Here is a 115,343-nt window from a genome sequence, read left to right on the forward strand (position 1 = left end):
GTTTGGTTCCTAATTTACCGATTTGGCCCAAAGCATTTGGATGATCATCGTCAATCGTCCCTTTAGCTGGCATGGTTTGAATAAACGGAATGGAGTAACGTTCCACAAATTCTTTGGCTTGCGCTTGGGCGTCATGAGCACCCACCCCGATTAAAGCCACAGGATTTTTAGCTTTTTTAATCATAGCCAAAGCTTGATCAATATCTTTGACGTCAGCTTTAGGTGCTTCTAAATGAAATTGGCCCGCTGTTGGTTTAAAGGTATCAGGAATCTTGTGATCAGGAACATCGTCTGGAATGGTTAACACAGCCACGCCTTTATGCGTGTAAGCTGCCCGAATTGCTTCATCCATCACAGCAGGTAAAGTTGCGGGATTAGTGACCATGCGATTATAAACGGCTACATCTTCAAATAATTGAGGTGTATTCACTTCTTGGAAGAAACCTGTATTCAATAAATGAGATTGGATTTGCCCCAAAATAGCGACAACGGGTGCATGATCCATCTTGGCATCATATAAACCATTCAACAAATGAATGGCCCCGGGTCCACCAATGGATAAACAAGCACTAACTTGCCCGGTCAATTTAGCATGCGCAGCAGCAGCTAAAGCAGCCACTTCTTCATGCCGAACTTGCGTAAATTTAATTTCATCACGTTTACGATAAAGAGCTTCAATCGTCGTATCGACTGAATCTCCCGGCAAACCATATACATTATCAATGCCCCAAGCTTGCATCACTTGAACCATTTTATCGGCAGCATTAATTTTCATATTTTTCCTCATCTCCGGCTACTACATAAAATTACATTATTATACTGTACCACGATTTAATCACAAACGAAAGTGTAATGACTTTGACTTTTAAATTAAGCATAAGAACATTTTTTCACATATTTTTGTGAAACAATATACAAAAATCAGATTTCCTCACGCCACGCCATTCGCTATTTTATGCTATGATGATTGTCGACCGCTAACAAAGTGACTGTACTCAGACTAGTTGGCTGATCGCGTGCTTGTTGATAAGTCACGGCTTGCCAAACTTGCAACCTAGAGCCTCGCTGAATTGGTGTCGCTTGAACAAACAGTTCACCTTCAGTCACAGACCGCAAATGGTTCGTTTGCAGTTGTGTCCCAACAGCCACTTGATGTGCGGGTAAATTCAAATTGGCACCCATACTTGCGGCCGTTTCCGCCAACACACTATTGATGCCTCCATGTAATTGACCAAACGGTTGACAAACTTGGGGCGTGACCATTAATTTTAATTGGACACAATCAACTTGTTGTTGCACGGTTTGAATATTCAGATATTGTATTAAATTCATTGAACGACCTCACGAAAGGAAAATTTTTATGGCAAACTGGCAAACTATCAAAACTTATTCAGAAATTTTATTTGAACGACAAGATCATATCGCCAAAATCACGATCAATCGCCCAGAAGTTCGCAATGCTTTTACCCCAGATACGATTCAGGAAATGATGGAAGCTTTTACTTACTGTCGTGATGATCAAAGTATCGGCGTCATAATCCTCACGGGACAAGGTGATTTAGCTTTTTGTTCAGGTGGCGACCAAAAAGTCCGCGGTAATGGTGGTTACGTTGGCAAAGATAAAGTTGCCCGCTTGAATGTCCTGGACCTGCAACATCTCATTCGTATCATCCCCAAGCCAGTCATTGCAATGGTTCGCGGTTGGTCAGTTGGTGGTGGTAATATTTTACAGCTTGTCTGTGATTTAACAATTGCCGCTGACAATGCTCAATTCATGCAAACGGGTCCTAAAGTCGGCAGTTTTGATGCTGGCTACGGTTCCGCTTATCTCGCCCGCGTCATTGGTCACAAACGGGCCAAAGAAGTTTGGTTTTTGTGCAAACCTTATTCCGCCCAGGAAGCTTACGAAATGGGCTGGATTAACAAGGTTGTTCCTTTGGCCGATGTCGAACAAGAAACTTTGGCTTGGTGTCACGAAATCCTCAAGAAATCCCCAACCGCTATTCGTTTCATCAAGGCGGCCATGAATGCAGACACCGACGGTTTAGCTGGTTTACAGCAAATTGCGGGTGATTCCACCATGTTATTTTACGAAACAGATGAAGGCAAAGAAGGCCGCGACGCCTTTTTAGAAAAACGCGAACCGGACTTCGATAAATTCCCTAAATTCCCATAATTTTAATTGTTTCTTCATTATAAATGAACTCACTCCCAACTTTAATCTAAGTTAGGAGTTTTTTATCGAAAAGAGGGACTTATGCAAACTTGGCTCAATAAACGCGCTAGCTTAGCACCACAGCAAATCGGTTTGTACTATCAAGGACAATCTTACACTTTCCAACAAATCAAGCAATCCGTGCAACACCGCGCTCAACAATTAGTCACGCTCGGCGTCTCCACTCATGAACATGTGGGGATCTATGGTCAAAACACTTTTGAAAATTATCTCAATATCTTGGCGCTATTGCAATTAAACGCGACCATTGTTTTTTGTAATATTCGTCTAGCCTCCACGGAACTGACTCAGCAATTGACCGATGCAAAAGTCAAAATGTGTCTCGTGGATCAAAATACTTGTCCAACCAACTTGGCTGACATTCATAATTTACAAGTTATTACGCTAGCATCGTTGCAACAACTCCAACCTACTGCTTTTGATGACGTGGACATTCAATTTCGTGACGTCGCTAGCCTCATGTATACATCGGGGACGACCGGTCAACCCAAAGGCGTTCTGCAAACTTATGGTAACCATTGGGCTTCAGCGATGAACACTTTATTGAATTTTCAAGTCACCCAACAAGATTGCTGGCTTTGCGTCGTACCGTTATTTCACATTTCAGGCTTTTCAATTGTCCTGCGGTCATTAATTTACGGAATTCCATTGTATTTAGTGGAGCACTTTGACGCACAAATATGCCACCGACTCTTGGTTGACCAGCCGATCACCATTATGTCCGTTGTCCCCACGATGTTGCAGGAATTATTAGCCCACAATGTGTCACATCAACCTTACAATGACGCTTTTCGTTTAATGTTTTTGGGTGGTGCCCCGCTCAATTCAACTTTGTTAACGCAGTGCCAACAACAACACATTCTGGTCGTCCAATCTTACGGCATGACCGAAACTTGCTCTAATGTCGTGGCACTCAACAATGCCGACGCTCAGCGCAAACAAGGTTCCTGTGGACAAGCCTTGTTCACCAATCAAATTCGCATTGCCGACACTGGCGAAATTCAACTCAAATCACCCGCACTAACGCCGGGTTACTGGCATCAAGCCGAGCGCTGGCAAGCTAAATTGACGACTGATGATTGGTTTCAAACGGGAGATGTTGGTTATTTAGATGATGAAAATTTTCTATTCATCAAAGGTCGTTTGGACGATATGTTCGTGTCTGGTGGGGAAAATATTTTCCCGAATGAAATTGAAAATGTTTATCAACAAATCCCCCAAATCCAAGAAATCGGCGTTACTTCCAAACCTGATCTTAAATGGGGCGCGGTCCCGGTGGCTTATCTGGTCGGCAATGATGTACCGACAGCAGACGAACTGATTGCTTTTGGACGCAAAAATCTAGCGCACTACAAAGTTCCGGTAGCCTTTCATCAAGTCGACCAACTCCCCCATAATAGTAGTGGCAAACTCTTACGTCGAAAGTTAATCAATTTAGTCTTTTAATTGTGAGCAATTTTGCTTATGATAAAGAATAGTTATTAATCAGTAGGTGAAAAAATGAAGTCATATTATCGACAATTTAATTGGTATCGCTGGCTGCGAATCATCTTCTTAGCGTTAGCGGGACTTATTATTTTCTTGAATCCTGATAAAAGTTTGAACACTATTTTGTATCTGATTTCCGCGTATTTAATTGGAGTAGGTTTAATCGCTCTGCACGATGGCTGGTTGCTATCCAAAAGTCACAGTGACAATAACAGCCCGTACACCACCGCCGTCATTTGCTTCTTGTTGGCCTTGTTAATCTTCCCCATCGCACACTTATTGTTACCGTTGTTGCCCGTCTTGTTAGGGATTATCCTATTAATTAACGGCGTCAATCAATTTTTTTCTGCGCGGGCCAACCGCCATTATGTCAACGTGACGCCATGGTGGGATTATCTGTATTCGGGCTTATTAGTTTTAGTGGGGATTGCCCTAGTTTTCAATCCATTTGATATGTTACGCTTTTTCTTTCGAATTCTCGGCGTGGGCTTGATGGTGCTGGCGGTAATGGAATTTATTAATACCAAGCTTTATAAAAAATAAAAAACGTTGTGCCCAAAATTGGTGGCTAAACGTTTTTATTTTGTCTTAATTTAATTAACTTGATTGGCTAAAGTTTGACCTTGGCTAAATAAAATCAAATTGTGCGCTGCTTCGGCAACGGTCGCTGTCCGCGCTTCTTGAGTGGCAGTCCCTGCATGGGGGGTCAGCACCACATTATCTAACTTTAGTAAATCTTTTGGAACTTGCGGCTCATCAACAAACACATCTAAACCTGCGCCCGCAATTTGACCTTGGCTCAAGGCTACCGCCAAGTCACTTTGATTAACCAAAGCGCCCCGTGCCGTATTGATAAAATAAGCCGTCGACTTCATTTTGGTAAATACAGCCGCATTAAAGATACCTGCTGTTTCCGCCGTAGCTGGAGCGTGCAACGATAAAACATCGGCTTGTTGCACCAAAGTATCAAAATCAACATACTGAGCTTGGAAATTGGCTTCTTGATCCACAGATAATTGATGACGATTATGATAAATAATTTTCATCCCCAATGCCTGCGCATATTGGGCCAACTGTTGCCCAATTTTCCCCATACCATAAATACCTAGCGTTTTACCGGGCAAATTCATGCCTTGATTCACAACTTGATTGGTATCTACCCAAGTTCCTTGCTGCATTTTCCGATCATAAAAATCAACTTTGCGAACCACATTTAACAGCAACGCCAAGGCCATCTCGGCTGTGGGTTGGCGCACGGCATGCGGCGCATTTGTCACCACAATGCCCTTTTTCGTTGCATAAACCACGTCAATATGATCAAAACCTGCACCATTAGCCGTGATAATTTTTAAATTCACACCTGCATCAATTAATTCACGGTCAGCCGCCAGACCCATCAGCAACAAACCGTCATAATCTTTCAAATGCGCTAAGACCCACGCTCGTGTTGTCAATTGCGGATTATACGTGACGTCACAAATTTGCTTTAATGCAGCCAGACCAGTTTCGGGAACGGTTCCTGTCACCAAAATTTTCAGCTTTTTCATTAATATTGTTCCTCCAGCTTGTTTCTACTTTGATTTTACCGCAACATCGGGTCACTCGCATCTTGCATGGCTTGCACATTTTGCGGTTTAAAATAAATCCGCTGAGCATTGTTATACATCACATTGGTCAACTCCGTTGCCGTAAAAAGATCCGTCGCTTCTAACCAAGTTGCCAAATTATGATAAGAATTAAATGTCGCCGACCACGGTGCGTCCGTACCCCAAAAAATGCGTTGCGCTCCCAAAATTTGCTTGGCTAAACGCACATCTTTTTGACAGCGAGGAAATGGAAAATCCGTTTCGCCTTCAATATCTTGAATTGCCGAAATATCCGTCGCAATATTTTCGTACGGCGCCCATTGCGTTAACGCATTCTCTAAGCGCGCCAAATGATCCGCATTCGGAAACGACAAATGACACACCACAAAATCTAATTGGGGATAACGCTTGGCCAAAGTAGCCATCGCCTCCGGTTGATAACTCAATTGACTGGCGTCACCATAATCGACCGTCACCACAAATCCCGGATAATCTGCCAAATAATGAAAAATACGTCCGACATCGGGATCCAGATCTAACCTAAATGGTTGATGATAACCATGCAAACCGCCACCTTGACTAATTTCGAACTTAATGGCTCGAAAACCCAAATCTTCAACATGCCGCTGCACAATTGGCATTGCTTGTTCCATAAACGGATCCACAGAAAAAGCCGCCACAAAACGCTCAGGATACTTTTTGACACTTTGGTAAGCATAATAATTCTGATAACCATTCAAACTGCCCTGCAATAACACCGCCTTATCAATCCCATTATCATCCAAAACCTTCAGCGCTGCTTCCGCCAAAAAATTATCGTCACCCCAGCCATCGGGAATTAATTTCACCAGTGTACCATCATCCCAAATAGTTTGACCGTGACCTAACGGAGTCATCCGCCCCTTGCCGTTTAGCCCCGCAATCGCCCGCACCAAATGTAAATGCCCGTCAATTTTTTTCATAATAATCTCTTCCCTTTCAACGCACTAGCTTGCTTACATTGTAGGTGACCATTGAGGCTTGTCAACACAAAAAGACATGCTACTTTAAGCATGTCTTTTTACCGTAATTACCCGGGGACATTCTCAATTGTATATGTCAGATTTGCCGTATAGCGATCCGCCGTCAAGGAAGAATCACTATCGGGCATAATCAATTTAATCTGTGAGTTAAGTTACCTGCACCGTCATCAAAGTCAAACGTCTTCGACGCAGAATTGACTTGCGACTGCTGAAACAATGTTACTTTTTCACCATCAGGACTTAAATTAATTGCCGACGTCGTATTGCCTCTTAATTGAAAAGATAATTGAGCGTTTGCTAAACCTTTTTGAACTTGACTATGCCGAAATGGCGCCAAACTCAGCGTCACTTCGTAAGGAGGATAACCAACATTAGGATTTCTCGTATCCTGAATGGTCAGTTGATTGGCTCCCGTTTGATTCTTATAAGTGACATTTGGTTTAAACAGCAACGATTGCTTGCCAAAATTAATATCGGGCAACTTGGTAAATTGCAAATGTTGCAATTGATCCACTAAAACTAAATTAGCAGTGGTCGTAGATCCTTTCGTAACCTCAAGTTCATTGGTTAAATAATATTTTTTGCCATTAATCGTCGTCGATGCGGCCATCAAAGCCAAGCCTGTATTAGTCACCGTCGGAATTTTATCCTGCGTCTGACTTGCATCAATCCCCAGATAATACTTGCCAGGGAAAAGCTCACCAAAATTGAACTGCCCTTACGCATCAGTCGTCGCAGTTGTGAGGACTTTTTTCGAGCCGCTCGCATCAGTTGTCAACAACGTAACCGGTACATTGGCCATTTTAGACTCCGTCGCTTCCAATGTGCCATCTTGATTATCATCCTGCCAAACCGTTCCGCCCAGCGGTCCCGCTGTATACAAATCAACGGTATTCGTTGTCGAAAGATTGTTGTCATTGTCCACAGCCAGCGCATGTAAATACCGTTGGTCTTGCGGAATATTCGCCGTAGCTTGCGAATTGTCATCCGATGCACTCACAAAATGCAGATTTTTTTGAAGACTATCTGCCGTAATATTCCCCTCGGCACCTTTATTTGGATTAATTTGAGTATTAGGATCATCATCTACACACTAAATATAACCTTTTAGACCACTATGAATTTTTTGTTTCACTACATCAGACATCAACTGCTTCGAGCTTCCCGACTGTTTGGCTAGCACCCGATAGTAATAATAAGATGATTGATCAGGAGATATAGCCTGACCGCTACTACTATCAAAAACCTCAGTCGTCCCAGTATTTGATATCATCGGCGCATTCGGGTTGGCTGTGTCTTTCAAAGTACGATCCTCACCAGTCGTTGTCGTGTCTAAAGTACTGGTATAATAGATCATATTGGCAATCACCATCGCCTCTTCTGGAGTACATTGCCCGCTAGCGTGCCCCGTTTGAATCATCGCATAATTATTTATTGGTGGTTAAATAAGCATTATCATCACCAATGGCATCTGTCGGATTTGTCGTGATCCCAGCGTATTCGCTACTCTCATATGGTTTAGTTTTGTGCAAATAACCAATGCTAACCAGTTGACCATGATGTGGATCATTCGGATCCGATTTTCCCCATGAATAATAAGGCGGTCCTACATATTGCATCCACCGTTGGGCACCACTGTCGTTGTTATACATATAAAATTGACCTTCATCGTGCGAAGGCGAAACGTTAAAAACATTGGCATGCCCATTTTGAAATAAATCATTCGGATACTTGGTTAGTAAACCATTTTTTAATTCTGGCGTAAATTCAATTTGTTGAGAACCCATTTTGGTCGGATAACCAGCATTCACCGTTACCGATTTAATGCCCAATTTATTTGCAAAACTAGCATAATTCGGATGAAAAGTATTCCGAACGGTATCATGCCCAAAAATCACGGAACGACCCGTATTTCCAAACGTTTGTACTGCCGTTAAGGTTGCCGCACTAAGATCGTCGCCGCCCACATCGTGCGAGCCAAAGTAAAGGCAATCATAATCATATTGGCCAGCACTATCTTTCAAATAAGCACTGGGATTGGCATTAAAAGCGGTCATGGACACCGGCGTCGCATCAATTAAACCACCGGAAACCAACTGGCCATCAGGCGTATTTTGATTAAGCCAATCCTTTAAAAAATTACCGTCATCAGGATAAACATTTAACACTTTCACCTTTTTACCATAATTAGTCGGCGTATTTTTCCAATCTAAATTGAAAATATTAGCTTCGTCGGCTGTTCCTTGCGCTTTTTGAACAACATAACCATCGGACAGATTAGCCAGCGGATCCCAGTCTAATTTGGTCACCCAAGTATTTGTAGCAGGATCAAAACCCGCCGAAGTTGTTAGATGAAAGTCCCCCGAACTGACCGTTGTTCCCGTAACATGATGCTGCAGATTCGCCATATCAGTATCCGTCAATAGTTGATCGAATGAACTTTGTTTCAACAATGATGAAAATTTGGCGTCTGGTGACACGGATTGTGCACCAGTTCCCGCAGTCATATTCTGCAAATTGGTATGTAAAAAAAATAAAATCGTCAGGCTTAGAATTAAAATTCGAAGTACTTTTTTCGCAAAATAATGCCTCTCATGATAGAACAATTGTTTAGATTGATGTGTGAAAAAATTATAGCACACAAACATAAATCTGAATATAATATTCAAATCAATTTTTAAGTTATTTATTGACAATAATCACTATAAAACCAGTAGCACCAACTATTTTAGTTAATTTACGCAATATGCTTAATAAAAATAATTTTTAGTTAAATTATTTTGTTAAAAAATTAATTTACATAGCATTGATATCGTTCTCTTGCACATTTTTAACAAAAATATTTGATCCTCGCATCAATTTCTATAAAAAAATAAAGCATTTTCACTGCCTTAAATACTTCTGCAATGAAAAATGCTTTATTTATTTCTGTAAATAATTATTTAAAGATGTTAAAAAAGCCACCAATATTTTGTAAAATACCAGAACCCATATTTAAAGCACCTTGTACAATATCAACCCATGACATGTCAGCTTCACCTCCCCAAAAAACAAAACAATTATACCCAAAATGCACTTCACTTGACAAGAAATATACCCTGTGAATTCATTCTAGCTTTGTCCTTCTACATTATTATGCAGTTCATCTTGATATAACTTTTGATCATACATTTTGAAAAATGGATAATAAATAACGATTGATAACACCAAGTTCACTAAAGCAATCACCAAAGCCATGAAATTACCACTTGTGCCAATAAACGCCCCCACACCGACGGGCAAAATCCATGCAATCGCCGCATTCACATATCCGACCCAATGTAATTTAATCGCCAAATAGGCCACTGAAGCAAGCACCATTGGATTGATGATAAATGGAATAATCAAATATGGATTATACACAATTGGAGCACCAAAAATCACTGGTTCATTAATATTAAAAATCGCCGGCAAAATAGCGGTTTTGCCTAACGTTTTTAGTTGAGCAGACTTGGAACGTGTCAACATCAACAAGACTAACCCCAAAGTTCCACCAGCGCCACCAATAAAGACCCACATATTAATGAAGTCACCCGCAAAAATATTATGTTGCCCATTAATATTTTCGGTCAGTGTCACCAACAAAATTGGATTCACAAAACTGTTTTTGATAATCGCGGTGCCATGGACTCCGACCGCCCACAACAAATGAATCAACAATAAAATGACTAACATGCCCAGCCACGAACCGGTTAAATCTTTGACAAAACTAAATGGTGCAGACAACAGTTGATGCAAATCCGTATGGAAATAACCTAAGATAATATCAATACCGATCATTACCACCGCCACTAGAATTGACGGAATTAACGACGCAAACGACCGGCTGACACCTTCAGGTACGCCGGCAGGCATTTTAATCGTCACATTTTTATTCACGCATAACCGATATAATTGCACCGCAATGATCCCGGTGATAATTGCAATAAAAATTCCCACGCCGCCAAAGCGCGACAACCAACCGTTGACCATTGCGACACCACCAACCGAATAATTGTGGGCACCAACTACCTGATCACTGCCAACAGCGACGCCATTTTTCCAAGAAATCGTTGGAATCGTCAATAAGAAAGCGAATAAAGACAGCAACGCCCCAGTAAAGGCATTGAGCTGCTCTTCACCAGCTTTGCGATATTGTTCCACATAGTAATAACCGAGCGAAACCGAATAATACAGCGCAATGGAACCCAAAGCCATCGTGTTGCCTAGCATATAAAAGCCACTGAATTTTAACAATGTATGTTTCAAAAACGGTGCCGCAAACGGCAAAATTTGCGGTAAGTTATTCAGAATTAAAAAGATTGACGCTACAATCGTAAAAGGAACGGCCGCCAAACTAGCATCCATGATACCGTTGATGACTTTGGTATTCGCCAATTTATTTAATGGCGGTAGTAAATATTTGTTTAAAAAATTAAAGATGGCTTTCATTCATCGACTCCTCGTTTTGCAATTACCTGTTGATACCAATAGTAACTATCCTTAGGATAACGCGCCAAATCTTTCAAGTCTTGCTCCGTCCGATCGACATAAATCAAGCCATACCGTTTTCTCATACCTTCATGCACACTCACCAAATCCAGCGCCGACCAAGGCAAATAACCCTTGACGGGCACACCACTTGCCACCGCTTGTTGAATACTTTGCAGATGTTGTTTGAGATAATCAATCCGATAAGGATCATGTACCTGATGATCCGCCGTTAACTCATCATAAGCACCTAAACCATTTTCCGTAATATAAATTGGCAATTGATAGCGATCATTAATCACTTCCAGCGTCGTCTGCAAACCGAGCGGATCAATTGTCCAATTAAAATCATTTTTTTGTAAATAAGGATTCGTTAAGCCTTTATAAAAACCTTTTTCATAGACATCTTCTGATTGCTGATCACTAACGCCACTCAAACGATCTTGATCTTGCTTGGGATACTCTACTGTCACGCTCGTATAATAATTAATGCCCAAAAAATCTGGAAAATTAGTCGTTACCAATTCCTGATCTTCTGGCAAAATTTGCAGATCAATGCCCGTTTGGCGTAAATAATTTTGAAACAATGGATTTAATCGACCTTGCACCGAAAAATCCAAATAAGCCCAATTACGTACCGCATTAAAATATTCCGCCGCCCGAATATCTTGGGGCGCAGCACTGCCTGGATAAACATACGAAATATTGGGTACGGGACCAATTTGGGCTTGTGGCAACAATTGATGACACAATGCAAACGCCTTTTTCTCTGCAATCATCAAATGATAAAAGGCCTGATAACGCTCTTGATGGGTGTAAGTAAAGCCCAGAATTTTTTGATCCGCTAACAACATAATATTGGGTTCATTGATCGTCAGCCAATATTTAACTTGGTCACCAAAATTTTCAAACAAAACGCGCGCGTATCGTGCATAAGCATCCACTGTTTGGCGCTGCGTCCAACCACCTTGATCTTGCAAATTTTGTGGCAAATCAAAATGGTACATCGTCACCATCGGTTCAATCTTATAAGCGTGCATCGTAGCAAACACATCACGATAATGTGCGATGGCGCTAGGATTCGTCGCACCCACCCCTGCAGGAATAATCCGTGTCCACGGCAGCGAAATCCGCAAAGCTTTAATCCCTAGACCGGCTAATAATTTAATATCCTCTCGATAGCGATGATAATGGTCAGATGCCACCGTAAAATCGGCAATTTGGTCATCACGTACACGACAATCTTGCACTGAGGGCGACTTACCATCTTCCGTAGCCGCACCTTCCGTTTGATGGGCAGACAAGGAAGCACCCCAACAAAAATCTTTAGCTAACATATTTACTCCTTCAATTCGCAACTTTCATGATGACAGTATGAAAGCCTATTCATAATTTGTCAATAAATATTCCATAAACAAGATATTTTAACTCAAATAGTTTATCATGTTAATTAATTTTGCAATAAATTTATGTAATGATAATTTTTTCAAGTTCGATTAATTAAAAAGTTAGACTTTTCGTGAACAAATAAATTAAAAATATTATATCTATTGTACAAAAGATGAACCCGTGTTACTATGCACTTGGAAGAAGTAAGCCCTTTTGGTCAACCCTATTACAGCCTTAAGGGTTTTCTTCTTTCATGACAATTAAACAGATAAATGATGAGCAAATAATTAGCAATTAAAAACCAAATGAGTTAAGTTGAAATTGTACTAGTTTTCCCCCTCATAATTAAAGTTCGTGTTCCAAACGATAAGTCCTAAGACTTTCAATCAGAGTTTGGGGACTTTTTTACTGTTAGGAATACAAAAAAGTAATACCTCAAATCAGATATTACCTCACGATCTTTTCTTAACAAAAAATAATAATCGCAGTCCCGGCTAAAAACATTATGCCTAAGATCCCCAAAATAATCTGAGTCAATTTTGGTGAAGGTGAATATTTGTCAGTCGAGAATGTTAGCTTCGATATTCCATAGAACAATACAATAATAATTCCATACAAAATCAGACCAAAAACGGCGCCCGTAGCCAAAACAAAGCCATAAGTTTTACTTGTTGCTGACGCAATATTCAACTTACTGAATAAAGCAGTAAAAGTTTGCATGCCACCAAAAACCGCAAATGTAATAGCGGTAAAAATTCCTAAAATAGTAATAAAATCAGCATATAATTTGTTTTTCATATTATCTATATTGTTATTTAACTTATTAACACTATCTTCTAAATCTTCTTTTCGCTTATTTAGCTCTTTGGTTAAATCGTTATATTCTACTTCATTTACTATGGCCATTCTGATATCGTAATTCATATTTTTACATAAAGATTCAATACTAGCTTTGTAAATATTTCTAGTATCCTCATCTTTAATTTGTTTTTCAAAACTAGTTTTTAAACGACTATTTACCGTCCCAATATTATTTGATGCTCTTAAAAGTAAATTATCAATAACTTTATTTCTTTGATTATTGTCATTATGGACAGACAACTTAGAAATAATCTCTTCAGTCAACGAATTAGATATTTCAATATAGGATAATCTCTTTACATCTCGCCGATTTAGTTCTAAAAAATATTGAATTAATTTTTTTGAATTTTCATCACCAATATCTTGAGTTAATATGAGATCACAAATTTCTCTGTCTAAATTGGCCATTATTATATATTCCTATATTTAGTTAATTTTTGAATTATCTATAATACTCTGGAGCCAGCTATCATTTTTATAATAATCATACGTTAAATAATCATCATATGATTCATTGTAATCCTTTTCTTTCCACTGATCTTCCATATGCGAGTAGCCCACTAACTTATAAGCTGGATACTTGAGAAGCTCCTTAATGTAAGTATCAATAAACTTCTCATCATCTCTATGCTTAACGTGAAAATCACTTGCATCAAATTTCTTTGAAAAAAATTTAAAATCTTCTTCTTTATCATCCCAAGCCAATGTACCATGATCTTGTGGTTTCTCGATATCCATCCCACCATTATTCGAATATTCATGATAAACAGAACTAATAACGGGACCAAAAGGCCACCGTTGAAAACGCGCATCGTCAATCAATGGTTGATCTACACCATTTTCAACTAAATGGATAACATTTAAATAATACATAATCTTTTGTAACTGGAGATTAGATACAGGAGTGCTTAATTTTTTAGCTTTTGTAATTATATAATCTGCCACATCCATTGCTTTTGCCATGTCAATTCCTCCCTTGTCCAATAATCCAATATAACATAATAATCTTAAGATGTATTCCAGCTTACAAAATTCACAACCAAAATAGCTTACAACTTAGCTTACCTTATCAAGTTCAGTTTAATACAAGCGTCGAGTCCAGAACTAATATTGTGCTTGATTTCATTTGTTTCATCAGCGTCTATCTTTAATTACGTCAAACAGAACTTCGAATTTTTAAAAAAGCAATTTTTTATTAAATTAATCAAAGGTTGTAGCAATGATGGTATCTTGTCTAAGCAAGCAACAATTTAAAAAAAGTGAAGGAAACATATTTCCATTTATCAGGATTATCAACAACTACCCGACCTAAAGCTTGCGGATCAAATCAGGTCCTCCTTTTTATTACAAAAAGAAGTATATTATAAGAAGAAAAAATTGAATAATCTAAGATAAGGAGAAAGCATGAACTTTAACGACTTAGAAATCTATCAAATGATTTTTGAAACCAAGTCCATCAACCAAGCCGCCAACAAATTACAATACACGCAATCGAATTTAAGCGCCCGGCTCCAACAACTAGAGCAAGAATTAGACACGAATCTTTTCATCAGAACCAACAACGGTGTTTCACCAACTGCTAACGGTCAATTGCTGTATCAATTTGCTAAACAAACTTTAGATCAATTTCAACAATTAAAGTCTGCCATGATTACAACCAAACCACGTCTTTTAATCTCTGAACTACTATTGAATTACTTAATCATGACCCAAAAAGAGTTCGATGTGAATCATTACGAAATTACGATTAAAGAAACATGCGAATTCCAGCAAGCCTTAGCTCAAACCATTTACCAACACGTCGCTACATTTAATCCCATTAAATTCAAAGGTTATGACTTAATGTCTGAAGCTAGTATTGAAACTTGCTGGATAGCAGGCGCGAACACTCAGTTGGCAGCTTCGCTACCCATTGCCGTTAATCATGATACCCAATGTCCCCTGCGCAAGCTAACTTTAGATTTATTATCTGAGACAACCAATGTCATCGAAATTGATTCGTTGGAAAATATTTTACAACTAGTTAAACAAGAAAAAGTCAGTGCTATGTTACCAACTTATCTACTGACTGATTCAAAACTCGTGGCTTGTGATTCCAGACGTTGGCAAATTAAATATTATCACTATCAATACCATTATTAATTCTATTCCGACCCCTTCAAAGCTTGTACCATGTCAACTTTTTTCAAGCGTTGACTAACAAAAAAGGTCGTCGATAACGAGCATAGCCAAACAAATGCAGAGGAAATAACAATGGTCCAAACATTAATATACGGCGTATATTCCAAGTTAATCGTGGAGAATGTTTTAACATATTGACCCAAGAACCAGATTCCCGCCGGAATACCAAATAGCCAACCAACGAAAGTAGTTATCACATTTTCAATAAAAACTAGATTTCTCAATTCTGGTTTATGGATTCCCAAAACGCGCAAAGTGGCGTAATCTTGTAATCTTTCCACAAAACTAAGTGAACCTAAATTATACAAAACGATCACAATCAGTAACACACCAAAGACAATAATTAATAGGAAAATACTCATCAAGTTATTCACAAAATTATAAGCATTCTTTTTTTGTTCTTTAATGGAAATTGTGGAACTAACATCACGCTTGTGATAGTGATAATTGGGACCAACTAATAGCGTTGTTGGAGCAGACAAACCACCCGCTTGTTCCCAAGTGTGTTTGGTTAAATAGGCTCCTTGATTCGTTTCACTTAAAAGAATACCCCTAACCTTAAATTGATACTGTTGATTGCTGCCAAAAGTCCGAACTTTTAATCGATCACCTTTCTTAATATGAGCAGACTGAGCAAAACCATGTGTTACATAAAGGCCACCATCTTTGATACTTTGATTGTTCTGGGTTTTCATATGCACTTCATGCCCCTTACCAACCACAATCAAAAGGCGGTTAAAGCCATCATCCGGTGAAAAATGGGCTTGACTAATTTGAACCCATTGTTGTGCATGAGGATGAGCTTGCTGATATTGCTGATAATTATTGACATAAAGACGCTGATTATAGGTAAAATCTTGATTATACGCCTTGTTGACTAAATGCGTCATAGATTGTGGCATGCCAATCCCTGCAATCATCAACATCGTGCTTCCCGCAACACCAATAATCCCCATCAAAGTTCGTGTCCGATTAATAAAAATGTCTCTGAACGCCCAACGACCTGTATAAGAAAGATGGTTCCAGAGACCTGTCCACTTTTCTAAAATAATTTTGTGAACTTTGGTTGTTTTGGTTCCTTGCAAGAAAACAGCCGGCAAACCTTTCGTAGCACTTCTTGCCGCCAAAAAAGCGGCCAAAACACAAATCAAAGTCACCAATAACACCACGAACAAAGAACTCCAACCATAAGCTAGTGTCCATTGATGGATCGAAAACATTTGCTTTTGCGTACGTAAAACAAACCAAGAAATGAATGGTGCTATTAACAAACCAACTAGCGAACCCAAACTACCTACTAAGAGGCCAAAACTAGCATAATGAATCATAATTTTGGCATTAGAAAAACCTAGCGCTTTTAAAGTCGCAATTTCTTGACCTTGACTTTCAATCAGTCTTTTAATTGTTGTATACATCGCTAGGATCGCCAACAATATAAAAATGAATGAAAATAGATATGAAAGATTTTTGATTTCATCCACCCGATCCATTGCATTGGAAACATCGGGTAATGTTGAACGATTATCATACGACATTAAACGTTGCTGCAAAATTTTTTCCACTTGATGGCGCATTTGAGGATGATATCCCTTAATGGTCAGCACATTTTGAGGTCCGTGATAATTGACTTGTTGAGCCAATGTTTGCGGCGAAATATAAGCATAACCATAATTAGAATAATTTGGTGCAATAAATTCACGTGTACCTGTAAAATAAATCCGCTCAGAACTTTGTACAATCCCACGAATTTTCAGTGAAAAATGTCGTGAAAGATAAGAAATTTGCAGATCATTGCCAACTTTCAAATGATGTGCTTGTGCGTATTCTTGATTAATCCAAATACCATTTTGAGTCGACTGATATTTTTTTCCTGTTACTACATGTAACTTGGTAACCGGTTTTTTGTAGGAATCAATGATTAAATGATGTTTACCCTGTTTAGTTTGTATCCGTGTTCCACTTTGTGCGTTTGTGATTCCAGATAAATTTTTGACTCTGCGCACATCCGTATCACTAATGGAGCTACTTTGAACCCAATAATTGGCTAAATGAGTGTCACTAATATAATGATTTAAACTTGCTTCCAGACCTTTCCAAGAGCCTTGTAGTCCGACAAACACGATAATTGATAACAACGCCATCAAAAAAACAGAAAAAAATTGCGTCCAATTTTGTTTGACTTCGCGAATAAGCTTTTGATTTAAATATTTCATCTCCTTATGCTCCTTCGATAACTACCGGATTATCATTTTGCGAGATAGATTCCACCTGACCGTCTCTGAGTCGAATCACTTGATCACCATATTGCTCAAAATCAGGATTATGTGTCACCACAACGACCGCTGTGTCAGTAGTTTTAGCAACATCTTGTAGAATTTTCATAATTTTCAAACTGGTCCTGGAATCTAACGCTCCCGTAGGTTCATCACATAACAACAACTGTGGTTGTTTTGCTAACGCTCGAGCGATAGAAACGCGTTGCATTTCCCCACCAGACATTTGATTAGGAAAGTTATCTAACCTTTGCTCCAAACCAACTTGTTTTAAATATTTTAATGAGTTGGCATCGTTTTTCGTCAGTTGAGCTGCAATCGCAACATTTTCCAAAGCTGTCAGGCTAGGGATCAAATTATAAAATTGGAAGACAAAGCCAACTAAATTGCGTCGATAATTAGTCAATTCATGATCATTTAATGCTGCAACATTTTGTTCATTAAATTGAACTGTTCCACGTGTAGGTCGATCCATGCCCCCCAGAATATTTAGTAAGGTACTTTTTCCCGAACCAGATGGTCCTAAAATAATTGTCAGCTTCTGTGTTTCAATTTGAAAATTAATATCATGCAACGCTTTAATTGTCTGATCGCCAACCGAATAGTCTTTATCTATTTGTTTAAATTCAATCATCTTAAAATCCTCCTCAATATACATGATATGTCATGTATATTGAATATTAGATTAGTTTCATATTAATGTCAATGTTTTTCATTGAACCAAAATTTTGAATCGGTTAAAATAATGCATAATAAATTAAGTGAGGTCACCTTGATGGATGAACAAATTGAGCTTTTGCGTTTCCTACTAAAAAGCTGTGAACGTGAAGGCTTAGCTAACTTCAACAATCTTTTGAAAGAACTAAAGATTACTGCCAATCAGGCTGAAGTATTGACTGTCCTAGATACTTATGGTCCCATGTCCATTAAAGATTTGGGGCAGTTATTAATTTGTGAACGTCAATCACCAAGTCGTTTAGTTTCCTCCGTCATTAATAAGGGTTTAGCTCAAACTATTCCTTATCAAAAAGATAAGCGTGTTAATTTGGTTCAATTATCATCTGCCGGTCAACAATTAGTGCCAATCTTACGCCAAAAGAATGCGGAATTTAATGCCAGTATTCAACAAAGAATTCAAAATCCGGAGCAAATTACGGAATTAATCAAGATTCTCAGTTCTTATTTAAAAAATACGGAAAGTTATACCAAATTAACTCGCCGTTTTGAAAATTTAGAAAATTAATTCTTTTTTCCACTAAAAAAGCACTCTATCAATAGTATTTTGACTATTAATAAAGTGCTTTTAGCATTTTAGCCTACTGCTTAGTTATTCACCTCTTTCATCTTTTCTTTTTTTGCGTTCCCAACCCATTAAGCCAATCAAACTGCTTAAGAGACTAACGCCAATCAAGGAAGTTGCTCGATCTTGTTGTTGATTATCAGACATTTGTGGTAATTCCTGCTTCGAATTACTCAACGCTGGATCGGAAGCACTAGCTTTAGGGTCAAAGTTCAACGCTTGGGCCGACGTCGCCAAACCTGATCCCTTTAATCCAGAGTTACTACCATTGGTGGCAGCACCAGGAGTTACGCCAGCATTCGAATTGTCACTCGGCTTCGTTTTTGTATAGCTCACAATTGTAATCACATTCGGATTATTCATGTCCGCCACAACACTCGCAACCTCTTCGGTGTCAACTGGATAATAACCTTGCGCGCTTAAATCAGGTACACTTTGTGCGGCAAAACTTTGCGTTTGATTAATTTTGGCAAACGCACCCGCTAAATCAGTGGCATCAACTTGACCATCACCGTTAGTATCATAACCTAACAGCGCACCCGTTGTTTTATTAACAATCGCATGAACTTGATAAACAACTTGCTGTACTGTCGGTGCACTCAAAGTATTACCATACTGATCTTGATACTTGATAATTCTCGTGACTGTTTTTTGCAAATCAGCTTGTGAAACACCCGCTGGCCAAACAACACTTGGATTACTGCTGTCGATAGTTTGACCCGGCTTCATATCATCACTCGGTTGTACCGCTACAATCCCATTATCGCCACGTGCATAAGTGACAGTAACCGTATCATCACCAGTTGGATTAGTATTTGCATCGACATCTTGATCAGGAACAAAGCCTGCTACGACAGGAGCATCGGCATCATCCCATTGCAAATTATTTTTAGCAAAATAATCTTGAATGGCGGCCATTTTGGCAGCAAATGGACTACTGAAATTACCAATCCGAATATTGATATTTTGACCGGTTCCGTCAGTATTATAACCAATCAGTTCACCGGTATTTGGGTTAACCATTGCAATCAAATCATAGGTGACTGCCTGAACTTCATCTGGTTTAACCGGTGTGCCATCGTCATACTGATATTTGATCGTTCGCGTATAAGTCTGCTTCAACGCTTGCGGTTGTGCTTCTTCTGGCAACGTAATCGTTGTGCCGTCAGGTGTTGTAATGGTTGTGCCATCGCTACTGTGCACAGGCACCACTGAGGAATCAGGAGTTGGTGTTGGTGTGGTATTATCGCCTCCGCCACCATTATTATCCGGTGTATAAGTGACAGTCACCGTCCCTGCAGTCGTACTTGCTGGTACCGTAGCTTGGCTAGGCGTATAGCCTGCAATGGTTGGTGTTGTTACTGAATCAAATGGTGTATCTTTAATTGATGCTGCGATAGCCACGTTCTTATCTTGCGTATCAACATTGCCATCACCATCAGTATCATAACCCAAGAACTTTCCATCAGACTTATCTACAATTGCAGTCAAGTGATAAGTTTTTGTTTGGGTAACTGTTTCCGGCGCTGTTACTCCACCACCACTTACTACATATTTAATGGTTCTTTGAGTATCGCCAGTCAAATGATCTGCCCAAGCTTCTTCTGGCATCATGACATTACTACCAGTTTCTACCGGTGTTTCGCTATTTGCGCCATCATTATCTGTAACAGAAATTGTTCCTGTGATATCTGGTGGTGTAGTTGTATTATCTCCGCCGTCAGTGCTGTTTGGTGTATAAGTGACTGTTACAGTTCCTGCATTGGTACTATCTGGGACTGTAGTTTGGTCTGGAGTATAGCCATCAATTGGCTGTGTTGTTACAGCTTCAAATGGTGTATCTTTAATTGATGCTGCGATAGCCACGTTCTTATCTTGCGTATCAACATTGCCATCACCATCAGTATCATAACCCAAGAACTTTCCATCAGACTTATCTACAATTGCAGTCAAGTGATAAGTTTTTGTTTGGGTAACTGTTTCCGGCGCTGTTACTCCACCACCACTTACTACATATTTAATGGTTCTTTGAGTATCGCCAGTCAAATGATCTGCCCAAGCTTCTTCTGGCATCATGACATTACTACCAGTTTCTACCGGTGTTTCGCTATTTGCGCCATCATTATCTGTAACAGAAATTGTTCCTGTGATATCTGGTGGTGTAGTTGTATTATCTCCGCCGTCAGTGCTGTTTGGTGTATAAGTGACAGTAATTGTTAACGTATTATCACTGCCATTAATTGTTGGATCCATATCCTCAACTGTATTCTTATCAGGAGCATAACCATCTATTGTCGGTGATGTAACACTTGAAAATTGTTTATTATCCAAAGATGCTCTAATCGCCTCTTGCCGATTATCAGTGTCAACTGTCCCATCATGATTTGTATCATAACCTAAGAATTCACCTGTTTCAGTATTCACAATGGCTGTCAAATTATACTCAATTGTTTGGTTAGCAGGATCGGGAGTTTGCACACCATTAGGCGTAACATAATTAACAACTTCTTTCACTTCACCCTTTAAATTAGTCGACCAAGCTGGTGCTGGCACTTTAGGACTACCATCATTATCATCGTCAATCAAACTATTTTGTTGCTTGCCATCGCTAGCAGTAAAGGGCTTGGTGGCCTGTGGTTTATAAGTGACAGTTACAGGATTGGCATTAAAAGTTGCTCCTGTTTCAGCAACCGATACTTGATCTGGATTATAATTTGGCACTGTCGGTGATTTCACTGCTACAAATTTTTTCTTACTAATCGCTGCGTTAATAGCAGTGTCTTTATCTTGCGTATCAACAGCGCCATCGCCATCAGTATCATAACCTAAGAAATCACCATTGGTTTCATCCACAATTGCGGTCAAACTATATGGCACCGTTTGAACAACCTTTTGAGGAGCGCTTGTCTTACCATCACTGATTATATAAGTGATGGTTCGCGTTGCATTACCCGTCAAAGCATCTTTCGTTGCTTTTTCAGGTGTCTTAATGTCACTACCAGGTTCGATCGGATCATCTGCTGTATGGGCAGCCCCACCAGAAATCGGTATCGTGCCATCTTTAGTATAATTTACAGTCACTGTCGGCGACTCATGATCGACTTGATTACCTTCAACTGCCTTTTGATTTGGTGTATAACCTAATTGTTTTGGCGAATCGATTGAGGAATATGATTCTGACTTTTGCTTGAAATAAGCATCGATAGCTTCATTCTTGTCTTTAGTATCCACGGTTTTATTACCGTCGGTATCATAGCCCAAGAAAGTACCATTAACATCAACAATGGCGACCAAATGATACGAATGACTTTGAACATTTGGTTGCGTAGCATCAGTATCAGGCAAGTCGTCATTACTATCTGCAGGCACATACTCAATCGTTTGTTTAACATCACCATTTAATGCATTATATTTTGCTTCATCAGGTAAAGTAACTGACGAACCATTATTATCAACAGTTGTAGCATCTTCACTTAACTGACTGCCATCAACTCTGACCACATCGTCATGCGTATAATAAACGACTACATCTTTAGTACTTTGGCTTTCAGGAACAGTCTCTTGACTAGCAGTATAACCACTGATCTCGGGTGAATCTTGACTAGGAAATTGCGTATCCTTCAAAGCTGCCTGAATAGCTGTCGTCTTATCAGTTGTATCTGCCTTGTTATCATTGTTGGTATCATAACCTAAAAACGCACCGGTCTTTTGATCTACAACAGCCGTCAAATGATACTCAACACTTTGCGGTACTGATGAAATCTCTTTACCATCATTATCAACTGCAGTTGAACCATCAGAAAATTGATAACTAATTGTTCGGTTGACGGAACCATTTAATTGCTCACTAGCAGCTTCTGGCGGCAATGTTGCATCACTACCATCAATAGTATCACCTTCGTGATGATCCGCACCTGAAATCTCTATGATCTGATCAGGAGTATACGTCACTGTCACATCGGGTGTATTTAGCTCGGCTGCTGCTTCCAGAACTGTCGTAACATCAGCGGTATAACCTGTGACGACAGGGGAATCTTGGGTATAGAACGTATTATTATTTGCATTGAAATAAGCTTCAACCGCTGTTTTCTTATCTTTAGTATCAGCCCAACCATCACCATCAGTATCGTAACCAACAAAATCACCAGTCTTTTCATTGACAATGGCTGTCAAACTATATGGTACTGTTTGAATGACCGACTCAACTTTATTACCATTTTCATCATTAGGGAGAATAGAACCATCCGATGTTACATAATTAATCGTCCGCTGAACATTACCTGTAGAATTAATCTTCCAAGCCTCTTCAGGCATTGTTACTTCACTGTTCTCTGATACAGGGGTGTTTCCAGTAATTGGATCAGCATCAGGATTATCCGTAACTGAGATCATCTTATTTTTAGTATATTTGACAGTAACCGTTTGATCTTGGCTACCATAAGGAATATCAGTAGCTTCCACCGTCGAAATATCTGGATCACCATAATCTTGCGCACTTAAATTAGGTGAAATCACTTCAGAAGCTGTTAAATCTTGTGGATAATTAGCTTGAATAGCTTCATCTTTGTCTTTAGTTGTGGAACCATCAGGTTTGACATAACCGTCAAAAGTAATGCCCGTTACTTTCCCATCAGTTTCTTGCAAAGTAAATTGCGCTTGCACTTGATAATCAACAGTTTGAACAACCGGTTTAGCGACTACTTTGTTAACATCATTAGCATCCACATAATTAATGGTCCGGGTCGTTTCACTCTTTAAATTAGTGGCATAAGCCTTTTCTGGCCAAGTGACACCATTAGGGTCCCGTGGATCAATTGTATAACCTTCTTTAATTCCTGCATCAGCACCAATTTGTACCACGTCATTGCTCAAAACCGGTAACTTGGCATAATAAACCGTCACATCACTAGCACCTGGAACAGCGCTGGAACTGTTAACATATGGCTGATCAGGCGTCGAATAACCATAAACACTGGGCGACTCTTGTTGTTGGAAATTTTGAGCAACTTTTGTTACTGCAGCATCTTTAGCATCTTCGACGCTATCATAATCACTAATCAAAACATCTGGGATACCATCATTGTCAGTATCATAACCGATTAATTTATTACCATCTGTTTTATCAATAATTCCCGTCAAATTGTAATCAACACTTTGAACAACATCTGGACTGATCGCAATCCCTGGTTGAGCTTGATCTTGATAATGAATCGTCCGCGTGACCGTATCTACCAAATCATCTTCGTTCACTCCATCAGGCAAAGCATTATTATTATCACCGCCCGTTACAACTCCATAACCTGTCGCTGTTTGGTTGGATTTACTGTAATAAACAGTCACATCATGTGAATCGCCCATTTGGGCCACCGCAGCATCAACTGTTGCCTTATCTGGCGCATTGTAACCATCAATACTAGGTGATGTTACTTCTGCAAAATTCTTGATATTAGTATTGGTTGTATCACCTTGTGCCCCAATGTCTGTTAACGCTGCATCACGATCTGTTTGATCAACTTTCCCATCACCATCGGTATCATAACCTAAAAATGTACCGTCATCATTGACTACAGCAACTAAATAATAATCAACCGTTTGCAGTTTATCATCAGCAATTTTTTGATCTGTTGATCCATCGACATAATGAATCGTCCGTTTCACAGTAACACGCAACTGATCTGATGATGCTTTATCTGGAACTGTGACATCAGTATCAGGAATCGTGGCTCCCGCTACTAAATTATCATCATACGTGATAATGTAGTTCCCACTTTTAGCTACTGGTTTATAAACATAGGTAACCGTTTTACCGTTAGTATCATCATCCAAGTTACCACTTGCAGGGATACCCTGCGACTCATCTACTTTCACAAATTTATAACCAGAAATTTCGGGTGGTTCTTGTGCACTATATGTTGTTCCGTCGTCACTGATCGTCACCTTTTGTTCTACAGTTCCATCACCAATTGGATTGCCATTTAAATCAACATACTGTAAGTTCACAAAGGGTGCTGGCGTGAATTGGAATTGATTAATCTTGAACTCTTGTAAATTCGTATTCCAACCAGTCGAAGCTGCCATCATCAGTGAAACTGATTTATACATATCAGTATCTGGAATTGTTTTCGTCCAAGTCAAAGTCTGGCCACTATATTGCTTAAAAGTCACTTTTAATTCGCGCGTACTTGCCGTATAAGTCACTGTAAAATCGTGCAACTGATTATCCATGTCCGTATAATCTAAGCCTTGCACCGAATCTTTGTCCACTGTGGCCCACCAACGAGGATAAGTATTCCCATCAGTCCCCACCACATCCGGGCGAAAATTGGTAGTCACAAAACCACCATATGCATAATAACCTTGTGGTACTGGATCAGCATCCCAACCAAATTCATTATCACTATTAGTGGGATCTGGTTTTTGGGCATCATTCGGGAAGGTATCAAGTTTGAAACCTTGCGCATTTTGTAAACCACCGATTCCTAAGTTACCACCAAAAGCTCCAATGTCATTCGTATTACCGGTATGCAAGGCAAAACTAACACCATCAGCGCCACCATAATAACTCGGCTTATCACCCAATCGAACTTGACCATTCAACGAAAAGTCATGACTTAAATCAATTTTATTTTTTAAACTAAAACTACCAACGTGTGAACGATCATCTGGTGTAAACGTAAATAAACCCGTATTGGGATCGTAAGTGCCACTACCATTGTAATCAAAATAATCTAAAAAATTATCTTTGGTTACATTAGCCATGCCATTTTCATCAAGACCGGAATCACGCAGTAAATCTTGATACGACACTTGTTCCGTAGCGGGCGCATTACTACTATCCCGCAATAATGGATTCACATAATTATCTTGCGTCGATGTTGTTGGCGTTGGTGCTTGTGCAACACTAGTTGGCGTATTATTTTGTGAGACAGCGTTTGCATTAGTAGACGCATTGGTTGTTACCATTGCACCACCAGTGTCTGCAGAGGCGTTTTGATTAGCTACCGGCTCTGGGGATTCAGCAACAGGCGCTTGTCTGGTAGTGACTGAACTAGCAGGTGTCGTAGGCGATGTGTCATCATTATTAGGCGCGACTTGCTGGCTATCTTCAGTCGTTCCATCATTGACAGTTGCCGCTCGTGTTGTGATGTTATTTAAATTAGCACCGAAAAAGAAAATAGTCGATGTTGTAATCGCCGCGAAAACCCAATGTTTTTTGGCTTTATACATTTTGTAATGAACTTTTTGTTCTTGTGGATACTTTGCCATGCTGTTTCCCTCCACTATCTATGATTCGACCCATAAAATGGCACATTTTTTTGAATACAACATCATAGTATAGCGTTTGCATGGAAAATAAAATTAATCTGCTTGTGAAAAAATCGCACAGAAAGCATGGATTTCTAGTTAGTTGAAGTTTTTAATCAAACGATTGATCAAAATTTAGACTATTATATGAACTAATTCTTTATGTAATCTCACAGCTCTTATTACGCATCAGCCACAAAAAAATAACACTGAACTTTTCAGCTCAGTGCTACCTTTTTTTGATTTCGTTTACCAAATATTAACCCGTTGTTCTGGTTCGAGCCACATTCCATCGTGTTCACTAACATCAAAGGTTGTATAAAATTCATCCATATTTTGAGCTTGAATGTTTGCCCGCAAAGGTGCTGGTGCATGCACATCCATACTCAAAAACATTTCCATCAATTCTGGCGTGGATTTGGTCCGCCAAACACGTGCCCAATTAGCAAAGAAGGCTCGCAAATCCGCGTCAGCTTCCGATTTGGTGGCTTCTAAGGCACAACTAAGCCCGCCAGCATCGGCGACATTTTCACTCACAACTAACGTTCCATTGACTTTGCCTGTCGCAAATTCAACACCATCAAACTCATGAATCATCTTTTGCGTCAAGTCTTTGAATTTTGTATAATCTGCGTCGGTCCACCAATTATTCAAATTACCGTATTCGTCAAATTGAGCACCATTATTATCAAAACCATGTGAAATTTCATGGGCAATCACCGCCCCGATGCCACCGTAATTAGCACTGGCTGATTGCTCTAAACTATAAAACGGTGGCTGTAAAATCCCTGCTGGGAAGGTAATGTCATTGCGTGAAGGATCATAACAAGCATTCACCAAATGCCCTGGCATTGCCCATTCACCGCGATCAACAGGCTTTTTAAATTTCGAAAAATTATCTGCCACCAACACGGCCGTGATTGATTGAATATTGGCCCACAAGGATTCCGCTGGATCAATCGTCAATTTGTGGAAAACAGCGTTCACCTGATCAGGATAACCAATTTTGAGAACCATTTTGTCTAATTTAACAACCGCTTTTTGCTTTGTCGGTTCACTGAGCCAATCATTTTGCTTAATGCGCTGTTGATAAATCTGAATCATTTTCTTGACCATTTGCTCAACATCTTGTTTGGCTTGCTCACCAAAATACGTTTGACCATAGTATTGCCCAATCACTTCGTCAAAATATGATCCTGTTAAATGATAAGCTTGCTTTAACGGCGCCTGCAATTCTTGATTACCGCTTAAAGCTAAACTAAATTCACCGGCAATGGCACGCAAATCTTGACTCAAATAAGCCGCTGCACCCATGACATAGTTGACTAAAGTCCAACTCTTCAAGTTTACAAATGTTTCATCATTCACAATTTCAGTAAAATACTTGTAAAAACGTGGCTCACTGACATTAACGGTTGCTACATCAGCAGCCACCGCACCTTCAACTAAACTCTTGAAATCTACTGCCCCACCTAATTTAGTAAAATCAGCTAAATTTTGTGGATTGTAATCTTTGACATAATCAGCTTTTTCCTCAGCACTTTTGACGACTTTGGCTAATGATTGATCAAACAACAACGCTTGTTGTGCGATTAGTTTGGCATCTGCAGCCGTTTCACCGATTGCTTGCAACAATTTTGCAGCCGTTTGTTCATAAACTGCTAATAATTTTTGTCCACTTTGATTATTATCTGCATAGTAGGTCGTATCCGGCAAAATCAATCCGGGCGCATTGAATTCAATAATATTTTGACTCGTATCTTTCATATCAGCCGTAATATAAACACTAAATGGCAACGGATAGCCTGCCGCTAACCACGTGGCCAATTTTTGTGACCATGAAGTCAAGTCAGCAACTTGCTTAATCTCTGCATAACCCGCTTGAGCCGGTGCAAAACCTTGTTGATTACGTTGATCCACATTGGCCGCCACACGATAAAATTCCACTGCCTGTTGCATCAAAGTATTCGGAACTGCTTTTTTTTGAGCAGCAAAATCGGCTAAATCTTGCATCAACTGCTTTTCAATATCCAAATCTAAGTCAGAAAAACCGCCAACCCGTGACTTGTCAGCCGGAATTTGGGCTGTTTTTAACCATTCTCCGTTCACCGCTAGATATAAATTATCTTTAGGTGAAGCCGTTGCTCCTTGAGTCGTATCACCTGCACCGCCAACGATTCGTTGCTTGGTCTGCTTCATATGACTACCTCCTAAATATTTCTAAATAATCCAAATTTTATCACATTCTCGCAGTTAACTTGGCAGATTCGGTTAATCTTTAGAAGCAAATACATTAATGGCAGCAATGAAGCGTTGCCAAGCAGCCTGTCCAATCGCATTTTGTTTAAACACCCCGACATCTTCTAACACTTGTTGAAAAACTTGGCCTAATTCTGTCTGCAAAGTGGCATCCACATTGGCCACCGTCACTTGGTGCTTTTGTTGAATTTGCTGCACCCAAGGCTGATGAATGGGGTTAACTTTGACTTTTTGTCCCAACAAAAATTGCTTCACCGCCGTCAATTCAGGCACCAGCCGTGGTGGCAAAATGGCCAAGCCCATGACTTCAATTAAACCAATATTTTCTTTTTTAATATGATGCAGCTCCGGATGCGGATGAAAAATCCCATCTGGAAATTGCTTAGAGGTTTGATTATCTCGTAATGCCAAATCTAACTCATAAGTCGACCCCTGTTTTCGAGCAATCGGCGTCAGCGTATGATGCTGCTGACCATCAGACTGTGCCACAATCCCCACCTGAGGGTCGCTATAGCGTTGCCAACAAGCCAAAATTAATTCCGCAGCTTGAACCAAATGCTGCTTATTGGTACTTTGCAAACGCAAAGTTGACACCGGCCACTGCAAAATGCCCGCCTGCACATCTGGAAATCGACCCAAAGTTACTTTTTGAACAATTGGTGCGCGATCCATCGCAAAAACATGTTGGCCACCTTGATAATGATCATGAGCCAAAATCGAACCGCCCACAATCGGCAGATCAGCGTTGCTCCCAAAAAAGTAATGGGGAAATAGGTCCACTGCATCTAACAAATTATGAAAGGTCAACGCGTCAATATGCATCACTTGCTCCGCTTGCGACAGCAAAATACAATGTTGCTCAAAATAAGCATACGGTGAATATTGCAAGCCAAACGTTTGCCCACCTAATGTCAAACGAACAAGTCGATGATTACGTCGTGGTGCATGTTGTGCATCACCCGCGAAGCCTTCATTTTCAAAACTCAGCGCATCATGCGGATAATTTTGCGCCACCTTTTGCGCCTGAGCAATCGCTCGCGGATCTTTTTCGGGTTTGGACAAATTAATCGTGACTTCGAATCGACCATACGGACTAGCAGTTTGAAATTGAATATTTTTTTGAATGGCAGCCATCTTAATATAATCATTAGCTTGACTTAATTGATAAAAATAATCCGTTGCGGCCTGAGGACTAAATTGATATTGATTCCAAAACTGTTGATTCACCCGCGCTGGTGTCGGTGTATAAAGATCCGTTAATTGCGCCAATAGTCGCTCTTTAGCAGCCAGCCGATTTTCAATCATTCGATTAGTTACCGCATATCGCACTAACTGGCGCGCGGTAGCGATTAAAGTTGTGGGCCAATTAGCTGACTTTGGCGTGGATCCCACCTGTTGATAAATGACGTTAATCAGATAACGACGATCCAATGGTTGATAAGTTTGTTGTGATGCAATAATTAAATCTGCAAAATGTTCAATTAATGTTGGCATCGATTACCCCTCTTGAATCAATCTGGGACCAGCCGCACTCTGCGCAACATAAAAATCTGCTGAGCGACCCATTTTAGCTTGATAAATTTGCCCCACTTGCGCAATAAAATCTGCCACTTGCTTTTGTGGTACCAAAGCAATCGCACAACCACCAAAACCAGCGCCTGTCATTCGTGCGCCCAAAATTCCTTGTTGCCAAGCCGCATGAACCAAAGTATCCAAGGCTTCGCCACTCACTTCAAAATCCTGTTCCAAAGAGACATGCGATGCATTCAATAAGCGGCCAAAAGTGTTCAAATCACCTTGTTGCAACACCTGCTTAGCTCGCAAAACCCGTTGATTTTCTGAAACTGCATGCTGAACCCGGGTCAAGAGCGGTGGCTGCGTTAACAAGGAACTATATTCATCTAACTGTGCTGGCGTTAAATCACACAAATCCGCGATTTTTACGTGCTGCTGCAAAATTTTTAAAGCCGTTTCACAATCTTTGCGGCGTTGATTATACTGCGAACCCGCTAACGTCCGTGGTTGATTTGTATTCATAATAATGATTTGATGGTCGTGTAGTTGCAGCGGAACATATTCATAAGTCAATGTCTTGGTATTGAGTAACAAAGCTTGGTCTTTTTGCCCCAAAGCAATCGCGTACTGATCCATCATGCCCGAATTCACGCCCAGATAATCATTTTCGACAATCTGACCATCACGGGCCAATTGCTCTGGTTCAATTTGAAGCTGAAATTCTTGATTCAAAATCGTACCTATCAGCAGTTCTAACGAAGCCGATGATGACAAACCTGAACTGTTGGGCAAATCCCCTTGAATCAAAATATCCAAACCATGCGCTAAAGGATGTCCCTGTTGCACCAAAACTTGAATCATTGCTTGGACATAACGTAACCAATTTTCTTGCGCGGGCAGTTGCAAATTTTGTAAATCAATTTGACCAATGCCGCTGTCCGCAAAATTTTGTGAATACACACGCATCAACGAATCATCACGTTTGCCGACCGCCGCATAAGTACCCAAACTAATCGCGCAAGGCAAAACGTAACCACCGTTATAATCCAAATGTTCACCGATCAAATTGATGCGCCCCGGTGCAAAATAAAAAGTCTGCGGAGATACTTGAAACCGTTGTTCAAAATTTGTCTGCAAAGTAGCTATCGTCACAGCCATAGTTGCTCTCCTTTTATCATTTCAAAATTAAACCGCTCGCACCATCAATAACCGCGCTTGAAAATCAGGATCTTTAGGTGGCAAATTGTCTAAGACGATCCCCGCATTCATCAATTGATCGCCATAATAAGTTTGCGAACTGTCATTAATTTGATAGCGCTGATCTGCTTTTAAACCGGCCAACCGAACCCGCGAATTCAACACTTGCGGTTCTTTCAAAATTTGGTAAACGGCCACAATCGCTAACGTTTGGTCGTCATTGACGACTTCCCAACTCATTTGCTTCTGATTGCCTGCATACGGACTTTGTAAACGGTAAAACTTGCCAAATTGAAACAGTGTTCGATACTTTTTGTAAAAAGCCACTTGTTCTTTAATTGTTGCCAAATCTTCAACACTCATTTTGGTAATATCCAGCTCATAGCCAAAATCACCAAAATAAGCAACCCGCGCCCGTGTAGCTAAAGATGTTTGCCGACCAATTTGTTCATTCGGACTGGCTGACACATGCGCACCCATCATTGATAACGAATAACCAAATGAAGTGCCATATTGAATCCACAGCCGCTCCAAAGCATCCGTATCATCACTCGTCCAAGCTTGCGGCGCATAATACATCATGCCCAAATCAAAGCGTCCTCCGCCTGAAGCACAAGATTCAAATAAAACCTCTGGAAACGCCTTAGTTAGCCGCTCGTATAATTGATACACTCCTAAAGTATAGCGATGTGCCGCCTCTAATTGTTGTTGGGGCGCCAAAGTTGGACTATACAATTCCGTAATATAACGATTCATATCCCACTTGACATAATCTAATTTGGTTGCTGTCATCACTTGGCTCATGGCATCAAACAAGTAATCCACAACTTCCGACCGCGTGAAATCTAAGACATACTGATGGCGTCCCGGCGTCATTTGCCGTCCCGGGACATGAATGACCCAATCCGGATGTTCTTGATACAACTGACTTTCTAACGAAATCATTTCCGGCTCAAACCACAAGCCAAATTGCAACCCCTTTTGATGTACCGCATCTGCTAAGTGTTTGATTCCTTGCGGTAATTTTGTTTTGTCCGCAAACCAGTCCCCTAATGAAGTCGTATCATCATTACGACCCTGGAACCAGCCATCATCCAAGACAAATAATTCGATGCCTAATTTTTGGGCCTGATCGACAAACGCTAACAACTTCTTTTCATCAAAATCAAAGTAAGTAGCTTCCCAATTATTAATCAAAATCGGACGGACTTTTTTCGCGAAACGTTGCGGCACCAAATGATCCTGATAAAAGGTACTCAATTGCTGACTCATTTGGTTAAAACCAGCCTGCGTATAAGTCAAAATAACTTCAGGCGTTTGAAAATTAGCCTGTGGCTGCAATTGCCAGCTAAATTCTTCCGGATTAATTCCAACCAACACGCGCGTCGTGTCAAATTGATCCACTTCCAGACTATCCATAAAATTACCTGAATACACTAAATTAAAGCCATAGACTTCCCCCTGCTGATTGTCGGTCTGAGACCGCGCCAACATAAAGAACGGATTATGTTGATGACTGGAAGCTGTTCGCAAACTGCCAAAACTTTGCACCCCCGCATGTAACGGATTGCGCACTAAATGACGTTCTCGTGCCCAAGCTCCCGGAAATTGTAATAAATCATAATCACGATCTGGCAAATCCAGCTGCAAACTCAATGCACGCCGAATTTGTACCGTTTGGGAGCCCTGATTTTGAAACTGTACACTTTTGACCAACACATCTTGCTGTTCAAAAATCGTGTAATTCAACACTAAAGTTAACTGCGCTTTAGCGTCTTGCAAATAAATTTGTAATGTTTGTGTGCCATCACCAGCCTCCGCAAACGTTGACGGCAAACCCGCCAAACGTTGCTTGCCAGCCTGCAATTCATAACGCTGATACTTAAATTCCGTAATTCGATCGCCATCCGCAAATTCTACTTGATAAGCCGGTTGGCGAAAATCACCATGCCCCAAATCACTGTATTCTTGGCGCAAAACGTCAAACTGCCACTCCTGATCTTGCGCCATGACCCCCGTAGTGGCATCTTTAATTTCCACTTTCCCTAAATTTTGATAATTCACCGGATCTGTTAATCTGGCTCCATAATACAATTGCGTCAAATCCCCTGTCGGCAAAACTTGAAAGATATAGCTCGTATGTTGTGTTTGTAAATGAAAAATTTGTTGTTGCTCATCAATAATTACTGCCATCAAATTGCTCCTTTTTATTTATCTACCTGAACTAATGGTTCTTTAGCTTGCACGAATTGTTGATCAGCTGCTAGAATTTCAAATTTGGTTAATTCGTTAGAATTAATAATTGTCATCAAAACATCATCAGCCAAACCAGCTTGTTGAATGACTTGCACATCAAAATTCAATAACAGTTCGCCGCGCTCAACTCTTTGTCCACGTTCAACCAAGAGTTCAAACCCACGGCCGCGTAATTGCACTGTATCAATGCCCACGTGAATTAATGTTACCAAACCGTTATCTGCTAAAATGCCGACGGCGTGCTTGGTTGGCAACAATAACTGTACGATGCCACTAATCGGTGCGACAATTTGGTGATCATTTTGCGGAATAATTGCCACACCCTTACCCATTTTGCCACCCGCAAAAGTCGGATCGCCAACTTGCTCTAATAATTGCAATTGACCGGCAACCGGAGCGGTATAAGTCAATTGATCTACTGGCGTTGCTTGCGTCACCGTCGACTTGGTATCTGCATATTCTTGACCCCAGCTGGCTTCTAATTCTGTCACAATTTGCGCATGTTTGGCTTCTGTAATTTTCACTTTACGCAAATAAACGAACAATGAACATAGTAATAAAATAATTGGTACCGCTAACATATACATCTTAAATTGAACCGAATCACCATTGGTAATACTAGAGACTTTCGCATTACCTGACATATGCGTCGCAATAACAATAATTGACACCAAACCGTTGACAATAGCGGAAGCTAATTTATCAACCAACGGCCGCACGGACAGAACTAACGATTCATCACGATGATGTAATTTTAATTGTCCATATTCAATAGTGTCCGTCATCGTCAGCATAATAACCAAAAATAGTAACGGTTGTGGAGCTGCTGCCAATGCGGCAGAAAAAATAACAAACGGCGTCGAAAAGTCCGCAAAGAATAATAAGAAGATGCCGACCATCATCACCGAAATCCCGACTAAAAAGACTTTGCGTCTTTGAAAACGATGCGCTAGTGCTGGGAACAAGGAAACTGAAATCATTCCCACGATGAAATTAACGGTTCCGTACAAAGCGAATTTGGAAGAATTACCTAAGATAAAAGTGAAATAATATAGCAACAACGAATTAACTAAATCCCAACCCATTGCAAAGAAAAAGTGGGCCACAGCCGTCCACATCAGTTGATCATTTTGAAACAAAATCTTAAAAACATCTTTAGTACTCGTTTTTTGTTTGTTTTCACGTAATGGTGTGGATTGTTCCTTGGTACCCAAACCAATAATCAATGCACCTAAAATTGAAAGCAATGCTGTGACAATCCCAAAAGCCAGCCAACCACGCCGATCACCTTGACCACCGTTATAATGTACTGAGAAAAATAAGGCAATGGGAACAACCGCCAAAGTCACTAAGTTGCCACCAATCGTGGAACCCAAACGTCCCCAAGTACTAATCGTGTCGCGCTCACTAGAATCCAACGTCAGCGCCGGCACCATTGACCAAATTCCAATATCCTTAAATGAATAAAAGACATCCATCACAATGTAAATCACTGCAAAAGCCACAATGTACAGCATCGGATGACTGGTTGCCAGCCCACCAAGTGTCGTGTATAACATTGCGAGCGCCAGTCCTGATACAATGGCACCTGTAATCACCCACGGTTTGAACTTGCCCCAGCGCGTATGCGTATTATCAACCATATTGCCAATAAATGGATCAATAAATAACTCCGCAATCCGAATGACTACCATTGTGGTTGTAATCAAACCAATCATTTGATTATTAAATTTGTTATTACTTGTAATAAACAAATGGTTGGTAATAAACATTATGAAATAATTCAACATGGCCGCCGCAAAAAAATCATGGCCAAAAGTCCCCAACATATAAGAGACACGCGTCTTAAATTTTGCCATTTTCCCACTCCTGTATTTAATTGATTGATGCTATTAAAAAATAAATCGTTTACATTCATTATTGTAAACAGTTTCTTTTTGAGATTAAATATTCTTGTTTGTGTTAAAATCGACTAAATGTGCTCCATCAATTCATTATCAAAGGAAGGTCAATGATGCAAGAAATCGTTAATATTTTTAACCAGAGCCACTTTCAAAATTATGATTTGCAGTTAACGCATGCTGGCTTTTCCGTCAATCTCGCCGATCATACTTATGGACCCACAATTCGCAATGAATATCTCATTCATATTGTCTTAAAGGGCCACGGTACCTTTCAAACCACGACTCAACAATGGCAATTGGGTCCGAGTGACGGCTTTTTGACGCCGCCCAACATGCCGATTGCTTATCACGCTGCTCATCAGCAACCGTGGCAATACTTATTTTTTGGTTTCGATGGTAAATTGGCCGCCAAGTATTTACACCAAATTGGAATCGACAAAGACCGCTTAGTTTTTCACCTGCAACGACCGACTTATTTTAAAAAATTAATCCAAAAGTGTTTATCGTTTCAGCATAAAGGCTTGGCTGACGAATTCATGATGCAAAGTATTATTTATGAATTATTATCCGGTTTGGCCCGGTATCATCAGCCGTTAATCAAAGCACCAACGACAACCATTTTGCATGACAGCACCAAACAAGCCCTCGCGTATTTAGGGCAGCATTTCAAAGAACCGATTAATATTAACCAGCTCTGTCAAGCCATTGGTTTTGAACGCGTCTATTTATCCAAACTGTTCAAAACTGACACGGGTTTAACGCCGTACAATTATCTCAATCACTTGCGCGTTGAATATGCTGTGGATTTATTGAGCATGACCAAAATGTCCGTTGAAGAAATTGCGCACGAAATCGGCTTCAAAAATGTTGATGTCTTCATTCGTTCCTTCAAAAAAATTTTTCATATCACACCCAAGCAATTCCAAAAACGCGAAACCCGCAGTCAATCTGTCACCAACGCCCAGTCACAGACGGCGTCAGAACAATTTAATTTTCAACTGCGGGTCTAACCAAGCTACTATGCAAAGGGTATAATGGAGTAATCAAATTCATTCGACGAAGGATAAATTCATGTCAAACAAAATTTCTGTTTTAGGCGCGGGCTCATGGGGCAGCATTTTAGCCAGCATTTTGGTGCAAAATGGGCACGACGTCACCTTGTGGGCGCGTAATACTGATCAAGTTAACGAAATTAATCAGCAACACACCAACCAGCGCTATCTAGCTGATTTTCACTATCCGATTAATTTAACTGCCACAACGGATTTAACAACCGCTTTAACGAGCGCCAATATCATTTTATTCACGGTGCCAACGCCTGCCATTCGCAGTGTTGCCGCCCAAGTTCAACCCATTATTGCGCAACATAACCAAAAACCGCTCATCGTTCATGCCAGTAAAGGTTTGGAACAAAACACGCATTTGCGCATCTCCCAAATTTTGCAAGAGGTCCTTGGCAACCACCAAAGTGGAATTGTGGCCTTGTCTGGACCTAGTCATGCTGAAGAAGTTGCCAAAAAAGATATCACTTTAATCACGGCGGCAAGTACCGATTTGACTGCCGCTAAAACTGTCCAACAACTATTTATGAACGATTATTTTCGGGTTTATACTAACTCCGATTTGATTGGCGTAGAATTGGGAGCCGCTTTAAAAAACGTCATTGCCTTAGGCAGTGGCACCTTGGCCGGCTTAGGTTACGGCGATAATGCCAAAGCAGCCTTAATCACCCGCGGTCTCGCCGAAATTTCACGGTTGGGTGTCGTCATGGGCGCTAATCCACTGACTTTCACCGGTTTATCTGGTGTCGGCGATTTGATTGTCACCTGTACCAGCGTGCATTCGCGCAACTGGCGGGCTGGCAATCAGTTAGGTCAAGGTCAAAAATTAGCCGATGTCATTGCCAAGATGGGCATGGTCGTCGAAGGGGTCAAAACTTGTCAGTCAGCTTATGAATTAGCCCAACAACAACACATTGACATGCCGATTACGCAGGCGATTTATCAAGTTTTGTACCAAGATGCTGATGTTCAAACTGAAGTTAAACAGTTGATGCAACGCGAAGGCAAAGCAGAAATTTAAAATCTAACATAATTTGCTAATCACCCAATTAAGCAAAAATAAAAGACCGCTATAACCGACAAATCCCAGATACGCCGTGGTCAAACTAACATTGGATAAAATCGGGAAAAGTACACTAGTCACTGGTGGAATTAAAACTAACAAAGAATTAACCGTGGTCATCATGCCGCCCAAGCGCTCCGTGGAATAATGGTTAATAATACTGGCGGAAAAACGGGGCGAAACAATTCCTAACAACAGAGCCAATATTCCTGACAGCACCAAAATGCCGTACAGACTATTTTGTAAAAAACTCAATCCGATAAAAGCTACGAAGAGATTGCTGATATGATTTAATTGCTGGATTGAGCGATTCACCCAAATTTTGGTGCTCAAAAGATTACCTACAATCATGCCCACCGTAATTAGACCAGATAATAAAGCAATTTTGAGTGGTTGTGACAAAAAAGCCAAGGACTTATTTTGTGGGATAAATAGCGTAAATACCGGTGTTAAGCCGCCAAACAGACCATTCAACAAAGCTAACTGGCATAAATTGTTAAACACTGGTTTATCGTTCCATAAGCTCTGAAAATTTCTTTTAGTAGTTGCCAAGACACTTTCTTGTGGATGAATCTGCAATTGATTTTCCACGGGTTTTAATTGCGGTCTAATCAACCCAAAACCGAGTCCTACTACCGCAAATAGTAACGCATTAAGGTTTGCGACTGTTAACTTCTTGAAAAACGATAACAGCATTGCACCAATTAAAGTTGCCGCCACATTCATCAGCTGTGTAGCCATGCTAAGCAGTCCTTGTGCCGTCGTCATTTCGTCTGATTGAATTAAATTTTTCGTAAATGGCGCTATTAGTGACGACGAATAATTGCCTGCTAAATCGGACCCAAAGTTAAAACACGAAGCTAAAATCAGTAACAATAAAGTCTGTGGATAACGAAATAACGCGCCAATTCCTAGATACAGCAAAGCTCTCAAGAGCGTATTTTTGATCAGTAAATCCATCTTGCCTCGTTTTTGATCAGCCAAACTGCCTAGAAAAAAGCTAAACAAAATCGGCAAGGTTTCAGAAACAGACACAATCATCACTGCAATCTTACTGTGTGGCAAAGCTGCCGCAGTGCTCAACATCGCGGTGTAAAATAAGCGATCACCAATTTTAGACAGCAGATTAGCACAACTAATTTGCGTAAACAAAGGATTTCTTTTCAAAAAACTAAACATCCACTCACCTCCATGTTTATTCAGCCTATGCCAAACTAAGTCAGAAAAGTGTTAAGGTAAACTATAGTTAACCAAAAGAGGTGCAGTGTCGTGTACGGAGAAGTCATCAAACAAATTCGCTTAAATAAAAATTTAACCTTGAAGGCTGTCTACCTTGATGTTTGTTCAAAAACGAATGCGATTAAATTCGAACAAGGATTGCGTATTTTAGCCGCTGACAAATTCAATCACGTTTTAGAAAATCTCATGATTACTATGAACGAATTTCAGTGGATTCAAAATGGCTATCAACCTAATCCCGAACATTATTACGAATATATGATTAGTAATACGTGGAATTCGAATCAAATCACCGCTTTTCAACAGCAGCTCCACAATCTTGAAAAGACTCCCCAAAGTATTAAACGAGTTCAGCTAGCCAGTTATCGTTCGTTGCAAAATTATCAAAAAAAGTTAGCGCCCGCGCCAAAAGAACTGGTTATTATTATCAATTATTTCTCCAACTTATCCACATGGACCTTAAGCGATGTGCGCTTTTTTGCCAACAATTGTTCTGTTTTGCCCTATTCTCTTATGAAAAATCTCTTACACGAGGCTTTGAAAGTTCAAGATAGATACCAATATTATCGTGACAGTGACCAAATTTTTGCTATCGTATTATCCAATTGTCTTGATGTCATGATTACTAACGCAGATTATGCCGCCGCTTCAAAAACCTTGACTTTGTTAAAACAGCAAACTCAAAACATTACGATGGGGACATTCAAATTGTTCGAAAAATATTATGAAGCTAAGCTTGATTTTTTGCATTTTAACAAGCAAAAAGGACTTGCTGAGTTAAAGCAAGTCCAAAATGTTGCCGCATTCTTAGAAAATAAGCAGTTGATCGGTGAGATTCAAGCTTTGATTGCAAATCCCATAATAAATCCGAATCAAAACTCCAAATAATGTTGCTCCCTAACTATTTATAATGAATTACTATACGTCCACGTCATGGTGCCGCTGTAATTACCCAGCGGTTTATCATTAGAATTCAACCGAAAATGCTTATCCGACACATAGCTTGTCAAATCACTAATTCCTTGCGTGGTCAAACCGCTCGTCGTCAAATTGCTTGCAGTGCCATCGATTGATTGATACGTTCCAGAGGAATCCGTTCGGTATTCAATCAACGCGTTCCCCGAATCCGGCCGCAAGTAAGCGTAAGCGCTCGTACGCAAATCTTGATTATACTTGACTTGCAGATAATACTGCTTACTGCTAGACGCCGAATAATGACTGAACTTCAATCGACCACTCGTCGTATTGTAAAACGGACTATCAAACACGCGCGGATTGCGTCCAAAATCAATGACATCAGGCACGCGGACAAAATAATCAAGGTCTTTGCGTTGCAACGATGTTGAAGCGGAAGTATTCGAAAGCGTCTGACCATTCATGGTCACATTGATGCCCACCGTATTATACGGTATCTTAATCGTACTTTCGTGTTTAGCTCTCGGTTCGCCAGCCACCGGATCAGCCTTAGCTTTCGCGTTATAAGTCAAATCAATCAAATCCCCGGGACTAAAATTACCCGTTGCTTTCGTGACCGTAATCTTGCCCGTGTTAGGATCGACCGTTGCCGAGGCCGCGGAACGATCACCATTTACCGTCACACTTGGTGCACTATTGCTAAAATCTAACCCCGCATTACGACTACTAAAAGTTACTGGCGATGTTAAGTTGTACATATTAGCTTCGTTTAATTGATATTGCATATGATATTGGAGAGTATCCCCCGGCACATACGTCGCCGAACTGGCATAATCACTGGTGTCTTTCGTGTTCTTCACGCCTAATGTCAATTTAGCGTCAAAAGCTTTGGTAATGGGAATCGTTAAATCCGGGGCAGCCGCCGTGACCGTCTGATGATTGCCACCACCATCTTTATTATCCCCAGAAAAACTCGTCTTAACCACCGCATTTCCGATTGGCGCATCACTATCAATCGTGACAGGAAATTTGACCCAATCCCGATCTGACGCGTTATCTAGCACTATCGACGAATTATAAACAGTTGGTACAACCATTTTAACTTGTCTAGTCGTCGCATCATAACTACCAGTCAATACTGCGTGCGAACCTGTACTTGACAGCGTAATTTGCTTGAGATCTTCTGCCGTCATCGATAGACCTTGCGGTAAAGTCACGTAAAAGGTCTTGGGCGTCAAACTACCCTGACCATCACTCTTATTGGCCAATTGCACTGTCAAATTCAACTGATCAACCGGATGATTAAACCGCAAAGACTTGGGGTTACTATAACTTGAAGTGAGCTCCGGCTTGGCTTGACCTCGTGGCTCCACCTTGAGTTCAACATTGTGGTGTTGCGTTTCTTGAGGAGCAATCTGTTGGACAGGCCATAGCAATTGAAAATTCTTTGCGTAATCACTTGGATTCAAAACTGTACCTGCGGAACTGGCTTCTTGACCAACATAATTACTATAATTTGTTCCCTGCCAAGTGTCACCATCATAAGACGTTACAAGAAAACGATTTGGTCCATCTGCAACTCCAGTCCGAACAGTGGCTAGATACTTATTATAATCAGTCCCATTACGAGAACCACCTAGCAAAATTGTGAACCCTTGCCCATTGCCTAACGATTTTATTGAATTATTATAGACTAGCATATCCTTGACACTGCCAGTCATTGTCACATAAGACCAAGTTGATTGCGAAACATTTTTGACAAACAATTGATCGTCAACTCCTGAAGTTGCCGTTTTGGACGGTGTGATTAACTGTTCCATTAAAAATGCATTATTAGGAAAATTAGAGGTAGAACCCTTCAAATTTGTCGAATATATTAGCCATTTCAAAGCCTTGACTTGTCCCGTTTGATCTTTAACCAAATAAAATTTTCCTTTATTGGAAGGATTTTCCATAGAATTTACATCCCCCCCCTACTTCCCATAATGAAGTAAGCCCATTCATTCCAGCATTCAGGGGACTCACCTCGTAGGCCTCAGAAAGAGCAAAACTAGTTTGACTGTCATGCAACATCGAATACTTATAATAATAAAAGTCGTTGACTGCACTGGTGATAAAATCACAAGTCAGATTATTTCCCAATGGCAAACTTGCTAATAATTTACTATAAACATAAATACCCCTAGGTACCGTTTGTTCTTCTTGCGTATATTCCGGCGAATTAAAGCCATCATCAATCATATTAGGTGTAATTTCCGGTGGCGCGGTTTTCGTGGAAACTTTAGCTTGTACATTATGTATCGAAACTAAAAAGAATAAACTAACTAAAATTAGTAGGAGTGAACCCCCCCCCTAGGATTTTCTTATGGTTCCTATTAGTTCTAGCTAATAAAAAATGCAACATTTTAATATACTGCTCCTATTTTTGTTGGTATTAACGCTTGTGAAATTAATTTCAGTTTAGTTGATTGGCGAGCCGTTTGCAAATGGCATCACGAAAAGATAATTGAATTGTGGTAATTATTTTCAGCATAAACGACGATTTTATGAAATTTTTCTTGATGAATGATTCTGATAATTACTTTTTAAACTAATTACTCAATTTTTATTTTTAAAAATTGTACTATAAATTTATTTTGAATTTTTTTTCACAGCAACCAAAAACCACTCCCAAATTTACTGGAGTGGTTTGAAAATATCTTCGAAATTATGTTAAATTAGAAACTGGTGAAGTAAAAGCTAAGATGGTGGCTATTCCCGAAGGAAAGTGGTGCTTATGGTGTAAAAACCGTAACTCCATATTCCAAAGAAAGGAGTAGCCGATATCCTCATGGATATTTTGTTTCTAGTGTTAAAGGCCGTGATAGTTATCAAAGCCGTACTAGAATTTGTTATTGCGCTGATCAAATTATTCAGCAAATAACACAAAAACAGCCGTCCTAGCCTAGCAGGGCTGATGGCTGTTTTTAAATAACTTAAATTTTAAGAATAGTCACTGTCTTAGCAACCTCACCAAAGGAGTTAGTGTTGTCGCACTAGCTCCTTTTTCATTACCAATATAACACATCAATTCGTAATTGCAAATAAGCTGCAAGTTAAAGTGCCGATCCTTTAATTTGCAGCTTATTTAATTCTTAAACTGATTAATCACGAACAACTAATACACTGACTGCTGAATGTTCCACAATTTCTTCAGCTTCACGCCCCACAGTTTTGCCCAATAATTTCTTAGCTTCCGAACCAACAATGATTAAATCTGGTTGAAAGTCACGCACAACATCATCCAAAATGACTTTATCAGGATTACCCTCCGCTAAAATGGGATGCACATTTTCAACCCCAAAGTCTTTGGCTTTCTGAACATAAGTCAACAAATCATGTGAGACTTCCAAGCGCTTATCATTCATTTTATCAGGGGACATACTGTCAAAAACGTTGACATCTTTGGTTTCCAATACCGTCACCACGCCCAATTGTGCGTTGGTATTCAATGCCATCGTACAAGCACAATTAAACGCATGATCAGATGAAGTAAAATCATCAATATCAATCGCCACTAAAATATTTTGAAAGCTCTTTTCTTGAACTCGATAATCCTTTAATGCCTGATCCATTCCTAACAACCTCCACTAAAATTATTTCAAGTTTTGGCCCTTATTTTCTGCAAAGTAACGTTTGAAACGTCCTCGATAGCGATTAAACATATAACTCAACAACAAGAACCGTTTAATCCCTAAATCACCCTTATAGAAAACAGTCGTGCCATAACGGTCTTGCCGTAAAAGTTCCAGTGCAACTTCTTTGTACTGATTTTCCAGAGCATACTTCTTAAAGATTCCCGAAGTCACCCCTAACCACAATTGGTGTTGCGCCTTATTCTTATTTGCATAAACAGTTGGCTTTTGATCCAAAGTCTTGGTGACATAATCATCAATTAGGAATTGTGCCAAATTGTAGCCATTTAAGGTTACATAAAAACTACTCCGTCCCTGTCGCAAATTAATTTCAAAGAGCTTAAATTCTTGATCGCGATCATCAAACTTCATATCAAAATTTGCAAAACCAGTGAACTCAATTTCTTCTAGAAAACGCTGAATCACATCGTATAGCTTTTGATTATATTCAGGCAAAATAACCATATAATTACCAATCGCTGCTGGCGTCGGATCCTCAAGCAGTGGGTGCCCCAAGCACATCAACTTAACATGATGATTCTGATCCACATAAGCATTTAACACCCGCATATGTGAATCATCACCCGGAATAAATTCCTGCATAATCAAGTCTGATGTATATCCATTATCATAGATTTTGGCCACAATATCCAAGAATTCGGCTTCATCTTGGATTGTAAAGGCTTTTTTACGACCTTCAAAATGAATATCCAACCATTCCACACTATTAGCCGGCTTCAACGCAATCGGATACGTAAACGGTACCGTCAAATCTTGTTCTTGATACATCTGCTTCGTCACGATTTTGGTCTTAGGATGTGGCAAGTGATATTGTTCGCAAATTTGATAAAAAGATTCCTTGTTATTCAACTTGCGCAACAAATCATAGTCAACATACGGACAAATAAAGGTTTTAGAAAGTTCCTCTTTATGCTTGGCAATCAACTCCGCATACCCATCACCCATTGCCAGCAAAATCACTGGTTCAGAATGATTAGCATATTTTTGAGCAATTTGCCGCATTGTTTCAATAAAAGATGGATCTTCCGTAAAGCCTTCATGCAAACTCACGTTAATAATCTTGGAATATTTGGTTGGAGCTAAAGCGACCTCCGCATAAGCTTGGACAGGTTGATGATTTAGCTCATAAAAAGATCGCGCAAAACCATAGGCGTTAATGTCACTACCTAAAATAATCGGGGTAAACTTCAAGCTACTTTGCATATTGATAATTTCTCACGTTCCTTTATTACTAGTCTTTGATTTAATTAATTGTTCAAAACGATTCGTTTCTCATCAGTTAGGAATAATAGCGTTCAAGTACATTCACATTGTACCAAATGATTCACAAAATACAGCACTTAATTATCGATCACTAAGAAATTTTAAACTTTCGCCAAAATGTGGCTGCCCCATAGCCAAAGATGTTCAATTCAGCCTGCCGCACGTTTAAATTCACAATATAACCTGCAAATTCGGACAACTGGTCTTTTTGCCGATGCCATGCACGATTAAATTTCGTCGTCAAAAAATGTTTTTTGCCCATCAAGGCTGACACATTTAAGAGAACATATTGAATGCTGTCAAGCCGATATTGCGCTTCTGTATGCCGATGTCCAGCTAAACAGGCCCAGACACGTCCTGTTTGATTTTCTCGAAAATCAAATTCCACGTTCAATGAAAATTGCGGATCTATATCCTGATGAACCAGTTGCCCCACCAAGCCCTGATTAAAAGCTTTCAACAAATCGTGCACCGCCTTGCCATTATGCACCGCTGCTTGACCGTTAGCTTTCAACAAATTGGCATGACTCAAAATGAGCACTTGCTTATTGACACTAGCCTGCAACAATTGCGTTAAAATTTGTACTTGCTGTTGGCGTAGGCCCAGAACCAGTTTACCGTCATACTGCTTTTGACCCTTTTTATCTATTATATAAGGTAAATCGCTCGTATTTAACATAATTACGCGAAAATTTGCCTGATCAAAATAACTCAATCCACAATGAGCCAAATTTTCGTGTAAACTCGCATTGCTGTGCTCTGGCAGCCAAACAGCTTGTTCAAATGTATCTGCCGCAAAAGTCGCACGATGCGTCCTCGTGTGTTCATCGTATTTATCGTGATCATCATGATTACCCTTTGCAATCAACGACGGCGTCTTTTGTTGTGCAAACTGGTTGGCAACTTGACGCAATAATTGCCGATCTACATAAGGATCATCACTACCATCAATCACATCGCCTAAATGCACCAACAAATCTATGGGCAAAAAATGAGGCAACTCCAAAAATTCATTGACATGCTGCCAACCGTTAAAGCCGTAGTAACTGCTGCTATTTTTAAATTTGACATGCGTATCCGTAATCATCCCAAGCGTTAAACTCTGTTTCGGATCAATTTGCGTTTGAACGACTTGACAAAATGCTTGTAAATAAGCTCGTACCCACGGTCTGACTGTCACTGGCATAGGAGCAAAAGTATGTTGCTTATTTAAGCGATAGTAAATTTGACCTTGCTTGGTCGGCCATAGAATTTGTTGTTGTGGCAAGGTTTGTAATTGATAAGACTGCTGTAAAAATTGTACTGGAACAAGTTGGGGTTGCGAGCGCTTTTTGGTCAACAATCGTTTCATATAATAAAGCTCCTTAAGAAAAAGAAAAACCGACTAGATTTCCTCCAGTCAGTCCTAATTACGTCTATAAAAAACGTTGAAAAGCCACACACGGCTTATGCACAGCATTATCAATCGTCCCACACTGCTGAAACCCATTTTTTTCAATAATGTGTCGCATCGCCAAATTGTCAAAATGCGTATCAATGCGAATATCTTTAAAATTCAGTGAAGCAGCAATCGTCATCAAATGTTGAATAAAAATAGATGCCAAACCTTCACCTTGATGTCCCTGACAAACAGCTACACGGTGAATAATTGCATAGCGATCCTTGGATTTTGGACTCCATTGTCCATCATAAATTTGATCGTAGCTGCTTTCACCTTGATCTTCCAAAGCAGCCACGCCCACAATTTCTTCATCTTTAATCAAGAAATACGCGATTTGGCGCTGAATATCATCTTGTAAAGTGGCCTGATCCGGATAACCATCTTGCCATAAATCCACGCCGCGACCACGCAACACACTTTTGGCTTCCTCAATAATTTCAACAACTAATTCAATTTCATCAGCATGAACTTTGCGTAAATACGTGATTGGCATTGTTGAGCCCCCCTCTAATTTAAATAACCATGGTACCGAGATCACCTATAAATTGCAACCATCTCACGAAAATTATTTTTGCCACTGCGCTACTGCTTGAGCGGCCAATGCAATCGATAACACAGCATCAGGTGACAAGTTATTACGCACATCACTTTTAATTGTATTCGCAACAACGGCCCCAATCACTTCTAGCGCATATTCAATTAAATGTAAATCCGTTTGAACATTATAAGTACCTTCTCGATAAGGATTCTCATGATTATAGTCAAAATTAATTTCACTTTTAATGAAGCTGCCGTCAACATGATTAACCAAAATGCGATCTTGTAATTGACGCAAAACTTGATTCTTATGTTGCAAAGTCAAGCGATGATCAGATTCATTTTCATAATAATTTTTTTCGGTCATCTCAAAATAATTTTGCACAGGCTGACGCAAAATAGCCAATTCATCCAACAATTCATACACTTTTTGGACATCTAAGTATTCTTCTCGGCTACTAATCTTAAGGCTATTTTCCTCCAACCAATCAGCCAATTGACTCAAAGTCTTCGTTTCCATACTCTTCCTCCGCACAATTCTGTCTCGTAAATTATAACCGTTTCTATCTTTTGTTACCAGCCACAGCCATAATTATTCTGGACAAATCATTTCATTAAATTGTTCTTCATTATAAATTCAGATACCACTGTAAAATAGTATTGTCAAACCAATTGCATTAAGATACAATTAGCTTTTAATGTTAAGCGCTGTCATTATTTTGAAATAATTTTTGTGCTAAACATTCATTTTAACTATATTTCACGAGGGGGCACTACTTTTGAGTGCAAAAGATTTAGCAGAACAAATTCTGCAATTAGTCGGCGGTGATGACAATGTCAAATCCGCTTGGCACTGTGCAACTCGTTTGCGTTTTTTACTTAATGATGAGCAAAAAGCCCAAACAGACCAAATTGAAAACTTGGACGGCGTGATTACCGTTGTTCAAGCTGGTGGTCAATATCAGGTCGTCATCGGCAATAACGTTGGGACTGTCTATGATGCCCTGACAGAATTAGATCCTCGACTAGGGGAAGGGGACGCTGATAGCCAGCCTGCGACAGATCAACCAAAGAAAAAGTTGACTCCCAAGTCAATGTTTGATGCTTTTGTCACCTTTATCTCCGGTTCTTTCACGCCATTTCTGGGTGCAATGGCTGGCGCCGGTATTTTAAAAGGATTATTATCATTATTCGTCGTTTTACACTGGATGACACCACAAACAGGCGCATACCAAATCTGGTATGCGGCTGCTGATGGTATTTTTAACTTCTTACCAATCATTTTAGCGTTTACCGCTGGTAAGCAGATGAAAGTTAACCAGTATGTCACTGTTGCTATCGGGATGGCTTTAGTCTATCCAACCATGGTCAACATGAAACACTTGGATTTCTTCTCCATTCCAGTTTCTAAAGCCACTTATACTAGTACCGTAATTCCAATCTTACTAGTTGTTGTGGTTCAAAAATGGTTAGAACCATTATTTAATAAATTTTGGCACGAATCAGTTCGCAATATCTTAACACCTTTATGTATGTTAATGATTTTAGTTCCTTTAACTTTCTTAGTCGTTGGACCAATTAGTAACGCAATCAGTGGTTTCCTAGCTGCTATCGTTTTGGCATTGTATAAACATGTTCGGATTTTTGCTGGCTTATTCATGGGAGCTTTCTGGCAAGTCTTTGTTATTTTTGGTGTTCATTGGGCCTTTGTTCCCGTTATGATGAATGACTTACATTCGCTAGGTAACGATCCATTAATGCCATTAATCTTACCTGCTGTTTTATCTCAAGCCGGTGCTGCTTTAGGCGTTTTCTTCAAGACTAAAGATGACAAGATGAAAGGTTTAGCTGGTTCCAACACAATTACAGCTATTTTCGGAATCACAGAACCTACAGTTTACGGTATTACCTTAAAAATGCGGAAACCATTCTATTGCGCAATGGCTGCTGGTGGAATCGGTGGTGCTATTGTTGCTATATCCGGTGCCCATGCTAACACAGTTGGTTTAGCTAGCATTTTGAGTTTACCAACATTTATTAGTAAAGGTTTTGGTTTGTCAGTTGTTGGTGATGTCGTGGCTTTTGTTTTGGCAGCTATTGCCACTTATTTATGGGGTGGCGTCAATGATCAAACTAAGACGCAGACAGCCTCTGAAGCTAGTGCCTCAACTACAAGTACAAGTTCTACTAACCAAGAAAATGATGGTTTAACTGAATTAGTTGCTCCTGTCAAAGGAACAATTCTGCCGATCCAAAGTGTTGACGATCCTGTATTTGCTCAAGAAGCAATGGGTAAAGGGATCGCAATTGTTCCTGAAGATCAAACTGTGACTGCACCAATCGCTGGTACCGTGACAATTGCTTATCCAACCGGTCATGCTGTGGGTATTACTAGTGATAACGGCGTTGAAGTCTTATTACATTTAGGCATCAACACAGTTGAATTAAAAGGTCAACATTTTGAGTTATTAGTTAAACAAGATCAAAAAGTTGAAGTGGGTACACCATTAATCAAATTCGATTACGAAGCAATTAAAAAGGCTGGTTATGACAACACAGTCATGATGATTGTAACTAATTCTGCTAACTATGATGTGCAATTAACAACGGATACGGCAGCTGATCAAAATGATTTGATGACTTTAACCGCAAAGACCGAATAATTATTCATATTAGCTAATCTAATCTTTTAAAAAAGGATATTGTAATCTTGATCTTACTTCCAAAATCATTGGAAGCCCGTCAAGTTACAGTATCCTTTTTAATTACTATTTATCAGCTAAAGTTTGATTATCCAATTTTGTGCGTACCACAATCACGTCTGTCTGCGCATTACGAATGACATAAGATGAGACAGACCCAACTAATAAGCGTTCCACGGCATTCAAGCCTGTCGAACCTAAAATAATCAAGTCGTCATTGTAATCTTTAAAAAAATCCACCGCAATGATAACTTTGGGATCACCATAGCGAATATGAATTTTGATTTTATCTTCAGACAAACCGTCTGCAATCATTTGCTCTTTGAGTCTAGCTAAATAACTTTGAGAATCTTCGGTAATCTGATAAATAATATCACCCGTCAACATCCCACCGTAAGCCCCAACAAACTGGCGGGTATCTAACACATTCAAGACATCGACGGTGGCATGATTCCTAATGGCTACTTGTGTTGCTTTTTGAAGCGCTGTTTCTGATTCACTTGAACCATCAACAGGTACCAAAATTCTTTGATATTCTTGCATAACGCTTCCATCCCTTTAGTAAGCCCAAAGCTGACCTACTCAAATTTAGATTCTTCTAATTGCAGTTTCATTATAGCATAATCTTTTTTAGAAAAATCAAAATGTGCCTTCACCCATGACCACCTGATTTTATTAGCTTTTTTTGATAAACTAAAAGGAAAAGCGTTGGAGGTATTTTATGAAAACTCAGCAATCATTAAAAGTTAAATCAGGAACTAATTTTCGCGAATTAGGTGGCTATCAAACCAGTGATGGTCATACTGTCAAGTCACACAAGTTACTTCGTTCTGCCAGCTTAGGCGCCTTATCAAAGCCAGATTTGCAATATCTCAGTGATTACGGTGTTCATTACGATATTGATTTGCGTTCTGCCGACGAACAGGCAAAAGTTCCCGATCGTGTTCCGCCAAAAACACAGTACGTCTTTAATCCCGTTTTTGCTGTTGATTTAACCCGAGCTTCCAAATTTTCCGACGCCGAAGAACAATCCCAATCCGTCCAAGAAGCCGAAGCTTTACAAGAAATTCCGGACAACGGTCATGCCTCCATGCTCAAAACTTATCAAGATATCATCAATTTAGATAGTGCAAAGCAAGCTTACCAAACGTTCTTTCAATATTTGTTAGCTAATGATCAACCACAGCAGTCTGTCCTATTCCACTGCACCGCTGGTAAAGATCGTACTGGTATCGGTGCAGCTTTCATTTTGACTGCTTTAGGTGTGCCTTATGAAACTATTAAACAAGACTATTTACTGACAAACGTTGCTTCCAAAGAATATGTCGATCATCAATTGGCTCATCTCAAAGCTGACGGCTTGAATCCTAAACAGTTGACCTCTGCCAAGGCTTTATTAACCGTCAGTCCCGATTACCTGCGGATTGCGGATGCAGAAATCAAGCAAGCTGCGGGTAGTTGGCTTAATTTTATTCAAACGGACTTGAAAGTCACTGATCAAGACCTCAAGGATCTCAAACAAATCTATTTAGACTAATTTAGCAAAATATTGATACAAAAAAAGATATGTTCCGTCACATTTGAACGGACATATCTTTTTTCGTTGCTTCTATTTGAAACCCTTAAATTTCCAATTATTAACTTCTGGTAAATCATCACCATTTTCACGGATATAATCATGATGTTGTTGTAATTTCTTATCCATTTGTTGGCTAAATTGCACGGCCTGCTCACCATAAGCTAGTTGTGCACCATGTTGTGCTAAATGGAACCGATCTAACTCATTGACTACCCGCATATCAAATGGCGTGGTGATGTCTCCATTTTCACGATAACCATGTGCATACATCTGATGATTATGTCGCTCATAAAATATATCGCGTAACAAATCTTCATAACCATGGAAAGCAAAGACAATCGGCACATCTGGCGTAAAGATCTCGTCAAACGCCGCATCACTCAAACCACGTGGATTTTTGGCTGGCGTTTGTAATCTCAACAAATCAACCACATTGACAAACCGTAATTTCATATTCGGAAAGGCTGCATGCAACAAATCAATTGCCGCCAAAGCTTCCATATTAGGTTCAGTACCCGCGGCTGCCAAAATTAAATCTGGTTTTTGACCTTGATCGTTGGTTGCCCAATCAATTACTTTGACACCTTGTTGAACCAATTCTTCAGCCTCTGGCATGGAATAAAATTGTGGTCGTGGCTGCTTGGAAGCAATAATCAAATTAATAACTTCTTCATCATTCAACGAATTATTGACAACTGCTAATAAAGTATTAGCGTCCGCCGGTAAATATTCTCGAATATATTCTGGCTTTTTCTCAGCCAAATGTGTCATAATACCCGGATCTTGATGGGTATATCCATTATGATCTTGTTGGAACGAAGTCGATGTCGAAATAATATTTAACGCTGGATACTTTTTACGCCACGATTGCTCGTTAGCTTTGCGTAACCACTTAAAGTGTTGCGTCAACATCGAATCAACTACACGCAAGAAAGCCTCGTAACTCGCAAAAATTCCGTGCCGACCTGTTAACGTATAACCTTCTAGCCAACCTTCTGCTTGATGTTCAGATAATTGTGCATCCAAAATGCGACCTGCTGGAGCTTCGTATTGATCGTTTGGTTTCTTAATCGGCTCTAACCATTGACGATCACTGACTTCAAACATATGCATCAACCGATTAGACATTGTTTCATCGGGACCAAAGAATCGAAAATTATCAGGATTTTGCTTGATCAAATCCCGCAAATAATTCCCTAATTCAATCATATCCTGCGCATCAACCGCACCCGGCCGGTCAAATTTCAATTGATAATCATGCGGATTCGGCAAAACTAATGGTTTCGGATCCAAGCCACCATTAGTAATCGGATTCATCGCCATCCGCCGATTGCCTTTGGGTGTTAAAGATTTGATTTCAGATTTTAGGTGACCTTGTTCATCAAAAACTTCATCCGGATGATATGATTTCATCCAAGCTACTAATTCATCAGCGTGCTCCAGATGATTTTCATCAACGGGAATCGGAATCTGATGTGCTCTGAATGATCCTTCAATCGGTTCATTATCCCAAGTTTTCGGACCCGTCCAGCCCTTTGGCGCCCGAAAAATAATCATTGGCCACACTGGACGTTTAACCTCTTGCGCCGACTTTTGGCGAGCTTTGGCTTGAATGGACTGAATTTTTTCCACAGCTTGATCCATCGCCGCTGCCATTTGCGGATTCAAAGCGTCCGGATCATCACCCTCAACAAAAATAGGCTCCCAACCTAGACCTGCAAAATATTGTTTTAATTCGGCATCACTTTTCCGCGATAAAATAGTCGGATTCGAAATTTTGAAACCATTCAGATTCAAAATAGGTAACACTGCACCATCATTCACTGGATTGATGAAAACATTAGAAAACCAAGATGTTGCTAAAGGTCCTGTTTCTGCCTCACCATCACCAACAACCACGGCCGCAATCACTTCGGGATTATCCAAAATAGCGCCCACACCATGGGACAACGAATAACCTAGCTCGCCCCCTTCATGGATGGAGCCCGGCGTTTCTGGTGCTGCATGGGAAGCAATCCCGCCGGGAAAGGAAAACTGCTTAAACAATTTTTGCATGCCTTGTTCATCGGCACTAATTTCCGGATAAATCTCGCTATAACTACCGTCTAAATAGGAATTAGACACCATGACCTGACCGCCATGACCTGGTCCTTCAATATAAAACATGTTCAAATCATATTTATTAATCACACGGTTCAAATGCGTATAAATAAAGTTTTGTCCAGCAATCGTGCCCCAATGACCAATGGGATGCACTTTAACATCTTGAGGTTGCAATGGACGTTTTAATAAAGGATTATCTTTTAAGTACAATTGACCAACGGAAATATAATTAGCCGCGTCGAAGTACTGATTCATTAATGCAAAATACTCAGAACTACTATAATCTGTCATGATGTTACCTCCTTGGGTAATCAGACCTAATCTTTATTGTCATACTTCATTTATAAACTGTCATGCAATATTTGTCAACCATTTCAAAAAATGGTACGTTCCAATTATTTGCTTAAATCCACGAAGGTTGAAAAGTTCCAATATTTATAATGAAGCCGCATACTGGAATATTCAAATGGCAACCCATCGTCGCGAAAGAATATTCCCGTCATCAAACCTACCGGCTCTTGTGGTGTTAAATTGAGTAACTGTTGATCTTCTAATGTCGATGGTTCAGCCGTCATATCCAAATACGCTCGATTGATTAATTCCGATTTTTCTTCTTCTAAATAATTGAATAATGATTGTCCCAAAATTTCTTGTGACAATTCTGGCCACAAACGAACCGGTATATAACTCGTTTCAATTAAAATCGGCGTCGAATCCAATTTTCGCAATCGCTTAAACTTATATACAAAGTCATCCGCTTGCAAAAATAAATTTTCTTGCATCTCAATAGTTGGTTTTTGCACATCAAAATCCAACACTGTAATCTGTTGAGTTTTGCCATTGGTCACAATTGACGTTGTTAATCCTAGATTATCACCCGTGTAATCCAACGCTGTTTGTCGCCGTAAAAATAAGGGATTGATAAAATTACCCGAACCCTGCTTTTTAAAAACAACACCTTCATCCGCCAAAAGTTGCACCGCCCGTTTGATGGAACTGCGACTGACCGCAAAATTATCGCTCAAACTACGTTCATCTGGTAATTTCAAATTAGAATACTGCTGATCAAGAATATTTTGCTTAATCGTTTGGGCAATTTGAACATAAATCGGCTGGCTCATAAGTATCTCCATTTCTGACTTTCTTTCGTTCCTATTATGACATGGAATGGTGAATTTTTTCAAAATTGCACAAAAACATCAATTGTCGAAATTTTTTACAGTTTATGCTATTATGTTGACGTAAAGAAAAAGCCTAGTGCAGGAACACTAAGCTTTTAATGAAGTTGTCAAGACAGCAACTATTTTAATTTATTTGGTTAAAAACAGCCATCAGCCCTGCAAGGCTAGGACGGCTGTTTTTGTTATTTGCTGAATAATTTGATCAGCATAATAACGAATTCTAGTATGGCTTTGATCATAATCACAGCCTTTAATACTAGAAACAAAATATCCATCAGGATATCGGCTACTCCTTTCTTCAGAATGTGCGTTTACAGTTTTTACACCATAAGCACCACTTCCCTTTGGGAATAGCCACCACCTTAGCTTTTGCTTCACCAATAAATATTTTAATTTGCGATTTTACTATTGCCGACAAAGTTTAGCTTATGCCCATCAATAGCAACGCATTCTTACGGCGCATTTTTGATCGTATATTTCAACGTGGCCGTATATTGCGTCGGTTTAATCGTATTCAAGGAAGACGGCACGGGCACCAACATTTTAATCAAGGAATTTCCGGCGCTATCATCAAAATTAAAAGTTTTACTGGTATAACTATCGACCGGCTGTTGATACAAAATTGTATCTTGGCCCGGTTGCAACTGGATTGGCGTGGCAGAATCGCGTTCTCGTAAATCTAGTTGTGCTTGTTGCAAACCCACAGCGTTTTGCCCATCTTGAAAAACACTCAACCCCATCAAAATTTGATACGGTACATAATAATCATTGAATTCCGGATGCGCACTGCGCTGATCGTCGACTACGACTTGGTTATCACCGCTTTGATTGGTCAACGTTTTGCTTTCTGGAAAAATCAAATTGATTCGCCCGAAATTGAGATTCGGCAAATGGTCAAAACGCAAATAATTATATTGGCTATCCAAACCCAGATTTTTTTGGAGCGTGCCATTGGCGGCTACTTTAAAAGTATCGGTCAAACAATAATCCACACCATCGACGGTTTCTTCTTGATTCAATAACAGCGCCGAATCCAAGCCAGCACCGTTTTTCGTTGGCAATTTGCCTTTAATTGCTGACTTAGCAATTGCCACCGTGTAGGTTCCCGGCAACAAATTCTTAAATACATATTTGCCGTCGGCATCAGTTTTTGCGGACGTGACATATAACTTCTTATCATTAATATCCGACACCAATAAACTCACATCTAAATCTTGTAATTTAGCTTCCGTGGTATCCAGCTTGCCATCTTGATTCTGGTCTTGCCAAGCTGTGCCTTGAACTTGACCACCCATAAACAATGACGAAACTTTTTTGGTGGTTGTCGCCGAATAATTATTATCGTTATCTACTGCCACCGCGTGCAAATAACCCTTGGAATCCTTGGAAATCATGTCCGTTACCGCGTGATTAGCGGGCGTGTCAACCGCTACATAATGCGGATTCTTTGTCTTGTCGATATTGCCTTCATTATCCGCCACGGGTGTAATTTGCGTATCAGGACTATCATCAACCTGCCAAATATAGCCTTTCACTTTACTCAAAACGTCTTGTTTCATCACATCCGAATAGTAAGTCTCCGTATTGTTCTTGGCTTTGACGCGGTAATAATAAGTCGATGGCTGATCGTTACTGAATAAGCGACCTTGCAAACTTTGTTTGACGACAGTCGCCGCACCATAATACAAATCAATCGTGGGTGCATCAGGTTTAGCGGTATCTTTGACCGTACGGTCCTCGCCCTTGGTACTCAAGTTCAAAGTACTGGTGTAGTACATCATATTGGCAATAATCATGGCTTCTTCGGGGGTACAACTACCCACTGTATGACCAGTCTGAATCAGAGCGTAATTATTATTAGTGACTAAATAAAAATTATTGTCAGCTACTGCACCTGAAGAATTCTTGCTGACCACGCCAGCATTATTCATATAACTCATATCAGCTGCCCCTAGACTTGGATTAAAAAAAGGTGGACCAACATATTGCAGCCAACGCTGACCTCCACCTTGATACGGATAAAACTGACCTTCATTATGTGAAAAAGAAATCGTAAATTTGTTATTTGGTTCAAACTTCAACAAATCATTCGGATAAGTAGCTAAAAAACCATCTTTAGAATTATCCGTAAACGCCACAGTTGTTGATCCCAATGTTACCTCTGGCTTATTTAGCTTTAGTCCCAAATTGGAGGCAAAAGTTCCATAATTGGAATGGGCTGAACGTACTGTATCGTGTCCAAAAATTAGCGAACGACCGGTGAGACCAAAATCTTTGGTCACAGTCAGCGCATTAGCACTTAAATCATCACCGCCAACATCATGTGAACCAAAATACACCCCATCATAATTGTACTGGCCACTACTATTTTTAACTAAATATTGACTTGGATGAGTGTTAAATGCCGACATGGCTACATAGTCAACACTGATTAAACCGTCCGAAATCACTTGTCCATCAGGATTTTTTTGACTTAACCAACTTCCTAAATACTTCCCATTATCGCCATAATTATCGGGATAAACATTCAAAACTTTAATTTTCTTACCGTAATTACTCGTTGTATCCTTAAAATCCAAGCTAGTTAGATCTGAACCTTGCGCTTTTTGTAAGATATAACCGTCTTGGAGATTGGGCACGGTGTCCCAATTCAAACTCACATAAGCTTTGTGCCCATCATTGTAACCGCTTTGCGTGGTCAATGTGAACGAAAAGGGTGCTGTTGATTTTTGAGCCACGCTACCGGCAATCGTATCGCTGGCTTGCGTTATATGTAAGGAAACGAAAAAACTAAGCACGAGAGCGAATAGGAGTACCCCCCCCCCCTAGGATTTTCTTATAATTACTATTAGCTTGAGCTAATGATAAATAGTGTCGCGTTTTAACACACTTCCCCTGATTTAGCTAAACTTACACTTGTGAAATTGATTTCAGTTTAAAACGTTTACGCGTAGTTTGCAAATCAGCAAACAAAGTCAGTTGTGATTCACGGGAATTATTTTTAGCTGAAACGACTTTTTCAAAACTAAATTAACTAAAAAGATTCAGATTTAATGGCTTTCATCTTAAAAAGACTATTTTTTTAACTAATAATTATGATATTTTATTTTTTGAATATTTTTTTGACAAACTATTCGTGAAAAATATAACATTATTAAATCCCTTCATCACACAAGAACTTCTAGTTTTTCAGAGCACTCATAGAATAATCACCCTATCACTGGTATAATTAAGCCAAATTTACTTTGAAATGGGGAATACTTGTTTTGTCTGACTCTCAGATATTTATCAACCTTATCTGGATTTTAGTCATTTTTGCTTTGGCGTTCTTTTTTATTTTGGCCGAGTTCGCGTTGGTAACCACCCGCGTCAGCCAAATTGAAGACGCCATTGAAAATCAGAAAGGAAATGCTAAAAAGTTAAAACGGGCTCTGCACATGGTCAATAATCTCAATGAATATTTGTCCACAACCCAAGTGGGGACGACTGTGACCAGCTTAATTTTAGGTTGGATTGGTGAAGACACTTTGCAGTCTTTTTTTAACCACTTTTTAGGCTTTTCACTTAAATCTTCAACTACACTGCACGCCGTCAGTTCTGTCATTGCTTTATTGTTATTAACTTACTTGCAGGTGGTCATCACCGAAATTGTACCGAAAAATATTAGTATTGATTTGCCGATGAAAATGTTGACGTTAACCGTGACACCACTACAAGCGTTTCATACCATCGCCTATCCATTTGTATGGTTATTGAATATTTCGGCGACGGGTATTGTTAAAATGATCGGCATGAAACCAGCCGATTCAGAAAGCGAAGTCTTTACGCAATCTGAAATTTTGCGGCTATCACGTGATTCTGTTAGCAGCGGCCAATTAGATAAAAACGACTTGATCTATATGCAGCGCGCCTTTGATTTGAATGACAAAGTCGCTAAAGATATCATGATTGATCGAACTCGTTTGTACGTTGTGGATGTCACGGATACAGTAAACGAAGTCATCAAAGACTACTTGCAACAAGGCTTCTCTCGTTTTCCCGTGGTCGCTGACAATAATAAGGATAAAATCTTAGGGTATATTTATATTTACGACTTGGTTCGTCAAAAACAAGTCAACGGTGCTATTCCCGTCAGTCGTATGTTACGTTCTATTGTCACGGTACCTGAAAACATGCCCATTCACAATATTTTAAATCTGATGATTAAAAAACAGACACCCATTGTTGTCGTTGTCGATGAATACGGTGGGACCAGCGGTATTGTGACTGATAAAGACATTTACGAGGAGCTTTTTGGCACGGTCAAAGATGAAGTGGACAATGTTTCCGAAGAATATATTGTCAATAATCAAGATGGCACTTACACTATCAGCGGACAAACGACTTTGTATGATTTTGAGCGTTATTTCAAAGTTGATTTAAGTGAGTTTGAAGATGCTGATTCTGTCACCTTATCTGGTTATATGCTTGATCACGATCCGGGGTTGCATTTAAATAGTACTGTCCAGATTGAACAATTTACATTTAAGGTGGTTGATTTTGAACATTCTTATGTGAACAAATTTTTGGTAACTTTTGATAAGAAAGTTCCCATCAGCGAACCGCAAAAATTAAATTAAGGTGTTATATTCAGTTGATTAAATTGGGATATTTAATCGGCTTTTTTATTTATTACAATTTTCAGTATATTCTGATTTGGTGCAAGCTGTTTCAAACAGGGTATTGTAACCAATTATTCACAGGCGCAGATGTCAATGACTTAGCGCAAATAATTTTAAGTCAAATTTAAATCTAATTATCAAAAAGGTTCTGAAGTCAACAATAGATTTCAGAACCTTTTTTTAAATAGTTATTTTTATAATAGTTGAATTCCGGCTGTCTGACATTGCTCAACCATCGCTTGTGGCCAGACGCTGGCTTGAACTTCACCAACGTGCGCTTTGCCTAACAATAACATGCAAATCCGTGATTGACCAATCCCTCCGCCAATGGTGAGCGGTAATTCATTGTACAAAATAGCTTGATGATATGGATACTGCAAACGTTTTGTTGCACCCGACATTTCTAATTGACTTTGCAATGACTTTTCATCCACCCGAATCCCCATACTCGAGACTTCCAAAGCACATTGCAGCGGCTCATACCAGAACAAAATATCACCATTTAATTGCCAATCATCATAATCAGGCGCCCGTCCATCATGCTTTTCACCATTACTTAATTCGCCACCAATTTGCATCAAAAAGACGGCACCTAATTCCTGACAAATCACATTTTCACGCTCACGTGGCGTTAAATCCGGATAACGATCTAATAATTCCTGCGTTGTGATAAAATGAATTTCCTCAGGCAAATGATAAACCGCTTCGGGATAACGATACCAAACTTCATCTTCCAAATGCTTAATCACTTTAAAAATCCGTTGCACAGTTTGTTTCAAAGTGGTTAACGTCCGCTCGGAACGATCAATCACCGCTTCCCAATCCCATTGATCCACATAAATGGAATGTAAATTATCCACGGCCTCATCTTTGCGAATCGCATTCATATTCGTATATAAACCTTCGTGCAAGCCAAAACCGTACCGCTTTAAGGCTGAACGCTTCCATTTGGCCAACGAATGCACAATTTCCAACGGTTGTTCATCATCATCTAATGCCTGCATAGTAAATGAAACTGGTTGTTCAACGCCGTTTAAATTGTCGTTCAATCCTGTTTGCGGCTGCACAAACATCGGCGCTGACAAACGTTCTAAATGCATGGCTTTGCCAAACTCCGTTTGAAAAGTTTCACGAATATACCGAATAGCATTTTGCGTTTCACGAATTGATAATTTAGGATCATAATCTTTGGGGATAATTAACGACATAGAAATTTCCTCCTTAAATTTAGGTTAAACCAAACTAAAAAAGTCCTCCATCCCAATCAAGGGACGAAGGACTCGCGGTACCACCCTAGTTGCTGTTACCAGCCAACTCTATCACGTACAAACATACGTTGTGGATGATAACGGACCATGCCGGCAAAACCTTACTTAACTAGTATTGTTCAGGTTTTCAACGATTGAAAGTGTTTTTCAAATAGTCAAATTTCGTTTTGGGTTCTCACCATCCCCAAGTCACTGTCGAATTTAACTGTTTTACTCCTCTTTCGCAATGTTTTTAGTTTTTATGATTCTCACTATAACACCTAAAATTAAAAAAACAAGCATTATATTAAAATACCTCAATCAAGTTATTAATTAATCTAAAATATCTAAGACAATTTGTTGGACCAAAGCAAAAGAAGACGTTGATAACATGCCCAATTTTTGCGCATGCCGTTTTCGAAAATCATAGGTAAAAAACTGTAAAGGATTCACATATCCATCCACTTGCTCACTGTTGATTGGCACAAAAAATTTTTTCAAGCGATTATGATTAGCGTGCGTAACGGGGGCAATAACAACCAAACCCGTTATTTGACTGTATCCTTGATGACTCATGACCAAAGCTGGGTGCCTCTTTTGAATTTCTTGACCGACAGCGGGATCAAAATCCAGCTCAATCAAATCCTGTTGTTCCGGAATATAACCTTGATCAGCTTTCACTATCGAATAATTCTCCTGCAAATTCTTCATTTTGAATCGAATCTTGATATTGTTTAATCAAATCTGCATCTTTAAAGGGATTATTTTTTTTAGGAATAAAAACAATCATTCCGTCACGCCCTTGAAAAGCTCTAAATTCTTTTGCCTGTGGTTGAATTTCCTTTGGTACAGTTAAGATATTAGAATTACCTGATTTTCTGATTTTAACTACTTTGTCACTCATTATTAACCCCCCTAAAAACTTTTGTATATCTTGAGTATATACAAAACTAAAAATAATTCAAAACTATAAGCTACATTCGGCTTTCTATTTAAAATCGTTTACATCATGGAAAAGATTGTTCAGTTTTCATTATTAAGGTACAATGTGTCTGTAGGTTTTACACTAGGAGGATATTTGAATGGCTTATTTAGATAACGGTAATCAAATCTTTAAAGATGCGCGCAAGAATCATTACGCTGTCGGTGCTTACAACACGAACAATGTTGAATGGACACGTGCTATTTTACGGGGTGCTGAAGAAACAAGAACTCCATTGTTGATTCAAGTTTCAACCGGTGCTGCTAAGTACATGGGTGGCTACAAATTCGTTAAAGACATGGTTGAAGACCAAATGGATGCCATGAACATTTCAGTCCCTGTTATTTTGAACTTGGACCATGGTGACTATGATTCAGCAATCGAATGTATCAAATTAGGTTACTCTTCAGTCATGTTTGACGGTCATGCTTTACCAACCGAAGAAAATTTGGCTAAAACCAAAGAAATCTTGAAGTTAGCGCACGAACGTGGCATTTCTGTTGAAGCTGAAATTGGTAAAATTGGTGAAAATCAAGGTGCCGGTGAATTAGCTTCCGTCGAAGATGCTAAAGCTTTCGTTGCTGCTGGTGTTGACAAATTAGCTTGTGGTATTGGTAACATTCACGGCGTTTATCCTGAAGGCTGGAAGGGCTTGAACTTTGACCGTTTGAAGGAAATTGCCGATGCTGTTGATGTACCTTTAGTTTTGCATGGTGGTTCCGGTATTCCTGAAGATCAAATCAAAAAAGCTATTTCTCTTGGTATTTCCAAAGTTAATATCAACACTGAATTCCAACTAGCTTTCCAAGAAGCTACTCGTAAATACTTTGAAGAACATAAAGATGAAGATAAAGCCAACAAGGGTTACGATCCTCGTAAGTTGCTTCTTCCTGGTACTGAAGCAATTACCGATTCGATGAAGGAAATGATCAATTGGTTAGGTACTCCATCCATCGATGAAGAATTAAAATCTGCTGCTTTCGACCGTAGCTCATTAAACGAAGAATAATCATTAAATATTAAGCAATTAAACGCGACCGGAGTTTCTCTGGTGGCGTTTTTTGGTTGGAGCGTGTGGCTCAAGAAGATTCATTAGAATATGCCGTAGCTAGAGATCAACTTATTCTAACTAATTTCTGGCTAACCACTGTATTTTTGTCATAATTGTCCTAAAATATAATTTAAAATATTAAATTGAGAGGCTAATCATGAAATCACATAGAAAAAAGGGTTCTTGTACAACAATTTTAGTTGGTAAAAACGCATCCATTGATGGTTCCACTATCATTGCCCGGAACGAAGATGGCAACGAACCGCTTCATCCGCAAAAATTTGTTTACGTCAAACCTGAACAACAACCCCATCATTACCAAGCTGTTTTAAGTAAATTCAATATTGATCTTCCTGAAAACCCACTTGGCTATACTGCTACACCGGAAGCCGTCAGTGGTCATGGTTTGTGGGCTGCTGCTGGCATCAACAGCGACAATGTTGCTATGAGTGCCACTGAAACTATTACGACCAACAGCCGTATTCTGGGTATTGATCCCCTAGTCGATGATGGTCTTGGTGAAGAAGATATGCCTACCATCGTGTTACCTTACATCCATAGTGCTCAAGAAGGTGTTAAACGTCTGGGGCAACTCTTGGAACAGTACGGTACGTACGAAACTAATGGGATTTGTTTTGCCGATCAAGATGAAGTTTGGTATTTTGAAAGCATCGGTGGGCACCACTGGGCTGCGATTCGAATTCCCGATGATTCTTACGTTGTCGCCCCAAATCGTTTTAATATTACAGAATTTGATTTTCAATCACCAGACACCTTAAGCAGTGATGATTTAGAAAATCTGATTGAACAATATCAACTCAATCCTGATCCGGAAGGCTATAATTTGCGGCATATCTTTGGCAGTGCTTCCACTAAAGATACGCGTTACAATAATCCACGAGCTTGGTTTGGTCAAAAATATTTCAATCCTGAATTCCAGACGACACCGATTGACCAAGATCTACCCTTTATTTGCCAGGCAACGAAAAAAATCAGTATTGAAGATGTCAAATTTGTCTTAAGTTCACATTATCAAAATACACCGTATGACGTTTACGGCACGACCAATAATGCTGAACAAAAGAAATTATTCCGTCCGATTGGCATTAATCGTAATCAAGAAGTGCATATTTTACAGTTGCGAAATGACGTTGCACCTGAATTAGCGGGGATTCATTGGCTAGCTTTCGGCCCCAATACCTTTAATGCTGTCATTCCATTTTATGCTCATGTTAATGACACGCCGGCCACTTACCGCGATACGACTGCTGAATTTGATCCGCAAAAGATGTACTGGCTCAGTAATACTTTAGCAGCTTTCGGTGACGGACATTTTAACTTGGTAGAAGATAGCGAAAATGTCTTTGAGCAAAATACTGTCGCAACTTGTCGTCATTTGCAGATTCAAGCTGACGCACAAAGTGTCAAGGAACCTGATATTACTGCTTATTTAACTAAAATCAACGAACAAATGGCGCAAATTTCATTGACTAATGCTACCCAACTACTAGGTGATATGGTCAAATTGGTTGCACCACGTATGAACCTCCAATTTACTTTACATGACTAGTTTCAAAAAAATAGAACTCACATTTTGTGGGTTCTATTTTTACATATTACTTAGCAAAATACTTTTGCGCCCAAGCTAACACTTTATGACGATATTGCTCCGGTTGTGTTTCATAGGATTGCGCATGCGTTGCGCCCTTGACCAGCCAAAGTTTCTTGGGACCATGCGTATTACGATAATTAATCCGCGCATTTTTCGTCGGTACAAAAGTATCTTTAGTTCCATGAATAATAAACAATGGTAGTTTATTATGCTTAAGCGTTTTTGCTGTATCAGCCTGATAAAAGTCATAGTGCGCTAACATTTTAGTATACAGATTAGCTGTCGCTACCAATGGAAAGCTCGGTAAATTAAACAACGCTTTTAATTCATGATCCAATTCACCCTTAATAGAAGCATAACCACAATCAGCCACGACAAATTTAACTTGGTGCGGCACTTGTAAACCTAGATAATACATCACCGTGGCTGCGCCCATGCTCACACCAAATAAACCAATTTGGGTCTGATTACCATTTTTACAAAGAATTTGTCGCACCCACTGTTGCATATCATTACGATCTTGCCAACCAAAACCTAGATAATGACCACCACTGCGTCCCGAACCACGATCATCCGGCGCCAAGACATTATAGCCTGCTTGGTGAAACATCTTAATATAAGATCCTAAAGTCAAACTATTATCACCATAACCATGCGCTACTAACATCGTTTTATCAGTTTTATGCGCGGCTGGATAATAACGCGCCTTTAAGTGCAGGTGATCCTTATCTTGTGTCACTTGCTGCCAAACTTGTTGCGGCGCTTTTTGGGCCCATCGTTCATCTTTAGTCAACGGCCGATCATTATTCCGCGCACTATACCCGCTACCACTTTTGAAGGCAAAATTAAATAGATAATACGCCCCACCAAAATCGGCAGCCACCAAAATCACCAGAATCCAAATGACGATTCCCTTCCAATGTTTCTTCATCTCATCATACCTTTTCTACAAGTTCTAGCGGTTGAGCAATTAAATCCACCACTCCCGCCATTTGCAATTCCTGAGCCGTACCATAACCATACAAAACACCAATTGTAGATACTTGATTGGCTTTCGCACCGAAAACATCAGTATTACGATCACCGATCATAATTGTTTGTGCAGATTGCAGATCATTTTGACGTAACGCTTGGGCGATAATGTCCTTTTTCTTCATTGTTTCACTTAAATCGGCACCGTAAATACCACGAAACTTAGACATCAGACCCAAATTGTTAATAATCTGCTTCGCAAATTTTTCTGGCTTGGCCGTTGTAATATAAAGTTGTTTGCCGTTTTGCAATAATTGCTCCAGCATTTGGGTAATTTCAGGATAAAGAGCTAATTCTTGCCAACCTTTTTGTCCATAATATTCTTGAAAATCGGCAATTAATTGCTTAGCTAACGAACTATGCGCATCAATTTGACTATATTTTTCCAAACTATCAGCCAGCGGTGGACCAATAAATTTTTTTAAAACACTATCAGCCAACACCTCTAAACCCGCTTTTTGATAAGCATATTTCAAAGAATTCATGATGCCAGGACCACTATTAATCAATGTTCCATCTAAATCAAAAAAAATATTTTCAAACAAATTTATTCCTTCTTCACAGTTTTTTTATAAAATAAGATTAAAATAACAGTAAATTTGACACCGAGGTAAATTTATGCGACCAATAGACGTTAATACCGGTTTAACACATGCGCAAGTTCAAGACCAATCCGATCGTGGCAATTTAAACCAAGTTGCGCAAAATAGTTCAACGTCAATATTTAAAATTATATCAAAAAATCTCTGTACTTTATTTAATTTGATCAATTTAGTTATTGCCATCCTAATTTTTACCACAGGCAGTTATTCTAACCTTTTTTTCTTAGGTCCCGTGATTACTAACTTTTTAATCGGTACATATCAAGAAATTCACGCCAAAAAACAGCTTGACCGTTTAACCCTGCTGAATCGCCAAAAGGTGCTAGTTTTACGTGACGGTCAGCAACAAGAAATCTTTCAAGAAGAATTAGTTTTACATGATCTCATCATCTTGCAACGTGGCAATCAAGTACCGGCAGATGGAACCGTCCGCCAAACCTCACATTTAGAAGTTGATGAATCAAATCTGACGGGCGAATCTGCTGCCGTATTAAAAGCAACGGGCGAACAAGTACTATCCGGTAGCCTCATTATCAGTGGCCAAGCTTTAATCGAATTAACGGCTGTCGGAGATCATAGTTTTGCGAATCGGTTAGCAAGTTCCGCCAAAAATCAACAACACAACGTTTCCAAACTACTCAACATTATTAATCAAATCATCAAAATCGTCACATTGACCATTATTCCTTTGAGTGTGCTCTTATTTTGGGCTAGCTTTCAGCACACTCATAACACATCGACCGCTATTTTGGGCACTTCTGCTTCCATTATCGGCATGATTCCGCAAGGCTTAGTTCTGTTGACTTCTGTTGCGCTAGCCGTTGGTGCAGTACATCTCAGCCGCAAACAAGTGTTAGTTAAATCCATGACTGCTTTAGAAGCCTTAGCGCGTGTGGATACACTATGTCTAGATAAAACTGGCACAATTACTACGGGCAATTTAAAATTGGCAGATATTATCAGTATTCAATTATCAAAGCCTAAGTTATTAACAATCTGCCAAAATATCATTCAAGCCACTAATGAAAATAACGAAACAGCGCAAGCCATCTTGGCAGCTCAAGAACCTGCCAGTCAGCTTCCTGAAGTCCAAAGTATCGTTGCTTTTTCCTCAGAACGCAAATGGTCCGCGGTCAATTTTCAAAATCAGCAGTCATTTGCGATGGGTGCTCCTAATTTTATTTTACAAGACACTAAACAAATTCAAGTCGCCCAACAATATGCCCAGCAAGGTTTACGCGTTTTGGCGGTGGTCCAATCTGCATCTTTAATTACAGATCAGATTGATCAACCTGAATTACTAGGCTATTTATTAATTCAAGACGAGATCCGCCCGACCGCAGATTCAACATTTAAGTATTTGCACAATCAAGGTCTCAATCTCAAAGTGATTTCGGGCGATGACCCCAGCACGGTTAAAAATATTGCTACCCAAATTCAACTAGCTGAGCAAATCAAAGCCATTGATATGTCCACGGTGAATCCCCAAGCTAATTTAGACACCTATGCACATATTGCTCAGACATATAACATTTTTGGTCGAACTTTACCCGAACAAAAGCAAAAATTGATTCAAGCTTTGCAACAAAAAGGACACCAAGTGGCTATGACTGGTGATGGTGTCAATGATGTGCTAGCCATGCGGCAATCCGATTGTGGAGTTGCGATTGCTGGTAATAGTGATGCTGCCGAAAGCGCTGCCGATTTTGTACTTCTGAACCAAAATTTTGATTCGTTGATTTATGTTTTAAATGAAGGTCGGCGCGTGATTAATAATATTGAACGAGTTGCCGCCTTATACCTGATTAAAACCATGTATTCTGCTCTGTTAACCGTCATTTTCATTTGCTTACGTTCGGGTTATCCATTCCATCCTGCGCAAATGACACCTGTTAATGCGCTGACTGTGGGTATTCCTACCTTCTTTTTAGCATTACAACCAGATTTTCGGCCGCCAGAAGGTCGTTTTTACAAAAATGTCCTCCAAGTCGCTCTGCCCGCTGCGCTAGATATTACTTTAGTCATCATGGTTATCGTTGGCAGTGGTCAATGGTTGAACTTTAATTATAGTCAGATTTCTACGTTAGCCGTTTGGGCCATCAGTCTCATTAGTTTTGCTGCTTTATGGACCATTGCTCGCCCTCTAAATCGAGGTAGTTTAAGCATTTTTATTATCTTATTTCTGACTAATCTATTAATTTTTATTTTCTGGGGCAAACCATTCGAATTAATTAATCTCTTCACACAGCCTCAACTAATTGTGAGTCTCATCATTGTTGTCATTTTTTATCCATTATTCCGCGTCACTCGCGAATTGGTCGTCCGTTATTTATTCAAATAAGTAGTGGCTTGTGAATTGCTTGTTGGGCATCCGCAATCACCAAACCCATTTCTTGATCTGTCACGGGTTGTGTCTTGGTCCGCATTTTTTGTTGGGCAATAATGGTGAAAGAATACTGCAATTTCACGGCCAGTTGTACAAGTGGTTTACGATAAGTTGTGCTTAAACGATCACTCAAGTATAGATGATACTGTGGATATTGACGCATAACTTTTTCTACCATTTGTAAATTCTGGGGATTACGAATTTGGGCAATTGTTAAAGCTAAAGCCACCCGGTCCTGAAAATTGCCCAAAAATTTTCGTTTTTCATCCGGTTTTAATTGCGGGGTACCAAAAACATTTTGTTTTAGATAATCTTCTACATTGGTCATTAAATAAAGTTCCTACTTTCTTATCAATGGTTTGTAATCGTTTTTAAAATCCGATAATTCGCCCGTCCAATACTTTTAATATTTGTCCAGTTATAAGTATGGGTGACACTTTGGTTATGCTGCCAGTAATGATACAATTGCCTTGAATCAACATAAAAGTGCTGCGCGGCACTCACATATTGCACATCAAACACTTGGTCCTCCATTAAGGGCAAATCCGAGTCAAACCACAATTGCTTTTGTCGAATCAATTCCAGTCGGTAAACTTTGTTCCACGTGTAACCCATCACAGGATTATTAATCGGTTGCGTAATTAATTTTAAAAGATGAGCTCTTGTGCAAGGACCACTACGTTTCAAGGGTGCAATGGTTGTCTGACTTTTAGCCGATTCCTTGAAAAAACCACAAGTCACTAAATCCATAGATTGCTGGGTAAACTTCTGAATAAAATAATCCGTATATTGCGGTTCCAACCAGTCGTCACCATCAATAAAAGTGATTAATTGTCCACGCGCTTCTTGAATACCGCGATTACGGGCCGCCGAAATACCCTGATTAAATTCCTGACTCACTAAATAAAAATTAGCATGTTGTTGAATATATTCTTGAGCAATCTGAACTGTTTGGTCCGTCGAAGCATCATTAATCATTAATAATTCAAAATCTTGGTTAATCTGCGCCACAATTGAATCCAAACTGCGCCGTAAAAGTTGGGCTTCATTATAAAGCGGCATCACCAAAGTTAGTTTGACCACATCTGCACCTCACGATAATTTCGGTAACTCTATTGTATTAATTTTGAAAGGGTTTCTCAATGCAAAGAATTTTTAATTTTGCCCAGACACAAAACTTCCGCGAACTTGGCGGCTATCCTACTAGCGATGGGAATTATCTTCGCTGGCACAAAATTCTACGGGCTGGCTATTTAAGCGCTTTAACACCTGAAGAATTAAACTACTTAAAAAACTATGGTTTGCGCTATTCGTTTGACTTGCGTTCCCCTTACGAACGCCAAAATTGGCCCGATCCACAAGTTGATTTTTTGACCTTATATCAACAACAATTGTATGACGTCGATAGTCAACCAATAGGCGAAAAATTATATCAGACTTTACCTGCCAAACAGCAATTTGACGGTTTAGCAGGTATTTATCAAAAAGTTGTACTGGATCATCATTCCCAACAAATTTTTCATAATTTTTTTCAATTATTGTTAGCTAATCAACAACCAAACGAATCAGTTGTTTTCCATTGTTCAGCTGGTAAAGATCGCACCGGCATTCTAGCCATTTTGTTATTGTTGGTCTTGCACGTTCCTGTGGATTACATTACCCAAGATTACTTGTTAACAAACTTGATGTACACGCATGCTGTTGATTTAAGTTATTTGAATAATCCTAACGATCGAACTATTCAGGCCATGAATTTTACGCCCGCTGACAAATCGTGCGTCACAGCCATTCAAATTGCCCTGACAACAGTTTATGGTTCACTGGATAACTTCGAACAAACTATCTTAGGTTTCAGTCCAACCAAAAAGCAATTATTTTTGCAACTGTACACTACATCAACGGAGGAACATAATCTTGACGATTAAACTAGTTTTAAGTGATATTGATGGTACCTTAATTAATGCTCAAAACGAACTACCATCTAAGGTCCAACAGGCGATTATCAATTACAGTCAGCACGGAACTTTCGTCCTTGCGACTGCCCGTCCTCCTCAAGCCACCATTCCCTTTATGAATCAATTGCCGCAAAATACTTTAGCGATTTGCTTAAATGGTTCCTTAATCATTCAAAAGCGCCTCAACAGTTTTCAAGCGATTGCCAAGTACCAGCTTCCTTTGACCAGTATCCAAGGTTTACTAACGCTACTGACTTCGCATCATCTGAATTTAGCCGTCAACTTCTTTACTGAACGGCATTGGTTGGTGTCAAAACGCGATTTTTGGGTTCAAAACGAGGAAAATTTGACACAAACCACCGCTCAAGTGATTCCCGATTTGGACCAACAGTTAGCTGACCATACTTTCTACAAAATTCTGTGCATGGGTGAACCAGATACCATTAATCAATTAAGTCAATATCTAACACAAGCTCATTTGCCCTTGAACTTTAACCGTTCCAAAGCCACATACTTAGAAATTGCTGCCCAAGATGTGTCTAAATTAAAAGGTATGGAATTTATTATGCAGAAACTCAATTGTACTCCTGATCAAACCTTAGCCATCGGTGACGGCGAAAATGATTTGCCCATGATTAACGCTGCTGGCATCGGGGTTGCCACGGCTAATGCCTTGCCGACTGTCAAAGCTCAAGCACAATACATCGTGGCTGATTGTGATCACGACGGCGTCCAAGAAGCATTAGTCCGTTTTACTTAACGCACCAAAAACTCGTGATTTTAAATCAATCACGAGTTTTTAATTTGCTCCCAGTTTGTCCCTGATGCAACTTCACTGGCAATAAATATTGTGTTTCTGTTGCTTGCTTATGCAAGCGTTGTTGCAAGATTTTAACCGCTAATTGCGCCATTTTCTCAATTGGCTGTACCACCGTGGTTAATTGCGGATCCAAGTTACGAATCATCTTCGTTCCGTCATAACCAACTAATAACAAGTCAGCCGGTACCTTTCGCCCCAGCTCACCAGCCACTTGCTGAATTAAGATTGCATCAGTATCATTCGATGCAAAAATAGCCTCCACTTTAGGATGTTCCACAAAAATTCGGCGAAAGATTTGTTGCTTTTGAGTAGGCGAAATATTAAAGTCCAACTCATACGTAACGGGCGTTAGATTAGCCTTCTGCATTACTTCTTCATAAGCTGTCCGCCGTTGTTTTGCGGGTGTTGCCAAATCATGCGGACCATTGGTATGAATAATATGTGTAACACCTTGTTGCACCAGATATTCAGTTGCCAACCAGCCACCACGATAATTATCAGACGCAATCACGGGAATATCTTCGTTAACAATTCGATCAATCGCTACCACGGGCAGTTGCTGTCTATGATATTGTTTCAAACCCTGATTATGCGTTCCCACAATCAGACCATCAACTTGCTTAATCAACAACTGATCCAGATAATTGGCCTCTTTTTGCGGATCATTCATGGAATTCCCAATCAACACTTTAAAGCCTTGTTCATAAAGTTGGCGCTCCAACTCAAAACTCAATTCACCAAAAAATGGATCAGCCACTGTCGGTAACAAGATACCGATTAAGTTCGTCTTATTGTTATATAACTGCCGCGCAACCACATTCGGATGATAATCCAATTGCTCCATCGCCCAGTAAACTTTCTCAATCGTCGCTTGACTCAAATATCCGCGTCGATTCAAGACTCGTGACACCGTCGTTTTGGAAACTTGCGCTAATTTTGCTACATCTTCAAGCTTTGGCACCCTGATCGCTCCCGTTTTTGCTTTTATTATATAATAATTGGGAAGCGAAACTGAATTTAAAAACTAATTGCTTGATTGTCTAAACGATAGATTTGGACTTGAAGACTAGTATCTGTACTGCTGCTGGCTAAAATTTTAGGTGCTGTTTCAAAATAATAGCGTTCACTAAAGACCACTTCACCTTGATTGACGAAAATTTCTAGCGAACTGCGATCAACAAAAATTTGTAACTGTAATTGATCAGAGTCTTTAACTCGCGCAAAACGGTCCGTTGGGCGATCCGAACGTTGTACTGTCAACTGCTGCTGATCTGCTTGATATGTCAAAACAGTCTGCGCGTTAGTTTGTTCATCAACAAATTGCAAGTGGAACTGACCATCTTTGAATTGCATTAAATCTAGTTTTAATTGAAGTTCCGTTGTGGCTTCATTTTCGCAAAGCACAGTGGCATCTTTTACAGAGTAATCTTTCTGAAGCAATATTTCTTGCCGCAACTGTTGTGTTTCTTGAATAGGTTGCATATACAGTTGCCCTGCTTGCCAAGTCAATTCCCGCGGCAAAGTCAATGCTCCAGCCCAACCGTCTTTCTGTTCTGGCATGTCACTTTCCCACATGTCCATCCAACCAATCAGAATTCTGCGTCCATCTGGTGCCAACATGGTTTGAGGAGCATAAAAGTCATGTCCCAAATCCAATTCCGCCAATCCATCTTGCTCAAACTTTGCCTTTTGATAATTTAATTGACCTGGGAAATATACACTTTGATGCAGATTTAGATATTTTTGTGCTTGCGCCTCAATCCCTTGCGGTGATGTCATCAAAATATCTTGGCCATTAACTCGAAACAGATCCGGACATTCCCACATATAACCTTCTAACTCTGCTTGCTGAGCCTGCGTTAACGGTCCCAAATAATTCCACTTTTTCAAATCTTCAGATTGATACAACAATACACGTCCCAAGTGATCCTTAGTTTGATTACCAGCAATCAAATAATATTGACCATCATGTTCCCAAACTTTAGGATCACGGAATTCTTGCGTACTATCATCTGGTGGTGTAGCAATAATCGGATTATGCTCATACTTCGTAAAATGAATTCCATCTTGGCTATAAGCCAAATTCTGATTTTGCCAATAACGATTTGGATCGCTAGCATCATAATAATTGTTACCCGTATAAATCAAATACAAAGTATCATCTTTGACGATTGCACTACCAGAAAAGCAGCCATTTCGATCTTCTCGATCCCCTGGAACCAGCGCCGTTGGCAAAGTTTGCCAATGCACCAAATCTCGACTGCGCACATGTCCCCAGTGCATCGGTCCCCATTCAGGCGCTTCTGGATAATATTGATAGAATAAGTGATAGTAACCCTTAAAATAACAAAAGCCATTCGGATCATTGATCCAGCCACTTGGCGCAGCGACATGATAGCCTAAACGATAGCGTGCATTAGTTACTTGATTTGTCATTAATTAAACCTCTTTTTCTTAATTACGATCTGACGAATGGATCGCCTTCTACATCTTGATCATCTTTTTTCAAAATTACAAAAGCATAAATTCCCGAAATCAACACAATTCCTGATATTACTAAAAATGTTGGACTATATCCCAATTTATCACGCAACATTCCTAATGGTGTTGATAAGATGAATTGACCGATTTGGGCTGCCACTTGAAATCCTATCATATATAAAGTTGCGGACAACTTGGTGTCAAAATGCAAAGTGAAATATCTAAAAATCGGTAATGAGAATAACGGCACCTCAATGGAGTGCAACATTTTGACACAGGAAATAGCAATGGGACTATGGAATAAGCCACAGGCTCCAATTCGCACAAACATCACTATCACACCCATCAATAGCGCATTACGTACTCCAACTTTTCGCATCAAAATTGGCACCAAGCTCATCATCAACGCTTCACAGAAAACTTGTACCGAATTCAACGTACCGTACATTTGTTGGCCCACATCACGGTTAGCAAATAAACTAGTATAAAAGGAAGGAAACATTTGTTGATCAAACACTGTATAAAAAGTATACGAAAACATAATAAAAATGATAATAACCCATAATGATTTTAGCTTCAATAAACCCAACATATCACGTAAAGATGGGGTATCGCTGCTTTCTCCGGCCAAAGCCAATTTTTTATCAGCTTGCTTTTCTACTTTTGGTACCCATAAAAGCAAATTTAACAGTAAGATCAAGCCAAAACCAGAAGCACACCAGAAGTTAATGCGCGGATCAATGACTGACAAATAACCGGCCAACAATGCAACTAACGCATAACCAAAAGAGCCCCAAGATCGAGCTTGACCGTATTCAAAATCAAAGCGACGACTCATTTTTTCTGTGACAGCTTCAAATATTCCTGAAGCAGATAAGAAACCAGCTGATAAGAAAAGCGCTCCCAAAATCATGCCTAAAACAAAATTACTATGCAACAAAGGTGCATAAATCCAAACAAAAAATGGACCGATTAATGTATCTAAAATAGCACAAAAAATTAATAAGTAACGTTTAATAACTAGTTTGTCCTGCAACGTTCCATAAATGAACATTAAGCACAAAGTCACAAAAGAATCCGCAGAATAAATCGTTCCCACGGCACCTCCAGATAAGCCTAAACCGTTTTCTTTTGAGGTCAACCAAAGTTGAAAAATTGACCACCAAACGCCCCATGAAGCAAAAAACAGTAATAATGTAAATGAATTTTGCAAGTATGATTGATTCTTCAACATCTTTTTGAGATTACGCATACTTTAATGACACTCTCCTTTTTATATTTAAATATGACAACCGATTAATATACATTGTAAAACGTTTCCAAAAATTATTATAGATATTTTATGCATTTATGTCAACCGGTTGTTATGTTGAATACCACCAATCAAACTAAAAAAGAGCCACCCTAGACCCTGTCAAGCCCTTTTTTTCTAAAATGTGTCCTTTTTTTGATACAGTTATACAACAACTTTTATCATTGTGTCTTTTTTGCGACATTTTCTGTTTTCTTGTAGTGGTTCTCATTACGCTTCTTCGGTATTATTACTCTTGTCAGATGAAGTGGCTTCACTGCCCTCTGATATTAATTGTAGGACTTCGTAACTGCTAGGCCTCTTAGGAGGCAGTTACTATGAAATTCTTTTTAAGTCTTTTGAGTGTTTTAGCGATAAACACTTCCCTATTTTTTAGCCAATGTGGCAACTATTCCCCTAGTGTCGCTGACAGCTTAAGTACTGAAACTGGTCGTGCTGTTCACCCCATATCATTTAATAAACAACAGCACCCCATTAAGGTTACTTCTCAATTATCCGATATTCCCCATACCGGTAGTAATCGGCAGAATAACCAACCAGATACTACAGATCAAGTAAATCAAAGTTCTCCCCAGAACAATGAATCATCAAGTCCGGCACAGGCAGCTCCCCCAAATAATGCTCCTGCGCCACAATCTTTCAGCTCAATGGATACTTCAAACGCTATTGGCTTTGAAAACACTCTTTTCCCTATTGGAACTTTCCACGGCAATGGATCAGTTCCTGGAGATGGTCACATCTATCGTTGGGCAGATGCACCGGTTGATAATTGGTTTTTACTAGAACGTTCAACACCGCAAGCAAATAAGGTCTGGAAGTTACAAATAGGTTCTACAATTTATGCACAAAATAAAGCTTATCATGTTTATGCCATTTATAATGGTGTCAGTCATAGTGATCCTAAACCATTGGAAAGTTTAAAAGCAAATGGTGGATTGTTGATTCAAACGTGTGAACAAGCTTGTTATAATTCTCCCTTAACATTTGTATTAGCTAAATAAAGAAAGTATCAAGCAGGTAAGCTAAGTTAGCTTATCTGTTTTTTAATTGGTATAGAACACTTCTTTAGTATAAGTCTTTATTCGAAAAACAGTCAAAAGATATTTAAAAATAAAGCGGCCCATTTTTGCAACAGTTATCCAACAATAAATTGAACTGTGTCTTTTTTGCAACATTTTCACAGTCGTTGTTGTTGTTCATTATAAAGTATTTGATAATATTAAATTATTCAAACCACCAAGTATGATGATTTGAATATATTGTTAATAATGATTGCGATTATTCATGATTTTGAACCTCACATAATAGGAGGTCTAAACATGAAACGTAGAACTTTTTTTGCAATAATTATTGCACTTTCAATGAATCTTTGGGTTCCCGTTAGTCAATCTAATAGTCAAACGAGAGCTCAAGAAGATAATTTTCAACCTAAATCTGAAATTAATGTCAATCATCGAGAACAAGCTACTAAGACAATCAAGCAGACAACTGACGAACCAACTCCCCAAGCAGTTGTTAATCAGGCTAATGGTTCCACTGGAACTTCACAGGCCAGTGTCACTATTACTGATCCCGATCATGCTAGTAGTTATTCAAAAGATGAAGTCTTAATTAATCAAACAATTTTTAAATTGGAGAATTGTCGCGGCAACGACAATCTTCCAGTTGGTAAAATTTACCAGTGGCAAAACGCCCCAACTGATAATTGGTTTTTACTAGAGCGTACAACATCGCAAGCAGATATCGTTCAAAATCTTCAAATGAATAGTACAATCATTGTTAAACAAAAGAGTTATCATATCTATAATATTGTTCAGAATAAAAGCGTTCACACCGGCCAACTAACTAATATTCAAGAAGATAACGGTGGTTTAATTATCCAAGTTCAAACAATTGGTAATCATAAAATTGAAAATTCTTATATTTTTGCCAAGTAAAAAAGAAGAGGACTGAAATCAGTCTCTCTTTTTTCTTGCCTTTTTTTCTATTTGTATTTAAAAAAATTGATAGTTAATTTAAAATTTTGAAAAAGCTTGAGCTAATGTCGCAAAAGTATTGTAATCGTTTTTATAAAAATCACAAACTGCTAGATAGCCATTTGACCGTTGAATAATATCCTACACGTGTTATACTAATAAATGTGCAATGATTGTTGTACTTCTATGAAACTTAGGCCCGTTTGCTTGCGGTGTTGTACGTTTTAATAAAAGTCAGTTATCAATCTTGTAATTATACTGAATGTTGATGGATGATTATTCTATTGCCGTAGAGTTTTATTCCGGAGTTTACGTATTTATTATATAAATAATAAAGATGCTTCTATATAAAGATTCATTGTTCTGGGGAGAACTTTGGTTGATCTGATCATAGTAGTATCTTTTTTTTACATAAAATTTTATATCGGTTCATTTATTTAAAGAGTTCAGTAAAAAAAGACAGTGTGTTTTTCGAATAAAGACTTATACTAAAGAAGTGTTCTATACCAATTAAAAAACAGATAAGCTAACTTAGCTTACCTGCTTGATACTTTCTTTATTTAGCTAATACAAATGTTAAGGGAGAATTATAACAAGCTTGTTCACACGTTTGAATCAACAATCCACCATTTGCTTTTAAACTTTCCAATGGTTTAGGATCACTATGACTGACACCATTATAAATGGCATAAACATGATAAGCTTTATTTTGTGCATAAATTGTAGAACCTATTTGTAACTTCCAGACCTTATTTGCTTGCGGTGTTGAACGTTCTAGTAAAAACCAATTATCAACCGGTGCATCTGCCCAACGATAGATGTGACCATCTCCAGGAACTGATCCATTGCCGTGGAAAGTTCCAATAGGGAAAAGAGTGTTTTCAAAGCCAATAGCGTTTGAAGTATCCATTGAGCTGAAAGATTGTGGCGCAGGAGCATTATTTGGGGGAGCTGCCTGTGCCGGACTTGATGATTCATTGTTCTGGGGAGAACTTTGATTTACTTGATCTGTAGTATCTGGTTGGTTATTCTGCCGATTACTACCGGTATGGGGAATATCGGATAATTGAGAAGTAACCTTAATGGGGTGCTGTTGTTTATTAAATGATATGGGGTGAACAGCACGACCAGTTTCAGTACTTAAGCTGTCAGCGACACTAGGGGAATAGTTGCCACATTGGCTAAAAAATAGGGAAGTGTTTATCGCTAAAACACTCAAAAGACTTAAAAAGAATTTCATAGTAACTGCCTCCTAAGAGGCCTAGCAGTTACGAAGTCCTACAATTAATATCAGAGGGCAGTGAAGCCACTTCATCTGACAAGAGTAATAATACCGAAGAAGCGTAATGAGAACCACTACAAGAAAACAGAAAATGTCGCAAAAAAGACACAATGATAAAAGTTGTTGTATAACTGTATCAAAAAAAGGACACATTTTAGAAAAAAAGGGCTTGACAGGGTCTAGGGTGGCTCTTTTTTAGTTTGATTGGTGGTATTCAACAAAAAAATCGACCAGTTAGCATTCAACTGATTGATTTTTCATATTTCCAATTCAAAGATAAAAGACAATCAAATTACTTCTTCAACCGAACGGAAACCATATTATACATATTAGATGGTGTGTAATCCATATTTTTCACGCGCGCTTTGGTCATGAATGCTTGCCCATTTTGATACAAAGGTACAACCCCTTGCTGTTCATTCAAAATGTTTTGCGCAGCTTTCATGTCATTCCAACGCGCCGTTGGATTATTAGCATCCTCGTTCATACTTTTATTTACCAAATCATCATACTGTGAATTGGACCATTTTCCATTGTTGTAACTATTATCCGACATGAATAATGTCAAAAAGTTAATCGGATCCGGAAAATCTGCATTCCAAGCTGTCGCTACTAAATCAAAATCACCGCTTTGAGAACGACTGATTCGACTTTTATAAGGAACATTGTTTAACGTAATTTTTAGACCAGGTAACTTTTGTAAGGAACTTTGCAAAAACTCACTACGTTGCTTATCAATATCAGCATCATCACTCAATAATGTTAAATTCATCTTTTTACCAGTTTGACCCGTTTCGGCTAAACCTTGCTTCCACAAAGCTTTGGCCTTCTTTAAATTAAACTGTGTATATTCTTTACCTGTTTGACTTGTTTCACCCACAAAATCTTTATTCTTATTATTAGGATCATACGACATATCTGCAGCCGTAGCCGAAGTTGCCGCCGAGGTTCCATTGCCTAAAACTTTTTTGGCTAACTGTTGACGGTCAATCGCATATGATAAAGCCTGACGCAATTTCTGATTTTTAAACATCGGCAATCTCTTTTGATTCATTTCCAAATAATATGTGGAATTTTGTTTTTGTACACTATAACCTTTGGAACCTTTCATTTGTTTGGAAGTATCACCAGTTAATTCGGCACGATCTAATTTATTAGATTGATATAAATTAAGCGCTGTAGATGCATCTTTCACCACTTGATATTTCAAAGCATGAACTTTAACATTTTTAGCATCCCAATACTGATCATTTTTAACTTCTTTCCAAGTATTATCAGAATTACTCCAGTTAACTAACTTGTAAGGTCCATTGAAAACTAATGCCTTCGAACTCGTACCATATTTTTTGCCCCATTTTTTAACTGTTCGCGGATTTTGTGGATAAAATTGTGAGCCCGTCATCAACTGATTAAAATAAGGAATGGGCTTTTCCAAAGTCACTTGCAACGTATGGGCGTTCAGTGCTTTCACTCCTAAAGAATTAACTGGTTTTTTACCGGCAGTAATGGACTTTGCATTGGCTATACCTTCATATATATAAGCATACTGGGACTTGGTTTTAGGATTGACCGTCCGCTTCCAAGCGTATACAAAATCATTCGCCACCACGGGGTCACCATTACTCCATTTAGCATTTTTTCGTAATGGAAAAGTGTATGTTAAGCCATTATTTGTCGGTGAAACCACGCGAGTCGCCACAGCTGGTTCGATTTTGCGTCCGCTATATCGATATAATCCGTCCATTGTATTTTGTGCTGACTGTGCACTCAAAATATCCGTCATCAAAGACGAATCCATAGTTGAAATTAAATCTTTGGACATAATCCGTACTTCATGATTCGGAACTTGCGCTTGTTTTTTTGAACTACAGCCCACTAAGCTTAATGTTGCAACTATTGCGAGTACACCACTGATTGTTCCTTGCTTCCATTTCATATTTTCCAACTCTTTTCTTCAATGTTTATGCACAGTCTACTATCATTTGAATTAAAAGTAAATGAGATTTTTATTTAATTTGGATTAGGAATGTTTTTGCCAATCAATTTAATTTACTACCATTTTTGACATCAAACACTTATAATAAACGCTATTAAATCTTACTAAAAATGGAGCAAATTTTTGAAAATCACTTTTCGTTTAGCACAGCAAACCGATCTACATAACATTGTCAAAATTTACAATCAAAGTGTGATTACTAAAACCATCACTGCCGACTTTATCCCATTAAAAATAGAGCAACGACAAGCTTGGTTCCAAGAACACAATCTAAATCCATTACGTCCTTTGTGGGTGATTTTAAATGAACAACAATCCGTGATTGGTTGGGTCAGTTTATCCGATTTTTATGGTCGCCCAGCATATCAAGCAACAAGTGAAATTAGTATTTATTTTGATCAGGATTTTCAACATCAAGGTTTCGGGCAACAAACTTTGGATTTTGTTTTTTCAAAATTACTACAATGTCAAATCACTACTGTTCTTGCAATTATTTTTAGCACTAATAACGCTAGTCAAAAACTCTTCGCCAAAAATCAATTCCAGCATTGGGGGCATCTTCCAGATGTTGCACAAATCCCCCCTAAAATGCAACCACTCAGTATGGAAATTTGGGGACGTCATTTCTAACACGTCTAACACGGAAAAAATCAATTTCTATTTGTTATTTATATTGACCTAACCTCTCGAACAAACATAACTCCCACGGCAACTAACAAGAAGCCACCGACAGTTAAGTAAAATAATATGTTGAATGAAAACTCCGCAACAATTAAACTACCGACGTAAGGTCCAATAGCACGTCCTAACGAACTAAAAACCACGTAAAAACTTTGATACCGACCGCGATTATTTTCATTCGAAAATTGATTTAGCAATGATGGAATTGTTGGAAAAGTAATTGATTCACCAATAGTCAAAATTAACATACTAACCACATAACGACCGTATAACCGTGCATCCGGCAACCACAAAAAGGATGATCCCATAATAAAAATGCCTAATACAATTTGCCATTTAATTGATTTTAAAAAATGTTCCGTCAAACGATTCATCAACGGCTGAATAATAATTAAAGATGCTGCATTCACACTAAACAACAAACTATATTGATGCATTGACAAGTGTTGGTTTAGCATATAAATTGATAGATTACTGTCCCACTGACAGTATCCTAGCCACACAATAAAAATGGCCACACAAATTAATACCAAATTAATTTGCAGTGCTGTAGACTTTAAGGTTGCGGATTTGCTCAGGTTTACTTGAAAATTTGATTGGATATCATTTTGATTCTGAAAACAACCATCTAATGCTGTTCCTTTCGCAAAAACAATCCATAAACATAACAAAAAACATACTGCAGGTAAAAAGAAAGTCAAAAAAATGCTATATTGAAAAATTACACTTACCAGCATCGAACCAACAGCAATCCCTACATTGGCCGCTAAATACATAATGTTAAAAATTTGCTGTGACTGTAAACTTTGCTGAGCGACCAGTGCCGTATAAGAATTCACCGCCGTAGAGGCGATGCCCATGCCCAGACCAGCCAAGATCAATAACACTGCATAAATTGGCCAAGAATGCCAGCGTGCTAACAATAAAAAGGCTAGTGCTGCAATTAAATAACCACTATTAAGAGTTGCTTGATGAGAAAAGTGGTCAAACAGATATCCTCCCAAAACATTACCGATCATCATCATTAAAGAATAAATCATTAGGACAAAGCCAGCGGTTACCATGGATTCGTGTAAGTACTTTGTAATAAAGATTGTATTAACCGGTAGAATGAATCCCATTACCAAATTAAAAATAACATTCATAATTAATAACCAACGACGTTGTGCATTTTTCATAATTTTCCCCTTAATGTGTGTTTTTTCATCAAAAAAGTTGCTGCTCTGCTAAAATTATCCACATGGAGGTTTAGTACATGTTTGATTTTCGTCCAAAGCAATTATTATCTCGTTGGCAACACGTACTCTGGCCTATTTATCCCTTTGTTTTATTTGATGCTTATTTGCATGTAATCATTGATAGCATTATTATGCCGCACGGTTTTTTAACAAGCATTCTGCACTTGCCAAACTTAAAACAATATTTACCCTGGTTTATTAACATGCATACTATTTTAGAAAGCTGTATTTTACTTTTTTTAGGTTATAATATTGCCAACAAATTTAGTAACACAAAGAAACAAGTTAGTAATTTTTGCGCTATTTTAATAATTATTATAACTAGTTTTACTCATGACGTCACTTTCACTTTTCATCAACAGCCCTTGCTCCTAGTCATTGTCATTGGCCTCGTTACCGCGTTAATTATCAATAAAATTCCGTATTCATCGCTGCAAATCTTTACTTCTTTGGGATTAGGTTATCTATTCAACTGGATCAATCAACTAAATTGGTTCAACAACATCCCTGGTATTTCTACTAATGCCCAGCGTATTCAACCTTTAGCTTTAATCCCATTAAATATTTTAAGATGTTTAGGTACTTGGTTAGGCTTAATTAACCCCTTTAACGCCAAATCTCAAGCTATTACCTCACCGAGTGCAGTAGATAATCTAAGTTCTGCATTATCCCACAAAAATCTCAATAATTTACCCTATCCAATTAACACACATTCTCTTTACAGTAGTTATGCATTTTTAGGCGGCGTTGGTTGTACACTTGGCCTGATTTTTGCCCTATTGATCTGCAAACAGCATCAAGTTGTTTTAGAAAATTTAATTCCTAGCATGTTTGGTTTAAACGCGCCACTCTTTTTTAAACTACCCATTCTGCTTAATCCTATTTTGCTGGTTCCTTTTATTTTAAGTCCTATCATAAGTATGTTGATTGGCTTTATTTTTATCACTATGCATTGGACACCTCCTGCAGTTTACCAAATTTTTGCAGGTACCCCCAGCTTTTTACTGAATTTTTTAGGAACTAACGGTCATTGGGGGGCATTTGTAGCCACTCTTTTGGCAATCATTAGTTCGACATTGATTTATTTACCTTTCATTAAGTACGAGGTTCGCCATGAAAAACAAATTTTGGATTAAACTCATCCTTTTGTGGTTTCTGCTAACCATTATTCCTGCTTTTTACACTATGCAACATTCAGTTCATTATGAAAAAACTTTTCACAATTCACGTTTGGCACCAATTATTTTTATTCCTGGCAGTTCTGCCACTCAAAATCGTTTTGACGACCTCTTTCAAACTTTGAATCGTCCCAAAACCAAACACAGTATTCTAAAAATTACTGTCACTACCAAAGGAAAACTTCAAAAAACTGGCACTATTGCCCCTCGCGACAAACAACCTTTCATTGTCATCGCCTTTGAAAACAATCAAGATGGTTATCGAAATATCCAAAAACAAACACGTTGGTTGAATATTGCCATGAAATATCTCACCAAAAATTATAACTTTAACCATTTTTCAGCTGTGGGACATTCCAATGGTGGTTTGATTTGGACGTTGTATCTAGAAAAATATTTTAGTGCTAATTCTCTTTCCATCAATAACTTGATTACCATTGGAACTCCTTATAACTCACTAGAGTCCACACCTAATAATCCCACAACCATTTTTCATCAACTTCATCAAAACAGGAACAAGTTACCTAACAATTTATTAGTTTATTCCATTGCTGGAAGTACAAATTATCAAGATGATGGAATTGTACCTTACCAAAGTGTTGAAGCTGGAAAATATATTTTCCAGAAAAATGTTAAAAAGTATACACAAACCACCGTTACTGGTAATGAAAGTAACCATTCTAGTTTATTAGCAAATTCAGAAGTCACAAAATTGATTAGAGACTTATTACTTAAAAATGATCCCAACTTAATGGACGATAAATCTACTCAAAATTAAAAGCGGTATTTAGTAGTCAATTGACTAACTAAACACCGCTTTTGGATAACTATTAAAATAGTTATCTGGGATATTACCCTTCGATAATATTTATTAACTAGTTCACATCTAGCAATAAACCGTCACCATATCCATTGGCTATTGTGCAAAACACAATCAACGTTCCCAGAGAGATTACACATGTAATCACTCGACTCATCGCACAATTAAAAATTATCACGAATGACGTTGAAATGCAAGGTCAATTAAGACTTGTGCAATCATGTACCTCATCATAGCAATATCTCCCGGAACTAATGGAACCAGTGCTGGAATTTAAACAAACTGATCTGCATTTTTCCACCGTGCAAAGCAAAAACTCATAGCAAAATTTATAATGATAGTTTAAAACTTAGAACAGACTCAGTCGCCAAGAATTTACTCAATATCCAATAAACCACCCACCAATGGCTCCAAACATACCACTATATCAAAGAGCACTCCAATGAATATTGATAAATACAGCATAGCCAATCGTGCCTAAAAAACTTAAAATGATTTGAATTAAAAGCTCATGGAACATAAATTGGATCACCGCCCTCCAACCTACGATGGGTGTTGTACAAATTTCTGGTTCTTTAATACCACCAATTACTATTGATGAATAATTTAAAAACAACATACAAAAAAAGAATCATCATTATATAATGGTGATTCCCAAAAGATGCGTGGCAACGACCTATCCTCGCAGGTAGTTTCCCACCAACTACTTTCGGCGCTGAGAAGCTTAACTTCTGTGTTCGGCATGTTTACAGGTGTTTCCTCCCCGCTATCGCCACCACACTTGCGTTCTTCTTACCTTTTCGCTTGAAAGAACCTTAGTCCTCTCAAAACTGAATATTAAGTTACTTACACCTTTGGTTAAGCCCTCGACCGATTAGTATTGCTCAGCTCCATATATCACTACACTTCCACTCGCAACCTATCTACCTCATCTTCTTTGAGGGGTCTTACTTCATTCCTGAATGGGAAATCTCATCTTGAGGTGGGTTTCACACTTAGATGCTTTCAGCGTTTATCCCTTCCATACATAGCTACCCAGCTGTGCCTTTGGCAAGACAACTGGTACACCAGCGGTATGTCCATCCCGGTCCTCTCGTACTAAGGACAGATCCTCTCAAATTTCCTACGCCCGCGACGGATAGGGACCGAACTGTCTCACGACGTTCTGAACCCAGCTCGCGTACCGCTTTAATGGGCGAACAGCCCAACCCTTGGGACCGACTACAGCCCCAGGATGCGATGAGCCGACATCGAGGTGCCAAACCTCCCCGTCGATGTGAACTCTTGGGGGAGATAAGCCTGTTATCCCCAGGGTAGCTTTTGTCCGTTGAGCGATGGCCCTTCCATACGGTGCCACCGGATCATTAAGCCCGACTTTCGTCCCTGCTCGACTTGTCTGTCTCGCAGTCAAGCTCCCTTCTACCTTTACACTCTACGAATGATTTCCAACCATTCTGAGGGAACCTTTGGGCGCCTCCGTTACTGTTTAGGAGGCGACCGCCCCAGTCAAACTGCCCACCTGACACTGTCTCCCGCCGTGCTTCAACGGCGCGGGTTAGAGTCCTCATATAACAAGGGTAGTATCCCACCATTGCCTCCTTCGATACTAGCGTACCGAGCTCTTCGGCTCCTACCTATCCTGTACATGTTACACAAAAACTCAATATCAAGCTACAGTAAAGCTCCATGGGGTCTTTCCGTCCTGTCGCGGGTAACCTGCATCTTCACGGGTATTATAATTTCACCGAGTCTATCGTTGAGACAGTGCCCAAATCATTACGCCTTTCGTGCGGGTCGGAACTTACCCGACAAGGAATTTCGCTACCTTAGGACCGTTATAGTTACGGCCGCCGTTTACTGGGGCTTCAATTCTGGGCTTCGACCGAAGTCTAACTCATCCTCTTAACCTTCCAGCACCGGGCAGGCGTCAGCCCCTATACGTCATCTTACGATTTTGCAGAGACCTGTGTTTTTGATAAACAGTTGTTTGGGCCTTTTCACTGCGGCTGGCTCTTATACCAGCACCCCTTCTCCCGAAGTTACGGGGCTATTTTGCCGAGTTCCTTAACGATAGTTCTCTCGCTCACCTTAGGATTCTCTCCTTGACTACCTGTGTCGGTTTGCGGTACGGGTATTCTGTATCTAACTAGAAGCTTTTCTCGGCAGTGTGACTATCGTGCTTCGCTACTTTAATTTCGCTCCCCATCACATCTCATTCTTAGTTACAAGCATTTGACTCACAACCAAACTTAATGTTTAGACATGCTTTTCCAGCTGCATGCTCACGATTCATCTCCTGCGTCCCTCCATTGCTCAAACAATACAGAACAGTACAGGAATCTCAACCTGTTTTCCATCGATTACGCCTCTCGGCCTCATCTTAGGTCCCGACTAACCCTGGGCGGACGAGCCTTCCCCAGGAAACCTTAGTCTTCCGGTGGATCAGATTCTCACTGATCTCGCGCTACTCATACCGGCATTCTCACTTCTAAGCTCTCCACCAGTCCTCTCGATCTGGCTTCTTCGTGCTTACAACGCTCTCCTATCGCATTCATTTTTACATGAACACCCACAGTTTTGGTACCATACTTAGCCCCGGTACATTTTCGGCGCAGAACCACTCGACTAGTGAGCTATTACGCACTCTTTAAATGAGTTGCTGCTTCTAAGCCAACATCCTAGTTGTCTAAGCAGTTCCACTTCCTTTTCCACTTAGTATGGATTTTGGGACCTTAACTGGTGATCTGGGCTGTTCCCCTTTCGACGATGGATCTTATCACTCACCGTCTGACTCCCAGGTATAGATCTTTGGCATTCGGAGTTTGTCTGAATTCAGTAACCCATGACGGGCCCCTAGTTCAAACAGTGCTCTACCTCCAAGATCCTCTCCCTGAGGCTAGCCCTAAAGCTATTTCGGAGAGAACCAGCTATCTCCAAGTTCGTTTGGAATTTCACCGCTACCCACACCTCATCCCCGCAATTTTCAACTTACGTGGGTTCGGTCCTCCAGTGCGTTTTACCGCACCTTCAACCTGGACATGGGTAGGTCACTTGGTTTCGGGTCTACATCTACGTACTTACTCGCCCTATTCAGACTCGCTTTCGCTTCGGCTCCGTCTTCTCAACTTAACCTCGCACGCAAACGTAACTCGCCGGTTCATTCTACAAAAGGCACGCCATCACTCTTTAACGAGCTCTGACTACTTGTAGGCACACGGTTTCAGGATCTATTTCACTCCCCTTCCGGGGTGCTTTTCACCTTTCCCTCACGGTACTTGTTCTCTATCGGTCACTAGGGAGTATTTAGCCTTGGGAGATGGTCCTCCCGGATTCCGACGGGGTTTCACGTGCCCCGCCGTACTCAGGATCCTGCTAGAGCGCTTCTGATTTCGTCTACGAGGCTTTCACTCTCTCTAGCTCAGTTTCCCAACTGATTCGACTATCTTCCACTATCTCACTTCGCAGTCCTACAACCCCAAAAAGCATGCTCTTTGGTTTGGGCTCTTTCCACTTCGCTCGCCGCTACTACGGAAATCGATTTTTCTTTCTCTTCCTGTGGCTACTTAGATGTTTCAGTTCACCACGTCTTCCCCACTTCATCTTTCGACCAAGTGTGACTAAGCTTTATCTTAGCCGGGTTCCCCCATTCGGATATCTCCGGATCTTCGTTTACTTACAACTCCCCGGAGCATTTCGCTGTTCGTTGCGTCCTTCTTCGGCTCCTAGTACCTAGGCATCCACCGTGCGCCCTTATTATCTTAACCTATTTCTTAATTCTTCTTCGTTTCTCGGTGTCTTTTCTCTTAATATTCAGTTTTCAAAGTACTAATGTTTGAGAGTAGACCTCTCAAAACTAAACAAAGTTTCTACAAAGTGCTTTCCGTTATTTTCCTTAGAAAGGAGGTGATCCAGCCGCAGGTTCTCCTACGGCTACCTTGTTACGACTTCACCCTAATCATTTGTCCCACCTTAGACGGTTAGCTCCTATAAAGGTTACCCCACCGGCTTTGGGTGTTACAAACTCTCATGGTGTGACGGGCGGTGTGTACAAGGCCCGAGAACGTATTCACCGTGGCATGCTGATTCACGATTACTAGCGATTCCAACTTCATGCAGGCGAGTTGCAGCCTGCAATCCGAACTGAGAATGGTTTTTAGAGTTCTGCTTGCCCTCACGAGTTTGCTTCTCGTTGTACCATCCATTGTAGCACGTGTGTAGCCCAGGTCATAAGGGGCATGATGATTTGACGTCGTCCCCACCTTCCTCCGGTTTGTCACCGGCAGTCTCACTAGAGTGCCCAACTTAATGCTGGCAACTAGTAACAAGGGTTGCGCTCGTTGCGGGACTTAACCCAACATCTCACGACACGAGCTGACGACAACCATGCACCACCTGTCTTCCTGTCCCCGAAGGGAACCTTGTATCTCTACAACTTGCAGGAGATGTCAAGACCTGGTAAGGTTCTTCGCGTTGCTTCGAATTAAACCACATGCTCCACCGCTTGTGCGGGCCCCCGTCAATTCCTTTGAGTTTCAACCTTGCGGTCGTACTCCCCAGGCGGAGTGCTTATTGCGTTAGCTACAGCACTGAGAGGCGGAAACCTCCCAACACTTAGCACTCATCGTTTACGGCATGGACTACCAGGGTATCTAATCCTGTTCGCTACCCATGCTTTCGAGCCTCAGCGTCAGTTACAGACCAGAGAGCCGCCTTCGCCACTGGTGTTCTTCCATATATCTACGCATTTCACCGCTACACATGGAGTTCCACTCTCCTCTTCTGCACTCAAGTTCTCCAGTTTCCGATGCAATTCCTCAGTTAAGCTGAGGGCTTTCACATTCAGACTTAAAAAACCGCCTGCGCTCCCTTTACGCCCAATAAATCCGGACAACGCTTGCCACCTACGTATTACCGCGGCTGCTGGCACGTAGTTAGCCGTGACTTTCTGGTTGAATACCGTCACTATCTGAGCAGTTACTCTCAAATACGTTCTTCTTCAACAACAGGATTTTACGATCCGAAAACCTTCTTCATCCACGCGGCGTTGCTCCATCAGACTTTCGTCCATTGTGGAAGATTCCCTACTGCTGCCTCCCGTAGGAGTTTGGGCCGTGTCTCAGTCCCAATGTGGCCGTTTACCCTCTCAGGTCGGCTACGTATCATTGCCTTGGTAAGCCGTTACCTTACCAACTAGCTAATACGCCGCAGGTCCATCCTTCAGTGACAGCCGAAACCGTCTTTTAACTCCCAATCATGTGATTAGAAGGCTTATGCGGTATTAGCAACTGTTTCCAATTGTTATCCCCCACTGAAGGGCAGGTTACCTACGTGTTACTCACCCATCCGCCGCTCGCTTCCTTATCTTCCTACCCGAAGGTATTCTGTTAGTTCCGCTCGCTCGACTTGCATGTATTAGGCACGCCGCCAGCGTTCGTCCTGAGCCAGGATCAAACTCTCATTTTTAGTTTGTGACTCAGACTCTGAACTCTAACGTTCTTTGTCTTCTTTATTTATTGCTTTTATTGACGGGTTCTTGCGAACCCAGCACTTTGGTTAAAAAGAAACTTTGTTCAGTTTTCAAAGATCTACTTTTTTGCTCACAGCACTTGATTATGCCGCTTGTTTAGTTTATCATCTTATCATGAGCTTGTCAACTGCTTTTTTAAATCATTTAGCAGTGACGAACATGACTCATTGACAACAGAAAATATATTATCAACTTTTTTCTTCTTTTGCAACCCCTTTTTGCATCTTTTTTGATTTTTATTTTGAAAATGCCTACCGACTGGGATCGATAGGCATTTTTTTATTTATCAATTAAATATTCATCCGACAAATTGGTATCGTAAATTACATAATTTTGATTAGCTTTAGAATTGAAATTAAAATTATTACGTGTTTTATTATAGTAATTTTGTCTTGTTTCTGTATTACTCAATTCTTCTTTATTTTCACCGACACTAGTTCGCAATTTATTCGATACACGTTGCAATTCTTTAGTGGGAGCTACTTCATACGAAACATTGTCAATTAAAGTTCCCATTCCTTGCAAATGATCTGAATCTATATTTTTAGATGCACCACGATAGTATTGTACCAACGCCGTAATATCATCCAAAGATAGATTGGTACTCATCGAATTAGAAATACTATTTAATACTTTTTGCAAGTTAGGCAAAGTACTCAAAGAAGTAGCTTTTTTAACAATACCCGTAATAACTTGGCGCTGACGCATTTGTCGTCCATAATCACCGTCTGGATCCTCGTAACGCATCCGAGCATACGATAAGCTCTGCTTCCCATTAATTACCTGCTTACCCTTGTGAAAACTACTACCATCATAACTGAAAGCAAACGGCGCATTCACTTCCACACCACCCACAGCATCAACAATTTTGGGCAAAGAATGAAAGTCTAACGTAATATAATTATCCACTTTAATATTAACTAGTTTTTGAACTGTTTTAACCGCAGCTTCTGATTCTCCTAAATTATAGGCCGAATTGATCTTTTGAATAATATGCTTATTATTTTTTACCCCATAAATTTGCGTCAACGTATCTCGAGGAATACTCATTAATACGGTTTTCTTAGTCTTAGGATTAATCGTAGCCACAATCATCGTATCTGAATTACCACGATCATCACGACCTTCACCACCAGTATCTACACCTAATAACAAAATCGTTACCGGCTTACGCTGAGCAATTGCTTTAGAAGGATGTAAATTACTTGTAGGCTTATAAGCGTGCCCCAAGGCATTACTAGCCTGTGAATAAATCCGAAAGCCATAAGCACCAACGACAAAAAAAGCCATAATCATTATTAACGCAAAAACTTTTAAAAATCGATGACTACTCATTTGATGTTGCGTTTGCATTGAAACTTTTTGATTGCGTTGTAACAACGGTTTATTGGAATCTAAATTCTTCATTAATCAAATTAACCTCAAAGTCTTTAATAATTTTTAGCACAAAATACCAAAGCATCATTCATCTAATGATTCCATTAATATTTAAGCTTGTTAATTATATATTATAGTTACGATAATTCCAAGGCAATTTTAGCTATTCACTATAAGACCATGTTGAATCTTAATTGCTTGACCATGACGCAATTTTTGACCTAAAGTAACACAAGTGTCGACCATAATGCTTTGTGCATCAATCACTGGATAAGAATGTTCCGGAGCCTTTTCTTGCGCTAAAGACAATTCTGTACACCCTAAAATAATTGCTTGTGCACCAAATTCGTCATACATGCGCTGTAAAATCTGATGATACAATGAAGCATCAACTTCGTCTTTTTGCTTAATATGGTTATAAATTAAAGACATAACATCATCTTGCAACTTCTGATCGCCTAAAGTATAACTCAAACCTTGCCTTTGTAATTCATTAGTGTAAACTTCATCTTTTAAAGTTCCTTGTGTAGCGATTAAGCCTACTTTTTTGACGTGTGGATACTTTTGCTTTAATCTTGCTACTGCAACTCTAGGCATATGCAACAACGGAACTGTAGTTTGTCGCTGTAATTGATCATAAAAGAAATGAGCTGTATTACAAATAATTACCATAAAAGCCGGATTCAAAAAACTCTGCTGCTGAATATCCTCTAACAAATCAGGATAAAAACTAGGTCGTTGATGATCCAAAATATAATTTGTCCGATCTGGTACACTCGCATGATTTACCAAAATATAATTTAAAAAATCTTGATCATTTTGCGCTGGGGTACGTTGATTTAGTAAACGAATAAAACTTTCAGTTGCCGCCGTGCCCATGCCACCGATCACTGTAAAAAAATCTTTCACTGATTTATGCCTCAATCTCTGCGATTACTTGTTGGGCCACCTTTAAATCATTAGGATAAGCAATATCTCGACCCTTGATTTTTTGATAACCATCTTCACCTTTACCAGCCAAAACAACAATATCCTGAGCACGACTGTGCAAAATCGCAATTTTAATGGCTTCTTGCCGATCTAGAATCGTCTTGACTAGTACCCTATTATGATCAATTTTTGCATCAATTTCTTGACAAATTTGCTTGGGATCTTCAAAACCTGGATCATCAGTCGTCAAATAAGTTACATCAGCATTTTCATTCAACGCTTTAGCGAAACCTGCACGTCGTGAGACTCCTTTATCGCCAGTACTACCAACCACAACAATAATTTTAGAATGCGGATACTTCTTTTTCAAAAAGCCCAATAAGACTGACATACTGCCGTAATTATGTGCATAATCTACATAAATAGTTCCGTGATCTTTGGTTTTTAAAGATTCCATCCGCCCGGGAATCGTCACATCACAAATCGAAGTTTTGGCCAACTCGTACGATGCTCCCGCCAGACCTGCACCGACAATCGCTGCAGTCGCGTTAGCTTCATTAAAATCACCGATCAAACTCAATTGATACTGACCCGCTATTTTGAGGTTCATTGCTTTTTTGGTTTGTGCTTTCAAACAAAATTCATTTTCTGATAAAGTACTTTCTTGATTTTGATAAACAAAATCTGCATGCTGATCGTTGCCACCTGCGTGGGCGAAAAGGTAAATATTCTCAGGTTGTGTAGTTGCCTTAGCAGCTTGATAAACTTCTTCAAAATATGCTGTATCCGCATTAATGACACAACGTTTAGCATTCACCAACAACTGTAGCTTACAATGCAAATAATCTGCCAAATTGGGATGCTCATTCGGTCCGATATGATCGGGTGTCAAATTCAAGAAAAAACCCACATCATACTTCAAACCATAAACACGATTACGCTTATAGGCTTGTGATGACACTTCCATTACCAAATATTTCATACCACTATTCACAGCTTCACGCATATCATGAAATAAATCCAAAGATTCTGGCGTTGTTAAATTAGATTTAAATTTTTGATCAGGATTAGGTCCCAAGATCCGGTCTACCGTAGAAAACAAGGCTGTCTTTTTATTAGAATAATTTTGCAAAACACTGTGCGTAAAATAAGATGAAGTCGTTTTACCCTTAGTTCCCGTAAAAGCTATGATAAATAAATCATTTTGAGGATAATTATAAAAAGCTGCCCCTAACAACGCCATCGCTTTTTGCACATCATTGACAATTAATGCATTCATGCCCTTAATCTCAGGATAAGCAATTTCTGAAACATAGGTCGTTGCCCCATTGGCTTGTGCCTGACGTAGATACTTCTCCTCGAAATGTGTACCTTTGCAAAAAAACATGCCGTCCTTAGTGGCTTGCCTTGAATCATAAGTTACTGAAGTAATTTCATTATCAAAAACAATGTCTGCATACTCCAGTAGTTGATGCTCCTGCAACAATAAAATACAACCATTTAAAATTAACGTCATGCTTTATCTCCTTCATTAGCTAAATTTTTGGGTAAAACAATTTTAAAACAAGTTAGTTGCGGATCAGAAATCACTTCAATGGCACCTTGTTGCAGCTGAACCAAACTTTTAGCAATTGCTAAACCTAAACCAGTACCACCCGTTTTACTAGAACGAGATTGATCAACACGATAAAATCGATCAAACAAATGCTCCTGATCACATACACGAATCGGTTGCCCATTATTAGCCACTTGTAAAATCACTTGTTGATTTTGTTCCTGTGCCTTCAGCCAAATATGATCAGCACCTTGCCCATACTTCAAAGCATTACTGACTAAATTATTAAATACTCGACCTAATTTTTGACTGTCTGCACGCATCATAATCTGCTGACGATCACTGACTACTTCTATTTTAATACCTTGCTTTTTGGCTTCTAATTCAAAATCTGCATCAATTTGCTCCAACATTTGGATCATATCAAATTCTTGCAGATTCAATTTTGTCTGTGAATTATTAGCTCGTACATATTCAAATAAGTCATTAACCAATGATCGAAGTTGTAAGGATTTTTGATAAGCAATATGCACATATTTTTGAACATTCTCCACATTCTGTTGTGGATTTTGCTCAATCAAACCTAAAAAACCGATAATGGAAGTTAACGGCGTACGCAAATCATGACTAACATTAGTAATCAATTCATCTTTACTACGCTCCATACGTTCTTGCTGCTGCATAGATATTTGCGTTGCCTGAATCATATCATTCATTTGTTGAACCAGACACTTCAACTCCGGAATGACCACTTGTTTAGTTGTTATTGACTGAGCCGTTGGTGCGGACAACAACACTGTTTGAAATACTTGGCGGGTTTGCTTTAACTGCTGGTGCAAAAAATCTTGATATCCAATCAGCGCCCCCAAACCAAGGTCTAGAACTATAAAGAGCAAAACTAATCCATTAGAATAAGGAATCAATTGAAACCAAAATAAAAAAAATTGACTCCCCAACAGTAACAAAAGAATACCGCTAATCACTAAAATGAGGCGCCAAATCCATCCCTTGCGTCTCATTTTTAGGCCTCCACTTTGTAGCCCACACCCCAAACAGTTTTGATGACTTGTTCACCATTTGCAGCTTCTTCAATTTTATCGCGTAAATGACTCACATGGACCATTACTGTTTTAGCGGAAACGACATTTTCCTGCTTCCAAACTCGTTCAAAAATTTCGTCGGCTGAAAATACCCGATTCGGATGGCTCGCTAATAAATATAAAATGCCAAACTCTAAAGCCGTCAACTGGACTTGAATGCCCGCATCTGTAACTACTTCATGTGAAGTTTTATCGATCGTTAACGGTCCAACTTCTAATTTGTCTAGTTCCGGATCACGACTATTGCTGCGGCGCAATAAAGACTTCACGCGAGCCATTACCTCCAGTGGATTAAATGGTTTTGCAACATAATCATCAGCTCCAGTTACTAAACCTTGAATTTTGTCCAAGTCACTTGTCTTAGCGGAAACCACAATAATCGGAATTTGTGAATCCTCGCGTAATGTTTTGATGACATCAATCCCTGACATACCAGGCATCATGATATCTAAGATCATCAAGGCCACATCCGAATTGTTTTTTAACTGCATTAAGGCCTCTTCACCTGTATTGGCAATAATAGACTGATAACCCTCATTTTTTAAATAAATACTCAATAACTCTACAATATCTTGATCATCGTCAACAACTAATATTTTCACTAATCATCGCCTCACATAATTGCTCAAACAACTATCAATTCAACAATATCATACCATATCTCAACACTTGCTCAATAACGAACATATTTTTGTTTGAATTGATGACCATCCCACAACGTTAAAATCCATAGCAAGATACTAATTCCCAAAATCAAATGGCCCGTAGTGCCCACGGCAAAGGGAATCTGAAGTTCAACATTAGAAATAGAACTAAAGATCAAATGCAAAATGGCAACGCCACCAAGATAAAAAATCACACTCAAAGAAGCTCCCCAATTAGCTAACTTTTTACCAAAATGATTTGGCATTAGCGCGCCAAAAAGAACCGACAAAGGACCTATAGCAATAATCCATAAACTTAAAGCAGGATTCAATTGTAAATGAAAATAATAATTTAATAATGATAATGCTTGCTGAACAGTTTGGGCGAGCGATGGATTAGCCGTGGCGTTCGTCCCTAATAAAATCGTGAGTGGATTGGCACTAAAAAATCCAGGCCAATAACTACTGGACAACAAAATAGCAGCTACGATCAGCAATAGCCATGATCGTGAAGCTTTTGGGCCTGAACCACTTGTCAGTTTGGCCTGCGAAACTTCCACGATTTGAGGATTTGCTTGTATTGGGACCGGTTGTGTTAAATCTGGTTGTTGATATTGCTGAGGTAAAGTTTTATTAGTTTTTAAAGGCCGCAAATTATTTTGAATCGGCTGTTGAGCATGTCCAAAAGCTCGTTTAATTTTAGTATCCAAATTAGTTTGACGATGGTTAGCATGCCAATACCCACCAAAAATTAATACCAACGCTGCTAGAAAACTAACAACTTTACCTACATAAAAATACGTCAAAATAACAAAAATAATCGCTAAAATTAAAACTAACGGGTTATCTTTGAGCCATTTTGCAAAATTGAGCGCTGGCTTGCCCGTTGAGTGATGATATTTCTGTGATCGCGAATATTTTTGTGGAGCTTGCTCATCAATTTGATTAACATTTCGTGATGCTGATTGACCAAACTGATAACCGCAAATTGGACATTTTTTTGCTTTACTATTTATTTTGGCGCCACACTGTGGACAGTATCGCATCCAAATCACCCTTTCTGAATGCTGATTAGTTTTTAAAGAAACTCAATTATAACCATTTAAAACAATAAAAGTACTGCCTATCAGATAATTTTAAAGCAAAATTATGAATTTTCTATTTTAAAATTCTATTCTTTCCATTTAAAGCGCTAACATTTTGAATGAAAGTTTGCTATGATGAAGTTATGCGAGGGGTACCTATCTGGCTGAGACAATTTTTTGAACCCTTTGAACCTGTAAGTTAGCACTTGCGTAGGGACGTTAATTGAAATTTCCTCGCATAAAATCGAGTTTTGGAGAGGAAACGCTAATGAAATTATCTTTATTGAATAAATTACGGGAAGTTAATCCTGTAATTTTAAATCTATCTAACTTTGTCACTGTACAAGATGTTGCCAACGGCTTAAACGCTTTGGGGGCATCGCCAATTATGTCAGAAGAAATTGCTGAAACTGATGAAATGGTCAAAATCTGCAATGCAGTAGCTCTAAATTTAGGTGCCTTTACCCAAGCCCAAATTACCCATTTGCGTGCCATGGGAAAACAGGCCAACCAAGCCCATAAACCAGTTGTATTAGATCCCGTCGCCGTCGCAGCGATTACTTATCGCAAGCAGGTAGCCTTAGAATTATTAAACCAATTTCAAGTCAACGTCATTCGCGGTAATGCGGGTGAAATTGCTGCCTTGGCAGGTTTTGATTGGCAAGCTCACGGAATTGATGCTGGTGGTGGATCTAGTGATTTAACCAAAATCGCACAAGTCGCCGCGCAAAAATTCCATTGTACTATTTTGCTAAGTGGTGCCACTGATATTATCACAGATGGACAACGTGTCACCAAAGTCTCTAACGGTACACCCTTGTTTGCCACACATGTTGGTTCTGGTGACATGTTGTCAAGTATTGTCGCTGCCTTTTTAGCCGTTGCTGATGGAGATGATTTTCAAGCTGCCGCCGTTGCAGCATTAGTTTTTGCTTGTATCGGTGAACTAACTGCCAGCCAAGAAAAAAAGATGGGATCTGGCACTTTTATTATGCGACTCTTAGATCAATTACAATTCACCACTATTGAACAGATAACCAAAATTGCCCGTTATCGGGAGGTTGAAACTGATGACAAATGTGAATAGTTTTCCACAGACGTTAACTTTAGCTGGAACCGATTCGGGTGGCGGTGCTGGTATCATGGCTGATCTCAAAACTATGGAAGCTCGCCATGTCTTTGGAACCGCTGTTGTCGTCGCCGTAACCGCGCAAAATACTTTGGGCGTGCAAAAATCTTTGATGTTACCCATTGATATGATTAATGCTCAATGTGCTAGTCTTGCGGCGGATTTTCAAATTAAAGCTTGCAAAACAGGCATGCTTGGCGACAAGGAACACGTTTTAGCAGTTGCCAATAATCTCCGTCAATACGATTTTGGACCGTTGACTGTCGACCCTGTCATGGTTGCCAAAGGTGGAGCCATTTTATTAGAAGAAGATGCTATTAAAACCATGATTACAGAACTCTTTCCTTTAGCCACCATTTTAACGCCAAATTTGCTAGAAGCTGAAAAAATTGTGGGCCAAACCATTGATACACCATCTGATTTTAAACGTGCTGCGCAAATGATGCAGCAAATGGGTGCCAAAAATATTGTAATCAAAGGTGGCCATAAAGTAGGCGAAAAAGTGCAAGACTATGTTCTTTTGGCAAATGGTCACGAACAGTGGCTCAGTGCACCGAGAATTGACACTAAAAGGACTCATGGCACCGGTGATACATTGTCAGCCTGTATTACTGCCGAATTGGCTAAGGGACACAGTATCATTCAGGCACTGCAAATCGCGAAAAATTATATTTCACAAGCAATTGCGCAAACCATTCAAGTTGGTCATGGTCATGGACCTTTGAATCACTGGGCCGGTCAGGAGTTGTCATGATGATAAAATTTAATCCTCAAATACTCAAAGCATACTTCATCTGTGGTACCCAAGATTTATTACCAAACACTAATTTGCTAAGTCTTGTCGAACAAGCTCTAAAAGCTGGTATCACTGCATTTCAATTTCGTGACAAGGGGGCGAATTCACAATTAAATGCTGATCAACGTCTCAAAATGGCCCAACAATTGCATCAACTTTGCCAAGATTATCAAGTTCCTTTGATCATAGATGATGATGTCAGACTAGCTCAACAAGTACACGCTGAGGGTATTCATGTTGGTCAAACTGATCAAAATATCCAGCAAGTTGTAGACCAAGTTCAAGATTCTATGTTTATTGGTCTATCTTGTTCCAAGACTGCCGAAATTTTAGCGGCCAACTCAATTCCTCAAATTGCTTATTACGGTTGTGGTCCCATTTATCCCACACAGTCAAAAGCCGATGCTGCCCAAGTCATCAGATTGTCTGGTTTAAAAAAATTAGTGCAAGTCGCTGTAAAACCTATTGTAGCTATCGGCGGAATTACCGAAAATGACCTGTCAGCGATTATTCAAACCGGTGCGGCCGGTTCTTCGGTTATTTCCATGATTGCCCAAAGTTCAAATGTAAATGTGACTGTTCAAAAAATGATCAACGCCTAGGGATTGCATAGTTAATTCTATGAAATCAATATTGCTTTTTTCACACATCCATTCTTATAATGTAGTATTCTTGTGAAAAATAATAAGGAAGTTGAGCAATGAAATCAAACAAATTTATTCCGATTCTCGGTTGGATTGCATCCGTCGCTTCAATTTTAATGTACGTATCTTACATCCCACAAATTATTAATAATTTACATGGTCTCAAAGGCAACCCGATTCAACCCACGGCTGCCTTACTAAATGGTTTGTTGTGGGTCATTTATGCATTATGTAAAGAAGAACGCGATATTCCCATCGCTGTTTGCAACGCTGCAGGCTTTATCTTCGGTTTAATTGCTGCCTTGACTGCATTGTAAAAACCGCCCTTAGTCATTTGATAAATCTCTGAAAATCCTACTTACGGAGAAATATCACTGCACTAAAAGCGGCTTTTTTATTTTAAATAGAACTGTTAAAATTTCCGAAAACGGGCTTGTCGTTTGACTAACAATTCATCTAATGAAATTTGATCAAATTCAGTCAATTGTTGAACAATTAGTTGCTGTAAATCATGCGCTTGATTATCCAAAATTTTTTCTGGCAATAATTTTTCAATAATCTGTTGTTGTTGCAACCATTCTGGTTCAATATGCATCATTTGCGCGGCTTGCGCAGCTAATTTGGAATCCTTCCACATGATAGAAGCAAAACCTTCCGGCGACAAAACCGTATACATACTGTGTTCTAGCATCCAAACTTGATCAGCACAAGCTAAAGCCAACGCACCACCAGAACCAGCTTCACCAATAATAATTGTTAAAATAGGCGTCTTGAGTTGCAACATTGAACTAATGCTTTGGGCCAAAACTTGACCTTGACCACTAATCTCTGCTTCTTCACCGGGATAAGCTCCAGGTGTATTAATCAAGGAAATAATCGGCACGCCCAATCGTTCTGCCGTTTGCATCATCCGCAAAGCTTTACGATAACCTTGTGGTGTCGGACTTCCAAAATGCGTCGACAAACGTTCTTTGAGTTCACGACCCTTGTTAGTCGCTACAACTGCTACTGCATGTTGTTCAATGGTCGCAAAGCCCGCAATAATTGCCGGATCATCGGCTGCAACACGATCGCCATGACAAGCAAAAAAATCGGGAAATAGTTGATCAATTAATGGACACAAATCTGCTTTGGCATCACTACGAGCGCCTTCAATAATTGATTTAACTTGTTGATCACTCATGATGAAAACCTCCCCACTTTTGCGCTTCAAAAATTGTTAACAACTGATCTAATTTAGCCACCTGTTGCGTCCGTGGAACCAAAGCGTCAATAAAACCATTTTGGTAAGCATTTTCCACACTCTGAAAATCAGGAGGCAACTGACGATTAATCGTCTGCTCAATGACCCGTCGTCCCGCAAAACCTAATAACGCCTTCGGTTCTGCCAATGTAATATCAGCCTGAGAAGCAAAACTAGCCGTGACGCCGCCGGTGGTCGGATCCATCAAAATGACAATATACAATAAACCCGCTTGACGATGTGCGTTGACCGCTTGCGAAACTTTAGCCATCTGCATCAAAGAGTGAATACCCTCTTGCATTCGCGCACCACCAGAAGCTGTCAATAACACGACTGGTAATTGCTGTTGTGTTGCTTGTTCAAACAAACGTGTCAACCGCTCACCTGTCGCTGTTCCTAGACTACCCATAATAAAATTTGGATCCATAATGCCTAAAGCTACTTCATGATCCTTAATCTGTGCTTTACCTGTTAAAACCGAATCACTGAGTTTGGTTTTAGAACGTGCCTTGCGTAATTTATCCTGATAATCTGGAAAATCAAGCGGATCAGTGGTTGTGACATCTTTATCCCATTCTTCGAAGACTTTTGTCAACATTTTTAAACGTTGATGGGCATTTACTCGAAAACCATAACCACATTCGGGGCACATCTGATATTTGCCGGCACGGCGAAAATAAAATTTTAAGCCACAGTGCGGACAATAACGAAAAATTCCTCGGGGTACATTTTGATGATAACTATTTAAAGCCTGACTAGGATGAGGCGCAAAATGATTTTCACTCATGTTGAGCCTCCAATTCTTTATCCGTAGCTAAATAAGCGGGCAAAAATTCCCGATCAATATAAGTCGTCAAATAACCGCCTTGTTGAACTTGTTTTTGCTGTAATAACGTCATCAAAAATTCCCGATTGGTGGTAATACCAGTAATTTTAAATTCCCGTAAAGCATTCAACATCCGTCGCAAAACTAAATCACGATTCGGTCCCGAAGCAATAATTTTAATAATCATGGAATCATAAAAGGGTGAGACAGTGTCACCGCTAATAATGCCACTTTCAATCCGAATTCCCAAACCACCGGGCCACGCCATTTGCTGTACTTGACCGGCTTGTGGTTGAAAATTCTTTTTAGGATCTTCTGCATTAATCCGCGCTTCAATTGCATGACCATGAATTTGGACATCACTTTGTTGCATAGACAAATCAAGTCCTGACGCAATTTTCAACTGTTCTTGAACGAGATCAACTTGCGCTACTTCTTCAGTAATAGAATGTTCTACTTGAATACGCGTGTTCATTTCCATGAAATAAAAATGATGATCCGGATCCATCAAAAATTCAATCGTGCCAACATTTTCATAATGAATGGCTTGCACTGCTCGAATGGCTAATTGCTGTAAATGCTGACGTTCTTGCTCATTAATCGCCACACAAGGCGTTTCTTCTAAAACTTTTTGCTGACGTCTTTGTAATGAGCAGTCTCGCTCGGGCAAAGCCACGACATGACCAGCTTGATCGGCCATAATCTGGACTTCAATATGCTTAGCTGGAGAAATAATTTTCTCTAAATACATATGTGAATCACCAAAAGATAATTGTGCCTCTTCTTGAGCCTGTATGAAAGAAGCCTTCAAATCTTTAGGTTCATAAACTTTGCGAATTCCCTTACCACCGCCACCAGCAGCAGCCTTGAGCATCACTGGAAAGCCAACTTTTTTTGCAACCACCAACGCTTCATCAGCGTCCTTAACGAAACCATCACTGCCAGGAATTACAGGCACATCATTTTGTTGCATTGTAATGCGGGCATTAGCTTTATTGCCCATCAACGCAATCGTTTGCGCCGAAGGACCGATGAAAATCAAATGACATTCTGTACATAATTGCGCAAACTCATCGCTTTCTGATAAGAAACCATAGCCTGGATGAATTGCTTGAGCACCCGTTAAAAGAGCCGCACTCACAATATTTTGCATATTTAAATACGAACTAGCCGGTTGCGCACTGCCAATACAAATTGCCTCATCTGCTTCTTTGACATGTTGAGCATCTTTATCAGCGGTCGAATAAACAGCAACCGAAGCAATGTTTAATTCACGTAAAGCCCGAATAATCCGCACCGCAATTTCGCCGCGGTTAGCAATCAAAACTTTGTTTAACATTCTTCACATCACCTACTGAATTGCAAAAGTCAGTTCACCTGAGCAAGCAACTTGTTCATCAACATATGCTTTTGCCTTGCCAACGCCAATATTGCCACGTAGCTTATCTAATTTTACTTCTAAACGCAAACTGTCGCCGGGGCGAACCATTTGACGAAATTTAACCCGTTTCAAACCGCCAAAATAAGCCGTCTTCCCTTGAAATTCAGGTAAAGTCAATAATGCAATTGCTCCTGTTTGTGCCAAAGCTTCAACAATTAAAGCTCCGGGCATAACTGGATTGCCTGGAAAATGTCCTTGAAAAAATTCTTCATTAATCGAAACGTTCTTCCGACCGATGGCATATTCTCCCGGTTGATAATCCAAAATTCGATCCACTAATAGCATTGGATAACGATGTGGAATAATTTTTTGGATTTGAACAGTATCTAAAACATGCTGATTATTTTCCATTAAGTAATTTCCCTTCTCAACTATTGTGGCGTCACTGTAAATAATGGTTGATCGTATTCAACAACTTCTTCATTCGATACCAAAATGTCGCTAATGACGCCACTAATTTCGCTTTTAACTTCTGTCATCATTTTCATGGCTTCAATCACACAAACCACATCGCCCACTGCAACTTGATCGCCAACTTGCTTAAATTGGGCTTGATCAGGCGCTGGTTGTAAATAAACAATTCCCACCAAAGGTGCTTTAATCTGTGGTAAAGCAGCCGCTGAGGATTCTGGTACCGCAGCTACCGGCGTTATTGCAGGATTAGCAGCTACTGGGGATGATTGTTGCGGCTGTGTCATAGAAGCAGCAGATTGTTTGCTCAAATACAAATGACCGCCGTCAAATTCTAAATCAAGTTCGTTAATATTACTTTGATTAACTTGTTTTGTTAAAGCTTGAATTTCTTCAAACGTCATTATGCTTGCCACCTCTTCATTGCCAAAACAGCATTATGTCCACCAAAACCAAATGAGTTGCTTAACGCATAATCAGTTTGTTGTTGCACATTATCCGCCGTCACCAAATGAACATCACAGTCAGGATCTTGTTTTGTAATGCCAACATTGACCGGTAATTTACCAGACTGTAATGCCAAAGTTGTTGCCACTGCTTCCACAGCACCCGCGGCCCCCAACAAATGTCCGGTCATACTTTTCGTACTCGAAACCAAAACTTGATTATCAGCACCAAAAACTTGTTGGATGGCCTTTGATTCTGCAGAATCGTTACCTTTTGTCCCCGTTCCGTGAGCATTGATATAACCAACTTGTTGTGGCGTAATCTTCGCTTCTTGCATAGCCAAAGTCATGGCCCGTGCAGCCTGTGTACCCTTAGGATCAGGTGAAGTAATATGATAACCATCAGATGTAGCACCATAACCAACAATTTCACCTAAAATTTGTGCATGACGAGCCTGAGCATGTTCTAATGATTCCAGTACCAAAGCACCTGCACCTTCACCCATGACAAAACCCGAACGATTAATATCAAATGGCAAACTCGCTTTGGTCGGATCAGTCGCGGTAGATAAAGTTGATAAAGCTGCAAAACCTGCAATCCCAATTTGGTTAATGGATGCTTCTGAACCGCCTGTAATCATCACATCACTGCGACCGTCTTTGATTTGACGATATGCTTCACCAATCGCATTCGTACTAGAAGCACATGCAGTTACAATCGTTGTACTAATGCCATGAGCCTGATAACGCATGGACAAATTACCCGCGGCCATATTCGCAATCGCAGTCGGCACAAACATCGGCGACACGCGATCTGCACCCTTAGCGTTCATTTTGGTAACTTGCTCTTGAATCGTAGTCAATCCGCCGATTCCACTACCCCAAATCACACCAAAACGATTCTCATCAGTATTTTCCGACGTAATTTGTGCTTGAGCCATAGCCTCATCACTAGCATAGACCGCATATTGAGAAAAAGCATCCATCCGTTTGAGATCTTTTTTAGTTAAATGCTGCAAGGGATCAAAATCATCTAATTGTCCTGCCACACTGACGCCAGTTTTGGCCGGATCAAAATGTGTAATCGGTTCAAAACCTACCTTTTGAGCGTCCAGACCAGCTTGAAAACTAGCGGTATCATTACCAATGGGGGTTAGTGCGCCTAATCCCGTAATCACAACTCTTGTCATTATTATCTCCTTACTGCATGGTCAATCCGCCGTCAACGGTAATGGTTTGACCAGTAATATAGTCATTTTGAGCCAAAAAAACAGCCGTTTGGGCGATTTCTTGAATTTGACCAAATCGTTTCAGCGGCACTTGTGCAACAATCTCTTCCTGACGTTTCGCACTTAAAGCTTGCGTCATTTGTGTATCAATCATTCCTGGAGCAATCGCGTTGCAACGCAAACCGCGCAAAGCAACTTCTTGCGCAACGGATTTTGTCAAACCAATAATGCCTGCTTTACTAGCCGCATAGTTAGCTTGCCCAATATTACCTGTCAAGCCGACCACACTAGATAAATTAATAAAGCAGCCTGAACGTTGTTTATACATTGGACGCAAAGCTTGGCGAATCACATTAAAAGTTCCAACCAAATTAGTTTGCAAAACACTATTGAAATCTTCCTCTGACATCCGGTTTAATAATCCATCACGTGTAATACCAGCGTTATTGACGACGACATCAATATGTCCGACCTGTTCCATAATTTGTGCAATCAGATTTTTGGCAGAATCCATCGAAGTCACATCAGCACTAAAATCCCAGCATTGAACACCATACTGGGTAATTTGTGCTTTAATTTCATCATCAATCGCATGACGAGCATTCAAGATAATATGACTGCCCTGACGAGCAAATTCTTGGGCAATTGCCAAACCAATACCACGTGAGCTACCTGTCACTAAAACCGCTTTATCTTTCAAATCCATTTGTGGCTGCCTCCATTGCGCTTACTGTTTGTTGCAACGCATCAAAACTATCCAAACGATAAGATGGAATTTTGCCCAACACTTTTTTGGTAAAGCCTAACAAGGTTTTACCTGGACCCACCTCGATAACTTTATCTAATGGAGCAAGTTGTTGCAAGGTGTCTGCAAAATAAGTGGTATGCACCAATTGTGCTGTCAAATTCGACGTAAGTGTTTTCGGATCAAAAACACGTTTGGTTGTTGTACTATAAACTGGGAAGTTGCCTTGCTTCCAAGCTATTTTTTGCAATTCTTGTTGCAACTGAACTTGAATTGATTGCATCACTGGCGTATGGAAAGCGCCACTGACATTTAAGGGAACAACCCGCGCTTGATTTTGTGTCGTCAATTGCTCGACCACCTGATCAACAGCTTCTGGAACCCCACCGACAACGATTTGACTAGGCGTATTCACATTAGCCACACCAACCGCGCCTAAAGAAGTCGCCTGTTGCACCGTTTTATGAACCGTTGCAAAATCAACTTTCATAATCGCAACCATCTGGCTAGGTGTTTGTTCGCTAGCTTGCTGCATCAATTCACCGCGACGCTTAATGACCCGCAAGACTTCCTCTAATTCCAAATAACCACTACATGCTAAAGCACTATATTCACCCAAACTCAAACCTAAACCGCAAGTTTGCTTAGGTAAATAAATTCTAATAACTTGGAACAAACTCCAACTCATTGCCACAATCGCTGGTTGCGCATATTGTGTCTGCGCCAATTTATCAGCATAGTAATCATCGAACAATAAGCTAGGAAGATCCATTTGCAACAATTGTGCCGTATGATCCAAACTACGCCGATAAAGTGGTAGTTGATCATACAAATCTCGTGTCACACCTGTTTTTTGTGCACCTTGACCACTAAACAGTAATCCTAGCATTTTTAGTGCTCCCCACTTAAAAGCTTATCAGCTTGATTATATACTTCTTCCAAAATTTCAGCAGCTGGTTGTTCCTTTTTGATCAATCCCGAAATCTCACCAGCCATATACGCACCAGTTTTGGCATCGCCGTCTAAAACTGCTCGCCGTAAACTACCATTACCTAATTCTTCAATATTGCTATAATCAGGATGATCTTTTGCTGCTTCAGCTTTTTCTAACTTCACGTATTTTTTAGCCATTTGATTTTTCAAAACACGGGATGGATGACCAGCAAAATCACCTGTCACCATCGTGCTAGCATCTTTAGCCTTAAGCACTGCTTGCTTATAAATTGGATGCACTTTAGATTCTGTCGCAACCAAAAAGCGCGTCCCCATTTGGACACCTTGAGCGCCTAACATTAACACAGCAGCTAGACCGCGACCATCGGCAATTCCACCGGCAGCAATGACAGGAATATTGACAGCATCAACGACTTGCGGCAATAAAGCCATCGTCGTGAGTTTACCAATATGACCACCAGATTCCATACCTTCGGCAATCACCGCATCGGCACCCACACGTTCCATCATTTTAGCCAACGCTACTGAACCGACAACCGGAATCACTTTGATGTCGGCAGCCTTAAATTGTGTAAAGTAATCGCCAGGATTACCCGCACCGGTCGTGACTAACGCAATTTGATCTTTATGCGCCAACACAACTTTTACAACTTCTTCCACATGAGGCGATAATAACATAACATTGACGCCGAACGGGCGATCCGTCAAAGAAGTAGCAACTTCAATTTCGTGTGCCACAACTTCACCAGACGCATTCCCAGCGCCAATAATCCCCAAGCCGCCAGCGTTTGAAACAGAGGCAGCTAATTTGCCATCAGCGACCCACGCCATGCCACCTTGAAAGATTGGATACTTAAGCCCCAGACTCTGAATAAACGGACTTAATTGCATGTTAATCTTCCTTTTCTGCTAATTGTTTTTTGACAAAATCAACCAAATTTTGCACTGTTTGGATGCCATCTTCATTTTCAATCTTGATGTCAAATTCATCTTCTAATTCGTTGATAACTTCAAAAATATCTAAACTATCAGCATTCAAATCATCTTTGATATTAGCTTCTAAAGTCACAGCTTCTTCATCTTCACCAGTTTGGTCCACAATAATTTCTTTTACCTTGTTAAAAATTTCTTGATCTGTCATTTGTAAAACTCCTTAGTTTGTTTAAATTTAATAAATTAACGCTAAACTGCCCGCCGTCAAACCGCCACCAAAACCACTTAACACTAATTTTTGTTGACGCGTAATAAGACCTTGGGCTACACTTTGTGCCAACAAAATCGGCACACTTGCAGCTGATGTATTACCAAATTCAGCTACATTTTGTAAAAATTTATCTAATGGTTGATCCAAATGTTGAGCAATTACTTTAAGCATTCGCCCATTCGCTTGATGCAATAAAAAATGATCAACATCAGCCAACGACCACTGCGCTTGTTTCACAACTTTTTGAACGGAATCCGGCACAACATGCGTCGCAAAACGATATACAGCATGACCGTCCATTTGAAAATAGTGCTGTTTGGCTTCTGTCGAATCTTTCGTAAACGCTGAATTTAAAGGTAAATAACCCGCCGTCAAGGCTTGAAATTGATCACCCAAAGTCTGTAAATCTTCGGCCACAATTCCCGGTACTTGCGGCGCAGCTTCCACTAAAACACCACCGGCGCCATCACCAAACAAAACAGCGGTTGAACGGGCTTGCCAGTCGATCAACTTGGACAGTGTTTCTGCCCCAATGACCAAACCTCGTTGATAAGAACCCTGCAACAATTTATCTGCTAAAGCTAACGCGTAGATAAACCCTGAACAAGCCGCACTAATATCAAAGGCAAATGCTTGACTAGCTCCTAAACGTCCTTGAACTAAAGCCGCGGTCGACGGAGTTTGATAATCAGGAGACATCGTCGCTACAATAATAAAATCAACGCTTTTTGCTTCCACATTAGCCTGGGCCAATAACTGCTTGGCCACTTGATAAGCTAAATCGGAAGTTTGCTCATTTTCAGACAAATGACGCTGCTTGATTCCCGTCCGCGAAGTAATCCACTCATCAGATGTTTCCATCAGTTGAGTTAAATCATCATTCGTGACAATTTTTGGTGGTACATAATAGGATGTTTGTTGAATTCTTAATCCCATCCTGTTTACTCCTTTGTATTATCAATATGAGCTGGAAATTCCAAAAACGCGCGCAAATTCAGTAACGCATGTTCAATGATTTCCACTTGACTTTGATTAAAGCTTTCAATAAATTTAGCGACCATTCGGCGATGAAATAGATCATGAGCACGATAAACTAACCGTCCCTTGCGTGTTAAACCCAAGCGGACAATCCGGTGATCATCTTCACCATAAATTCGCACAACATAACCTTTACGCACTAGATTACCGACCATCGTTGTCACGCTGCCCGGTGTAATCATCAATTCTTTAGCCAATTTCGAACTGGTCTTATGCTCGTACATTGTAATCGCATCAATCGCATGCATTTCTTTGACCGAAATATCTTTAAAATCGCTCTTTTTCAGTTCGCGTTCTTCAACTCGTAAAATGTCAGTGTACACGATTGTTAATAACTGATTAATACGTTGCATTTCATCATCCAAGAAGGTTTCGCCTCTACCTTACCGACCAAATAATTGCAACTTATCAGTTGTCACCCTCATTGTCTTCAACAATAAACATCAAATCTGCGGTGACCGCTGGTTGATCATGAACCAAAGCGACACAACTAACTAAGCCAATATTTTGGCGCTGTTTTTTTAATTCTACTTTTAACTGTAATTGATCGCCGGCTTTAACATCCATTAAAAACTCAGCTTGTGGAATACCTCCCAGATAAGCTGTTTTATTTTTGAAACTAGGTGAACTCAAAATAAAAATGGACGCTGCTTGAGCTAATGATTCAATTATTAAAGTCGAAGGCATAATAAATTGCCCTGGCAAATAACTATTCACAAAAGACTCATTAACCGTCACATTCTTGATTGCCATAATCGACTGATCAGCTTCCATCTCCTGAACGCCATCCATATAAAAAATGGGAAAACGATTCGGAATTAACGCCTGAATTTCACTGGAATTAAGTTTCATTGAGATCACAACAGCTCCTTAATTTATTTCAAACATCAAAGTGTTTGATGGCAGTATCATATTGCAACTTGCTTTAAAAGTCAAATTTAACTATTATTATAATATATGTTTTGCCTATTATAATCGAATTGTGCTTACTTAAGTCAATATTTTAAAAATCAAACTACTTCAAAGGAGTATCATGAATTTTCTTTCGACAAAAGCGCGTTTATTACAAAAACAATTAGGTAATTTACCTGTCCAGACTTTTTGGTACGACCAAGTCACTTCAACTAACCAAATTATCCAGCAAATGGCGCATATGATTGACTCGCACCATGCTTATCTAGTCATCAGCGATCAGCAGACCCAAGGTCATGGCAAATTCAACCGGGAATTTCACTCCGGTTTGGGGGGACTTTATCTATCTTTAGGACTAGCTGTGCCTGATTTGGATTATAATGCCGGTCTCTTGACGACTGGCATTGCATGGTTATTGAACAAAACGATTGAAAATTATTGGCAAATTAATACGCAGATTAAATGGGTCAATGACTTATTATTGGCCGATCAAAAAGTAGCTGGCATTTTAGTCGAACAGCCTCATCCGGGAATTGCAGTGATTGGTATTGGTTTAAACCTCAATCAACAAAATTTACCGCCTAACGTAGGGAACTTATTTGATACTCTCCCTACATTTAATGAGATAAATCATTTTTTAAGCCTTTTTATCCAAAATTTTTGGGAGTTTAAAGAGATCTTTACATCAGGTTTCTTTTTGTCAGATTATCAAACCAAACTTTGTTGGCTCAACCAGACGGTCACTGCCCAAGTCGGTAAACAAAAAATTCAAGGTAAAATCCTCGGCATCAATTCACAAGCAAACTTGATTTTAAAAACCACTGCGGGTTTAAAAGTTCTATCGACGGGTGAAGTCACGAAGGTGCGACCTGCCATAGGTGCAAACATCTAACATTAATTAATACTTTCAATTATTAAAAATCATTGACTAGTTGTGGCGACGCTGCAGTAAAAAACTTGGTTGATCTTGCATGATTAGTTGTAAATTTTGGCTAAAATCGGCCAAAGTCATTGGTTTAAAAAACTGAACTTGTGGTAACCATTGAATCAGTGACCAAGACCTCGCAAACCAACGATTACGCTTTTGCTGTGGACTATAAATCAAATTGGGATACACAATCCGTACCACCGAACCGAGCTGCTGTTGCCAATAAAGGGCCGTTTTATCTTTATAAAACAAATATTTACCCATAAAACTAGGCGCCCAATTAGCACTCACATAGATAATTTGTGGTGTTAACTGCTGTGTCTTCAGAAAATCGGCCACTACTTTGGCAGGCATAAAGGTCGCTTGTTGATAAGTCAAATTTTGCCGCGGACGTTCACTAAAGATGCCTACCAAATCAATCAACCAATCACATTGCTGCATCCAAGGTTGCCAATTTTTATCATGAATAAAATCTGTCTGCACAAATTGAACACTGTCTTGCAATGCCAGCGGCACGTGCCTATTCCCTGAACACGAAAAACTCGTCACCTGCCAAGAAGTTGTCTGTAACTGCTGCAACAAACCTTGACCCACAAAACCTGAACCGCCCATAATTCCTACATGCATCACCTACACCTCACTTGCAATTGAGTATAGTATAATAATGTATATTACGGTCAAAAAAAGGGGCTGCACTCATGGATAAAGATCAATTGATGGAAGTCTGTTTATTAGCTGGCCGCATTCTTGTCGAAGCTGGGTCAGAAATTTATCGTGTCGAAGATACTATGCGCCACATTGCTTTTTGTGGACACGAGATGGATAATGCCGCTTTCACCAGTTTGACAGGCGTCTTAATTAGCTTTAAACAGGCACCTTATACGCGCTTTACCCAAGTGGTACGCCGCGGAATTGATATGAATCGCATTGCGCAAGTTAATACTTTATCACGACAATTTGAAGCTGGAGACATTAGTTTGGATGATTTTCAAATCGCCCTCAAAGCAATTCAAGCCAGCCCACCACCATTTTCTCTAGCCATGCAAACTTTTGGTGCAGGACTGGAAAGTGCTTGTTTAATGATTATTTTTACCCAAAAATACGATTGGCATGATTTTCTTTTTGCTTTTGTCATTGGAGCTATTGGCTATTGGGTCGCGATTGTCCTCGGTCAGCACACCCGCTTGCGGTTTATTGGGGAACTATTAGGTGCCTTTGTGATTGCGATGCTCACTTTATTAGCAGTCAAATATTTAGGTGGACAAAACGTCAATAATATCATTATTGGTGCCATCATGCCGTTAGTACCAGGTGTACCAATGACCAATGCGTTACGTGATTTATTTGAAGGCAATTTATTAGCTGGAATTGAGCGAGGCATTGAATCATCCATGGTCGTAGGCGCGATTGCCGTGGGCGTGGGCATTGCATTTTACTTAGTTTAAAGGAGCTTGTATATGGGACATTTAATCGTTCAAATTAGTTTAAGTTTCATTGGAACGATCGCTTTCGGATTATTTATCCAAGTCCCAAAAAATCAATTGTGCTGGACAGGCTTGGCGGGCTGTTTAGGTTGGACGACTTATTGGTTATTAATCCAGATTCACGTAGGCAGTATCCCGGCCAATTTTGTAGGGGCGTTTGTTGTTGGTATCATCGGCCTAATTCTTTCACGTATTCGTAAGCAACCCAGCACCGTATTTAATATTCCCGGTTTGGTGCCGTTAGTACCCGGAGCTAGTGCTTATCAAGCTTTAGAAAAATTCATGTCCGCACAGCGTAATGTGGCTTTGGAACAATGTTTTCATGTGCTATTAATTACCGGTGCCATTGCCTTAGGTTACGTTTTAGCTCAATTATTGGGTGAATTATGGTTTGCCCAACGACATTCCAAATCTTAAAAAAGACATGTTCCAAGGTGTCTTTTTTAGTGAAGAAAATGACTAAGAAATTTGGTGAGTAAACGATGGCCACTTGACGTGCAATCTAGAATCACGAGTAATGCAAAAATGAATAATGTCGAGGAAATGGTAATACTACCCCATGTTAATGGTTGGCTAAAGAGCCAAGTCAGACCCAAGATAATCCACGAAATGGCGAAAATTAATTGGACTGGGTATTTTAATTTCATCTTTTTATTTTTCATAGTAATTCACCAAAGCGCCGGACATACCATTTTTTGGCCACAGTTACTAACAACATATAGCCCACAATCGTCACTCCCAAGAGTAACCAAAAATTGACCGGTAAACGAACTAAGTCTAAACCTCGTCCTAAAGCCGTCCATGGTAATAAAGATCCTAAGATCACAGCACCTGTCGTCACAAAAATCATTATCTTCGATGCACGACTCTGGACAAACGGTATTTTGGATGTTCGTAACGCGTGCAACACAAAAGTTTGCGTCCACAAAGATTCTACAAACCATCCACTATTGAATAATTGGATAAAATATTGCCGCGAAGGACCGTTTGTTTGGGCAAAACTTTGTCCGAGAACTTGTGGACAAAGCCAAAAGTACAAGGCTAAATAAGTGGTCAGATCAAAAAGCGAACTGGTCGGCCCAAACCAAATCATAAAGCGGCCAATTGAATCCGCCCGCCATTTACGTGGAACCTTTAGATATTCTGAATCCATGCGATCCCACGGCAAGGATAAGCACGACAGGTCGTACGTGAAATTTAAAAACAACAATTGCAAGGGTTGCATTGGCAAAAATGGTAAGAACGCACTCGCAAATAACACTGACAACATATTGCCAAAATTCGACGAACATGTAGCCTTAATGTACTTCATAATATTGCCAAATGTCTTCCGACCAATGACGACACCTTGCTCTAAAATCAGCAAATCTTTTTGTAACAAAATAATGGACGCGGCTTCTTTAGCAATATCCACCGCCGTGTCGACACAAATTCCTACATCAGCTTTTTTCATTGCAGGCGCGTCATTGATGCCATCACCCAAAAAGCCCACTACATGTTCATTTTGCCGTAATGTTTGGACAATTTGGGCTTTTTGTTCAGGTGACACTTTGACAAACACATTTGTAGTTTCAACCGCTTTTGCCCACTGTTGAGGCGTCAGTTGACTTAAAGCTTGCCCTGTCAGAACTTGTTGAACATCAAATCCAATTTGTTGGCACACCGACTGCGTCACCAGCTGACTATCACCCGTAATAATTTTGACGGCGGTCCCATGATCCTTCAAAGCTTGAATTGCCTGAGCAGAGGTCCGTTTAGGCGGATCCAAAAAGGCTAAATAACCCACTAAAGTCATTTGCTGTTCATCTTGAACGTTAAAAGCCGTACCATTTTGCGGCTGCGGATTGAATTTGCGACTGATGGCTAGCACTCGTAAGCCTTGCTGATTCAATTGCTGCGCCTGTTGGGCTAATTTTGTGCGTAATGGCGGCGTCAAAGATACTTCTTGCCCATCAATCTCAGCTTTAGTCGACACGCTCAACATTTCCTCCACAGCACCCTTGGTCACCATTGCTACTTGATTGAGACTTGTTTGAACAATGGTACTCATCCGACGACGTGTAAAATCAAATGGCAATTCGTCGATTTTTTGTATATCGCGTTTGTCAATCTGCAATTGTTGATGCGCAGTTTCTATAATCGCCGTATCCATTAAATTATTTAATCCCGTTTGAAATTGACTATTTAAATAAGCCACGCGCAAAACTTCAAGCGAAGACTGCTGCTGCAAATCGTTATACGCCACCAAAACAATTTGATCTTGCGTCAGCGTGCCCGTTTTATCTGTACATAAAATATCCATCGCACCAAAATTTTGAATGGCATGAATATTTTTGACCACCGTGCCATTACGCGACATTTCTAAGGCACCACGTACCAAATTGGTCGTCACAATCACAGGCAACATTTCTGGTGTCAAACCAACAGCTAACGAAATCCCGAACAATAAGGCCTGCATCCAGTCACCCTTGGTCAAGCCATTTAACACGCAAACAATCGGGACCATTATTGCCATAAATCTAATTAATAGCCACGATGTTTGACTAATGCCCACATCAAAATTAGTCTGGACCGCCTGTTTATTTGCCAAACTTTGCGTCACTTTACCAAAGCGTGTGTTTGTGCCGGTAGCAATCACCACGCCTAAAGCCGTTCCGCTTAAAACATTGCTCCCCATAAAGGTCAGATTAGTTAAGTCCGTCACTTGTCCAAAAGATTCTGCAGTTAAATGCGCCTTTTTTTCCACCGGATAACTTTCACCTGTCAAAGCAGCTTGTGATACAATCAAATCTTTGGCTTGGATAATTCGCAGATCAGCAGGCACCATTGCACCCGCAGCCAATTTGACCAAATCCCCAACCACCAATTCATCTGTTGCGATTGTTTCAAGTTTTTGATCACGAATGACCTGCGTAGTCGTGCTCACCAATGATTGCAATTTTTCTGCAGCTTGATCGGACTTGACAGATTGGATCAAAGTCATCGCTCCACTAATCAAAACCATCACTAAAATAATGCTGGTTTCTAGTAAAGTCTTGTCACCAGGTGCCGCCAGCCAATAATCGGTGACAAACGAAACAACTGCTAACACAAATAAGACCACCGTAAAGGGCGTCACAAAAGCAGCCAACAACTGCCGCCCCAGTGATTTTCGATGATAATAAGTCAACTGGTTAGTTCCATATTTTTGACGCAACGACGGGATTTGGTGAGGATCAAGCCCCGCCAAGCTTGTTTTCAATCGCTTGAATATCTCACTATGAGATATTTTGGCGAACTGCAATAATTCTTTATCTGCTAACATTAAAAAAGACCTCCTTTTATTGACAAAGGAGGCTCAAAGTATGCAAAAAGCCGCAATCATGATTGCGGCTCCTTCAACATCAATTTAGCACTATTCGGCGTAAAGACAAATGTCATTAGCTACTTGGGAAATTGCCTTCGGTCGGCAGTTTCTGTCCTATACATTGGCGTTTCGCAACGTTTCTGTACAGTAGCTTGTGTCCGAATAGGAGCCTCTTTTATATTCAATTTTAATTTTAGTTATGAAAGTAATTGTTAGTGTAGCATATCTATAAGTTTTACTCAAACATTATCATACTAAAAATTATACAAATTTGCCCTGACATCATACTCATTAAGATAAACTAATGCTATACTTAGCAATGTTAAGGCTGGATACAATTGAATTTTAGAAGTTTCACCTCAGTCAAATTTCAATAAGGACTAATTAATCAATGAAAAATTTAGCAATGCTTACGGATTTGTATGAGTTTACCATGGCCAATGGCTATGACGCTGTGGCTAAAGATAAACAAGGTATTTTCGATGTTTTCTTTCGGCAAATACCTGACAACGGTAGTTTTGTGATTAATGCTGGTGTACAGCAAGTCATTGAAACAGTGCAAAACTTACATTTTAATGATGAAGATATCAAATATCTGCAATCACTCCAGATTTTCAGTGCTGATTTTTTGGATTATCTGAAAGATTTTCAGTTTAACTGCTCTATCACAGCGATTCCTGAAGGGACCCCCGTTTTCCCACGCGAACCCGTGATGACCGTGCGTGGACCGTTAATTCAGACCCAACTTCTCGAAACTTTTATCCTCAATATTTTGAATCATCAATCGTTAATTGCTACCAAAGCCCGGCGAATCACTTTTGCAGCAGAACACAAACCCGTGATGGAGTTTGGAGCCCGCAGAGCACAAGGTCCTGACAGCGCTGTGTACGGTGCTCGCGCTGCCGTGATTGGTGGTTGTACGAGTACATCCAATATTTTAGCTGCACAAATGTTTGATATTCCTGCCGCGGGTACCA

The 115,343-nt window shown here is 39.7% G+C and carries 95 protein-coding genes, 3 rRNA genes, 1 riboswitch and 1 other annotated feature (2 of these 100 cut by a window edge); of the genes, 29 read left to right on the plus strand and 69 right to left on the minus strand.

What is annotated here, in order from left to right:
* Positions 1-775, minus strand: partial view of a pyruvate oxidase gene (locus MOO45_RS07245; RefSeq protein WP_249514244.1) — the beginning only. The gene continues 950 nt to the left of window position 1, outside the view; 775 of the gene's 1,725 nt are visible here — the first part of the coding sequence; the start codon lies at positions 773-775; its stop codon lies off the left edge, out of view.
* Positions 776-948: 173 nt separating this feature from the next.
* Complete coding sequence (locus MOO45_RS07250) at positions 949-1,332, minus strand: PaaI family thioesterase (RefSeq protein WP_249514245.1); 384 nt, start codon at positions 1,330-1,332, stop codon at positions 949-951.
* 28 nt (positions 1,333-1,360) lie between these two features.
* On the opposite strand from MOO45_RS07250, the gene menB reads away from it, so the two are divergent.
* The 3 genes from menB (at position 1,361) to MOO45_RS07265 (ending at position 4,267) form a co-directional block, all read left to right on the plus strand.
* Positions 1,361-2,176 (plus strand): 1,4-dihydroxy-2-naphthoyl-CoA synthase, encoded by an 816-nt coding sequence (menB, locus tag MOO45_RS07255; RefSeq protein ID WP_249514246.1) that lies wholly within the window; start codon positions 1,361-1,363, stop codon positions 2,174-2,176.
* A gap of 81 nt (positions 2,177-2,257) precedes the next feature.
* Positions 2,258-3,682 (plus strand): o-succinylbenzoate--CoA ligase, encoded by a 1,425-nt coding sequence (locus MOO45_RS07260; RefSeq protein ID WP_249514247.1) that lies wholly within the window; start codon positions 2,258-2,260, stop codon positions 3,680-3,682.
* 54 nt (positions 3,683-3,736) lie between these two features.
* Positions 3,737-4,267 carry a DUF308 domain-containing protein gene (locus tag MOO45_RS07265; RefSeq protein ID WP_249514248.1) on the plus strand — a complete coding sequence of 177 codons (531 nt, stop codon included), beginning with the start codon at positions 3,737-3,739 and terminating at the stop codon, positions 4,265-4,267.
* Positions 4,268-4,317: 50 nt separating this feature from the next.
* Here the strand turns inward: MOO45_RS07265 and MOO45_RS07270 are convergent, their stop codons facing one another.
* The 10 genes from MOO45_RS07270 to MOO45_RS07315 all read right to left on the minus strand — a co-directional run bounded on the left by MOO45_RS07270 (position 4,318) and on the right by MOO45_RS07315 (position 14,054).
* A complete protein-coding gene (locus MOO45_RS07270; RefSeq protein WP_249514249.1) occupies positions 4,318-5,271 on the minus strand; it encodes an NAD(P)-dependent oxidoreductase in 954 nt (317 codons plus the stop codon).
* Positions 5,272-5,306: 35 nt separating this feature from the next.
* A complete protein-coding gene (locus tag MOO45_RS07275; RefSeq protein WP_249514250.1) occupies positions 5,307-6,272 on the minus strand; it encodes an amidohydrolase family protein in 966 nt (321 codons plus the stop codon).
* Between the two features lie 190 nt (positions 6,273-6,462).
* Complete coding sequence (locus MOO45_RS07280; RefSeq protein WP_249514251.1) at positions 6,463-6,966, minus strand: hypothetical protein; 504 nt, start codon at positions 6,964-6,966, stop codon at positions 6,463-6,465.
* Between the two features lie 84 nt (positions 6,967-7,050).
* Positions 7,051-7,332, minus strand: coding sequence for a hypothetical protein (locus MOO45_RS07285; RefSeq protein WP_249514252.1), 282 nt, complete (start codon positions 7,330-7,332; stop codon positions 7,051-7,053).
* 93 nt (positions 7,333-7,425) lie between these two features.
* The gene (locus tag MOO45_RS07290; protein WP_249514253.1) at positions 7,426-7,752 is read right to left on the minus strand and encodes a hypothetical protein; all 327 of its coding nucleotides are present in this window, start codon (positions 7,750-7,752) and stop codon (positions 7,426-7,428) included.
* A 7-nt stretch (positions 7,753-7,759) separates the two neighbouring features.
* Complete coding sequence (locus tag MOO45_RS07295; RefSeq protein WP_249514254.1) at positions 7,760-8,839, minus strand: DUF5057 domain-containing protein; 1,080 nt, start codon at positions 8,837-8,839, stop codon at positions 7,760-7,762.
* Between the two features lie 604 nt (positions 8,840-9,443).
* A complete protein-coding gene (locus MOO45_RS07300) occupies positions 9,444-10,802 on the minus strand; it encodes a PTS transporter subunit EIIC (protein WP_249514255.1) in 1,359 nt (452 codons plus the stop codon).
* Entirely contained in the window at positions 10,799-12,178 is a 1,380-nt protein-coding gene (locus MOO45_RS07305; protein ID WP_249514256.1) for a glycoside hydrolase family 1 protein, read from the minus strand. Before MOO45_RS07305 ends, MOO45_RS07300 begins: the two co-directional genes overlap by 4 nt.
* Positions 12,179-12,695: 517 nt before the next feature.
* Complete coding sequence (locus MOO45_RS07310) at positions 12,696-13,499, minus strand: hypothetical protein (protein WP_249514257.1); 804 nt, start codon at positions 13,497-13,499, stop codon at positions 12,696-12,698.
* A gap of 18 nt (positions 13,500-13,517) precedes the next feature.
* On the minus strand, positions 13,518-14,054 hold the full coding sequence (locus tag MOO45_RS07315; RefSeq protein ID WP_249514258.1) for a Panacea domain-containing protein: 537 nt from the start codon (positions 14,052-14,054) through the stop codon (positions 13,518-13,520).
* Between the two features lie 441 nt (positions 14,055-14,495).
* Between MOO45_RS07315 and MOO45_RS07320 the strand changes: the two genes are divergently transcribed.
* The gene (locus MOO45_RS07320; protein ID WP_249514259.1) at positions 14,496-15,233 is read left to right on the plus strand and encodes a LysR family transcriptional regulator; all 738 of its coding nucleotides are present in this window, start codon (positions 14,496-14,498) and stop codon (positions 15,231-15,233) included.
* A 2-nt stretch (positions 15,234-15,235) separates the two neighbouring features.
* Here MOO45_RS07320 and MOO45_RS07325 read toward each other — a convergent pair whose 3' ends face one another.
* Positions 15,236-17,485, minus strand: a complete 2,250-nt coding sequence (locus tag MOO45_RS07325; RefSeq protein WP_249514260.1) for an ABC transporter permease — start codon at positions 17,483-17,485, stop codon at positions 15,236-15,238.
* 4 nt (positions 17,486-17,489) lie between these two features.
* Positions 17,490-18,179 carry an ABC transporter ATP-binding protein gene (locus tag MOO45_RS07330; protein ID WP_249514261.1) on the minus strand — a complete coding sequence of 230 codons (690 nt, stop codon included), beginning with the start codon at positions 18,177-18,179 and terminating at the stop codon, positions 17,490-17,492.
* 141 nt (positions 18,180-18,320) lie between these two features.
* Here MOO45_RS07330 and MOO45_RS07335 point away from each other — a divergent pair, with 141 nt between their 5' ends.
* A complete protein-coding gene (locus MOO45_RS07335; RefSeq protein ID WP_249514262.1) occupies positions 18,321-18,788 on the plus strand; it encodes a MarR family winged helix-turn-helix transcriptional regulator in 468 nt (155 codons plus the stop codon).
* Between the two features lie 84 nt (positions 18,789-18,872).
* Here the strand turns inward: MOO45_RS07335 and MOO45_RS07340 are convergent, their stop codons facing one another.
* From MOO45_RS07340 to MOO45_RS07365, 6 genes are all read right to left on the minus strand, one after another.
* The gene (locus MOO45_RS07340; RefSeq protein WP_249514263.1) at positions 18,873-26,111 is read right to left on the minus strand and encodes a mucin-binding protein; all 7,239 of its coding nucleotides are present in this window, start codon (positions 26,109-26,111) and stop codon (positions 18,873-18,875) included.
* Between the two features lie 288 nt (positions 26,112-26,399).
* The gene (locus MOO45_RS07345) at positions 26,400-28,349 is read right to left on the minus strand and encodes a M13 family metallopeptidase (protein ID WP_249514264.1); all 1,950 of its coding nucleotides are present in this window, start codon (positions 28,347-28,349) and stop codon (positions 26,400-26,402) included.
* A gap of 72 nt (positions 28,350-28,421) precedes the next feature.
* On the minus strand, positions 28,422-29,903 hold the full coding sequence (locus tag MOO45_RS07350; protein WP_249514265.1) for a UDP-glucose--hexose-1-phosphate uridylyltransferase: 1,482 nt from the start codon (positions 29,901-29,903) through the stop codon (positions 28,422-28,424).
* A 3-nt stretch (positions 29,904-29,906) separates the two neighbouring features.
* Positions 29,907-31,076, minus strand: a complete 1,170-nt coding sequence (locus MOO45_RS07355) for a galactokinase (protein WP_317619051.1) — start codon at positions 31,074-31,076, stop codon at positions 29,907-29,909.
* Between the two features lie 33 nt (positions 31,077-31,109).
* Positions 31,110-33,314 carry an alpha-galactosidase gene (locus tag MOO45_RS07360; protein WP_249514267.1) on the minus strand — a complete coding sequence of 735 codons (2,205 nt, stop codon included), beginning with the start codon at positions 33,312-33,314 and terminating at the stop codon, positions 31,110-31,112.
* A gap of 14 nt (positions 33,315-33,328) precedes the next feature.
* Positions 33,329-35,236, minus strand: a complete 1,908-nt coding sequence (locus MOO45_RS07365; RefSeq protein WP_249514268.1) for a glycoside-pentoside-hexuronide (GPH):cation symporter — start codon at positions 35,234-35,236, stop codon at positions 33,329-33,331.
* Between the two features lie 152 nt (positions 35,237-35,388).
* Between MOO45_RS07365 and MOO45_RS07370 the strand changes: the two genes are divergently transcribed.
* Complete coding sequence (locus MOO45_RS07370; RefSeq protein WP_249514269.1) at positions 35,389-36,291, plus strand: AraC family transcriptional regulator; 903 nt, start codon at positions 35,389-35,391, stop codon at positions 36,289-36,291.
* A 61-nt stretch (positions 36,292-36,352) separates the two neighbouring features.
* Positions 36,353-37,363, plus strand: coding sequence for an NAD(P)H-dependent glycerol-3-phosphate dehydrogenase (locus MOO45_RS07375; RefSeq protein ID WP_249514270.1), 1,011 nt, complete (start codon positions 36,353-36,355; stop codon positions 37,361-37,363).
* 3 nt (positions 37,364-37,366) lie between these two features.
* Here the strand turns inward: MOO45_RS07375 and MOO45_RS07380 are convergent, their stop codons facing one another.
* Entirely contained in the window at positions 37,367-38,584 is a 1,218-nt protein-coding gene (locus MOO45_RS07380; RefSeq protein ID WP_249514271.1) for an MFS transporter, read from the minus strand.
* A gap of 90 nt (positions 38,585-38,674) precedes the next feature.
* Here MOO45_RS07380 and MOO45_RS07385 point away from each other — a divergent pair, with 90 nt between their 5' ends.
* The gene (locus MOO45_RS07385; protein ID WP_249514272.1) at positions 38,675-39,532 is read left to right on the plus strand and encodes an Rgg family transcriptional regulator; all 858 of its coding nucleotides are present in this window, start codon (positions 38,675-38,677) and stop codon (positions 39,530-39,532) included.
* 17 nt (positions 39,533-39,549) lie between these two features.
* Here the strand turns inward: MOO45_RS07385 and MOO45_RS07390 are convergent, their stop codons facing one another.
* The 7 genes from MOO45_RS07390 to MOO45_RS07420 form a co-directional block, all read right to left on the minus strand.
* Entirely contained in the window at positions 39,550-41,514 is a 1,965-nt protein-coding gene (locus tag MOO45_RS07390; protein WP_249514273.1) for a hypothetical protein, read from the minus strand.
* Complete coding sequence (locus MOO45_RS07395) at positions 41,495-41,800, minus strand: hypothetical protein (RefSeq protein ID WP_249514274.1); 306 nt, start codon at positions 41,798-41,800, stop codon at positions 41,495-41,497. The genes MOO45_RS07390 and MOO45_RS07395 overlap by 20 nt, the downstream gene beginning before the upstream one ends.
* Before the next feature lie 902 nt (positions 41,801-42,702).
* Positions 42,703-43,173 (minus strand): universal stress protein, encoded by a 471-nt coding sequence (locus tag MOO45_RS07400; protein ID WP_249514275.1) that lies wholly within the window; start codon positions 43,171-43,173, stop codon positions 42,703-42,705.
* Positions 43,174-43,194: 21 nt separating this feature from the next.
* Positions 43,195-44,457: a carboxylate--amine ligase gene (locus MOO45_RS07405; RefSeq protein ID WP_317619031.1), complete on the minus strand. Its 1,263-nt coding sequence runs from the start codon at positions 44,455-44,457 to the stop codon at positions 43,195-43,197.
* A 151-nt stretch (positions 44,458-44,608) separates the two neighbouring features.
* A complete protein-coding gene (locus tag MOO45_RS07410; RefSeq protein ID WP_249514277.1) occupies positions 44,609-45,868 on the minus strand; it encodes a metallophosphoesterase family protein in 1,260 nt (419 codons plus the stop codon).
* Positions 45,869-45,932: 64 nt separating this feature from the next.
* Positions 45,933-46,451: a GNAT family N-acetyltransferase gene (locus MOO45_RS07415; protein ID WP_249514278.1), complete on the minus strand. Its 519-nt coding sequence runs from the start codon at positions 46,449-46,451 to the stop codon at positions 45,933-45,935.
* Positions 46,452-46,523: 72 nt separating this feature from the next.
* Entirely contained in the window at positions 46,524-47,015 is a 492-nt protein-coding gene (locus MOO45_RS07420; RefSeq protein ID WP_249514279.1) for a hypothetical protein, read from the minus strand.
* 259 nt (positions 47,016-47,274) lie between these two features.
* Between MOO45_RS07420 and MOO45_RS07425 the strand changes: the two genes are divergently transcribed.
* Complete coding sequence (locus MOO45_RS07425) at positions 47,275-49,158, plus strand: beta-glucoside-specific PTS transporter subunit IIABC (RefSeq protein ID WP_249514280.1); 1,884 nt, start codon at positions 47,275-47,277, stop codon at positions 49,156-49,158.
* A 105-nt stretch (positions 49,159-49,263) separates the two neighbouring features.
* Here the strand turns inward: MOO45_RS07425 and MOO45_RS07430 are convergent, their stop codons facing one another.
* Complete coding sequence (locus MOO45_RS07430; RefSeq protein ID WP_249514281.1) at positions 49,264-49,740, minus strand: universal stress protein; 477 nt, start codon at positions 49,738-49,740, stop codon at positions 49,264-49,266.
* A 178-nt stretch (positions 49,741-49,918) separates the two neighbouring features.
* Here MOO45_RS07430 and MOO45_RS07435 point away from each other — a divergent pair, with 178 nt between their 5' ends.
* A complete protein-coding gene (locus tag MOO45_RS07435; RefSeq protein ID WP_249514282.1) occupies positions 49,919-50,734 on the plus strand; it encodes a tyrosine-protein phosphatase in 816 nt (271 codons plus the stop codon).
* 72 nt (positions 50,735-50,806) lie between these two features.
* On the opposite strand, the gene MOO45_RS07440 is transcribed toward MOO45_RS07435, so the two are convergent.
* The 3 genes from MOO45_RS07440 to MOO45_RS07450 form a co-directional block, all read right to left on the minus strand.
* Positions 50,807-53,170, minus strand: coding sequence for a phosphoketolase family protein (locus tag MOO45_RS07440; protein WP_249514283.1), 2,364 nt, complete (start codon positions 53,168-53,170; stop codon positions 50,807-50,809).
* A gap of 104 nt (positions 53,171-53,274) precedes the next feature.
* Positions 53,275-54,000, minus strand: a complete 726-nt coding sequence (locus MOO45_RS07445; protein ID WP_249515192.1) for a GntR family transcriptional regulator — start codon at positions 53,998-54,000, stop codon at positions 53,275-53,277.
* A gap of 512 nt (positions 54,001-54,512) precedes the next feature.
* On the minus strand, positions 54,513-56,858 hold the full coding sequence (locus MOO45_RS07450; protein ID WP_249514284.1) for an SdrD B-like domain-containing protein: 2,346 nt from the start codon (positions 56,856-56,858) through the stop codon (positions 54,513-54,515).
* A 468-nt stretch (positions 56,859-57,326) separates the two neighbouring features.
* On the opposite strand from MOO45_RS07450, the gene MOO45_RS07455 reads away from it, so the two are divergent.
* A complete protein-coding gene (locus tag MOO45_RS07455) occupies positions 57,327-58,679 on the plus strand; it encodes a hemolysin family protein (RefSeq protein WP_249514285.1) in 1,353 nt (450 codons plus the stop codon).
* Between the two features lie 236 nt (positions 58,680-58,915).
* Here the strand turns inward: MOO45_RS07455 and asnA are convergent, their stop codons facing one another.
* The 3 genes from asnA to mazE all read right to left on the minus strand — a co-directional run bounded on the left by asnA (position 58,916) and on the right by mazE (position 60,872).
* Positions 58,916-59,929 (minus strand): aspartate--ammonia ligase, encoded by a 1,014-nt coding sequence (asnA, locus tag MOO45_RS07460; protein ID WP_249514286.1) that lies wholly within the window; start codon positions 59,927-59,929, stop codon positions 58,916-58,918.
* 56 nt (positions 59,930-59,985) lie between these two features.
* Positions 59,986-60,225: a binding site (T-box leader), on the minus strand.
* A 76-nt stretch (positions 60,226-60,301) separates the two neighbouring features.
* The gene (locus MOO45_RS07465) at positions 60,302-60,649 is read right to left on the minus strand and encodes a type II toxin-antitoxin system PemK/MazF family toxin (protein ID WP_249514287.1); all 348 of its coding nucleotides are present in this window, start codon (positions 60,647-60,649) and stop codon (positions 60,302-60,304) included.
* Positions 60,639-60,872, minus strand: coding sequence for a type II toxin-antitoxin system PemI/MazE family antitoxin (gene mazE, locus MOO45_RS07470; RefSeq protein ID WP_249514288.1), 234 nt, complete (start codon positions 60,870-60,872; stop codon positions 60,639-60,641). Before mazE ends, MOO45_RS07465 begins: the two co-directional genes overlap by 11 nt.
* Before the next feature lie 178 nt (positions 60,873-61,050).
* Here mazE and MOO45_RS07475 point away from each other — a divergent pair, with 178 nt between their 5' ends.
* Both MOO45_RS07475 and MOO45_RS07480 read left to right on the plus strand, forming a co-directional pair.
* On the plus strand, positions 61,051-61,959 hold the full coding sequence (locus MOO45_RS07475) for a class II fructose-bisphosphate aldolase (protein ID WP_249514289.1): 909 nt from the start codon (positions 61,051-61,053) through the stop codon (positions 61,957-61,959).
* A gap of 199 nt (positions 61,960-62,158) precedes the next feature.
* Positions 62,159-63,571, plus strand: a complete 1,413-nt coding sequence (locus MOO45_RS07480; protein ID WP_249514290.1) for a C69 family dipeptidase — start codon at positions 62,159-62,161, stop codon at positions 63,569-63,571.
* Positions 63,572-63,617: 46 nt separating this feature from the next.
* Here the strand turns inward: MOO45_RS07480 and MOO45_RS07485 are convergent, their stop codons facing one another.
* Together MOO45_RS07485 and MOO45_RS07490 are read right to left on the minus strand one after the other, a co-directional pair.
* On the minus strand, positions 63,618-64,544 hold the full coding sequence (locus MOO45_RS07485; RefSeq protein WP_249514291.1) for an alpha/beta hydrolase: 927 nt from the start codon (positions 64,542-64,544) through the stop codon (positions 63,618-63,620).
* 4 nt (positions 64,545-64,548) lie between these two features.
* Entirely contained in the window at positions 64,549-65,190 is a 642-nt protein-coding gene (locus MOO45_RS07490; protein ID WP_249514292.1) for an HAD hydrolase-like protein, read from the minus strand.
* 73 nt (positions 65,191-65,263) lie between these two features.
* On the opposite strand from MOO45_RS07490, the gene MOO45_RS07495 reads away from it, so the two are divergent.
* Positions 65,264-67,588, plus strand: a complete 2,325-nt coding sequence (locus tag MOO45_RS07495; protein ID WP_249514293.1) for an HAD-IC family P-type ATPase — start codon at positions 65,264-65,266, stop codon at positions 67,586-67,588.
* Here MOO45_RS07495 and MOO45_RS07500 read toward each other — a convergent pair.
* Together MOO45_RS07500 and MOO45_RS07505 are read right to left on the minus strand one after the other, a co-directional pair.
* Positions 67,581-67,961, minus strand: a complete 381-nt coding sequence (locus MOO45_RS07500) for a DUF1694 domain-containing protein (RefSeq protein WP_249514295.1) — start codon at positions 67,959-67,961, stop codon at positions 67,581-67,583. The two genes, MOO45_RS07495 and MOO45_RS07500, sit on opposite strands and share 8 nt — an antisense overlap.
* Before the next feature lie 23 nt (positions 67,962-67,984).
* Positions 67,985-68,716 (minus strand): glycosyltransferase family 2 protein, encoded by a 732-nt coding sequence (locus MOO45_RS07505; RefSeq protein ID WP_249514296.1) that lies wholly within the window; start codon positions 68,714-68,716, stop codon positions 67,985-67,987.
* A gap of 59 nt (positions 68,717-68,775) precedes the next feature.
* Here MOO45_RS07505 and MOO45_RS07510 point away from each other — a divergent pair, with 59 nt between their 5' ends.
* Positions 68,776-69,558, plus strand: a complete 783-nt coding sequence (locus MOO45_RS07510; RefSeq protein WP_249514297.1) for a tyrosine-protein phosphatase — start codon at positions 68,776-68,778, stop codon at positions 69,556-69,558.
* Positions 69,548-70,348 carry a Cof-type HAD-IIB family hydrolase gene (locus tag MOO45_RS07515; RefSeq protein ID WP_317619032.1) on the plus strand — a complete coding sequence of 267 codons (801 nt, stop codon included), beginning with the start codon at positions 69,548-69,550 and terminating at the stop codon, positions 70,346-70,348. The genes MOO45_RS07510 and MOO45_RS07515 overlap by 11 nt, the downstream gene beginning before the upstream one ends.
* A gap of 25 nt (positions 70,349-70,373) precedes the next feature.
* Here the strand turns inward: MOO45_RS07515 and MOO45_RS07520 are convergent, their stop codons facing one another.
* Genes MOO45_RS07520 through MOO45_RS07530 form a run of 3 tightly spaced genes read right to left on the minus strand, consistent with a single transcriptional unit; the run spans position 70,374 to position 74,141 of the window.
* A complete protein-coding gene (locus MOO45_RS07520; RefSeq protein WP_249514298.1) occupies positions 70,374-71,369 on the minus strand; it encodes a LacI family DNA-binding transcriptional regulator in 996 nt (331 codons plus the stop codon).
* Positions 71,370-71,425: 56 nt separating this feature from the next.
* A complete protein-coding gene (locus tag MOO45_RS07525; RefSeq protein WP_249514300.1) occupies positions 71,426-72,844 on the minus strand; it encodes a glycoside hydrolase family 32 protein in 1,419 nt (472 codons plus the stop codon).
* A 22-nt stretch (positions 72,845-72,866) separates the two neighbouring features.
* A complete protein-coding gene (locus MOO45_RS07530; RefSeq protein ID WP_249514301.1) occupies positions 72,867-74,141 on the minus strand; it encodes an MFS transporter in 1,275 nt (424 codons plus the stop codon).
* Positions 74,142-74,518: 377 nt separating this feature from the next.
* Between MOO45_RS07530 and MOO45_RS07535 the strand changes: the two genes are divergently transcribed.
* Together MOO45_RS07535 and MOO45_RS07540 are read left to right on the plus strand one after the other, a co-directional pair.
* Positions 74,519-75,202 carry a hypothetical protein gene (locus MOO45_RS07535; protein ID WP_249514302.1) on the plus strand — a complete coding sequence of 228 codons (684 nt, stop codon included), beginning with the start codon at positions 74,519-74,521 and terminating at the stop codon, positions 75,200-75,202.
* 318 nt (positions 75,203-75,520) lie between these two features.
* Positions 75,521-76,138, plus strand: a complete 618-nt coding sequence (locus tag MOO45_RS07540) for a hypothetical protein (protein WP_249514303.1) — start codon at positions 75,521-75,523, stop codon at positions 76,136-76,138.
* A gap of 595 nt (positions 76,139-76,733) precedes the next feature.
* On the opposite strand, the gene MOO45_RS07545 is transcribed toward MOO45_RS07540, so the two are convergent.
* Together MOO45_RS07545 and MOO45_RS07550 are read right to left on the minus strand one after the other, a co-directional pair.
* Entirely contained in the window at positions 76,734-77,417 is a 684-nt protein-coding gene (locus MOO45_RS07545) for a hypothetical protein (protein WP_249514302.1), read from the minus strand.
* A gap of 334 nt (positions 77,418-77,751) precedes the next feature.
* A complete protein-coding gene (locus MOO45_RS07550) occupies positions 77,752-79,395 on the minus strand; it encodes a peptide ABC transporter substrate-binding protein (protein WP_249514304.1) in 1,644 nt (547 codons plus the stop codon).
* Between the two features lie 183 nt (positions 79,396-79,578).
* On the opposite strand from MOO45_RS07550, the gene MOO45_RS07555 reads away from it, so the two are divergent.
* Positions 79,579-80,085, plus strand: coding sequence for a GNAT family N-acetyltransferase (locus MOO45_RS07555; protein WP_249514305.1), 507 nt, complete (start codon positions 79,579-79,581; stop codon positions 80,083-80,085).
* A gap of 38 nt (positions 80,086-80,123) precedes the next feature.
* Here the strand turns inward: MOO45_RS07555 and MOO45_RS07560 are convergent, their stop codons facing one another.
* The gene (locus MOO45_RS07560) at positions 80,124-81,314 is read right to left on the minus strand and encodes an MFS transporter (RefSeq protein WP_249514306.1); all 1,191 of its coding nucleotides are present in this window, start codon (positions 81,312-81,314) and stop codon (positions 80,124-80,126) included.
* A gap of 77 nt (positions 81,315-81,391) precedes the next feature.
* On the opposite strand from MOO45_RS07560, the gene MOO45_RS07565 reads away from it, so the two are divergent.
* Positions 81,392-82,510: a hypothetical protein gene (locus MOO45_RS07565; RefSeq protein WP_249514307.1), complete on the plus strand. Its 1,119-nt coding sequence runs from the start codon at positions 81,392-81,394 to the stop codon at positions 82,508-82,510.
* Positions 82,488-83,330 (plus strand): alpha/beta hydrolase, encoded by an 843-nt coding sequence (locus tag MOO45_RS07570; protein WP_249514308.1) that lies wholly within the window; start codon positions 82,488-82,490, stop codon positions 83,328-83,330. Before MOO45_RS07565 ends, MOO45_RS07570 begins: the two co-directional genes overlap by 23 nt.
* A gap of 705 nt (positions 83,331-84,035) precedes the next feature.
* Here the strand turns inward: MOO45_RS07570 and rrf are convergent.
* From rrf to MOO45_RS07615, 9 genes are all read right to left on the minus strand, one after another.
* A 5S ribosomal RNA gene (gene rrf / locus MOO45_RS07575) occupies positions 84,036-84,152 on the minus strand.
* Between the two features lie 74 nt (positions 84,153-84,226).
* Positions 84,227-87,136 (minus strand): 23S ribosomal RNA (locus tag MOO45_RS07580).
* 132 nt (positions 87,137-87,268) lie between these two features.
* Positions 87,269-88,835 (minus strand): 16S ribosomal RNA (locus MOO45_RS07585).
* The 16S, 23S and 5S rRNA genes sit together here, the layout of an rRNA operon.
* Before the next feature lie 343 nt (positions 88,836-89,178).
* Complete coding sequence (locus MOO45_RS07590) at positions 89,179-90,306, minus strand: LCP family glycopolymer transferase (RefSeq protein ID WP_249514309.1); 1,128 nt, start codon at positions 90,304-90,306, stop codon at positions 89,179-89,181.
* A 129-nt stretch (positions 90,307-90,435) separates the two neighbouring features.
* Positions 90,436-91,185 carry an aspartate/glutamate racemase family protein gene (locus MOO45_RS07595; protein ID WP_249514310.1) on the minus strand — a complete coding sequence of 250 codons (750 nt, stop codon included), beginning with the start codon at positions 91,183-91,185 and terminating at the stop codon, positions 90,436-90,438.
* A gap of 4 nt (positions 91,186-91,189) precedes the next feature.
* Entirely contained in the window at positions 91,190-92,722 is a 1,533-nt protein-coding gene (locus MOO45_RS07600; protein ID WP_249514311.1) for a UDP-N-acetylmuramoyl-L-alanyl-D-glutamate--2,6-diaminopimelate ligase, read from the minus strand.
* Positions 92,719-93,780: a sensor histidine kinase gene (locus MOO45_RS07605; protein ID WP_249514312.1), complete on the minus strand. Its 1,062-nt coding sequence runs from the start codon at positions 93,778-93,780 to the stop codon at positions 92,719-92,721. Before MOO45_RS07605 ends, MOO45_RS07600 begins: the two co-directional genes overlap by 4 nt.
* Positions 93,781-93,782: 2 nt before the next feature.
* Positions 93,783-94,463: a response regulator transcription factor gene (locus MOO45_RS07610; RefSeq protein WP_249514313.1), complete on the minus strand. Its 681-nt coding sequence runs from the start codon at positions 94,461-94,463 to the stop codon at positions 93,783-93,785.
* Positions 94,464-94,534: 71 nt separating this feature from the next.
* Positions 94,535-95,551 carry a zinc ribbon domain-containing protein gene (locus MOO45_RS07615; RefSeq protein WP_249514314.1) on the minus strand — a complete coding sequence of 339 codons (1,017 nt, stop codon included), beginning with the start codon at positions 95,549-95,551 and terminating at the stop codon, positions 94,535-94,537.
* A 307-nt stretch (positions 95,552-95,858) separates the two neighbouring features.
* On the opposite strand from MOO45_RS07615, the gene thiM reads away from it, so the two are divergent.
* The 4 genes from thiM to MOO45_RS07635 all read left to right on the plus strand — a co-directional run bounded on the left by thiM (position 95,859) and on the right by MOO45_RS07635 (position 98,476).
* Positions 95,859-96,677 (plus strand): hydroxyethylthiazole kinase, encoded by an 819-nt coding sequence (gene thiM, locus MOO45_RS07620; RefSeq protein WP_249514315.1) that lies wholly within the window; start codon positions 95,859-95,861, stop codon positions 96,675-96,677.
* Complete coding sequence (gene thiD, locus MOO45_RS07625; RefSeq protein ID WP_249515193.1) at positions 96,670-97,473, plus strand: bifunctional hydroxymethylpyrimidine kinase/phosphomethylpyrimidine kinase; 804 nt, start codon at positions 96,670-96,672, stop codon at positions 97,471-97,473. The genes thiM and thiD overlap by 8 nt, the downstream gene beginning before the upstream one ends.
* Positions 97,470-98,117 carry a thiamine phosphate synthase gene (gene thiE / locus MOO45_RS07630; protein ID WP_249514316.1) on the plus strand — a complete coding sequence of 216 codons (648 nt, stop codon included), beginning with the start codon at positions 97,470-97,472 and terminating at the stop codon, positions 98,115-98,117. The genes thiD and thiE overlap by 4 nt, the downstream gene beginning before the upstream one ends.
* A 98-nt stretch (positions 98,118-98,215) precedes the next feature.
* Positions 98,216-98,476, plus strand: a complete 261-nt coding sequence (locus tag MOO45_RS07635; RefSeq protein ID WP_249514317.1) for an SWEET family sugar transporter — start codon at positions 98,216-98,218, stop codon at positions 98,474-98,476.
* A 95-nt stretch (positions 98,477-98,571) separates the two neighbouring features.
* Here MOO45_RS07635 and MOO45_RS07640 read toward each other — a convergent pair whose 3' ends face one another.
* From MOO45_RS07640 to fabZ (MOO45_RS07700), 13 genes are read right to left on the minus strand one after another with little or no spacing between them, the layout of a single operon-like run.
* Entirely contained in the window at positions 98,572-99,342 is a 771-nt protein-coding gene (locus tag MOO45_RS07640) for an acetyl-CoA carboxylase carboxyltransferase subunit alpha (protein WP_249514318.1), read from the minus strand.
* The gene (locus MOO45_RS07645) at positions 99,335-100,189 is read right to left on the minus strand and encodes an acetyl-CoA carboxylase carboxyltransferase subunit beta (RefSeq protein ID WP_249514319.1); all 855 of its coding nucleotides are present in this window, start codon (positions 100,187-100,189) and stop codon (positions 99,335-99,337) included. The genes MOO45_RS07640 and MOO45_RS07645 overlap by 8 nt, the downstream gene beginning before the upstream one ends.
* On the minus strand, positions 100,182-101,567 hold the full coding sequence (locus MOO45_RS07650) for an acetyl-CoA carboxylase biotin carboxylase subunit (RefSeq protein WP_249514320.1): 1,386 nt from the start codon (positions 101,565-101,567) through the stop codon (positions 100,182-100,184). Before MOO45_RS07650 ends, MOO45_RS07645 begins: the two co-directional genes overlap by 8 nt.
* Before the next feature lie 12 nt (positions 101,568-101,579).
* Positions 101,580-102,020, minus strand: coding sequence for a 3-hydroxyacyl-ACP dehydratase FabZ (gene fabZ / locus MOO45_RS07655; RefSeq protein WP_249514321.1), 441 nt, complete (start codon positions 102,018-102,020; stop codon positions 101,580-101,582).
* A gap of 20 nt (positions 102,021-102,040) precedes the next feature.
* A complete protein-coding gene (locus MOO45_RS07660; protein WP_249514322.1) occupies positions 102,041-102,484 on the minus strand; it encodes an acetyl-CoA carboxylase biotin carboxyl carrier protein in 444 nt (147 codons plus the stop codon).
* Complete coding sequence (fabF, locus tag MOO45_RS07665) at positions 102,484-103,716, minus strand: beta-ketoacyl-ACP synthase II (protein WP_249514323.1); 1,233 nt, start codon at positions 103,714-103,716, stop codon at positions 102,484-102,486. Before fabF ends, MOO45_RS07660 begins: the two co-directional genes overlap by 1 nt.
* Before the next feature lie 10 nt (positions 103,717-103,726).
* Positions 103,727-104,461 carry a 3-oxoacyl-[acyl-carrier-protein] reductase gene (fabG, locus tag MOO45_RS07670; protein ID WP_249514324.1) on the minus strand — a complete coding sequence of 245 codons (735 nt, stop codon included), beginning with the start codon at positions 104,459-104,461 and terminating at the stop codon, positions 103,727-103,729.
* The gene (locus tag MOO45_RS07675; protein WP_249514325.1) at positions 104,445-105,389 is read right to left on the minus strand and encodes an ACP S-malonyltransferase; all 945 of its coding nucleotides are present in this window, start codon (positions 105,387-105,389) and stop codon (positions 104,445-104,447) included. The genes fabG and MOO45_RS07675 overlap by 17 nt, the downstream gene beginning before the upstream one ends.
* A 2-nt stretch (positions 105,390-105,391) precedes the next feature.
* A complete protein-coding gene (locus tag MOO45_RS07680) occupies positions 105,392-106,345 on the minus strand; it encodes a nitronate monooxygenase (protein ID WP_249514326.1) in 954 nt (317 codons plus the stop codon).
* 1 nt (position 106,346) lies between these two features.
* Positions 106,347-106,595 (minus strand): acyl carrier protein, encoded by a 249-nt coding sequence (locus MOO45_RS07685; protein WP_249514327.1) that lies wholly within the window; start codon positions 106,593-106,595, stop codon positions 106,347-106,349.
* Positions 106,596-106,622: 27 nt separating this feature from the next.
* Positions 106,623-107,594: a beta-ketoacyl-ACP synthase III gene (locus tag MOO45_RS07690; protein WP_249514328.1), complete on the minus strand. Its 972-nt coding sequence runs from the start codon at positions 107,592-107,594 to the stop codon at positions 106,623-106,625.
* A gap of 5 nt (positions 107,595-107,599) precedes the next feature.
* Entirely contained in the window at positions 107,600-108,049 is a 450-nt protein-coding gene (locus tag MOO45_RS07695; protein WP_249514329.1) for a MarR family winged helix-turn-helix transcriptional regulator, read from the minus strand.
* Between the two features lie 55 nt (positions 108,050-108,104).
* The gene (gene fabZ / locus MOO45_RS07700) at positions 108,105-108,548 is read right to left on the minus strand and encodes a 3-hydroxyacyl-ACP dehydratase FabZ (protein ID WP_249514330.1); all 444 of its coding nucleotides are present in this window, start codon (positions 108,546-108,548) and stop codon (positions 108,105-108,107) included.
* Between the two features lie 181 nt (positions 108,549-108,729).
* Between fabZ (MOO45_RS07700) and MOO45_RS07705 the strand changes: the two genes are divergently transcribed.
* On the plus strand, positions 108,730-109,500 hold the full coding sequence (locus MOO45_RS07705; protein WP_249514331.1) for a biotin--[acetyl-CoA-carboxylase] ligase: 771 nt from the start codon (positions 108,730-108,732) through the stop codon (positions 109,498-109,500).
* 36 nt (positions 109,501-109,536) lie between these two features.
* On the opposite strand, the gene MOO45_RS07710 is transcribed toward MOO45_RS07705, so the two are convergent.
* Positions 109,537-110,163 carry an NAD-dependent epimerase/dehydratase family protein gene (locus tag MOO45_RS07710; RefSeq protein ID WP_249515194.1) on the minus strand — a complete coding sequence of 209 codons (627 nt, stop codon included), beginning with the start codon at positions 110,161-110,163 and terminating at the stop codon, positions 109,537-109,539.
* Between the two features lie 71 nt (positions 110,164-110,234).
* Between MOO45_RS07710 and MOO45_RS07715 the strand changes: the two genes are divergently transcribed.
* Positions 110,235-110,981 (plus strand): threonine/serine exporter family protein, encoded by a 747-nt coding sequence (locus MOO45_RS07715; protein WP_249514332.1) that lies wholly within the window; start codon positions 110,235-110,237, stop codon positions 110,979-110,981.
* A gap of 12 nt (positions 110,982-110,993) precedes the next feature.
* Positions 110,994-111,437, plus strand: coding sequence for a threonine/serine exporter family protein (locus MOO45_RS07720; RefSeq protein ID WP_249514333.1), 444 nt, complete (start codon positions 110,994-110,996; stop codon positions 111,435-111,437).
* Between the two features lie 241 nt (positions 111,438-111,678).
* Here MOO45_RS07720 and mgtA read toward each other — a convergent pair whose 3' ends face one another.
* Positions 111,679-114,324, minus strand: a complete 2,646-nt coding sequence (mgtA, locus tag MOO45_RS07725) for a magnesium-translocating P-type ATPase (protein WP_249514334.1) — start codon at positions 114,322-114,324, stop codon at positions 111,679-111,681.
* A gap of 67 nt (positions 114,325-114,391) precedes the next feature.
* Positions 114,392-114,556: riboswitch (M-box (ykoK) riboswitch) on the minus strand.
* 201 nt (positions 114,557-114,757) lie between these two features.
* Here mgtA and MOO45_RS07730 point away from each other — a divergent pair.
* On the plus strand, positions 114,758-115,343 hold the start of the coding sequence (locus MOO45_RS07730) for a nicotinate phosphoribosyltransferase (protein WP_249514335.1). The gene runs 848 nt beyond the window's last position; the window shows 586 of its 1,434 coding nt (coding positions 1-586); the start codon lies at positions 114,758-114,760; its stop codon lies off the right edge, out of view.

It is taken from the genome of Bombilactobacillus folatiphilus (assembly GCF_023380265.1).
GTDB lineage: Bacteria > Bacillota > Bacilli > Lactobacillales > Lactobacillaceae > Bombilactobacillus > Bombilactobacillus folatiphilus.

Coding starts and splice junctions, on each gene's coding strand:
- fabZ (WP_249514330.1), bottom strand. CDS start 108,548: ATGAAACTTAATTCCAGTGAAATTCAGGCGTTAATTCCGAATCGTTTT.
- MOO45_RS07365 (WP_249514268.1), bottom strand. CDS start 35,236: ATGGCAAAATTTAAGACGCGTGTCTCTTATATGTTGGGGACTTTTGGC.
- MOO45_RS07645 (WP_249514319.1), bottom strand. CDS start 100,189: ATGAGTGAAAATCATTTTGCGCCTCATCCTAGTCAGGCTTTAAATAGT.
- MOO45_RS07480 (WP_249514290.1), top strand. CDS start 62,159: ATGAAATCACATAGAAAAAAGGGTTCTTGTACAACAATTTTAGTTGGT.
- MOO45_RS07390 (WP_249514273.1), bottom strand. CDS start 41,514: ATGGAAAATCCTTCCAATAAAGGAAAATTTTATTTGGTTAAAGATCAA.
- MOO45_RS07250 (WP_249514245.1), bottom strand. CDS start 1,332: ATGAATTTAATACAATATCTGAATATTCAAACCGTGCAACAACAAGTT.
- thiM (WP_249514315.1), top strand. CDS start 95,859: ATGAAATTATCTTTATTGAATAAATTACGGGAAGTTAATCCTGTAATT.
- mazE (WP_249514288.1), bottom strand. CDS start 60,872: ATGAGTGACAAAGTAGTTAAAATCAGAAAATCAGGTAATTCTAATATC.
- MOO45_RS07335 (WP_249514262.1), top strand. CDS start 18,321: ATGGATGAACAAATTGAGCTTTTGCGTTTCCTACTAAAAAGCTGTGAA.
- MOO45_RS07535 (WP_249514302.1), top strand. CDS start 74,519: ATGAAATTCTTTTTAAGTCTTTTGAGTGTTTTAGCGATAAACACTTCC.
- MOO45_RS07565 (WP_249514307.1), top strand. CDS start 81,392: ATGTTTGATTTTCGTCCAAAGCAATTATTATCTCGTTGGCAACACGTA.
- fabZ (WP_249514321.1), bottom strand. CDS start 102,020: ATGGAAAATAATCAGCATGTTTTAGATACTGTTCAAATCCAAAAAATT.
- MOO45_RS07560 (WP_249514306.1), bottom strand. CDS start 81,314: ATGAAAAATGCACAACGTCGTTGGTTATTAATTATGAATGTTATTTTT.
- asnA (WP_249514286.1), bottom strand. CDS start 59,929: ATGTCGTTAATTATCCCCAAAGATTATGATCCTAAATTATCAATTCGT.
- MOO45_RS07310 (WP_249514257.1), bottom strand. CDS start 13,499: ATGGCCAATTTAGACAGAGAAATTTGTGATCTCATATTAACTCAAGAT.
- MOO45_RS07720 (WP_249514333.1), top strand. CDS start 110,994: ATGGGACATTTAATCGTTCAAATTAGTTTAAGTTTCATTGGAACGATC.
- MOO45_RS07600 (WP_249514311.1), bottom strand. CDS start 92,722: ATGACGTTAATTTTAAATGGTTGTATTTTATTGTTGCAGGAGCATCAA.
- MOO45_RS07715 (WP_249514332.1), top strand. CDS start 110,235: ATGGATAAAGATCAATTGATGGAAGTCTGTTTATTAGCTGGCCGCATT.
- MOO45_RS07415 (WP_249514278.1), bottom strand. CDS start 46,451: ATGCCAATCACGTATTTACGCAAAGTTCATGCTGATGAAATTGAATTA.
- MOO45_RS07530 (WP_249514301.1), bottom strand. CDS start 74,141: ATGCGTAATCTCAAAAAGATGTTGAAGAATCAATCATACTTGCAAAAT.
- MOO45_RS07295 (WP_249514254.1), bottom strand. CDS start 8,839: ATGACTGCGGGAACTGGTGCACAATCCGTGTCACCAGACGCCAAATTT.
- MOO45_RS07660 (WP_249514322.1), bottom strand. CDS start 102,484: ATGACGTTTGAAGAAATTCAAGCTTTAACAAAACAAGTTAATCAAAGT.
- MOO45_RS07440 (WP_249514283.1), bottom strand. CDS start 53,170: ATGACAGATTATAGTAGTTCTGAGTATTTTGCATTAATGAATCAGTAC.
- fabG (WP_249514324.1), bottom strand. CDS start 104,461: ATGGATTTGAAAGATAAAGCGGTTTTAGTGACAGGTAGCTCACGTGGT.
- MOO45_RS07650 (WP_249514320.1), bottom strand. CDS start 101,567: ATGTTAAACAAAGTTTTGATTGCTAACCGCGGCGAAATTGCGGTGCGG.
- MOO45_RS07695 (WP_249514329.1), bottom strand. CDS start 108,049: ATGCAACGTATTAATCAGTTATTAACAATCGTGTACACTGACATTTTA.
- MOO45_RS07430 (WP_249514281.1), bottom strand. CDS start 49,740: ATGCAAGAATATCAAAGAATTTTGGTACCTGTTGATGGTTCAAGTGAA.
- MOO45_RS07540 (WP_249514303.1), top strand. CDS start 75,521: ATGAAACGTAGAACTTTTTTTGCAATAATTATTGCACTTTCAATGAAT.
- MOO45_RS07420 (WP_249514279.1), bottom strand. CDS start 47,015: ATGGAAACGAAGACTTTGAGTCAATTGGCTGATTGGTTGGAGGAAAAT.
- MOO45_RS07260 (WP_249514247.1), top strand. CDS start 2,258: ATGCAAACTTGGCTCAATAAACGCGCTAGCTTAGCACCACAGCAAATC.
- MOO45_RS07290 (WP_249514253.1), bottom strand. CDS start 7,752: ATGATTCAAACGGGGCACGCTAGCGGGCAATGTACTCCAGAAGAGGCG.
- MOO45_RS07325 (WP_249514260.1), bottom strand. CDS start 17,485: ATGAAATATTTAAATCAAAAGCTTATTCGCGAAGTCAAACAAAATTGG.
- MOO45_RS07675 (WP_249514325.1), bottom strand. CDS start 105,389: ATGCTAGGATTACTGTTTAGTGGTCAAGGTGCACAAAAAACAGGTGTG.
- MOO45_RS07350 (WP_249514265.1), bottom strand. CDS start 29,903: ATGCCAACATTAATTGAACATTTTGCAGATTTAATTATTGCATCACAA.
- MOO45_RS07300 (WP_249514255.1), bottom strand. CDS start 10,802: ATGAAAGCCATCTTTAATTTTTTAAACAAATATTTACTACCGCCATTA.
- MOO45_RS07550 (WP_249514304.1), bottom strand. CDS start 79,395: ATGAAATGGAAGCAAGGAACAATCAGTGGTGTACTCGCAATAGTTGCA.
- menB (WP_249514246.1), top strand. CDS start 1,361: ATGGCAAACTGGCAAACTATCAAAACTTATTCAGAAATTTTATTTGAA.
- MOO45_RS07680 (WP_249514326.1), bottom strand. CDS start 106,345: ATGCAATTAAGTCCGTTTATTCAGAGTCTGGGGCTTAAGTATCCAATC.
- MOO45_RS07435 (WP_249514282.1), top strand. CDS start 49,919: ATGAAAACTCAGCAATCATTAAAAGTTAAATCAGGAACTAATTTTCGC.
- MOO45_RS07705 (WP_249514331.1), top strand. CDS start 108,730: ATGAATTTTCTTTCGACAAAAGCGCGTTTATTACAAAAACAATTAGGT.
- MOO45_RS07500 (WP_249514295.1), bottom strand. CDS start 67,961: ATGACCAATGTAGAAGATTATCTAAAACAAAATGTTTTTGGTACCCCG.
- MOO45_RS07345 (WP_249514264.1), bottom strand. CDS start 28,349: ATGAAGCAGACCAAGCAACGAATCGTTGGCGGTGCAGGTGATACGACT.
- MOO45_RS07710 (WP_249515194.1), bottom strand. CDS start 110,163: ATGCATGTAGGAATTATGGGCGGTTCAGGTTTTGTGGGTCAAGGTTTG.
- MOO45_RS07270 (WP_249514249.1), bottom strand. CDS start 5,271: ATGAAAAAGCTGAAAATTTTGGTGACAGGAACCGTTCCCGAAACTGGT.
- MOO45_RS07590 (WP_249514309.1), bottom strand. CDS start 90,306: ATGAAGAATTTAGATTCCAATAAACCGTTGTTACAACGCAATCAAAAA.
- MOO45_RS07635 (WP_249514317.1), top strand. CDS start 98,216: ATGAAATCAAACAAATTTATTCCGATTCTCGGTTGGATTGCATCCGTC.
- MOO45_RS07605 (WP_249514312.1), bottom strand. CDS start 93,780: ATGAGACGCAAGGGATGGATTTGGCGCCTCATTTTAGTGATTAGCGGT.
- MOO45_RS07525 (WP_249514300.1), bottom strand. CDS start 72,844: ATGACAAATCAAGTAACTAATGCACGCTATCGTTTAGGCTATCATGTC.
- MOO45_RS07685 (WP_249514327.1), bottom strand. CDS start 106,595: ATGACAGATCAAGAAATTTTTAACAAGGTAAAAGAAATTATTGTGGAC.
- MOO45_RS07315 (WP_249514258.1), bottom strand. CDS start 14,054: ATGGCAAAAGCAATGGATGTGGCAGATTATATAATTACAAAAGCTAAA.
- MOO45_RS07395 (WP_249514274.1), bottom strand. CDS start 41,800: ATGATTGATGATGGCTTTAATTCGCCGGAATATACGCAAGAAGAACAA.
- MOO45_RS07510 (WP_249514297.1), top strand. CDS start 68,776: ATGCAAAGAATTTTTAATTTTGCCCAGACACAAAACTTCCGCGAACTT.
- MOO45_RS07405 (WP_317619031.1), bottom strand. CDS start 44,457: ATGCAAAGTAGCTTGAAGTTTACCCCGATTATTTTAGGTAGTGACATT.
- MOO45_RS07445 (WP_249515192.1), bottom strand. CDS start 54,000: ATGAGCCAGCCGATTTATGTTCAAATTGCCCAAACGATTAAGCAAAAT.
- MOO45_RS07690 (WP_249514328.1), bottom strand. CDS start 107,594: ATGGGATTAAGAATTCAACAAACATCCTATTATGTACCACCAAAAATT.
- MOO45_RS07495 (WP_249514293.1), top strand. CDS start 65,264: ATGCGACCAATAGACGTTAATACCGGTTTAACACATGCGCAAGTTCAA.
- MOO45_RS07410 (WP_249514277.1), bottom strand. CDS start 45,868: ATGAAACGATTGTTGACCAAAAAGCGCTCGCAACCCCAACTTGTTCCA.
- MOO45_RS07360 (WP_249514267.1), bottom strand. CDS start 33,314: ATGGCAGTAATTATTGATGAGCAACAACAAATTTTTCATTTACAAACA.
- MOO45_RS07485 (WP_249514291.1), bottom strand. CDS start 64,544: ATGAAGAAACATTGGAAGGGAATCGTCATTTGGATTCTGGTGATTTTG.
- MOO45_RS07340 (WP_249514263.1), bottom strand. CDS start 26,111: ATGGCAAAGTATCCACAAGAACAAAAAGTTCATTACAAAATGTATAAA.
- mgtA (WP_249514334.1), bottom strand. CDS start 114,324: ATGTTAGCAGATAAAGAATTATTGCAGTTCGCCAAAATATCTCATAGT.
- MOO45_RS07640 (WP_249514318.1), bottom strand. CDS start 99,342: ATGAGTGATCAACAAGTTAAATCAATTATTGAAGGCGCTCGTAGTGAT.
- MOO45_RS07265 (WP_249514248.1), top strand. CDS start 3,737: ATGAAGTCATATTATCGACAATTTAATTGGTATCGCTGGCTGCGAATC.
- fabF (WP_249514323.1), bottom strand. CDS start 103,716: ATGACAAGAGTTGTGATTACGGGATTAGGCGCACTAACCCCCATTGGT.
- MOO45_RS07380 (WP_249514271.1), bottom strand. CDS start 38,584: ATGTTTAGTTTTTTGAAAAGAAATCCTTTGTTTACGCAAATTAGTTGT.
- MOO45_RS07615 (WP_249514314.1), bottom strand. CDS start 95,551: ATGCGATACTGTCCACAGTGTGGCGCCAAAATAAATAGTAAAGCAAAA.
- thiE (WP_249514316.1), top strand. CDS start 97,470: ATGATGATAAAATTTAATCCTCAAATACTCAAAGCATACTTCATCTGT.
- MOO45_RS07375 (WP_249514270.1), top strand. CDS start 36,353: ATGTCAAACAAAATTTCTGTTTTAGGCGCGGGCTCATGGGGCAGCATT.
- MOO45_RS07275 (WP_249514250.1), bottom strand. CDS start 6,272: ATGAAAAAAATTGACGGGCATTTACATTTGGTGCGGGCGATTGCGGGG.
- MOO45_RS07370 (WP_249514269.1), top strand. CDS start 35,389: ATGATGCAAGAAATCGTTAATATTTTTAACCAGAGCCACTTTCAAAAT.
- MOO45_RS07330 (WP_249514261.1), bottom strand. CDS start 18,179: ATGATTGAATTTAAACAAATAGATAAAGACTATTCGGTTGGCGATCAG.
- MOO45_RS07320 (WP_249514259.1), top strand. CDS start 14,496: ATGAACTTTAACGACTTAGAAATCTATCAAATGATTTTTGAAACCAAG.
- MOO45_RS07305 (WP_249514256.1), bottom strand. CDS start 12,178: ATGTTAGCTAAAGATTTTTGTTGGGGTGCTTCCTTGTCTGCCCATCAA.
- MOO45_RS07570 (WP_249514308.1), top strand. CDS start 82,488: ATGAAAAACAAATTTTGGATTAAACTCATCCTTTTGTGGTTTCTGCTA.
- MOO45_RS07475 (WP_249514289.1), top strand. CDS start 61,051: ATGGCTTATTTAGATAACGGTAATCAAATCTTTAAAGATGCGCGCAAG.
- MOO45_RS07545 (WP_249514302.1), bottom strand. CDS start 77,417: ATGAAATTCTTTTTAAGTCTTTTGAGTGTTTTAGCGATAAACACTTCC.
- MOO45_RS07400 (WP_249514275.1), bottom strand. CDS start 43,173: ATGGATCAGGCATTAAAGGATTATCGAGTTCAAGAAAAGAGCTTTCAA.